The organism is Streptomyces sp. NPDC046821, from assembly GCF_040645335.1.
GTDB lineage: Bacteria > Actinomycetota > Actinomycetes > Streptomycetales > Streptomycetaceae > Streptomyces.
On record NZ_JBEYYB010000002.1, the window covers coordinates 1 to 115,343 of the forward strand.

General features: G+C 71.0%; 90 protein-coding genes, 1 tRNA gene and 3 pseudogenes. 47 read left to right on the plus strand and 47 right to left on the minus strand.

The features are described from left to right. From ABZ893_RS03620 to sucC, 5 genes and pseudogenes are all read right to left on the minus strand, one after another. Window positions 1-149: pseudogene (locus ABZ893_RS03620) on the minus strand (amino acid ABC transporter permease); the annotation flags it as partial. Between the two features lie 81 nt (window positions 150-230). After that, complete coding sequence (locus ABZ893_RS03625) at window positions 231-1,184, minus strand: ABC transporter substrate-binding protein (RefSeq protein WP_361396156.1); 954 nt, start codon at window positions 1,182-1,184, stop codon at window positions 231-233. Between the two features lie 646 nt (window positions 1,185-1,830). Then, a tRNA-Leu gene (locus tag ABZ893_RS03630) sits at window positions 1,831-1,918 on the minus strand. A 521-nt stretch (window positions 1,919-2,439) separates the two neighbouring features. Then, entirely contained in the window at window positions 2,440-3,318 is an 879-nt protein-coding gene (gene sucD / locus ABZ893_RS03635; RefSeq protein ID WP_361396158.1) for a succinate--CoA ligase subunit alpha, read from the minus strand. 11 nt (window positions 3,319-3,329) lie between these two features. Beyond that, entirely contained in the window at window positions 3,330-4,460 is a 1,131-nt protein-coding gene (sucC, locus tag ABZ893_RS03640; protein ID WP_361396160.1) for an ADP-forming succinate--CoA ligase subunit beta, read from the minus strand. A gap of 144 nt (window positions 4,461-4,604) precedes the next feature. Here sucC and ABZ893_RS03645 point away from each other — a divergent pair, with 144 nt between their 5' ends. The 5 genes from ABZ893_RS03645 (at window position 4,605) to ABZ893_RS03665 (ending at window position 12,667) form a co-directional block, all read left to right on the plus strand. Further along, window positions 4,605-6,287 (plus strand): thiamine pyrophosphate-binding protein, encoded by a 1,683-nt coding sequence (locus tag ABZ893_RS03645; RefSeq protein WP_361396165.1) that lies wholly within the window; start codon window positions 4,605-4,607, stop codon window positions 6,285-6,287. Window positions 6,288-6,298: 11 nt separating this feature from the next. Then, window positions 6,299-7,528 (plus strand): formyl-CoA transferase, encoded by a 1,230-nt coding sequence (gene frc, locus ABZ893_RS03650; RefSeq protein WP_361396169.1) that lies wholly within the window; start codon window positions 6,299-6,301, stop codon window positions 7,526-7,528. A gap of 3 nt (window positions 7,529-7,531) precedes the next feature. Beyond that, complete coding sequence (locus tag ABZ893_RS03655; protein WP_361396172.1) at window positions 7,532-9,673, plus strand: acetate--CoA ligase family protein; 2,142 nt, start codon at window positions 7,532-7,534, stop codon at window positions 9,671-9,673. 230 nt (window positions 9,674-9,903) lie between these two features. Next, entirely contained in the window at window positions 9,904-11,295 is a 1,392-nt protein-coding gene (locus ABZ893_RS03660; RefSeq protein WP_361396174.1) for an OFA family MFS transporter, read from the plus strand. Between the two features lies 1 nt (window position 11,296). Further along, window positions 11,297-12,667, plus strand: a complete 1,371-nt coding sequence (locus ABZ893_RS03665) for an OFA family MFS transporter (protein ID WP_361396177.1) — start codon at window positions 11,297-11,299, stop codon at window positions 12,665-12,667. A 61-nt stretch (window positions 12,668-12,728) separates the two neighbouring features. On the opposite strand, the gene ABZ893_RS03670 is transcribed toward ABZ893_RS03665, so the two are convergent. The 15 genes from ABZ893_RS03670 to ABZ893_RS03740 all read right to left on the minus strand — a co-directional run bounded on the left by ABZ893_RS03670 (window position 12,729) and on the right by ABZ893_RS03740 (window position 31,317). Next, window positions 12,729-13,883, minus strand: a complete 1,155-nt coding sequence (locus ABZ893_RS03670) for a sugar phosphate isomerase/epimerase family protein (protein ID WP_361396181.1) — start codon at window positions 13,881-13,883, stop codon at window positions 12,729-12,731. After that, a complete protein-coding gene (locus ABZ893_RS03675; RefSeq protein WP_361396184.1) occupies window positions 13,880-15,310 on the minus strand; it encodes a nucleotide pyrophosphatase/phosphodiesterase family protein in 1,431 nt (476 codons plus the stop codon). Before ABZ893_RS03675 ends, ABZ893_RS03670 begins: the two co-directional genes overlap by 4 nt. Beyond that, entirely contained in the window at window positions 15,307-16,476 is a 1,170-nt protein-coding gene (gene eboE / locus ABZ893_RS03680) for a metabolite traffic protein EboE (protein ID WP_361396187.1), read from the minus strand. The genes ABZ893_RS03675 and eboE overlap by 4 nt, the downstream gene beginning before the upstream one ends. Before the next feature lie 3 nt (window positions 16,477-16,479). Further along, complete coding sequence (locus ABZ893_RS03685) at window positions 16,480-17,328, minus strand: TatD family hydrolase (RefSeq protein ID WP_361396190.1); 849 nt, start codon at window positions 17,326-17,328, stop codon at window positions 16,480-16,482. Beyond that, window positions 17,328-17,939, minus strand: a complete 612-nt coding sequence (locus tag ABZ893_RS03690; protein WP_361396192.1) for an EboA domain-containing protein — start codon at window positions 17,937-17,939, stop codon at window positions 17,328-17,330. Before ABZ893_RS03690 ends, ABZ893_RS03685 begins: the two co-directional genes overlap by 1 nt. Next, window positions 17,932-18,792, minus strand: coding sequence for a sugar phosphate isomerase/epimerase family protein (locus ABZ893_RS03695; RefSeq protein ID WP_361396195.1), 861 nt, complete (start codon window positions 18,790-18,792; stop codon window positions 17,932-17,934). Before ABZ893_RS03695 ends, ABZ893_RS03690 begins: the two co-directional genes overlap by 8 nt. After that, window positions 18,789-20,036 (minus strand): UbiA family prenyltransferase, encoded by a 1,248-nt coding sequence (locus ABZ893_RS03700; protein ID WP_361396198.1) that lies wholly within the window; start codon window positions 20,034-20,036, stop codon window positions 18,789-18,791. The genes ABZ893_RS03695 and ABZ893_RS03700 overlap by 4 nt, the downstream gene beginning before the upstream one ends. Next, the gene (locus ABZ893_RS03705) at window positions 20,033-21,151 is read right to left on the minus strand and encodes an inositol-3-phosphate synthase (protein WP_361396201.1); all 1,119 of its coding nucleotides are present in this window, start codon (window positions 21,149-21,151) and stop codon (window positions 20,033-20,035) included. Before ABZ893_RS03705 ends, ABZ893_RS03700 begins: the two co-directional genes overlap by 4 nt. Before the next feature lie 118 nt (window positions 21,152-21,269). Beyond that, window positions 21,270-23,735: a PQQ-dependent sugar dehydrogenase gene (locus tag ABZ893_RS03710; RefSeq protein WP_361396204.1), complete on the minus strand. Its 2,466-nt coding sequence runs from the start codon at window positions 23,733-23,735 to the stop codon at window positions 21,270-21,272. Window positions 23,736-23,973: 238 nt separating this feature from the next. Beyond that, window positions 23,974-24,972 (minus strand): sugar phosphate isomerase/epimerase family protein, encoded by a 999-nt coding sequence (locus ABZ893_RS03715; RefSeq protein ID WP_361396207.1) that lies wholly within the window; start codon window positions 24,970-24,972, stop codon window positions 23,974-23,976. A 13-nt stretch (window positions 24,973-24,985) separates the two neighbouring features. Next, window positions 24,986-26,188: a Gfo/Idh/MocA family oxidoreductase gene (locus ABZ893_RS03720; protein WP_361396210.1), complete on the minus strand. Its 1,203-nt coding sequence runs from the start codon at window positions 26,186-26,188 to the stop codon at window positions 24,986-24,988. A gap of 57 nt (window positions 26,189-26,245) precedes the next feature. Then, window positions 26,246-27,289: a substrate-binding domain-containing protein gene (locus ABZ893_RS03725; RefSeq protein ID WP_361396213.1), complete on the minus strand. Its 1,044-nt coding sequence runs from the start codon at window positions 27,287-27,289 to the stop codon at window positions 26,246-26,248. A gap of 20 nt (window positions 27,290-27,309) precedes the next feature. After that, on the minus strand, window positions 27,310-28,323 hold the full coding sequence (locus ABZ893_RS03730; RefSeq protein WP_361396216.1) for an ABC transporter permease: 1,014 nt from the start codon (window positions 28,321-28,323) through the stop codon (window positions 27,310-27,312). 182 nt (window positions 28,324-28,505) lie between these two features. Continuing rightward, window positions 28,506-30,014, minus strand: a complete 1,509-nt coding sequence (locus ABZ893_RS03735) for a sugar ABC transporter ATP-binding protein (RefSeq protein WP_361396218.1) — start codon at window positions 30,012-30,014, stop codon at window positions 28,506-28,508. A 121-nt stretch (window positions 30,015-30,135) separates the two neighbouring features. After that, window positions 30,136-31,317, minus strand: a complete 1,182-nt coding sequence (locus ABZ893_RS03740; RefSeq protein ID WP_361396221.1) for an ROK family transcriptional regulator — start codon at window positions 31,315-31,317, stop codon at window positions 30,136-30,138. A gap of 198 nt (window positions 31,318-31,515) precedes the next feature. On the opposite strand from ABZ893_RS03740, the gene ABZ893_RS03745 reads away from it, so the two are divergent. Further along, window positions 31,516-32,667 carry a helix-turn-helix domain-containing protein gene (locus tag ABZ893_RS03745; RefSeq protein ID WP_361396225.1) on the plus strand — a complete coding sequence of 384 codons (1,152 nt, stop codon included), beginning with the start codon at window positions 31,516-31,518 and terminating at the stop codon, window positions 32,665-32,667. A gap of 163 nt (window positions 32,668-32,830) precedes the next feature. Continuing rightward, window positions 32,831-33,394, plus strand: coding sequence for a hypothetical protein (locus ABZ893_RS03750; protein ID WP_361396228.1), 564 nt, complete (start codon window positions 32,831-32,833; stop codon window positions 33,392-33,394). Window positions 33,395-33,463: 69 nt separating this feature from the next. Here the strand turns inward: ABZ893_RS03750 and ABZ893_RS03755 are convergent, their stop codons facing one another. Beyond that, the gene (locus tag ABZ893_RS03755; RefSeq protein WP_361396230.1) at window positions 33,464-34,141 is read right to left on the minus strand and encodes a GntR family transcriptional regulator; all 678 of its coding nucleotides are present in this window, start codon (window positions 34,139-34,141) and stop codon (window positions 33,464-33,466) included. A gap of 131 nt (window positions 34,142-34,272) precedes the next feature. Continuing rightward, window positions 34,273-35,220, minus strand: a complete 948-nt coding sequence (locus tag ABZ893_RS03760; protein ID WP_361396233.1) for a beta-ketoacyl-ACP synthase III — start codon at window positions 35,218-35,220, stop codon at window positions 34,273-34,275. Between the two features lie 307 nt (window positions 35,221-35,527). On the opposite strand from ABZ893_RS03760, the gene ABZ893_RS03765 reads away from it, so the two are divergent. From ABZ893_RS03765 to ABZ893_RS03790, 6 genes are all read left to right on the plus strand, one after another. Continuing rightward, window positions 35,528-36,505 (plus strand): 2-dehydropantoate 2-reductase, encoded by a 978-nt coding sequence (locus tag ABZ893_RS03765; protein WP_361396236.1) that lies wholly within the window; start codon window positions 35,528-35,530, stop codon window positions 36,503-36,505. Next, window positions 36,502-38,442 carry a molybdopterin-dependent oxidoreductase gene (locus ABZ893_RS03770; protein WP_361396239.1) on the plus strand — a complete coding sequence of 647 codons (1,941 nt, stop codon included), beginning with the start codon at window positions 36,502-36,504 and terminating at the stop codon, window positions 38,440-38,442. The genes ABZ893_RS03765 and ABZ893_RS03770 overlap by 4 nt, the downstream gene beginning before the upstream one ends. A gap of 8 nt (window positions 38,443-38,450) precedes the next feature. Further along, window positions 38,451-40,466: an NAD(P)H-dependent oxidoreductase subunit E gene (locus tag ABZ893_RS03775; RefSeq protein WP_361396241.1), complete on the plus strand. Its 2,016-nt coding sequence runs from the start codon at window positions 38,451-38,453 to the stop codon at window positions 40,464-40,466. After that, entirely contained in the window at window positions 40,463-41,323 is an 861-nt protein-coding gene (locus ABZ893_RS03780) for a 2Fe-2S iron-sulfur cluster-binding protein (protein ID WP_361396244.1), read from the plus strand. Before ABZ893_RS03775 ends, ABZ893_RS03780 begins: the two co-directional genes overlap by 4 nt. A 32-nt stretch (window positions 41,324-41,355) precedes the next feature. Next, window positions 41,356-42,204 carry a formate dehydrogenase accessory sulfurtransferase FdhD gene (gene fdhD, locus ABZ893_RS03785; protein WP_361396247.1) on the plus strand — a complete coding sequence of 283 codons (849 nt, stop codon included), beginning with the start codon at window positions 41,356-41,358 and terminating at the stop codon, window positions 42,202-42,204. Between the two features lie 174 nt (window positions 42,205-42,378). Further along, window positions 42,379-43,629 carry a DUF4185 domain-containing protein gene (locus ABZ893_RS03790; protein WP_361396250.1) on the plus strand — a complete coding sequence of 417 codons (1,251 nt, stop codon included), beginning with the start codon at window positions 42,379-42,381 and terminating at the stop codon, window positions 43,627-43,629. Here the strand turns inward: ABZ893_RS03790 and ABZ893_RS03795 are convergent. Continuing rightward, on the minus strand, window positions 43,565-44,623 hold the full coding sequence (locus tag ABZ893_RS03795) for a bile acid:sodium symporter family protein (RefSeq protein WP_361397663.1): 1,059 nt from the start codon (window positions 44,621-44,623) through the stop codon (window positions 43,565-43,567). The two genes, ABZ893_RS03790 and ABZ893_RS03795, sit on opposite strands and share 65 nt — an antisense overlap. A 160-nt stretch (window positions 44,624-44,783) precedes the next feature. Here ABZ893_RS03795 and ABZ893_RS03800 point away from each other — a divergent pair, with 160 nt between their 5' ends. The 6 genes from ABZ893_RS03800 to ABZ893_RS03825 all read left to right on the plus strand — a co-directional run bounded on the left by ABZ893_RS03800 (window position 44,784) and on the right by ABZ893_RS03825 (window position 53,704). Beyond that, the gene (locus ABZ893_RS03800; protein WP_361396253.1) at window positions 44,784-45,653 is read left to right on the plus strand and encodes a LysR substrate-binding domain-containing protein; all 870 of its coding nucleotides are present in this window, start codon (window positions 44,784-44,786) and stop codon (window positions 45,651-45,653) included. 283 nt (window positions 45,654-45,936) lie between these two features. Then, window positions 45,937-47,763, plus strand: coding sequence for an AMP-binding protein (locus ABZ893_RS03805; protein WP_361396256.1), 1,827 nt, complete (start codon window positions 45,937-45,939; stop codon window positions 47,761-47,763). Between the two features lie 180 nt (window positions 47,764-47,943). After that, on the plus strand, window positions 47,944-49,200 hold the full coding sequence (locus ABZ893_RS03810; RefSeq protein ID WP_361396259.1) for an ABC transporter substrate-binding protein: 1,257 nt from the start codon (window positions 47,944-47,946) through the stop codon (window positions 49,198-49,200). Between the two features lie 13 nt (window positions 49,201-49,213). After that, complete coding sequence (locus ABZ893_RS03815; RefSeq protein WP_361396262.1) at window positions 49,214-51,976, plus strand: ATP-binding cassette domain-containing protein; 2,763 nt, start codon at window positions 49,214-49,216, stop codon at window positions 51,974-51,976. Next, window positions 51,973-52,758, plus strand: a complete 786-nt coding sequence (locus ABZ893_RS03820; RefSeq protein WP_361396264.1) for an ABC transporter ATP-binding protein — start codon at window positions 51,973-51,975, stop codon at window positions 52,756-52,758. The genes ABZ893_RS03815 and ABZ893_RS03820 overlap by 4 nt, the downstream gene beginning before the upstream one ends. A gap of 109 nt (window positions 52,759-52,867) precedes the next feature. After that, window positions 52,868-53,704, plus strand: coding sequence for an aldo/keto reductase (locus tag ABZ893_RS03825; protein WP_361396267.1), 837 nt, complete (start codon window positions 52,868-52,870; stop codon window positions 53,702-53,704). 60 nt (window positions 53,705-53,764) lie between these two features. On the opposite strand, the gene ABZ893_RS03830 is transcribed toward ABZ893_RS03825, so the two are convergent. Further along, the gene (locus tag ABZ893_RS03830; protein ID WP_361396270.1) at window positions 53,765-54,070 is read right to left on the minus strand and encodes a 4a-hydroxytetrahydrobiopterin dehydratase; all 306 of its coding nucleotides are present in this window, start codon (window positions 54,068-54,070) and stop codon (window positions 53,765-53,767) included. Window positions 54,071-54,245: 175 nt separating this feature from the next. Between ABZ893_RS03830 and ABZ893_RS03835 the strand changes: the two are divergent. The 5 genes and pseudogenes from ABZ893_RS03835 to ABZ893_RS03855 all read left to right on the plus strand — a co-directional run bounded on the left by ABZ893_RS03835 (window position 54,246) and on the right by ABZ893_RS03855 (window position 61,741). After that, a pseudogene (locus tag ABZ893_RS03835) lies at window positions 54,246-57,942 on the plus strand (nitrate reductase subunit alpha). After that, on the plus strand, window positions 57,942-59,552 hold the full coding sequence (narH, locus tag ABZ893_RS03840; RefSeq protein ID WP_361396273.1) for a nitrate reductase subunit beta: 1,611 nt from the start codon (window positions 57,942-57,944) through the stop codon (window positions 59,550-59,552). Before ABZ893_RS03835 ends, narH begins: the two are co-directional and overlap by 1 nt. Continuing rightward, window positions 59,552-60,127, plus strand: a complete 576-nt coding sequence (narJ, locus tag ABZ893_RS03845) for a nitrate reductase molybdenum cofactor assembly chaperone (RefSeq protein ID WP_361396276.1) — start codon at window positions 59,552-59,554, stop codon at window positions 60,125-60,127. Before narH ends, narJ begins: the two co-directional genes overlap by 1 nt. Then, on the plus strand, window positions 60,124-60,846 hold the full coding sequence (gene narI / locus ABZ893_RS03850) for a respiratory nitrate reductase subunit gamma (RefSeq protein ID WP_361396279.1): 723 nt from the start codon (window positions 60,124-60,126) through the stop codon (window positions 60,844-60,846). The genes narJ and narI overlap by 4 nt, the downstream gene beginning before the upstream one ends. 34 nt (window positions 60,847-60,880) lie before the next feature. Beyond that, window positions 60,881-61,741, plus strand: coding sequence for a helix-turn-helix transcriptional regulator (locus tag ABZ893_RS03855; RefSeq protein ID WP_361396283.1), 861 nt, complete (start codon window positions 60,881-60,883; stop codon window positions 61,739-61,741). Window positions 61,742-61,840: 99 nt separating this feature from the next. Here ABZ893_RS03855 and ABZ893_RS03860 read toward each other — a convergent pair whose 3' ends face one another. The 4 genes from ABZ893_RS03860 to ABZ893_RS03875 all read right to left on the minus strand — a co-directional run bounded on the left by ABZ893_RS03860 (window position 61,841) and on the right by ABZ893_RS03875 (window position 66,446). Next, the gene (locus ABZ893_RS03860) at window positions 61,841-62,266 is read right to left on the minus strand and encodes an OsmC family protein (RefSeq protein WP_361396285.1); all 426 of its coding nucleotides are present in this window, start codon (window positions 62,264-62,266) and stop codon (window positions 61,841-61,843) included. Window positions 62,267-62,367: 101 nt separating this feature from the next. After that, window positions 62,368-63,744: an amino acid permease gene (locus ABZ893_RS03865; RefSeq protein ID WP_361396289.1), complete on the minus strand. Its 1,377-nt coding sequence runs from the start codon at window positions 63,742-63,744 to the stop codon at window positions 62,368-62,370. A gap of 87 nt (window positions 63,745-63,831) precedes the next feature. Then, a complete protein-coding gene (locus ABZ893_RS03870; protein ID WP_361397666.1) occupies window positions 63,832-65,952 on the minus strand; it encodes a phage holin family protein in 2,121 nt (706 codons plus the stop codon). Between the two features lie 62 nt (window positions 65,953-66,014). After that, window positions 66,015-66,446 carry a hypothetical protein gene (locus ABZ893_RS03875; RefSeq protein WP_361396293.1) on the minus strand — a complete coding sequence of 144 codons (432 nt, stop codon included), beginning with the start codon at window positions 66,444-66,446 and terminating at the stop codon, window positions 66,015-66,017. Window positions 66,447-66,541: 95 nt separating this feature from the next. Here ABZ893_RS03875 and ABZ893_RS03880 point away from each other — a divergent pair, with 95 nt between their 5' ends. Together ABZ893_RS03880 and ABZ893_RS03885 are read left to right on the plus strand one after the other, a co-directional pair. Next, window positions 66,542-67,315 carry an MBL fold metallo-hydrolase gene (locus tag ABZ893_RS03880; RefSeq protein ID WP_361396295.1) on the plus strand — a complete coding sequence of 258 codons (774 nt, stop codon included), beginning with the start codon at window positions 66,542-66,544 and terminating at the stop codon, window positions 67,313-67,315. Window positions 67,316-67,320: 5 nt separating this feature from the next. Then, complete coding sequence (locus ABZ893_RS03885) at window positions 67,321-67,983, plus strand: DedA family protein (RefSeq protein WP_361397669.1); 663 nt, start codon at window positions 67,321-67,323, stop codon at window positions 67,981-67,983. Here ABZ893_RS03885 and ABZ893_RS03890 read toward each other — a convergent pair. The 3 genes from ABZ893_RS03890 to ABZ893_RS03900 all read right to left on the minus strand — a co-directional run bounded on the left by ABZ893_RS03890 (window position 67,963) and on the right by ABZ893_RS03900 (window position 72,346). Further along, entirely contained in the window at window positions 67,963-68,988 is a 1,026-nt protein-coding gene (locus ABZ893_RS03890; protein WP_361396298.1) for an MBL fold metallo-hydrolase, read from the minus strand. The genes ABZ893_RS03885 and ABZ893_RS03890 overlap by 21 nt on opposite strands. Then, window positions 68,985-70,244 carry an aminotransferase class I/II-fold pyridoxal phosphate-dependent enzyme gene (locus ABZ893_RS03895; RefSeq protein ID WP_361396301.1) on the minus strand — a complete coding sequence of 420 codons (1,260 nt, stop codon included), beginning with the start codon at window positions 70,242-70,244 and terminating at the stop codon, window positions 68,985-68,987. Before ABZ893_RS03895 ends, ABZ893_RS03890 begins: the two co-directional genes overlap by 4 nt. 473 nt (window positions 70,245-70,717) lie before the next feature. Next, window positions 70,718-72,346, minus strand: coding sequence for an ATP-binding cassette domain-containing protein (locus ABZ893_RS03900; protein WP_361396304.1), 1,629 nt, complete (start codon window positions 72,344-72,346; stop codon window positions 70,718-70,720). A 144-nt stretch (window positions 72,347-72,490) separates the two neighbouring features. Between ABZ893_RS03900 and ABZ893_RS03905 the strand changes: the two genes are divergently transcribed. The 5 genes and pseudogenes from ABZ893_RS03905 to ABZ893_RS03925 all read left to right on the plus strand — a co-directional run bounded on the left by ABZ893_RS03905 (window position 72,491) and on the right by ABZ893_RS03925 (window position 77,341). Beyond that, entirely contained in the window at window positions 72,491-73,330 is an 840-nt protein-coding gene (locus ABZ893_RS03905) for a methyltransferase domain-containing protein (RefSeq protein ID WP_361396307.1), read from the plus strand. Window positions 73,331-73,429: 99 nt separating this feature from the next. Continuing rightward, window positions 73,430-73,783, plus strand: coding sequence for a VOC family protein (locus ABZ893_RS03910; protein WP_361396310.1), 354 nt, complete (start codon window positions 73,430-73,432; stop codon window positions 73,781-73,783). A gap of 143 nt (window positions 73,784-73,926) precedes the next feature. Next, a pseudogene (locus tag ABZ893_RS03915) lies at window positions 73,927-74,580 on the plus strand (GntR family transcriptional regulator); the annotation flags it as partial. Window positions 74,581-74,861: 281 nt separating this feature from the next. Beyond that, window positions 74,862-76,160 (plus strand): amidohydrolase family protein, encoded by a 1,299-nt coding sequence (locus ABZ893_RS03920; protein ID WP_361396313.1) that lies wholly within the window; start codon window positions 74,862-74,864, stop codon window positions 76,158-76,160. Next, window positions 76,157-77,341, plus strand: coding sequence for an amidohydrolase family protein (locus ABZ893_RS03925; RefSeq protein WP_361396316.1), 1,185 nt, complete (start codon window positions 76,157-76,159; stop codon window positions 77,339-77,341). Before ABZ893_RS03920 ends, ABZ893_RS03925 begins: the two co-directional genes overlap by 4 nt. A 31-nt stretch (window positions 77,342-77,372) precedes the next feature. On the opposite strand, the gene ABZ893_RS03930 is transcribed toward ABZ893_RS03925, so the two are convergent. Beyond that, a complete protein-coding gene (locus ABZ893_RS03930; RefSeq protein ID WP_361396319.1) occupies window positions 77,373-79,364 on the minus strand; it encodes a DUF5107 domain-containing protein in 1,992 nt (663 codons plus the stop codon). Between the two features lie 146 nt (window positions 79,365-79,510). Between ABZ893_RS03930 and ABZ893_RS03935 the strand changes: the two genes are divergently transcribed. Beyond that, window positions 79,511-79,864: a DUF6204 family protein gene (locus ABZ893_RS03935; protein ID WP_361396321.1), complete on the plus strand. Its 354-nt coding sequence runs from the start codon at window positions 79,511-79,513 to the stop codon at window positions 79,862-79,864. On the opposite strand, the gene ABZ893_RS03940 is transcribed toward ABZ893_RS03935, so the two are convergent. The 7 genes from ABZ893_RS03940 to tatA form a co-directional block, all read right to left on the minus strand. After that, complete coding sequence (locus tag ABZ893_RS03940; RefSeq protein WP_361396323.1) at window positions 79,833-80,396, minus strand: GNAT family protein; 564 nt, start codon at window positions 80,394-80,396, stop codon at window positions 79,833-79,835. The genes ABZ893_RS03935 and ABZ893_RS03940 overlap by 32 nt on opposite strands. A gap of 27 nt (window positions 80,397-80,423) precedes the next feature. Further along, window positions 80,424-82,226 (minus strand): alpha/beta fold hydrolase, encoded by a 1,803-nt coding sequence (locus ABZ893_RS03945; RefSeq protein ID WP_361396326.1) that lies wholly within the window; start codon window positions 82,224-82,226, stop codon window positions 80,424-80,426. A 248-nt stretch (window positions 82,227-82,474) separates the two neighbouring features. Beyond that, window positions 82,475-83,404: an LD-carboxypeptidase gene (locus ABZ893_RS03950; RefSeq protein ID WP_361396329.1), complete on the minus strand. Its 930-nt coding sequence runs from the start codon at window positions 83,402-83,404 to the stop codon at window positions 82,475-82,477. Beyond that, window positions 83,401-85,374 carry a prolyl oligopeptidase family serine peptidase gene (locus tag ABZ893_RS03955; protein WP_361397671.1) on the minus strand — a complete coding sequence of 658 codons (1,974 nt, stop codon included), beginning with the start codon at window positions 85,372-85,374 and terminating at the stop codon, window positions 83,401-83,403. Before ABZ893_RS03955 ends, ABZ893_RS03950 begins: the two co-directional genes overlap by 4 nt. A gap of 139 nt (window positions 85,375-85,513) precedes the next feature. Continuing rightward, window positions 85,514-86,848, minus strand: a complete 1,335-nt coding sequence (locus ABZ893_RS03960; RefSeq protein ID WP_361396332.1) for a M20/M25/M40 family metallo-hydrolase — start codon at window positions 86,846-86,848, stop codon at window positions 85,514-85,516. Then, complete coding sequence (locus ABZ893_RS03965; RefSeq protein ID WP_361396334.1) at window positions 86,841-87,674, minus strand: M55 family metallopeptidase; 834 nt, start codon at window positions 87,672-87,674, stop codon at window positions 86,841-86,843. Before ABZ893_RS03965 ends, ABZ893_RS03960 begins: the two co-directional genes overlap by 8 nt. Window positions 87,675-87,789: 115 nt before the next feature. Beyond that, a complete protein-coding gene (gene tatA, locus ABZ893_RS03970; protein WP_361396337.1) occupies window positions 87,790-87,987 on the minus strand; it encodes a Sec-independent protein translocase subunit TatA in 198 nt (65 codons plus the stop codon). A 114-nt stretch (window positions 87,988-88,101) separates the two neighbouring features. On the opposite strand from tatA, the gene ABZ893_RS03975 reads away from it, so the two are divergent. From ABZ893_RS03975 to ABZ893_RS03985, 3 genes are all read left to right on the plus strand, one after another. Beyond that, window positions 88,102-89,631 (plus strand): LCP family protein, encoded by a 1,530-nt coding sequence (locus ABZ893_RS03975; protein ID WP_361396340.1) that lies wholly within the window; start codon window positions 88,102-88,104, stop codon window positions 89,629-89,631. A 154-nt stretch (window positions 89,632-89,785) separates the two neighbouring features. Then, window positions 89,786-90,055 carry a GlsB/YeaQ/YmgE family stress response membrane protein gene (locus tag ABZ893_RS03980; RefSeq protein WP_361396342.1) on the plus strand — a complete coding sequence of 90 codons (270 nt, stop codon included), beginning with the start codon at window positions 89,786-89,788 and terminating at the stop codon, window positions 90,053-90,055. Between the two features lie 48 nt (window positions 90,056-90,103). Then, entirely contained in the window at window positions 90,104-90,490 is a 387-nt protein-coding gene (locus ABZ893_RS03985) for a hypothetical protein (protein WP_361396344.1), read from the plus strand. On the opposite strand, the gene ABZ893_RS03990 is transcribed toward ABZ893_RS03985, so the two are convergent. The 4 genes from ABZ893_RS03990 to ABZ893_RS04005 form a co-directional block, all read right to left on the minus strand. Next, window positions 90,473-91,198, minus strand: coding sequence for a methyltransferase domain-containing protein (locus tag ABZ893_RS03990; RefSeq protein ID WP_361396347.1), 726 nt, complete (start codon window positions 91,196-91,198; stop codon window positions 90,473-90,475). The two genes, ABZ893_RS03985 and ABZ893_RS03990, sit on opposite strands and share 18 nt — an antisense overlap. A 116-nt stretch (window positions 91,199-91,314) precedes the next feature. After that, a complete protein-coding gene (locus tag ABZ893_RS03995; RefSeq protein ID WP_361396350.1) occupies window positions 91,315-93,744 on the minus strand; it encodes a SpoIIE family protein phosphatase in 2,430 nt (809 codons plus the stop codon). A 154-nt stretch (window positions 93,745-93,898) separates the two neighbouring features. Further along, on the minus strand, window positions 93,899-96,226 hold the full coding sequence (locus ABZ893_RS04000) for an MFS transporter (protein ID WP_361397674.1): 2,328 nt from the start codon (window positions 96,224-96,226) through the stop codon (window positions 93,899-93,901). A 273-nt stretch (window positions 96,227-96,499) separates the two neighbouring features. Beyond that, complete coding sequence (locus ABZ893_RS04005; RefSeq protein ID WP_361396353.1) at window positions 96,500-96,943, minus strand: SRPBCC family protein; 444 nt, start codon at window positions 96,941-96,943, stop codon at window positions 96,500-96,502. A gap of 145 nt (window positions 96,944-97,088) precedes the next feature. Here ABZ893_RS04005 and ABZ893_RS04010 point away from each other — a divergent pair, with 145 nt between their 5' ends. The 3 genes from ABZ893_RS04010 to ABZ893_RS04020 all read left to right on the plus strand — a co-directional run bounded on the left by ABZ893_RS04010 (window position 97,089) and on the right by ABZ893_RS04020 (window position 100,500). Next, entirely contained in the window at window positions 97,089-98,132 is a 1,044-nt protein-coding gene (locus tag ABZ893_RS04010) for an Rv2578c family radical SAM protein (protein WP_361396356.1), read from the plus strand. Window positions 98,133-98,302: 170 nt separating this feature from the next. After that, window positions 98,303-99,889 (plus strand): alpha/beta hydrolase, encoded by a 1,587-nt coding sequence (locus ABZ893_RS04015; RefSeq protein WP_361396358.1) that lies wholly within the window; start codon window positions 98,303-98,305, stop codon window positions 99,887-99,889. Window positions 99,890-99,933: 44 nt separating this feature from the next. After that, on the plus strand, window positions 99,934-100,500 hold the full coding sequence (locus tag ABZ893_RS04020) for a GNAT family N-acetyltransferase (RefSeq protein ID WP_361396362.1): 567 nt from the start codon (window positions 99,934-99,936) through the stop codon (window positions 100,498-100,500). On the opposite strand, the gene ABZ893_RS04025 is transcribed toward ABZ893_RS04020, so the two are convergent. Further along, entirely contained in the window at window positions 100,497-101,111 is a 615-nt protein-coding gene (locus tag ABZ893_RS04025; protein ID WP_361396365.1) for an adenylosuccinate lyase, read from the minus strand. The two genes, ABZ893_RS04020 and ABZ893_RS04025, sit on opposite strands and share 4 nt — an antisense overlap. A gap of 449 nt (window positions 101,112-101,560) precedes the next feature. Between ABZ893_RS04025 and ABZ893_RS04030 the strand changes: the two genes are divergently transcribed. The 9 genes from ABZ893_RS04030 to pssA all read left to right on the plus strand — a co-directional run bounded on the left by ABZ893_RS04030 (window position 101,561) and on the right by pssA (window position 112,523). After that, on the plus strand, window positions 101,561-103,366 hold the full coding sequence (locus ABZ893_RS04030; protein WP_361396368.1) for a 3-hydroxyacyl-CoA dehydrogenase family protein: 1,806 nt from the start codon (window positions 101,561-101,563) through the stop codon (window positions 103,364-103,366). A gap of 127 nt (window positions 103,367-103,493) precedes the next feature. Then, the gene (locus tag ABZ893_RS04035) at window positions 103,494-104,318 is read left to right on the plus strand and encodes a TetR family transcriptional regulator (protein ID WP_361396371.1); all 825 of its coding nucleotides are present in this window, start codon (window positions 103,494-103,496) and stop codon (window positions 104,316-104,318) included. A gap of 438 nt (window positions 104,319-104,756) precedes the next feature. Then, the gene (ccrA, locus tag ABZ893_RS04040; RefSeq protein ID WP_361396375.1) at window positions 104,757-106,094 is read left to right on the plus strand and encodes a crotonyl-CoA carboxylase/reductase; all 1,338 of its coding nucleotides are present in this window, start codon (window positions 104,757-104,759) and stop codon (window positions 106,092-106,094) included. Between the two features lie 22 nt (window positions 106,095-106,116). Beyond that, window positions 106,117-108,165 carry a protein meaA gene (locus tag ABZ893_RS04045; protein WP_361396378.1) on the plus strand — a complete coding sequence of 683 codons (2,049 nt, stop codon included), beginning with the start codon at window positions 106,117-106,119 and terminating at the stop codon, window positions 108,163-108,165. Continuing rightward, window positions 108,162-109,127 (plus strand): CoA ester lyase, encoded by a 966-nt coding sequence (locus tag ABZ893_RS04050; protein ID WP_361396380.1) that lies wholly within the window; start codon window positions 108,162-108,164, stop codon window positions 109,125-109,127. The genes ABZ893_RS04045 and ABZ893_RS04050 overlap by 4 nt, the downstream gene beginning before the upstream one ends. Window positions 109,128-109,132: 5 nt before the next feature. Next, the gene (locus ABZ893_RS04055) at window positions 109,133-109,645 is read left to right on the plus strand and encodes a MaoC family dehydratase (protein WP_361396382.1); all 513 of its coding nucleotides are present in this window, start codon (window positions 109,133-109,135) and stop codon (window positions 109,643-109,645) included. Window positions 109,646-109,648: 3 nt separating this feature from the next. Continuing rightward, window positions 109,649-110,854 carry an acyl-CoA dehydrogenase family protein gene (locus ABZ893_RS04060; protein WP_361396385.1) on the plus strand — a complete coding sequence of 402 codons (1,206 nt, stop codon included), beginning with the start codon at window positions 109,649-109,651 and terminating at the stop codon, window positions 110,852-110,854. A 171-nt stretch (window positions 110,855-111,025) separates the two neighbouring features. Further along, window positions 111,026-111,682, plus strand: a complete 657-nt coding sequence (locus tag ABZ893_RS04065; RefSeq protein ID WP_361396388.1) for a phosphatidylserine decarboxylase — start codon at window positions 111,026-111,028, stop codon at window positions 111,680-111,682. Beyond that, the gene (gene pssA / locus ABZ893_RS04070; protein WP_361396391.1) at window positions 111,669-112,523 is read left to right on the plus strand and encodes a CDP-diacylglycerol--serine O-phosphatidyltransferase; all 855 of its coding nucleotides are present in this window, start codon (window positions 111,669-111,671) and stop codon (window positions 112,521-112,523) included. Before ABZ893_RS04065 ends, pssA begins: the two co-directional genes overlap by 14 nt. A gap of 83 nt (window positions 112,524-112,606) precedes the next feature. On the opposite strand, the gene ABZ893_RS04075 is transcribed toward pssA, so the two are convergent. The 3 genes from ABZ893_RS04075 to ABZ893_RS04085 form a co-directional block, all read right to left on the minus strand. Continuing rightward, on the minus strand, window positions 112,607-113,665 hold the full coding sequence (locus ABZ893_RS04075) for a zinc-binding dehydrogenase (protein WP_361396394.1): 1,059 nt from the start codon (window positions 113,663-113,665) through the stop codon (window positions 112,607-112,609). Further along, window positions 113,662-113,913, minus strand: a complete 252-nt coding sequence (locus ABZ893_RS04080) for a hypothetical protein (RefSeq protein WP_361396397.1) — start codon at window positions 113,911-113,913, stop codon at window positions 113,662-113,664. Before ABZ893_RS04080 ends, ABZ893_RS04075 begins: the two co-directional genes overlap by 4 nt. 145 nt (window positions 113,914-114,058) lie before the next feature. Beyond that, window positions 114,059-115,303, minus strand: coding sequence for an LLM class flavin-dependent oxidoreductase (locus ABZ893_RS04085; protein ID WP_361396400.1), 1,245 nt, complete (start codon window positions 115,301-115,303; stop codon window positions 114,059-114,061). Window positions 115,304-115,343 lie beyond the last annotated feature (40 nt).

The window sequence follows — 115,343 nt, forward strand, 5'->3', positions numbered from 1 at the left end:
AACGCGTACACGATCGCGACCAGCACACCGATCGCCACCACCGCGGCCACATAACGGCCGAAGTGACGGACCGGAATCGCCTTGATGGCCTCGGGAGCCTTGGCGGCCCCCGCGCTCTCGGGGGTCTCGGGGGACGGTGGCGCGTTCATGGTGTCGCCGCCTGTCTTCTTGGTGTCAACGGACACGGGGGTTCCCTTTCAGGGGCTGTTGACGAACGTTCTGGTCCGCGGTCACTTGCCGCCGTTGAGGCCAGCCGTCTTGACGGCGCCCGCCTGGACACCCCACTTCGCGACGATCTTGTCGTACTCGCCGCTCTTGATGATCGCGTTCAGCGCCGCCTGCAGCGCGTCCCGCAGCTGGGTGTTCCCCTTGGCCACCGCGATGCCGTACGGCGCGGCCAGGACCTGGTCACCCACGATCTCGAAGTCCTTGCCGCCGCCCGACGTCTTCACCGCGTACGCGGCCACCGGGAAGTCGGAGGAGCCGGCGTTCGCACCACCCGCGCGCACGCGGGTCTGGGCCTGCTGGTCGTCGTCGAACGACTCGATGGAGAGCTTCTTGCCCGCGGGGCACTTCGTCGCCTGGGCCTTCGCCAGGTCGTGCGAGGTCGTGCCGCGCTGCACGGACACCGTCTTGCCGCACAGGTCGGCCCAGGTCTTGATGCCCTGGGTCTTCCCCTTCGGCGTGTAGACCGAGACACCCGCGTCGAAGTAGTCGACGAAGTCGACGCCCTCGCCGACCTTCTTGCCCGTGTCCGGGTCCACGCCGTTCTCACGGTCCTTCGTGTCCGTCATCGCCGACATCGCGATGTCGTACCGCTTCGACCGCAGACCCGTGACCAGCGTGTCGAAGGTGCCGTTCTGGAACTCGAACTTCACGCCCAGCTGCTTGCCCATGGCGTCCGCCAGGTCCGGGTCGATACCGACCGTGTTCCCGTTCTTGTCCTTGAACTCCACCGGCGCGTACGCGATGTCCGAACCCACCGTGATGACGCCCTTGTCCCGCAGCTCCTTGGGGAGCTTGTCCGCGAGCGGAGCGCTCTTGGTGTCGGCGCCGCCGGCGTTCCCACCCTTGGTCTGGTCACCGCAGCCGGACAGCAGCAGGGCGCCCGCTACCGCGATCGCACCGGTGACGGCCAGCCGTGAGCGGACGGCGGACGTGCGACGAGTGGTGTGTGCGGACATTTCAGATTCCTCCTGCAAGGTGAGGCGGCGACGGTGCACGCCTTGAATGAACCGGTGCTTCGCGAGCGGCGCTACGAGAGGTGTTCGCGAGGCGCCCTTGCCCGGACGACGGTGGGGACCGGCGTTCGGGGTCACCGCGGAGCCATCACAGGGCTGACCCGGCGGTGGCGGTGGTGCATGGGGGGAAAACTGGCCTGACGGACGGAGGCGTCCGTACGGGCTCGGACGGATGCCGCGACCCCTACGGACGATTCATGCCGGCGCGCTCGTCAGCACACGGCATGAGCCAGTGAGGCGCTCTCTGAGGGTGACGAGAGCGACATCAGGCTAGCCTCGGAATGGATTCATGCATAGACCCATCTTGTGAATACGTATCGTCAGCAGGAATTCACCTGGGGCGGCACTGGTCCTGACCTGGCCCGGGACCCGGAACCCCACGCGGACCAGGGACTTCGCGCCCCGCATTCATGTAATAGGCACTGAATAGGAGGGCCTGTTTCCGAAGCTCACGGGCCGACTCGCTGGCCACAAGGAGTGAAGCCCAGGGCCTCGAGGAGTGAAGCTCAAGGGGTCGCAAGGGGTTACAAGGAGTTATGAGGCGTAACGCAAAAAGGACCCCGGCCGTAAGGCCGAGATCCTTTTCTGATGGTGTCCGAGGGGGGACTTGAACCCCCACGCCCGATAAAGGGCACTAGCACCTCAAGCTAGCGCGTCTGCCATTCCGCCACCCGGACAAGGTGTCTGTCGCCCGGCCGGGGTGTTCCCCGCGGCGACATGGACAACAATACCAAGGTTTCGGAGTGCCTTTCACCTGCGTATCCGTCCGCCCGGCGGCACCTCCGGAGGGCGGGATCCGGGCCGCCCGGGGTCTCGCTGTGCGTAGCGATCCGGTCACGCGGATCGTCAGCGAACCGAAGCGTGCTCACCTCGCGGGCGGTCGGGTACGCGGAGGTGTTCGGGGCGATCACGGTCGACGTGGGGCGGCAGCGGTTCGTTCCGGTGAAAGGCTTCGGGGGCCACGGCGAGGCAGCGCTGCCAGGCGTCGTTCCAGGAGGTGCCTGCTTTGAGGGTGGTTGCCATCGGGGGTTCTCCGCTGACGGTGGGCGGTCGGGGCGGGGGAAGTGCGTGGCTGGGGCGCGGATGAAACGGGTGACGGGGAGGTGCCCGGTTGGGCGCCCTCCCCGTACCTGTGCCGGTGGCACGCTTTCGGCGTCCGCGCTAGCGCCGGCGCCGGTGGCGCGTTTCCGCGTCCCCGCTAGCGCGCCAGTCGGTCGAGCACCAGGCGGGCGGTTTCCGTCGGGGTTGAGCCGACCGCTACTCCGGCCGCTTCCAGGGCTTCCTTCTTGGCCTGTGCCGTGCCGGAGGAGCCGGAGACGATCGCGCCGGCGTGGCCCATGGTCTTGCCCTCGGGGGCGGTGAATCCGGCGATGTAGCCGACGACGGGCTTGGTGACGTGGTCGCGTACATAGGCCGCCGCGCGCTCCTCCGCGTCGCCGCCGATCTCGCCGATGAGGACGATGAGTTCGGTGTCCGGGTCGTCCTGGAACGCTTCGAGGCAGTCGATGTGTGTCGTGCCGATGACGGGGTCGCCGCCGATGCCGACGCAGGTCGAGAAGCCGATGTCGCGCAGCTCGTACATGAGCTGGTAGGTGAGGGTGCCCGACTTGGAGACGAGGCCGACGCGGCCGGGCTTGGTGATGTCGGAGGGGATGATGCCGGCGTTGGACTGTCCTGGGGTGATCAGGCCGGGGCAGTTGGGGCCGATGACGCGGGTGCCCTGGGCGCGGGCGTGGGCCTGGAAGGCGACGGCGTCGTGGACGGGGATGCCCTCGGTGATGACGACGGCGAGGGGGATGCGGGCGTCGGCGGCCTCGGTGACGGCGGCCTTGGCGAAGGCGGGCGGCACGAAGACGATGGTGACGTCGGCGCCGGTGGCCTCCATTCCCTCGGCGACCGAGCCGAAGACGGGCACAGCGCGGTCGTCGAAATCGACGCTCCGGCCGGCCTTGCGCGGGTTGACGCCGCCGACGACGTTCGTTCCGGCGGCGAGCATCCGGCGGGTGTGCTTCATGCCCTCGGCGCCGGTCATGCCCTGGACGAGGACCTTGCTCTCCTTGGTGAGGTAGATCGCCATGTCCCGGCTCCTTACTGCGCGTTGGCGAGGTCGGCGGCCCGGCGCGCGGCGCCGTCCATGGTGGTGGCCTGTTCGACGAGGGGGTGGGCGCGGCCGTCGAGGATGGACCGGCCGGCCGCGGCGTTGTTCCCGTCGAGGCGGACGACGAGCGGTTTGGTGAGCCGGACGGTCTCCAGGGCCTGGACGATTCCGTCGGCGACGGCGTCGCAGGCGGTGATGCCGCCGAAGACGTTCACGAAGACGGACTTGACGGCCGGGTCGGAGAGGATGACGGAGAGGCCGTCGGCCATGATCTGGGCGGAGGCGCCGCCGCCGATGTCGAGGAAGTTGGCGGGGCGGGCGCCGCAGCCGGCGACGACGTCGAGGGTCGACATGACGAGTCCGGCGCCGTTGCCGATGATGCCGACCTCGCCGTCGAGCTTGACGTAGTTGAGGCCCTTGGCGGCGGCGGCCGCTTCGAGGGCGTCGTCGTGGGCGGCCTCCTGGTCGCCCCAACGCGCCTGGCGGAAGCGGGCGTTGTCGTCGAGGGTGACCTTGCCGTCGAGGGCGAGGATCTGGCCGCCGGTCGTCTTCACGAGGGGATTCACCTCGACGAGTACGGCGTCCTCGCGGACCAGGACGTCCCAGAGGCGGACGAGGACGTCGACGGTCTGGGCCGGCAGCCCGGCCTCCTCGGCGATCTGCGCGGCCTTCGCCGTGGTGACGCCCTCCGCCGGGTCGACGATGACGCGGGCGACGGCCTCGGGCCGGGTGGCCGCGACCTCCTCGATCTCCATGCCGCCCTCGGCGGAGGCGATGGCGAGGAAGCGGCCGGCCGCGCGGTCGAGCACGTAGGAGACGTAGAACTCGCTCTCTATCTCCACCGGTTGGGCCAGCATCACCTTGCCGACGGTGTGGCCCTTGATGTCCATGCCGAGGATCTGGCGCGCGGTCAGTTCGGCCGCCGCCGGGTCGGCGGCGAGTTTGACGCCGCCCGCCTTGCCGCGCCCGCCGGTCTTCACCTGCGCCTTGACGACGACGCGGCCGCCGAGCCTGCGGGCGAGCTCACGGGCCTCCCTGGGTGTGCCGGTGACTTCCGCCCTCGGCACCAAGATGCCGTGTTCTTCGAACAGTTCCCTTGCCTGGTACTCGTACAGGTCCATCTTCGGCTCCTGTCGTAAAAGTGCCGCACGCCCCCTGGACACCGACCCACCCGATGCGGGATAACAAGTTCATACAGTATTCGTCGACTGTATGCAATGTACTCGACAGCGCACCACTCCCCTACGAAGGGACAGGACTTCGCCATGCCCGACGACAGCCAGGAACTCATCTCCGGTGGTCATCTGGTCGCCAAGGCGCTCAAGGCAGAGGGTGTGGAGGTCATCTACACCCTCTGCGGCGGTCACATCATCGACATCTACGACGGCTGCGTGGACGAAGGCATTGAAGTCGTCGACGTCCGCCACGAGCAGGTGGCCGCGCACGCCGCCGACGGGTACGCGCGCATCACCGGCAAGCCCGGCTGCGCCGTCGTCACCGCGGGTCCCGGCACCACCGACGCCGTCACCGGTGTCGCGAACGCCTTCCGCGCGGAGTCACCGATGCTCCTGATCGGCGGTCAGGGAGCGCACACCCAGCACAAGATGGGTTCGCTCCAGGACCTCCCGCACGTCGACATGATGACGCCGATCACGAAGTTCGCCGCGACGGTGCCGGACACCGCGCGCGCCGCCGACATGGTGTCGATGGCGTTCCGCGAGTGCTACCACGGCGCCCCCGGCCCGTCCTTCCTGGAGATCCCGCGCGACGTCCTCGACGCCAAGGTGCCGGTCGAGAAGGCCCGCGTGCCCGAGGCGGGCCGCTACCGTGCCTCGACCCGCTCGGCCGGTGACCCGGAGTCCGTCGAGAAGCTCGCCGACCTCCTCGTGCACGCGGAGAAGCCGGCGATCCTGCTCGGCGGACAGGTGTGGACGACCCGCGGCACCGAGGACGCCATCGAACTCGTCCGGACGCTCAACGTCCCGGCGTACATGAACGGCGCGGGCCGCGGCACCCTGCCGCCCGGCGACCCGCACCACTTCCAGCTCTCGCGGCGCTACGCCTTCTCCAACGCCGACCTCATCATCATCGTCGGCACGCCCTTCGACTTCCGCATGGGCTACGGCAAGCGTCTCTCCCCCGACGCGACGGTCGTCCAGATCGACCTCGACTACCGCACCGTCGGCAAGAACCGCGACATCGACCTCGGCATCGTCGGTGACGCCGGACTCGTCCTCAAGCAGGTCACCGAGGCCGCCTCCGGGCGGATCAACGGAGGGGCCGGCAGGCGCAAGGAGTGGCTCGACGAGCTGCGCGCCGTCGAGCAGGCCGCGATCGAGAAGCGCCTGCCGAACCTGCGCTCCGACGCCTCGCCGATCCACCCGTACCGGCTGGTCAGCGAGATCAACGACTTCCTCACCGAGGACTCGATCTACATCGGCGACGGCGGCGACATCGTCACCTTCTCCGGGCAGGTCGTGCAGCCCAAGTCGCCGGGTCACTGGATGGACCCGGGCCCGCTCGGCACGCTCGGCGTCGGCATCCCCTTCGTCCTCGCGGCCAAGCAGGCGCGCCCGGACAAGGAGGTCGTCGCGCTCTTCGGTGACGGCGCGTTCTCGCTGACGGGCTGGGACTTCGAGACCCTCGTGCGCTACAACCTCCCCTTCGTCGGGATCGTCGGCAACAACTCGTCGATGAACCAGATCCGTTACGGCCAGAAGGCCAAGTACGGCGACGAGCGCGAGCGCGTCGGCAACACGCTCGGCGACGTCCACTACGACAAGTTCGCCCAGATGCTGGGCGGTTACGGCGAGGAGGTCCGCGACCCGGCGGACATCGCGCCGGCGCTCCAGCGGGCCCGCGAGTCGGGCAAGCCCTCGCTGATCAACGTCTGGGTCGACCCGGACGCGTACGCCCCCGGCACCATGAACCAGACCATGTACAAGTGAGGGGCCCTGCCATGACCAAGGCTCTTGAAGGCATTCGCGTCCTCGACATGACGCACGTCCAGTCCGGCCCCTCCGCCACCCAGCTGCTCGCCTGGCTCGGCGCGGACGTGGTCAAGCTGGAGGCGCCGAGCGGCGACATCACGCGCAAGCAGCTGCGTGACCTGCCGGACGTCGACTCGCTCTACTTCACGATGCTCAACTGCAACAAGCGGAGCATCACCCTCAACACCAAGACCGAGCGCGGCAAGGAGCTCCTCACCGAGCTGATCCGCCGCTCCGACGTCATGGTGGAGAACTTCGGCCCCGGCGCCGTCGACCGCATGGGCTTCACCTGGGAGCGCATCCAGGAGATCAACCCGCGCATCGTCTACGCCTCCATCAAGGGGTTCGGCGACGGCCCGTACACCAACTTCAAGGCGTACGAGGTGGTCGCGCAGGCCATGGGCGGCTCGATGGCCACGACCGGCTTCGAGGACGGTCCGCCGCTCGCCACCGGCGCGCAGATCGGTGACTCCGGGACGGGCATCCACGCGGTCGCCGGCATCCTCGCGGCGCTGTTCCAGCGCGAGACCACCGGGCGCGGCCAGCGTGTGAACGTGGCGATGCAGCACGCCGTGCTGAACCTCTGCCGCGTCAAGCTGCGCGACCAGCAGCGCCTGACCCACGGCCCGCTGGCCGAGTACCCGAACGAGAACTTCGGGGACGAGGTGCCGCGCTCCGGCAACGCGTCGGGCGGCGGCCAGCCCGGCTGGGCCGTCAAGTGCGCGCCCGGCGGCCCGAACGACTACGTGTACGTCATCGTGCAGCCCGTCGGCTGGGCGCCGCTGAGCGAGCTGATCGGGCGGCCCGAGCTGGCGGAGGACCCGGACTGGGCCACGCCCGAGGTGCGGCTCCCCAAGCTCAACAAGATGTTCCAGCTCATCGAGGAGTGGACCTCGACCCTGCCCAAGTGGGAGGTGCTTGAGCGGCTCAACGCGCACAACATCCCGTGCGGTCCGATCCTCTCCACCAAGGAGATCATCGAGGACGAGTCGCTCGTCGCGAACGAGATGGTCGTCGAGGTCCCGCACCCGCAGCGCGGCTCGTTCACCACGGTCGGCTCCCCGCTCAAGCTCTCCGACTCCCCGGTGGAAGTGGTCAGTTCACCGCTGCTCGGCGAGCACAACGCCGAGGTGTTCGTCGGCGAACTGGGACTCGACGACGAGGAACTGCGCCTGCTCAAGTCGAACGGGGTGATCTGATTGATGGCCGAGGACCGTGAGCTCACGGTACGGGCGCTGCTCGACACCGTGCGCGCCGAGGGGCGCAGCTCGCTCACCGCACCCGAGGGCAAGGTGATCGCCGACGCGTACGGGATCTCCGTGCCGGGCGAGGAGCTGGCGACGGACGTGGAGGCGGCGGTCTCGGCGGCCGCGCGCTTCGGCGGGCCCGTCGTGATGAAGATCGTCTCGCCGGACATCCTCCACAAGACCGACGCGGGCGGCGTGATCGTCGGCGTCGAGGGGGCGGCCGACGTCCGGGCCGCGTTCTGCAAGATCGTGAACAACGCGCGGGCGTACAACGCCGAGGCCCGGATCGAGGGCATCCAGGTCCAGGAGCTGCTGCCGACGGGGCCCGACTCGCAGGAGGTCATCGTCGGGGCGGTCACCGACCCGACGTTCGGCAAGGTCGTCGCGTTCGGGCTCGGCGGCGTCCTCGTGGAGGTCCTCAAGGACGTGACGTTCCGGCTCGCGCCGGTCGGCTCGGACGAGGCCGTGTCCATGCTGGACTCGATCCGGGCGGCCGAGGTGCTGCGCGGGGTGCGCGGCGCGCAGCCGGTGGACCGGTGGGCGATCGCCGAGCAGATCCGCCGGGTGTCCCAACTGGTCACCGATTTCCCGGAGATCGCGGAGGTCGACCTCAACCCGGTGATCGCCACGCCGGAGGGTGCCGTCGCCGCGGACATCCGCGTGATCCTCGCCGACGGACCGCCGAAGCAGCGGCGTACGTACTCGCGGGACGAAATCCTGCGGTCGATGCGCCGGCTGATGGAGCCGCGCTCGGTCGCGGTGATCGGCGCGTCCAACGAGCAGGGCAAGATCGGCAACTCGGTGATGCGGAACCTCATCGACGGCGGTTTCTCCGGGGAGATCCACCCGGTGAACCCGAAGGCCGACGACATCCTGGGCCGCAAGGCGTACAAGAGCGTCACGGACGTCCCGGGCGAGGTGGACGTCGCGGTCTTCGCGATCCCCGCCAAGTTCGTGGCGTCGGCCCTCGAAGAGGTGGGCCGCAAGGGCATCCCGAACGCGGTCCTCATCCCGTCCGGCTTCGCCGAAACCGGTGAACAGGCGCTCCAGGACGAGATCGTGGCGATCGGCGAGCGGCACGGCGTGCGGCTGCTCGGCCCGAACATCTACGGCTACTACTCGACGTGGCAGGACCTGTGCGCCACGTTCTGCACGCCGTACGACGTGAAGGGCGGGGTGGCGCTGACCTCGCAGTCCGGGGGCATCGGCATGGCGATCCTCGGCTTCGCGCGCACGACGAAGACGGGTGTGTCCGCGATCGTCGGGCTCGGCAACAAGTCGGACCTGGACGAGGACGACCTGCTGACCTGGTTCGGCGAGGACCCCAACACCAAGTGCATCGCGATGCACCTGGAGGACCTCAAGGACGGGCGGGCCTTCGTGGAGGCGGCGCGGGCGACCGTGCCGAAGAAGCCGGTCGTGGTCCTCAAGGCGGGCCGTACGGCGGCCGGCGCGAAGGCCGCGGGCTCGCACACCGGCGCCCTCGCGGGTGACGACGCCGTGTACGACGACATCCTGAAGCAGGCGGGGGTGATCAGGGCCCCGGGTCTCAACGAGATGCTGGAGTACGCGCGGGCCCTGCCGGTCCTGCCCACGCCGAAGGGCGACAACGTCGTCATCATCACCGGCGCCGGCGGCTCGGGCGTGCTGCTGTCGGACGCGGTGACCGACAACGGCCTGAAGCTGATGGAGATCCCGGACGACCTCGACGCGGCGTTCCGGGCGTTCATCCCGCCGTTCGGGGCGGCCGGCAACCCGGTCGACATCACGGGCGGCGAGCCCCCGTCGACGTACGAGGCGACGATCAGGCTCGGTCTGGAGGACCCGCGGATCCATTCGCTCGTCCTCGGGTACTGGCACACCATCGTCACCCCGCCCATGGTGTTCGCGGAGCTGACGGCCAAGGTCGTCGCCGAGTTCCGGGAACGTGGCATCGAGAAGCCCGTGGTGGCGTCGCTCGCGGGTGACGTCGAGGTCGAGGAGGCGTGCCAGTACCTCTACGAGCGGGGTGTGGTCGCGTACCCGTACACGACGGAGAAGCCGGTCGCGGTGCTCGGCGCGAAGTACCGGTGGGCCCGGGCGGCGAAGCTCCTGTGACGCGGACCTACGAGGAACCGGCCGGGGGTCCGGGGGTTGCCCCCGGGCGACACACCGCCCGGTGGGCCCGTGCGGCGGGGCTGTTGGGGGGCGGTTCATGAGGTGAGGGACGTGGGGCCGGCCGGTGGTGCGCGCCGGCCGGCCCCGGGACCCGGGCGCACACGGAACACCGCTGAAAGACCGGACAGGGGGCGCTGGCCAGATCTTTCGACGCAAGGGGTGCGACCGTCATGAAATCCACCGGCCTACCGGGCTCGATCCCGTACAGAGAGGTGACGGACCACAACGGACGCCTGTACCGCATCGGTGAGACCGATCGGGACATCATGGGGCGGCCACGCTGGACCATGGTGCTCTTCCCCTGGCTGGGGATGCTCGGCATCAGCTCGTCCGAGTACGCCTTCACGTCCGCCGAGGAGACCCTGCACGAGGCCCATCTGTGGAACAGCGGGCACATCTTCTGGCTGATGGGTGTCTGGGTGTTCTTCCAGGCCGCCGTCGCCTTCCCCGCCGGGCAGCTACGGGAGAGCGGCCGGCTGCCCGCGCGCCACGCCATGTTCCTCGGCGCCTGCGGCACGCTCCTCGGCTATCTGTCGCTCGCGTACGCGCCGCACGTGATCGTCGCCTACATCGGCTTCGGCATGTTCAGCGGCATCGGCGCCGGCCTCGTCTACGCAACCTGCGTGAACATGGTCGGCAAGTGGTACCCGGAGCGCAAGGGCGGCAAGACCGGCATGGTCAACGGCGGTTTCGCCTACGGCTCGGTGCCCTTCGTGTTCCTGTTCACGTCGTACATGGACCTGAGCAACTACGAGAACGTCCTGGTCCTCGTCGGCGTGATCTGCTGCGCCGTCGTCGCGTTCGCGGGCTGGTTCTTCAAGGACCCGCCGAAGGGCTGGTGGCCCGCCCACGCGGACCCGCTCAAGCTCTCGGACGACCCGAAGGTGCGGCGCGCGCTGGCGAAGAACCCGCCGGCCGTGAAGCAGTACACCCCCAGGGAGGCGGCCCGGACGCCCGTCCTGTGGATGATGTGGTTCTGTCTGCTGTGCACGGCGGGCATCAACATCTTCGGCATCGCCTTCCAGGTGCCGTTCGGGAAGGACATGGGCTTCGCCGGAGGGGTCGTCGCCACGGCGATGTCGCTGAAGGCGATCGTGAACGGCACGGGCCGCGGCGTCATCGGCTGGATCTCCGACCGCTTCGGCCGCCGCAACACGCTCATCATCGTCTGTCTCGTCCTCGGCTCCGCCCAGTTCGGGGTGCTGGCCTCCGGATCGATGGGCAGTATGCCGTTCTTCCTGATCTGCTCGATGGTCTCCGGGTTCGGCGGCGGCGCGATCTTCCCGCTGTTCGCGGCCATGACGGCGGACTACTTCGGCGAGAACAACAACGCCTCCAACTACGGGATGGTCTACAGCTCGAAGCTGATCTCGGGCCTCGTGGGGTCCGGACTCGGCGCCGTCGTGGTCGGTGCGTGGGACTACGAGGGCGCCTTCGTCATCGCGGGGTCCATCGGGATCGCCTCCGCGTTCCTCGCACTGTTCCTCAAGGCGCCGGGCAGGCCGAAACCGCTGCGCCGCATCGTTCCCAACCCGCAACCGCTCGGTGAGGAGATGGCTTGACATGGCGACTGAGCCCATCGCCGCAGGCAGCACCACATCAGGCACCGGTACGAAGTACCAGGAGATCACCGACGAGAACGGCCGCGTCTTCCGCGTAGGCGAGACGGACCGCGACATCCTCGGCCATTCCCGTAAGTTCATGGTGTATCTGCCATGGGTCGCGATGATGGCCATCAGCGTTTCCGAGTACGCGTACGGCTCGGCGGAGGACACGTTGTCCCACGCCCACGGCTGGACGCAGTCGAACACCTTCTGGATCCTGAGCGTCTGGGTGTTCTTCCAGGCAGGTATCGCCTTCCCCGCCGGCTGGCTGCGGGAGAAGGGCATCGTGACCGCCCGTCAGGCCATGTTGGCCGGCGCGTTCCTGTGCATGGTCGGGTTCATCGCCCTGTCCCACCTCAGCAACGTGTGGCTGGCGATCCTCGGGTTCGGTGTCATCGGCGGGCTCGGGTCCGGGCTCGTCTACTCGACCTGCATCAACATGGTCGGCAAGTGGTTCCCGGAGCGGAAGGGCGCGCGGACCGGGTTCGTGAACGGCGGCTTCGCCTACGGTTCGCTGCCGTTCATCTTCATCTTCAACTACGCCTTCGACACGTCGAACTACCACCGCGTGCTCGACCTGATCGGCGCGTACGTGCTGGTCGTGGTCCTGGTCTGCGCGTTCTTCTTCCGGGACCCGCCGAAGAACTGGTGGCCGCACGACGTCGACCCGCTCGCCAAGTCCGGGTCGGCGAAGCACGCGCGGTCCCTCGCGAAGAACCCGCCGGCGGTGCGCCAGTTCACCCCGACGGAAGCCATCAGGACCGGGATGCTGCCGCTCATGTGGTTCAGCCTGGTGCTGACGGCGGGTGTGTCCATCTTCGGCATCTCGTTCCAGGTGGACTTCGCGAAGCAGGTCGGCTTCGGGCCTCTGGTGGCGGCGTCGTCGATGGGTGTCATGGCCGTCATCAACGGCGTCGGCCGTGCCGTCGTCGGCTGGATGTCGGACGTGTGGGGCCGCAAGTTCAGTCTGGTGCTCGTGATCGTCGTGCTGGGGCTCGCGCAGTTCGGTGTGATCTGGGCGGGTGACATCAAGAGCGAGTGGCTGTTCCTGGTCTTCGCGTTCCTGTCGGGCTTCGGCGGCGGCGCGTTCTACCCGATGTTCGCGGCGCTGACCCCGGACTACTTCGGCGAGAACTACAACGCCACCAACTACGGGCTCGTGTACAGCGGGAAGCTCATCAGCGGCCTGTTCGGCGGCGGGCTCGGCTCGCTGGTGGTCTCCGCGTGGGGCTACAACGGGGCGTACGCGCTGGCCGGTGGCATCTCGATGGTGGCGGCGGCGGTCGCGCTGCTGCTGCGGCAGCCGGGGCGGGACACCGTGACGGCGTAGACATCTGCACGGCATGAGAGGGGCCCGGCCAACTGGCCGGGCCCCTCTCATGTGTCCGGCGCTACTCGCGCAGCGCGGCCATGTTGTCGTAGCCGATCCTCGCGTGCTTCAGGGACTGGCCGAGGTCGGTGGAGCTGGGCGCGTTGTCCTGCTCGACCATCGGGTTGTGGTAGTTCTTCGCGCCGACGCGGCTGAAGAAGGTCCGGTAGTCGATGACGCCCTCGCCGAACGGCACCATGTCGTAGCCCATGCCGTTCGTCGTGTTGACGGTGCCGTCCTTGGCGTGGAACAGCGGGTAGCGCTTGTTGTGGGCGCGTACGAGAGCCGCCGGGTCGAAGACGTTCTCCTGCTCGGAGCCGTCGTGGGCGGTGTGGGTGTGGAACTTGTACTGGGCCACGTGCGCCCAGAAGATGTCCATCTCCAGCCAGACCGTCTTCGGATCGGTGACCTGGAGGAAGTACTCCAGCTTGCGGATGCCGGAGCTGCGGGTCGGGCGGCCCTGCGCGTCGAGGGGGCCGCCGTCGAGCAGGAAGCCGTAGGCCGCGTCGTGGTTGTGCGTGTAGAGCTTGATGCCCGCCTTGCCGGCGATGGCGCCGAGGGTGTTCCACTTGTCGGCGGCGGTGTCCCAGTCGGCGCGGTAGGCGCTGCCGGTGGGGTCGCCGCCGGTGCCCATGTGCTCCATGCCGAGGATGTTGGCGATCTCCAGGTGCTTCTTGAACGTGTCGAGGTCGCTCTGGGTGAGCGGCCACGAGCCGGGGATGAAGCCGTGGTTGCCCTGGGCGCGCAGCCCGTACTCGTCGAGCCAGGAGCGCAGCATCTTGGCGCCCTCGACGGACTCCAGGTTCGCGCCGCCGGGCGCGTTGGCGTGCTGGCCGTAGCCGGCGAACTCGACCTGCCGGTAGCCGTAGCGGGCCAGTTCCTTGAAGACCTCGCGGAAGCCGGACGGCAGGTCGGAGGCGAGCGGGTCTCTGCCGGTGGCGTCGCGCACGGTGTAGAGGATGATGCCGCGCTTGTCCGACGGGACGAGGGCGAGGCCTTCGCCCCGGTCGCTGCCGGGCGGCGCGGTCTGGGCGAGGGCCGGTGAGGCGCCGAAGACGGGGGCGGCCACGGCGGCGGTCGCGGCGGCGGTGCAGGTGCTCAGGAATCGGCGGCGGCTGACGCCCAGCGTGCGGCGCAGGGCGTCGCCGGTCGCGGATTCGTCGTTGAACGCGGTCACGGTGTCTCTCTTTCTTGCAAGGGGCCTCGTCCGAGGCCGGCCAGGTCGAGCAACAGCGATTTCACGTCGGTGGCCGCGACACGGCCGGTGACGGCGCGGGGGGTGGAGCAGAGGATGAGCGGACCGTCGGGGCTGTCGTCGCTCACGGGGAGGCGGCCGTGGCTGCCGCGGATCGGTGCGGGGTCCAGGGGGACGACCGCCATGCGGTAGCGCATACCGAGCTTCTTGCGGGCCAGGGCCCCGGCGGCCTTCACCTTGACGTAGGGGTCCTGGGGGTCCATGAACAGCTCGACGGGGTCGTAGCCGGGTTTGCGGTGGATCTCGACGAGCTGCGCGAAGTCGGGCGCGCGGTCGTCGTCGAGCCAGTAGTAGTACGTGAACCAGGCGTCGGGTTCGGCGACGGCGACGAGTTCCCCGGAGCGGGGGTGGTCGAGGTGGTGGGCCTTCTTGCCCTCGTCGCCGAGGAGTTGCTCGATCCCTGGCACGTCCTCGAGCACCGCGCGGACCGTTTCCATGTCTTCGGGACGGCTTACGTAGATGTGGGCGATCTGGTGGTCGGCGACCGCGAACGCCCGCGATGTCATCGGGTCGAGGTACTCCATGCCGTCCTGCGTGTGCACTTCGAGGAGTCCGGCGCGGCGCAGGGCGCGGTTGATGTCGACGGGCCGGTCCACGCGGGTGATGCCGTACTCGGAGAGGACGACGACGGTGCGTCCCTCGGCGTGTGCGTCGTCGAGGAGCGGGGCGAGTGCCGCGTCGAGGTCGGCGGCGGCCTGGTGGGAGCGGGGGTCGTCGGGGCCGTAGCGCTGGAGGTCGTAGTCGAGGTGGGGGACGTAGGCGAGTGCGAGGTCGGGCCGGCGAGTGGCGAGGATGTGGCGGGTCGCGTCGATGATCCACCGGCTGGAGACGAGGTCGGCGCCGGGTCCCCAGAAGTGGAACAGGGGGAACGTGCCGAGTTTTTCGGTGAGTTCGTCGTGCAGGGCGGGCGGCCGGGTGTAGCAGTCGGGTTCCTTGCGGCCGTCGGCGTAGTACACGGGCCGGGGTGTCACGGTGATGTCGGTGTCGGCGCCCATCGCGTACCACCAGCAGATGTTGGCGACGGTGTAGCCGGGGTGGCTGCGGCGGGCCGCGTCCCAGAGTTTGTCGCCGGCGACGAGCCCGTTGTGCTGACGCCACAGGAGTACGTCGCCCAGCTCGCGGAAGTACCAGCCGTTGGCGACGATGCCGTGCTCGGAGGGCATCGTGCCGGTGAGGAACGTGGACTGGGCGGCGCAGGTGACGGCGGGCAGCACGGTGCCGAGGTGGGCCTCAGAGCCGGAGCGGGCGAGGGCGGTGAGGTGGGGCATGTGGTCGAGGAGCCTCGGGGTGAGCCCAACGACGTCCAGGACGAGGAGCGGATTGGCGGCGTCAACTGGCGTGCCGGTCATGGGAGTTCCTTCAGGCCGAGGTCCGTCAGGAGGTCACGGGCGAGGGTGAGTTCGGCGGCGATGCCGTCGGCGAGCTGGGCGCGGCCGCGTGGGCGCAGCTCGGACGGGAGCGCCTGCCAGGTGTAGGTCTCGACCTCCAGGTGGCGGGTGCGCGGGTGTGCGCCGCCGACCAGGCGGGTCAGGGTGTCCTGGAGCACGGGCAGCGTGGAGGTGAGGGGCGCGGCGGGCGCGGCGTGCAGGGGTACGTGGAAGTGGGCGCGCCAGGGCGTGGTGTCGGGGAGCGCGCCGCCGGCAAGCGCTTCGCCGAGGTCGTCGGTGCCGCGCAGCCCTTCGGGGGTGAGGGCGCGGGTCTGGTGCAGGAAGCGGGGTTCGTCGAACGCGGCGAGCGCCTCGCGGACCTCGGGCCGTGCGGGGTGCTCGGCGTGCAGGGCGGCGGAGAGCTGGGACTTGACTACGGGGATACGGGCGGCGGCGAGCGCGTCGAGGGCGGTGCCGGGGTCCTCGAAGGACGTGGCGAGGTGGCAGGTGTCGACGCACACGCCGATGCGGTCGCGGGCCACGGCGGTGAGCGGGGCTATGGCGTCGCCGGTCGTCTCGACTGTGCAGCCCGGCTCGGGTTCTAGCCCTACGCGGATCGAGCGGCCGGTCAGCTCCTCCAGGGCGTCGAGCCGCCCGGCGAGCGTGGTGAGCGCGGCATGGGCGAGGTCCCAGCGGGCCGGGTCGTAGGCGGTGCGCCAGGCGAGGGGCAGCGTGGAGATGGTGCCCTCGGTGACGTCGGACGGAAGCAATGCGGCGAGCAGCCGGGCCAGGTCGGCGGTGTGCGCGAGACGTTCGGGGTCGGCCCAATCAGGCTTGTACACACGGTACTTGACCTCTTCGGCGCCGAATCCCTCGTACGGGAAGCCGTTGAGGGTGACGACTTCGAGGCCGCGGCGGTCGAGTTCCGTACGCAGTCCGCGCAGGGCGGCGGGGTCGGTGCCGAGGGCGCGGGCGGCGTCCTTGGCGAGCCACAGGCCGATGCCGAGCCGGTCGCGGCCGAGGCGCTTGCGGACGGGTTCGCAGTGGTCGCGCAGCTGGGCGAGCACGCCGTCGAGGGTCTCGGCGGGGTGGACGTTGGTGCAGTACGCGAGGTGGACGGTGGAGCCGTCGGGGTGCCGGAAGCGCATCGCTCACGCACCGCCGCGCAGGATGGAGTTGCCCTCGTGCGTGGCATCGGTGTCGGTGACGTCGAGTGCGAGGCGGCCGCTGAGGCCGTAGAACGCGACGGGGTTGCGCCACAGCACCCGGTCCACGTCGTCGTCACCGAACCCGGCCTTGAGCATCGCGTCGGCGACCTTGCGGGTCTTGAGCGGGTCGCTCCTCCCCCAGTCCGCGGCCGAGTTGACGAGTACCTGCTCCGGCCCGTACTCGGTGAGGATCGCGACCATGCGGTCCTCGTCCATCTTGGTGTCGGGGTAGACGGAGAAGCCGAGCCAGCAGCCCGCGTCCTTGGCCGTCTTCACCGTGGTCTCGTTGAGGTGGTCGATGAGAACCCGGTCGAGCGGCAGGTCGGATTCTCGTACGACGTCGAGGGTGCGGCGGAGTCCGGCGAGCTTGTCGCGGTGCGGGGTGTGTACGAGGGCGGGGAGTCCGTGGCCTGCGGCGAGCTGGAGCTGGGCGGCGAGCGCGGTGTCCTCGGCGGGGGTCATGGAGTCGTAGCCGATCTCGCCGACGGCGACGACGTTGTCCTTGACGAGGTAGCGGGGCAGCGCGTCGAGGACGGGGGTGCAGCGAGGGTCGTTCGCCTCTTTGGGGTTGAGGGCGAGCGTGCAGTGGTGGGCGATGCCGTACTGCGCTGCGCGGAACGGTTCCCAGCCGAGGAGTGCGTCGAAGTAGTCGAAGAACGAGGCGGGCGAGGTACGGGGCTGGCCGAGCCAGAACGACGGCTCGACGATCGCCCGCACGCCCGCGGCGTACATGGCCTCGTAGTCGTGGGTGGTGCGCGACGTCATGTGGATGTGCGGGTCGAAGATGCGCATCAGGACTCCTCGGCCTCGGGGGCGGGCGGCGTGGTCAGGGCCAGGACGCGGTGCAGGTCGGCGGGCACGTGGCGGCCCGCGGCGGTGCGTTCGTGGGCGAAGTCGCCGAGCATCCGGGCGAGTTCGGCGTCCCCGCGGGCGCGTGCGGCGAGCCCGGCAACGGCGTCCACGGGCACCCCGGTGAACAGGCACTTCAGGACGGCGTGCCGCCAGTGGTGCGGGGCGAGGTGCGCGGCGGCGTAGGGGCCGACGGCGGCGGCCACGAGGCGGGTGTCGTTCGTGCGGAGGGCGTCCTCGACGAGGGGCAGGGCCTCGGGGCCGGGGACGACGTGCGGCAGGGCCGCGAGGACGGCGCGGCGTTCGGCGGCGGCGCCCTGTTCGTAGAGGCGGGTGAGGGTCGCGGTGTCGGCGCGGGCGGCGTGCAGGAGGAGGATGCGTACGGCGTCTGCGTGCGGGGTGCCGCAGCGGCGGCCCGCTTCGGCGAACCTCAACTCCCAGTCTTTTGTGTGTGGTTGGACAGTCTCTGTTGTGGCCTGGTCGAGCCAGGCGCGTGCGGGTTCGTCGAGGGCGGCCTCGGTGCGGGCGCGCAGGGTCGCGATGTCTTCAGTCATGCGGTGCTCCATCGGCCAGGGACGCGGCGCGCAGGAATCGGAGCGACTTCTCGGCGAGCTGTGGTCCGGCGTGGGAGTGGCGGGGCAGTTCGACGACGGTCAGCCCCTGGTAGCCGGACGCGTCGAGGGCGGCCAGGACGGGCGGGAAGTCGATCTCGCCCTCGCCGAACGGGAGGTGTTCGTGGACGCCGCGCCGCATGTCCTCGATCTGTACGTGCTTCAGCCAGGGTGCGGCGGCGCGTACGCAGTCGGCGGGCGGGAGCGGTTCGAGGCACTGGCAGTGGCCGATGTCCAGGGTCAGGCCGAGCGCGGGCGGGCCGCCGAACTCCTGGCGGAGGTAGTGGAAGTCGGCGAGGGTGGCGAGGAGGTGGCCCGGCTCGGGCTCGATGGCGAGCGGGATGGCTGCCGCGTGGGCCGCGTCGAGGACGGGGGCGAGGGCGTCGGCGAACCGTTTCCACGCGGTGCCGTCGTCCGTACCGGGTGGGGTGACGCCGCTGAAGCAGTGCAGTGCGTGTGCGCCGAGGTCTGCGGCTACCTGCACGGACCTGATGAGGAGCCGGGTGCGGGCGGCTCGGGCGTCCGGGTCGGGGTCCAGGAGGGAGGGGCCGTGCTTTCGGCGGGGGTCGAGAACGTAGCGGGCGCCGGTCTCGACGGTCACGGTCAGGCTGTGCCGGTTCAGGGCGCGGGCCACGCGCCGGGTGCGGGCGGTGAGGTCGGGGGAAAGGGGGTCGAGGTGCATGTGGTCGAGGGTGAGGCCGACGCCGTCGTAGCCGAGGTCGGCGAGGAGGGTGAGGGCGTCGGGGAGGCGGAGGTCGGTGAGGCCGTTGGTGCCGTAGCCCCAGCGGGGGGTCATGTGACGGTCACCTTCGGTGCGATGCGCCGGCTGAGCGGCGCGAGGGCGGCGATGAGCGAGGCCGTTCTGGGGGCGCCGGCCTTGGCGGCCAGCGCCGCCTGGAGGGGGATGAGGGCTCGGATGCCGGCGCCTACGGCGCGTTGGGTGAGGGGCGGGGAGGGGTTGAGGGCTGCGTGGAAGTAGGGGCGGGCTGCTGCCTTGGCGTAGGCGCTGGCCAGGGTGGTGGTGAGGGGACCCGGCAGGCCGGGGGTGGCTGCGGACCGCCGGCCTGCCGGGAGTATGTGCCGGGCGAGTGTGATGGTTGCGGCGAGGGCGCCCAAGGGGGCGAGTGGGTTGCCGCCCTGGGTTTCGTTGCGGGACACCGTGGTTACGGCGAGGGTGTGGGCGGCGATGGTTGTTGCGGCGGGTAGGGCTGCCCTTAGGCCGTGTTTGGGGCGCCCGGCGCTGGGGGCTGTGCCCACCCGTTCCGCCGTGCGGAACGCCTGCCCACAGCTGGGTGGGAGGGGTGTCGCCTCCGGCCTGCGAAACGCCTGACCCCGGCGAGGTGGGAGGAGTGTCACCATCGCCGTGCGGAACGGCTGCCCACAGCGAGGTGGGAGGAGTGTCGCCGCCGTCGTGCGGAACGCCTGCCCGCTGCGGGGTGCGGGAAGTGTCGCGTCCGCCCCGCGGAGCGCCTGGCCACAGCCAGGTGGGAGGAGGGTCCCCTCCGACCTGCGAAACGCCTGACCCAAGCGAGGTGGGAGCAGTGTTGCGTCCGCCCCTCGGAGCGCCTGCTCGCGGCTAGGGAGGGAGGCCGCCGCGCCCAGCAGTACGTCCAGGCCCCTCGCCGTTGCCATTGCGGCCGGGCCCGCTGGGGTGTGTTTCAGGCCCAGGTCGTACGCCCATACCGTTGCCGCCAGTGTCGTGGCCACGGCTGTGGCCGGGCGGCCTGCCCTCGAAGCCAGGGCCAGGCCCCCCGCCGTGAAGGCCGCCGCTGCCGTCAAGGCCGCTGCCGGGCTGATTCGGCCTGAGGGTAGTGGGCGGTGGGGGCGGTCCACTGCGTCTTCGGCTCGGTCCGCCCAGTCGTTGAGGGTCATGCCCGCCTCGTAGAGGCAGAGGGATGAGCCGATGGCCAGGAGCGTGCCCCGGTTCGGGCGCAAGCCCATCGCTGACGCGCCCGCGAGTGCGTCGCCGGGGACCGTGAACAGGGCCGGGAGACGGAGGAGTTCGGCCCACGCCCGGAGCTTTCCCGTGTGGCCGCTCATCGCAGGCGTCCCGCGAACGCGAGCAGCGCCTCGTACTGGTCGGCCAGTGACGGGGACGCGTCGCCGTCGGGGTCCTTGAAGTAGAAGCCGAGTTCGGGGAGGGGGCCGCTGAATCCGACCTCGTGGGCGCGTAGGAGGAGGCGGGCCAGGTCCAGGACGAGGGGGGCCGCGAGTGCGGAGTCGCAGCCCTGCCAGATCGTCTGGAGGATCATGCGGGAGCCGAGGAAACCGTCGAACGCGATGTGGTCCCAGGCCGTCTTCCAGTCGCCGAGCGCGGGCACGTCGTCGATGTGGACCTCGCCCTCGGGCGCGGCCCCGAGCGCGTCGGCGAGGACGCGTTCTTTGCCGGCGTTCTTGGCCGCGGCGGCGCCGGGGTCGGCGAGGGCCGCTCCGTCGCCTCCGCCGAGGAGATTCGTGCCGGACCAGGCCCGTACGGCAAGGGCACGTTGGAGGAACATCGGCGCGAGCACGGACCGCAGGAGCGTCTGGCCGGTCTTGCCGTCGCGGCCCGCGTGGGGCAGGCCGCTGGTCGCGGCGGCCTCGGCGAGGTCGGGGTGGTGCAGGCCGGTGGAGGGGGTGAAGTTGACGTACGGGCAGCCCGCGCGCAGGGCGGCCGCCGCGTAGAGGGAGCTGGCAGGGAGCCTGCTGCCGTCGGGGGCGGGTTCCGTGGAGGCGACGTTCACGACGACGGCGCCCGCGAGCTCGCCCCGGTCGACGAAGTCACCCATGTCGTCGGCGAACGCGGCGATGAGCGCGTCGTCGGAGCGGGAGTCGCCCGGCTGGGGGCCGCCCGGCCGTATCTCCCGGTCGGCGGCGGCGAGTTCGGCCCCGACGGCGGCCGGCAGTCCGTGCGGCAGGACGCCTCCGGCGGCGAGGTGCTCGGCGCGCTTGGGCAGGGGGCAGTCGACGGTGTCGTGGCCGCCGAAGACGAGTGAGGTCAGCGCGGGCAGCCCGGCCCCGGCGAAGGGTGCGGTCTCGGTGGCCATGCCGGTCGGCGGATGCAGCCCGGCGGCGACGGCGGCGCAGCCCGCGACGGCGGTGGTGGCGACGGAACCGCGCGCCCCGACGAGCCAGACTCCGAAGCGGGGAGCGGGAGTTGAGGGTTCGGCGGACATGGGCAGCCTCCTTGTCGTACGCGAACCGGGAGCCGGAAGAAGCGTCGGCGGTGCGGGACGGCGGGCGGGGGTCCGGCGTCCCCCGCCCGCCGCCGTCTCATGGCGGGCGCTACGTCGGTCAGCCCGTCGTGAAGGTGAAGTCGTCCACCTCGTAGAGCGGCCCGCTGCCCGCGCCCTTGAAGACCAGGTAGAGCGTGGTGGTCTTGTCGGGGCTGCGGCCGATGGTGCCGGTGACGTCCTTGTACGTCTCCCAGGACCCGGTGGGTTCGACCTTGGCGGTGCCGAGGAGCTTGCCGGTGGCGGAGCCGCTGCGGATCTCCAGGGTGCCGCCGCTGCCGGCGGAGGCGACGCGCGCGCTGAACGACGTGGCGTCGCTCAGGGCGTACGGCGTGAAGGAGATCCAGTCGCCGTCGTCGATGTCGCCGACGGCCTTGCCGCCGTTCGCCGTGGTGTGGCTGACGACGCCGACACCCTTCGAGTCGCCGAAGTGCTCGGCCTGGCGGTGCTTGGGCTGGAGGACGTTCTGGTCGTGCGTGGTGAGCGCGGGCTGGCCGTTCGCGCCCTTGTCGGTGTACTCGGCGTCGAAGACCCCGAAGATGTTGGCGTTCGCGTCGTGCTCACCGTCGGCGAGCGTCTGGATGGTGCCCGAGCAGCCGTTCGCGGAGGTGACCGGGTGGCCGTGGCTGTCGTGGCCGAGGATGTGGGTGACCTTGACCTTGGAGCAGTCGATCGTGCCGTCCTCCGGGTCGGTGACCTTCACCTTGAACGGCACCTTGTCGCCGAAGGTGAACAGCTGGCCGTCGGCGGGGAGTTCAAGGGTCACCTTGGGCGCGGTGTTGCCGACGACGAGGTGCACGTCGGCGCTGCCGGTGCGGCCGGTGACGTCCTTGGCGGTGACGGTCGCGGTGTAGGTGCCGTTCTTCTTGTACGTGTGGGTGGGCGCCGCCCCGGTGCCGGTGGTGCCGTCGCCGAAGTTCCAGGAGTAGGTCAGGGCATTGTCGTCACCGTCGGCGTCGGTGCCGGTCGCGGAGAAGGTGGCCTTCAGCGGGGCCTGGCCGGAGGTCTTGTCGACCTTGCCGTCGACGACGGGTGAGTGTCCGTCGGTGGCGTTCTCTATTCGGTAGAGACCCGAGTTCGCGTCGCCGCCGAACCATGCGGTGCCGTAGTCGAGGACGTACAGGGCGCCGTCGGGGCCGAACGCCATGTCCATCACCTGGGTGCCGGTCCACGGGAACGGGTTGATCTTGGTGACGTTGCCGTCCGCGTCCTGCTCGATGCGCTTGATCCAGCGGCGGCCGAACTCACCGGCGAAGTAGTCCCCGTCGTAGGCCTCCGGGAACTTCACGGGCGACGTGCTGGCCGCGTCGTAGCGGTAGACGGGTCCGCCCATCGGGGACTCGGAGCCGCTGCCGAACTCGGGGACGTTGCCGCCGTCGTACGGGATCCAGGCAGGCTGCGCGGGCGGCAGGTCGACGAGGCCCGTGTTGTGGGGCGAGGTGTTCTTCGGCGCGGCGCAGTCGAAGGCAGCGCCGGACGTCTTGGTGGCGAAGTCGTAGTCGACGTAGGCATCGTTGTCGCCGGTGCAGTACGGCCAGCCGTAGTTGCCGGGCTTCGTCACGCGGTCGAACTCGACCTGGCCGGCGGGGCCGCGCTTCGGGTCGGCGGCGCCGGCGTCGGGGCCGTAGTCACCGACGTAGACGATGCCGGTCGGCTTGTCGACGCTCATCCGGAACGGGTTGCGGAAGCCCATCGCGTAGATCTCGGGACGGGTCTTGTCCGTGCCGGGGGCGAAGAGGTTGCCGCTGGGGACGGAGTAGGAGCCGTCGTCGGCGACCTTGATACGGAGGATCTTGCCGCGCAGGTCATTGGTGTTGCCCGCCGAACGCCGTGCGTCGTAGGCCGGGTTACGGGTGGGGCGCTGGTCGATGGGGGTGTAGCCCTCGGACGCGAACGGGTTGGAGTCGTCGCCCGTCGACAGGTAGAGGTTGCCGTCCTTGTCGAAGTCGATGTCACCGCCGACGTGGCAGCAGATGCCGCGCGAGGTGGGCACTTCGAGGATCTTCTTCTCGCTGGCGTTGTCCAGGGTGCCGTCCGCCTTGAGGACGAAGCGGGAGAGCTGGTTGTAGCCGTCGAAGGGCTTGAAGTCGGCGGCGGTGCCGTCGTTCGGGGCGTCGCCCGCCGGGGTGTTCAGGGGCGGGGCGTAATAGAGGTAGACGAAGCGGTTGGTACTGAACTCCGGGTCCACGCCCACACCTTGGAGGCCCTCTTCGTCGTGGGAGTAGACGTCGAGCTTGCCGGCGACCTTGGTGGTGCCGTTCTCGTCGGTCAGGCGCAGGACGCCGTCGCGGGAGGTGTGCAGGACCTTGCGGTCCGGGAGGACGGCGAGGGACATGGGCTCGCCGACCTCCTCGGCGCCCTTGGCCAGGGTGACCTGCTGGAAGTCCTCCGTGGCGACAGGGGCCGACGTGTCGGGGGCGGGGGCGGCGCCTGCGTTCGGGGCGCCGAGCGTGAGTGAGGCTCCGGCGAGGAGTGAGCCGGTGAGGAGTGCGAGTGCCTTGCGGAGTCTTGGGCGTTTCCTTTGCACGGGGTTCCTCCGGAAAGGGGGCGGGCGTGCGGGGGTGGGGTGCGCCGGATCACCCCGGAGGGCGGTTGCCATGTATGCGGCACTGAAGCTAGTTGGCTTTGTCTGGTTCGGATAGTCCTTGTGCGTGGGGTTGTTGGGACTTTTTCCCGAGTAGAGACAAAGGGGTGTCTGGGCAGGGTTCAGTGACTGCGGACCGTTGGGGCTGGTCGCGCAGTTCCCCGCGCCCCTTACGGGGGCGCTAGTTGCTGAAGGCTGCGTCGAAGGACGACGTCGGAGGGTCGAAGTCGAAGGACTTGAGGTGCCTCAAGGCCTCGGGAGCGCCCTGGAGGCGGTCCATGCCCGCGTCCTCCCACTCCACCGAGATCGGGCCCTCGTAGTCGATCGAGCTGAGCATTCGGAAGACGTCCTCCCAGGGGACGTCGCCGTGGCCCGCCGAGACGAAGTCCCAGCCTCGGCGCGGGTCGCCCCAGGGCAGGTGGGAGCCGAGGCGGCCGTTGCGGCCGTCCAGGCGGCGCCGGGCCTCCTTGCAGTCGACGTGGTAGATCCGGTCGCGGAAGTCCCACAGGAAGCCGACCGGGTCGAGGTCCTGCCACACGAAGTGGCTGGGGTCGAAGTTCAGGCCGAACGCGGTCCGCCGGCCGACGGCTTCGAGGGCGCGGTGCGTGGTCCAGTAGTCGTACGCGATCTCCGACGGATGGACCTCGTGCGCGAACAGGACGCCCTGCGCGTCGAAGACGTCGAGGATCGGGTTCCAGCGCTCGGCGAAGTCCTCGTAGCCGCGCTCGATCATCGACTCGGGCGCGGGCGGGAACATGGCGACGAGGTGCCAGATGGACGAGCCGGTGAACCCGATGACCGTGTCGACGCCGAAGGCCGCCGCGGCGCGCGCGGTGTCCGCCATCTCGGCCGCGGCCCTCCGCCGTACGCCCTCGGGCTCGCCGTCGCCCCAGATGCGGGCGGGCAGGATCGCCTGGTGGCGTTCGTCGATGATCGCGTCGCACACAGCCTGGCCCACGAGGTGGTTGGAGATCGCCCAGCACTTGAGGCCGTACTTGTCGAGCAGGGCCCGGCGCGAGTCGACGTAACCCGGGTCCGCGAGGGCCTTGTCGACCTCGAAGTGGTCGCCCCAGCAGGCGAGTTCGAGGCCGTCGTAGCCGAAGTCGCGGGCGAGCCGGCAGGCCTCTTCGAGGGGCAGGTCGGCCCACTGTCCGGTGAACAGGGTGAACTGGCGTGGCATGAGCCGTGCCTCCTCAGACGGGTATGGCGGTGTAGACGGAGTTCTTGAGGGCGCTCTCCTCGACAGCGGCCAGCACGCGCTGCACGCGCAGGCCCTCGGCGAAGGACGGCTGGGGCTGCTCGCCCTCGGCGATGGCGTGGACCAGGTCGCGGGCCTGGTGCGTGAAGGTGTGCTCGTAGCCGAGACCGTGGCCCGGCGGCCACCAGCCCTCCAGGTAGGGGTGGTCCGGCTCGGTGACGAGGATGCGGCGGAAACCGGCGCCGGCCCCGGGTTCCGTGTGATCGTGGAAGGAGAGCTCGTTGAGGCGTTCCAGGTCGAAGGCCAACGAGCCTTTCTCACCGTTGAGTTCGATCCGCAGCGCGTTCTTGCGGCCGGCGGCGAAACGGGTCGCCTCGAAGGAGCCGAGCGCGCCGGAGGTGAAGCGGGCGGTGAACAGGGCGGCGTCGTCCACCGTGACCGGGCCGCGCGCGACGCCCCCGCCGCCCGCCGCGAGCCCCGACGTGGCGCCCGCGAGGACCGGCCGCTCCCGGACGAAGGTCTCGGTGAGCGCGGACACCCCCGCGATCCGCTCCCCCGTCAGGAACTGCGCGAGGTCGACGGCGTGCGCGCCCAGATCGCCCAGCGCGCCCGAGCCCGCGTCCTCCTTCTTGAGCCGCCAGGTGAGCGGGAAGTCGGGGTCGACGAGCCAGTCCTGGAGGTAGGAGACGCGGACGTGGCGCAGGGCGCCGATGCGGCCCTCGGCGACCAGGCGGCGGGCGAGTGCGGTGGCGGGGACGCGGCGGTAGTTGAAGCCGGTCATCGCCAACTGACCTCTGTCAAAGGCACGTTGCGCCGCTTCGGCCATCGCCTCGGCCTCGGCGACCGTGTTGGCGAGCGGTTTCTCGCACAGCACGTGCTTGCCCGCCTCCAGGGCGGCGACGGCGATCTCCGCGTGGCTGGAGCCCGGGGTGCAGATGTCTACGACGTCCACGTCGTCGCGGGCGATCAGCGCGCGCCAGTCCGTCTCGGCCGCGGCCCAGCCGAGCCGGTCGGCGGCGGCGCGCACGGCCCCCGCGTCACGGCCGCAGACCGCCGCGAGGCGCGGCCGCAGCGGCAGGTCGAAGGCCCGGCCCACGGTGCGCCAGCCCTGGGAGTGGGCGGCGCCCATGAAGGCGTATCCGACCATGCCGATGCCCAGGGTGCGCCGTGCGGCCTCGGGCTCCACCGTCGTGCCCATGCAGTAGTCCTCTCGTCGACGCCGGTCCCGCGAGCTGCGCTGTGGGGGCGGCACCCATCACTTGAAGCCGGTCGGCATGTACTGGCCGACGTTGTCCTTGTCGACGACCGCCGAGAACAGCGTCACGTGCGCCGGGATCTCGAACTCGGCCATGCCGCTGACGCCCTTGCCCTGGCCGAGGGCGCGCGCGAGGTCGATCGCGGACGCGGCCATGGTCGGCGGGTAGAGGACGGTCGCCTTGAGGACGCTGTTGTCGGCCTCGATGGCCTGGAACGCGGAGAGCGCCCCGGCACCGCCGACCATCAGGAAGTCGTCGCGCCCGGCCTGCTTGATGGCGCGCAGGGCGCCCACTCCCTGGTCGTCGTCGTGGTTCCACAGCGCGTCGAAGTTCTTCTGCGCCTGGAGGAGCTGGGACATCTTCTGCTGGCCCGACTCGACGGTGAACTCGGCGGCCTGGCGGGCGACCTTCGTGATGTTCGGGTAGTTCTTCAGGGCGTCGTCGAAGCCCTGGGAGCGCTGCTTGGTGAGCTCCAGGTTGTCGAGCCCGGCGAGCTCGACGACCCTGGCGTTCTTCTTGCCCTTCAGCTTCTCGCCGATGTAGTTGCCGGCGCTCAGGCCCATGCCGTAGTTGTCGCCGCCGATCCAACAGCGGTACGCCTGCGGGGTGTTGAAGATCCGGTCGAGGTTCACGACGGGGATCCCGGCGCGCATCGCCTTCAGGCCGACCCGGGTGAGGGCCTTGCCGTCGGCCGGCAGGATCACCAGGACGTCGACCTTCTTGTTGATGAGGGTCTCGACCTGCCCGATCTGCGCGGCCGTGTCGTTCGAGCCCTCCGTCGCCTCCAGGGTGACGTCGGCGTACTTCTTCGCGCGTTCCTTGGCGTTGTCGTTGATCGCGTTCAGCCAGCCGTGGTCGGCCTGCGGTCCGGCGAAGCCGATGGTGACGCGCTTGCCGGGCTTGTTGTCGGCAGCGGGCTTGTTGTCGGCGGCGGGCTTGGTGTGGCTGGGCTCGTTGCTCGTGCAGGCGGTGAGCAGCCCGCCCGTGGTGACGGCGGCTGCCGCCCCGAAGAGGAGTCCTCTGCGGCTGCTTGTCTCTGGCATGTCGGCCGGCCTTTCCCTAGTCAGGAGGGGGTGGAGGAGGTACGTCGCTGGACCAGGACGGCGGCGACGATGATCGCCCCCTTGGCGATCTGCTGGACGTCGCTCTGCAGGTTGTTGAGCGCGAAGATGTTGGTGATCGTGGTGAAGATCAGTACGCCGAGGACTGAGCCGGTGATGGTGCCGCGGCCGCCGGTCAGGAGGGTGCCGCCGATGATCGCGGCGGCGATGGCGTCGAGTTCGTAGAGGTTGCCGTTGGTGTTCTGGCCGGAGCCGGACAGGACGATCAGCAGGAACGCGGCGATGCCGCAGCACAGGCCGGAGAGGAGGTAGAGGTACAGGCGCTGGCGCCGTACGTCGATGCCGGCGAGGCGCGCGGCCTCGGCGTTTCCGCCGACCGCGACGGAGCGGCGGCCGAAGGTGGTGCGGTTCAGGACGAGCCAGCCGATGACGGTGACGGCGGCGAAGACGATGACCAGGGGTGGGATGCCGAGGATGTAGGAGTCGCGCTCGCCGAGTTTCAGGACTCCGTCCACGGTGACCATCTGGGTCTTGCCGTCGGTGATCTGGAGAGCTAGGCCACGGCCTGAGGCGAGCAGCGCCAAGGTGGCGATGAACGGGACTATGCCTCCGTAGGCGACTAGCACTCCGTTTACGAGGCCGCACGCTACGCCTACGGCGACTGCTGTGAAGAGGATGCCGGTGAAGCCGTATTCCTGGGTGGCTACTGTGGTGGCCCAGACGCTGGCGAGGGCGACTATTGCTCCTACGGAGAGGTCGATTCCGCCGGAGATTATGACGAAGGTCATGCCTACGGTGACGATGCCTATTACTGAGGCTTGGGTGAGGATTAGTTGGACGTTGTCTGTGTCCAGGAAGGCGGTTGGTTGGGTTAGGCCGCCTATGAGGATTAGGGCGGCGAGTACGCCCACTAGGGACAGGGTGCGGAGGTCTATGTGGGGGGCCCATTTTTGGCCTTCGGCGCAGTTGCCTGCGGCGGGCGGGGCGGATCGTGCGGGCGGTGCGGGGTGGGCCATGGCTCCGGGCTCCCGTCGTGTGCGGGTTGTTTGTGGCGGGGGTTTTGCGCAGTTCCCCGCGCCCCTGGATTCGGGGCTATGTCGTTTGTCGTGTGCGCGTTCGTTGTGGCTGAGGTTTTTTTGCGCAGTTCCCCGCGCCCCTAAAAACGCGCAGTTCCCCGCGCCCCTTTCAGGGGCACTCGTCACTCAGCCGCGAGAACCAAGTTCAGGACCGCATGTTCGTCCAAAGCCGTTGCCCTCGACTCGTGGATTACCTGGCCCTCCCTCAGGACCAGGACTCGGTCTGACAGGCCCAGGACTTCGGGGACTTCGCTGGAGACCAGGAGGACTGCCAGGCCCGCGTCGGCCAGGCGGCGGATCACTGCGTAGAGTTCCGCCCTTGCGCCTACGTCGACGCCCCGTGTCGGTTCGTCCAGGAGTAGGACTCGGCAGCCTCGGAGGAGCCAGCGGGCCAGGACCGCCTTTTGCTGGTTGCCGCCGGAGAGAGTGCGGACCGGGGCCGACGGGTTGTCCGGGCGGAGGGACAGTTCTCGGGTTGCCGCCAGTGCCGCGGCGCGCTCCTTGCCCCGGTCCAGCCAACCCCCGTACGAGAAGCGGGACATGGAGGAGACCGAGACGTTGCGGGTGACGGATTCCAGCATCAGGAGTGCCTGGGACTTGCGTTCCTCGGGGGCGAGGCCGAGGCCGGCGCGGACGGCGGAGCGTACGCTGCCTGGTCTCAATTCGCTTCCGCCTACGGTTACTTGGCCGGTGCTTGGCTTGCGGGCTCCGTAGATCGTCTCCAGGATTTCGGAGCGGCCCGAGCCGACCAGTCCGGCGAGGCCTACGATCTCGCCGGGGCGCAGTTCGAGGTCGAGTGGGGCGAACTCCCCTTCCCGGGACAGGCCCTTGACCGTGAGGACCGGCTCGGGGAGTACGGGGTCCACCGGGCGGTCGGGGAACACGTACTCCACGTTCCGGCCCGTCATCAGGGCGACGACGTCGCGCGTCGGGGTGTCCTTGGCGGGCAGTCCCCCCGCGACTGCCCGCCCGTCCTTGAGGACGGTGACCCGGTCACCGATCCTGCGTATCTCTTCGAGCCGGTGCGAGATGTAGACGACGGCGACGCCGTCCGCCGTGAGGGCGGCGACGATGCGGAAGAGGTTGTCGACCTCGTCGGGGTCGAGCGCGGCGGACGGTTCGTCCATGACGATGAGGCGCACGTCGTGCGATAGGGCGCGGGCCATGGACACGATCTGCTGCTGCGCGGCCGAGAGGTCGCCGACGAGGCGCCCCGGGTCGATCTCGCCGTGCCCGAGCCGTTTGAGGAGCGCGGCGGTCGCGCTGCGCGCGTCGCGTCCCCGTACGACGAAACCGGCGGTCGTCGGCTCGTGTCCGAGGAAGACGTTCTCGGCCACCGACAGGCCTTCCACCAGGTCGAGTTCCTGGTAGATGGTGGCGATGCCTAGGCGCATCGCGGCGATGGGCGACTTGAGGGCCGTGTGTTCGCCGCTCCAGGTGATCGTGCCGTCGTCGGGCTGGTGGACGCCGGCGAGGACCTTGATGAGGGTCGATTTTCCGGCGCCGTTCTGGCCGAGGAGACAGTGCACTTCGCCGGCCTGGACTTCGAGGTCCACGCCGTCGAGGGCGCGGACGCCGGGGAACGACTTGGTGATGCCGGACATGGTGAGCAGGGGTGGTTCCGGTGCCATGGTGGTTCCCCTCGGCGGTCGGGGCCGGTTTCAGGGCAGGGCGGAGCAGGGCGCCGTACTGGTGTTCTAGTTGGCGGATGTGCTGGTGAACGCGGTCGCCCCCGAAGGGCGACTCAGGGTGTTACGCCGGTGAGAACAGGTGGTCGCTGATGAGGCGGCCCGCGCCGATCACTCCGGCGGTGGGGCCGAGTTCGCCCAGGACGATGGGGAGGTTACCGGTCGCGAGAGGGAGCGACTGGCGGTAGACCTGGGTGCGCAGGGCGGCGAGCAGGGTGTGGCCGAGGCCGGTGACGCCGCCTCCGATCACCACGAGGCCCGGGTTGAAGAAGCTGACGAGTGAGGCGATGACCTGGCCGGTGCGGTTGCCGCCCTCGCGGATGAGGTCGAGGGCGGTGGCGTCACCGGCCGCGGCGGCGACGGCCACGTCGGCGGCGGTGAGTTTCCCGGCCGAGTCGAGGATGACGGCGAGTTCACCGGAGCGGCCGTCGCGGGCGGCCTCCTCGGCGTCGCGGGCGAGTGCCGCGCCGCTGAAATAGGCCTCCAGACAGCCCCGGTTGCCGCAGGCGCACGGGCGTCCGTCGGGTTCGACCTGGATGTGGCCGATGTCGCCGGCGCTGCCCGTCGTGCCGCGGTAGACCTGTCCGCCGACGACGATGCCGCAGCCTATGCCCGTGCCGATCTTGACGCAGAGGAAGTCGCGCGCGGAGCGGGCGACGCCCGCGTGCTGCTCCCCCATCGCCATGAGGTTCACGTCGTTGTCGACCATGACCGGGCAGCCGAGTTCCTGGCTGAGGGCCTCGCGGACGGGGAAGCCGTCCCAGCCCGGCATGATCGGCGGCGCGACCGGCACGCCCTCGGGGAAGCGGACGGGCCCCGGGACACCGATCCCGGCGCCGTCGAACCCCTCGGCGAGCCCGGAGGCCTTCAACTTGCCCGCCATCGCGAGGACTTGCTCGAAGACGGCGACCGGTCCCTCGCGGACGTCCAGGGGCTGGTTGATGTGCCCGAGGACCTCCAGCTCGGCGTTGGTGACGGCGACGTCGACCGACGTCGCGCCGATGTCGACACCGAGGAAACGGAGTCCGGGGGCGAGCCGGATGTTGTGGGAGCGGCGCCCGCCGCGCGAGGCGGCGAGTCCGTCGGCCACGACGAGGCCCGTCTCCAGGAGCCGGTCCACCTCGACGGCCAGTTTCGACCGTGAAAGGTCGATCTGATCGCCCAGCTGGGCCCGGGAGTTGGGCCCGCCGTCACGCAGCAGACGCAACAGGCGTGCCTGATGCGCGTTCGCGGGCCGTGCCGTCATGCGTCTCACGTACCCCTCCCGCCTCTTCGGGCCGCGGTGGGCCTGCTTTCGACGGTGAACGTAGCAGCGGCTGCCGGGGCTGGGAAGAAGTTGCGCAGGAATTACGGGCGACTTTCTCCAGTCACAGGACAAAGGCGGATCGCGGGCCGCCGGACGATCACTGTTCCCGTACCGCCGGGTGCTCACTACGCTGCGGGGATGGAGCACGAGGAGCTGCGGATGTCCGGGCTCGGGTCCGGCCCGGAGGCGATGATGCGGATCGTCTCGTACTTCGACGGACTCGGGGAAACGGCCGCCGACCCGGACACGGTCGTCCGGCACGCGGCCGCGCTCGCGGAGTGCGGGGCCGGCGCCAGGCTGGCCTCCGGCACGGTCGTCCGTTACGGCCCGCTGGGCGACCCGCTCGAAGGCGAGGCTCCGGGCCCCGGCCCCGACGTGTGGCTCGAACGCACCGGGCCCGCGCACCCCCTGGACCAGGTACTTCTCGACCGGTTGCAGCACACCCTCCGGATGCTGGGCGTGCGCCCGCCCGCGCGCTCCGACCTGCACCTCGGCGACCCCGCCCTCGTCGAGGTCCTGCTCTCCGACGACGAACACCGCACCGACCGCGTCCGAGCCGTCGAGCTCGCGGGCCTCGACCCGGGCAAGGACGTACGGGTCCTCGCCCTGTACGCGGACCGGGTCGGCCCCGCCCTTGAACTCATCGAGTGGATCTGCCCGGGGCGCCTGGTCCGCTCGGCGCCGATCGGCGGGCTCACCGCGGTCCTGACGCAGACGCCCGTCGAAGACCGCTGGCTCTGCGACGCGCTGCACACGGCGATGGCCGACGCGGTCCCGGCGCCGCCGCGCCCCGGCAGCGGACGCGGGCCCTGGGTCGGCATCGGCGAGCGGGTCAGCGTGTACGCGGCGCCGACCTCCTGGGCGCAGGCCCGGCGGGCGCTGCGGTTCGCGTCGTCGACGGTGTACGGGCGGCGCGCGGTGGCGTTCGGCGGCCTCGGCCCGCTCGACCTGCTTGCCGACGTGCCGCTGGGCCGGCTGCTCGGGGCGCGCGGCATCTCCCGTATCAACGCGCTGGCCGCGACGGCGGCGGGTGCGCAGGACGTGGACACGCTTGAGGCGTTCTGTGTCTACGGGTCCCTGCGGCGGACCGCCACCGAACTGCACGTCCACCACAGCACGGTGGCGAGCCGGCTCGCGCGCGTGGAGGCGGAGACGGACTGGGACCTGGGGGACTCGATCGACCGGTTCGTCGCGACGCTGGCGCTGATGCTGCGCAGGATGGCGCTGTCCTCGGCGGAGCTGGCGGCGGCCGAGGGGGCGGACGGCCGCACGGGGCGCACCTCAGGGTGAACTCCGGGGGCGCTCCCGGGCACCCGACGCGAGTCGGCCGTCGTCCGCGCATCGTCCGACGGCCGTCTGGTGCGGTGGGCCGGTGCGCTCTCCACAATCGAGGCACGCCGCAGGGATCACCGCGCGGCGCGCCTCGCACCTACTCCAGAACAGGAACCGCTCTATGGCCGTCATCGACCCGCAGCGCACGTGGGCACCCATCGAGGAGCGCCTGTCCGTCACGAAGGACGAGCGGCACCGGGTGGTGCTCAACGCGGTCCTCGAGCACATGAAGGCCGAGGCCGTGCCGGACCTCGACCGGCTGATGGCGACGCTGGCTCCGGCCCCGGACTACCACTTCTGGTTCGACGGCCACGACCACGGCCCGAAGACGACGGACGGCGTGCGCACGTACTACGCGGACTTCGTCGCGACGCGGAGCAACGTCCTCGAGTACGAGATCGACCGCCTGGTGCTCGACGACCACTGCCTGGTCACGGAGGGCTACCTGAAGCAGATCTACCCGGGTTCCTACGCGGCCCAGCTCGGCATCCCGGTCGACGACGAGTCCGCCGACTACCTGGTCGTGCGCCGTCAGCTGCTGCTGTGGCCGGTCGACGAGAACGGCCTGATCGTGGGCGAGGACTCGTACAGCTCAGGCCCGGCGAGCGTCACGAAGCTGTCGTTCGACGAGCTGCCGCAGCAGTACATCGACCTCGTGCACAGCTCCCGCGAGGCGTCCGCCTAGGAGCCTGCGAGAACGCGAACCAGGGCCCGTCGTCGGACGACGGGCCCTGGTTGCTGTGCGTGACGCCGGTCAGTCGCGGTCGCGGTGGTGGTACGTCTCGCGGGTGTGCTCGGTGTGGGCCCGCATCACGGCGGTGGCGCGTGCCTCGTCGCGTGCGGAGATCGCCGCGATGAGGTCGCGGTGCTCGATCCAGGACTGCATTCCGCGCAGGCGCGCGACCGGCTGGTAGTACCAGCGGACGCGGCGGTCGACCTGGCCGGCGAGTTCGGCGAGGACGACGTTGCCCGCGAGCGCCATCACCTTGGCGTGGAACGCGGCGTTGGCCGCGACGACGGCCTCCACGTCCCCGTCGGTGACCGCCTGCTCGCCCTTGGCACAGAGCGCTTCCAGGGCGGTGATGCCGGTCTTGCCCGTGTTGGCGGCGGCGAGCCGGGCGGCCTCCGCCTCCAGGAGCGTGCGGACGGTGAGGAGCTGGTCCGCCTCCTCCTCCGTCGGCTCGTGCACGAAGGCTCCCTGCGCGGGACGCAGGTCGACCCAGCCCTCCGTGTTCAGCCGCTGAAGTGCCTCGCGCACGGGCTGGCGGGACACCCCGAGGTGCCCGGCGAGTTCGCTCTCGACCAGGTGCTGGCCGGGCTGGAGGGCACGCGTCGTGATGAGTTCGAGCAGGGCCTCGTAGACACGTTCGCGCAGTGGGCCGGGGCGTTCGAGCTTGGGTACCGCCCCCTGCGGCAGTCCTGTGGACAACATCGCGGTCCCCCTCCTGGGCAACGGAGAAGCCATTATGAATTGGTTTTCGTCTACAGTCTACCGAGCACAATGGCCAGAGTGAGAGCGCGTCGGACGCGTCACATCCGTCTGCGCGACGAGGTCGGACCAGCTCACGGGCACTTGACGACCTGGCCCGCGTAGGACAGGTTGCCGCCGAAGCCGAAGAGCAGGACGGGCTGGCCGCTGCGGATCTCGCCGCGCTCGACGAGCTTGGAGAAGGCGAGCGGGATGCTCGCGGCCGACGTGTTGCCCGAGTCGACGACGTCCCGCGCGACGACCGCGTTCACCGCGCCGATCTTCCCGGCGAGGGGTTCGATGATCCGGAGGTTCGCCTGGTGCAGGACGACACCCGCCAGATCCTCGGGCGTGTACCCGGCCCGCTCGCAGGCGGCGCGGGCCAGCGGCGGGAGCTGCTGCGTCGCCCAGCGGTAGACGCTCTGGCCCTCCTGCGCGAAGCGCGCCGGCTCACCCTCGATGCGCACGGCGTGCCCCATCTCCGGCACCGAGCCCCACAGGACCGGTCCGATGCCGGGCTCCTCGTCGGGTGCGCAGGCCTCGATCACGACGGCGCCCGCGCCGTCGCCGACGAGGACGCAGGTGGTGCGGTCGCTCCAGTCGGTGACGGCGGACATCTTGTCGGCGCCGATCACCAGGGCTCGCCCGCTGGCGCCCGCGCGGACGGCGTGGTCGGCGGTGGCGAGCGCGTGCGTGAAGCCCGCGCACACGACGTTGATGTCGAGCGCCGCGGGCGAGGGCACACCGAGGCGGCGCGACACACGGGCGGCCATGTTGGGCGAGCGGTCGACGGCGGTCGAGGTGGCGACGACGACGAGGTCGATGTCTCCCGCGGTCAGTCCGGCGGCGGCGAGGGCCTTGGCTCCGGCGTGCGCGGCCAGCTCGTCGACCGGCTCGTCGGGCCCGGCGACATGACGCGTGCGGATGCCCACGCGGCTGCGGATCCACTCGTCGTCGGTGTCCACCATGGCCTCCAGGTCCTCGTTGGTGAGGATCTTGGCGGGCTGATAGTGGCCAACAGCGGCGATGCGCGAACCTGTCATGGGTGGTACCCCTCGGTGTTCGAGATGCGGATCCACCAGTCTGGTCAGCGACTCACGGGTACGAGGGCACGTAAAGCGACAGGATTGGGGCGCGCCTGTTGGAGGTGCCCCACATCACCCCCGCCCTCCCGGGGCTGTCGCCGACGCCCGGGCGGAAGTCCGCGGACGGCGACCCGCCGGTAGGCGCTGCGCCACCTCTTGTCGGCCCAACTTCCATACTGTAGACAATATTCCATCGACAGTCCGACGGTCCTCCGCACTCTCCTCCGTGAGAGCAGGAGCCCTCGACCGAACGGAGCTCGGAATCGTGAAAGTCGCAGTCCTCGGTGCCGGTGCGATCGGCGCCTACGTCGGAGCCGCGCTCAACCGCGCCGGTGCCGACGTGCATCTCATAGCCCGTGGACCGCACCTCGCGGCCATGAGGCAGCAGGGCGTCCAAGTGCTCAGCCCCCGCGGTGACTTCACCGCACGCGTCCACGCGACCGACGACCCCACGGAGGTCGGCCCGGTCGACTACGTCTTCCTCGGCCTGAAGGCCAACTCGTACGCGGCGTGCGGGCCGCTCATCGAGCCCCTTCTGCACGGGAAGACGGCCGTGATCGCGGCCCAGAACGGCATCCCCTGGTGGTACTTCCACCGGCACGGCGGCCCGCACGACGGGCAGCGCATCGAGAGTGTGGACCCCGGCGGCGCGGTCAGTGCGGTGCTCGCGCCCGAGCGGGCCATCGGCTGCGTCGTCTACGCGGCGACGGAGCTCGAGGGCCCGGGGATCGTCCGCCATCTCGAAGGGACCAGGTTCTCCATCGGGGAGCCCGACCGTTCGGTGTCCGACCGGTGCCTCGCGTTCAGCGAGGCGATGGTGGCCGGCGGACTCAAGTGCCCGGTGGAGCCCGACCTGCGCAGCGACATCTGGATCAAGCTGCTCGGCAACATCTCGTTCAACCCGATCAGCGCGCTCTCCCGCGCGACGATGCGGCAGATGTGCACGCACGGCGGCACCCGCCGCGTCATCGAGATCATGATGACCGAGACGCTCGCTGTCGCCGAGGCCCTGGGCTGCAAGCCGGACATCTCCGTGGAGAAGCGCCTCGCCGGCGCCGAACGCGTCGGCGACCACCGCACCTCCACACTCCAGGACCTGGAGCGCGGCAAGCCGCTCGAACTCGACGTGCTGCTCGCGGCCGTCGTCGAACTGGCGGAGATCACCGGCGTACCGGTGCCGACGCTGCGCACCGTGCACGCCATCTCGGATCTGCTCGCCGACCGGATGAGGAGCGCTGCATGAAAAAACGGGACCGCACCCCGAAGACGTACACCCGCCTCACGCATCCCCTGGTCCGGGACTCCCGGGACGAGCCGTTCCGGCAGGCCACCTGGGACGAGGCGCTCGCGCGGGCGGCGGACGGGTTCCGCCGCACCCGCGAGGCGCACGGCCCGGACGCGTTCGCGATGCTGTCCTGCGCCCGCGCCACGAACGAGATGAACTACGTGGCGCAGAAGTTCACGCGCGTCGTGATGGGCACGAACAACGTCGACTCGTGCAACCGGACCTGTCACGCCCCGAGCGTCGCCGGACTCTCGGCCGCGTTCGGCTCGGGCGGCGGCACCTCGTCGTTCGGGGAGGTCGAGCACACCGACCTCATCCTGATGTGGGGGTCCAACGCCCGCTTCGCCCACCCGATCTTCTTCCAGCACGTCCTGAAGGGGATCAGGAACGGGGCGCGCATGTACGCGGTCGACCCGCGCCGCACGTCCACCGCCGAGTGGGCGGAGAGCTGGCTCGGCCTGAACGTCGGCACGGACATCCCGCTCGCCCACGCCGTGGGCCGCGAGATCATCCACGCGGGCCTGCACAACAAGGCGTTCATCGAACGGGCCACGTCCGGCTTCGACGAGTACGCCGCCCTTGTCGAGCCCTGGACCCTCTCGCTCGCCGAGAAGGTCACGGGCGTCCCCGCCGCCGCGATCCGCGACCTGGCGCACGCCTACGCCACCGCCGAGCGCGCCCAGCTGTGCTGGACCCTCGGCATCACGGAACACCACAACGGCACGGACAACGTACGGGCGTTGATCAACCTGTCCCTGCTCACCGGGCACGTCGGCCGCTACGGATCCGGCGTGCAGCCCCTGCGCGGGCAGAACAACGTGCAGGGCGGCGGCGACATGGGCGCCATCCCCAACCGGCTGCCCGGTTTCCAGGACATCCTCGACGGCGCGCTCCGCCTGAAGTTCGAGCGGGCCTGGGGCGCCGAGATCCAGCCGCGCTACGGGATGACGCTCACCGACATGTTCGAGGCGATGGAGCACGGCGACCTGCACGCCGTGTACTGCATCGGCGAGAACCCCGCCCAGTCCGAGGCCGACAGCGAGCAGGCGATACGCCGTCTCGCGGCCCTCGACCACCTCGTCGTCCAGGACATCTTCCTGACGAAGACGGCCGAGATGGCGGACGTCGTGCTGCCCGCGACCGCCGCGTGGGCGGAGACGGAGGGCACGACGACCAACAGCGAACGGCGGGTGCAGCGCGTACGTGCCGCGCTCACCCCGCCCGGCGAGGCCCGCGAGGACATCGACATCATCTGCGAGATCGCCGCACGCCTCGGCCACGACTGGAAGTTCGCGGACTCCGAGGCCGTGTGGAACGAGCTGCGCGCGCTGTCGCCGGACCACTTCGGCATGACGTACGACCGTCTGGAGGAGCATCAGGGGCTCCAGTGGCCGTGCCCGGATCTGGAGGTGCTGCCGTCGAGCTTCCTGCACGGGAGGCTGTGGGAGCCGGATCCGGAGCTGCGCGGGCGGCCCGCGCCGTTCGGGCTCGTGCAGCACGATCCGCCGGTCGACCTGACCGACGAGGCGTTCCCCATCCGCCTGACGACGGGCCGCCGGCTCGACTCGTACAACACCGGTGTGCAGAGCGGGGGTTTCCTCTCCCCATTGCGGCGCGGTGAGTTCGTCGAGCTGTGTCCGGAGGACGCGGAGCGGTACGGGGTCGTGGTCGGGGAGCGGGTGCGGGTGTCGTCGCGGCGCGGGACGGTCGTGGCGCCCGTGTGGGTCGACCCGGCCCTTCGGCCCGGCCTCGCGTTCATGACCATGCACTTTCCCGACGAGGTGGACACCAACGCGCTGACGATCGAGGCGAACTGCCCGATCGCGGGCACGGCGGAGTTCAAGGCGTCGGCGATCCGCATCGAGAAGCTGCCCGTCGCGGCCGTGAGGAGCTGAGGCAGGACATGGATCTGCACTTCGGTGACAGCAAGCCCACCGACGAGGAACGGGAGGCGGTGGACGCGCTGCTCGGGCCGCCCGAGTCGGCGTGGGAGGCGCCGTTCGGCGACTCCGCCGTCCGCTCGGAGGAGGATCTGCGCTGGGCACGCGGCGGGCGTGCGGCGCGGGAGCGGCGGGACCTGCTGTTGCCGGGGCTGCACGCGGTGAACGACCGCGTCGGCTGGATCAGCGAGGGTGCCCTCGACTATCTGTGCAGACGCCTTACGGTGCCGCCCGCGGAGGCGTACGGGGTGGCGACGTTCTATTCGATGTTCTCGGTGAAGCCGCGGCCGGCGACGGTGCTTCACGTGTGCACGGACATCGCGTGCGCGGCGGCCGGCTCCGCTGAGTTGTGTGCGGGGGTGGAGGGGCGGCTGGGGCTTGGTAGTGGGGTTTCCGTCGAGCGGAGTCCTTGTCTTGGGCTTTGTGAGCGGGCTCCTGCCGCGCTTGTGGTGCGGGCGGGTTCGCCTGCGGCGGGCCTCGGGGGCCAGCCCCCGGACCCCCGCTCCTCAAACGCCGGAGGGGCTGAAAATACCTCCGGAGGGGCTGGAAGTAGCGCCGGAGGAGCTGACGAAAACGCCGGATTCGCTGAAGGTGACGCCGGAGGGGCTGACAAGCACAAACACGCCGGAGAGGCCGAGAAGACGCACGCCACCGCCGTCGTCGCTCCCGCCACCCCCGACTCCGCCGTCCTCGCCGCCACCGCGCCCGAGGCCGCCGACCCCGAACCGGCCGCCTCCGTCGCCGTTCCTCAGGCGGGGCAGCCCGGCCTCACCCTGCTGCGCCGCGTCGGCGTCGTGGACCCTTCCTCCCTCGACGACTACCGGTCCCACGGCGGATACACCGCCCTGCGCCGGGCGTTCCAGCTCGGGCCCGCCGGAGTCATCCGCGAGGTCACCGACGCCGGCCTCGTCGGACGCGGTGGCGCGGCCTTCCCCACCGGCGTCAAGTGGCAGGCCACCGCCTCGCAGCCGGACCACCCGCACTACCTGGTGTGCAACGCCGACGAGTCGGAGCCCGGCACCTTCAAGGACCGGGTCCTGATGGAGGGCGACCCGTACTCGCTCATCGAGGCCATGACGATCGCCGGTTACGCGGTCGGCGCACACAAGGCGTACCTGTATCTGCGGGGTGAATACCCGCGCGCGCTCGGCCTGTTGAGCAACGCGATCACGCAGGCGCGGGCGCGCGGAATGCTCGGGGACGACGTGCTCGGGCAGGGCTACGCGTTCGACATCGAGATCCGGCGGGGCGCGGGCGCGTACATCTGCGGTGAGGAGACCGCGCTGTTCAACTCGATCGAGGGCTACCGGGGCGAGCCGCGTTCCAAGCCCCCGTTCCCGGTCGAGAAGGGCCTGTTCGGCAAGCCGACGGCGGAGAACAACGTAGAGACGCTCGTGAACGTCCTGCCGATCCTGACGATGGGCGCCCAGGCGTACGCGGCGATCGGTACGGAGAAGTCGACCGGGCCGAAGCTGTTCTGTGTGTCCGGGAGCGTCGAGCGGCCCGGGATCTACGAGCTGCCGTTCGGCGCGACGCTCGGCGAACTGCTCGACCTCGCGGGCAAGCCGGACAGCCTGCGGGCGGTGCTGCTGGGCGGTGCGGCCGGCGGGTTCGTGCGGGCCGACGAGATGGACATCCCGCTCACGTTCGAGGGGACGCGCGCGGCCGGTGCGACGCTCGGTTCGGGTGTCGTGCTCGCTCTGGACGACACGGTGCCGTTGCCCCAAGTCCTGTTGCGTATCGCCGAGTTCTTCCGTGACGAGTCGTGCGGGCAGTGCGTGCCGTGCCGGGTCGGCACGAAGCGGCAGGAGGAGGCGCTGCACCGGATCGCCGACCGGACGGGCGCGGCGGCCGCCGGTGACATCGCGCTGCTCAGGGAGGTGGGGCGGGCCATGCGGGACGCCTCGATCTGCGGTCTCGGGCAGACCGCGTGGAACGCAGTGGAATCCGCCATCGACCGCCTGGGGGCGTACGAATGACCGCCATACCGCTGGGAGTGCCGCGCCGTCTCGTCGAGTTCACGCTGGACGGGCAGGAGGCGCGGGTGCCCGAGGGGGCGACGATCCTGGACGCGTGCCGGGCCGCGGGCAAGGACATCCCGACGCTGTGCGAGGGCGACACGCTCAGGCCGAAGAACGCGTGCCGGGTGTGTGTCGTCGAGGTCGAGGGCGCGCGCACGCTCGCCCCCGCCTGCTCGCGCAAGGCCGAGGCCGGGATGCAGGTCCGCACGGACACGGAGCGGGCCCGGCACAGCCGCAAGGTCGTCCTCGAACTGCTCGCCTCCTCCGTGAACCTGTCGACGACGCCGCGCGCCGCCGAGTGGATCAAGGAGTACGAGGCGAAGCCCGACCGGTTCGGCCCGGACGCGGCGCGCCTGGACGAGGAACCGCGCGTCGACAACGACCTCTATGTGCGGGACTACGACAAGTGCATCCTCTGCTACAAGTGCGTCGACGCGTGCGGTGACCAGTGGCAGAACTCGTTCGCCATCTCGGTCGCGGGCCGCGGCTTCGACGCCCGGATCGCCGTCGAGCACGACGCCCCGCTGACGGACTCGGCATGTGTGTACTGCGGGAACTGCGTCGAGGTGTGCCCGACGGGCGCGCTGTCCTTCAAGTCGGAGTTCGACATGCGGGCGGCCGGTACGTGGAACGAGGCGGAGCAGACGCAGACGACGACCGTGTGCGCGTACTGCGGAGTCGGCTGCAATCTGACGCTCCATGTGCAGGACAACGAGATCGTGAAGGTCACCTCGCCGCACGACAACCCGGTGACCCACGGCAACCTGTGCATCAAGGGGCGCTTCGGCTACCAGCACGTGCAGAACCGGGACTGACGGAGCGGACCAGGGCTGGGTGATCGGTACACATGGGACGCGTCACGGAACGGCGCAGGGTGCTCCGCGTCAGGGGCGAGCGGGTCTCCAGCAGGCCCGACACGCTCGTCGCCGAGGAGCCCCTGGAGATCCGGCTGAACGGCAAACCCCTCGCCATCACGATGCGCACGCCCGGCGACGACTTCGCGCTCGCGGCCGGTTTCCTGGTCAGCGAGGGCGTCCTCGGCGCACGGGACGAGCTGCGGAACATCGTGTACTGCGCGGGGGCGACAGAGGACGGCAGCAATACGTACAACGTCGTGGACGTGCGTACCGCGCCCGGTGTGGTGATGCCCGACATCACCCTCGAACGCAACGTGTACACCACGTCGTCGTGCGGCCTGTGCGGCAAGGCGAGCCTGGACGCCGTCCGAACGACGACCCGGTTCCCGATCGCCGACACTCCCCCGGTCAGGATCGGCACCCCGCTCCTGGCCGGCCTCCCCGACCGGCTCCGCGAGGCCCAGCGGGTCTTCGACCGGACCGGGGGCCTGCATGCCGCCGCGCTCTTCTCGGAGTCGGGGGAACTCCTCGACATCCGGGAGGACGTGGGCCGGCACAACGCGGTGGACAAGCTCGTCGGGCGCGCCCTGCAGAGCGGTCAACTGCCGTTGTCCCGCGCGGTCCTGCTCGTCTCGGGCCGCGCCTCCTTCGAGCTCGCGCAGAAGGCGGTGATGGCGGGCATCCCGGTCCTGGCGGCCGTGTCCGCGCCGTCGTCGCTCGCGGTCGACCTGGCCGCCGAGACCGGCCTCACCCTGGTCGGCTTCCTGCGCGGGCCCGACATGAACGTGTACGCGGGAGAACACCGGATCGCCCTGCCGGCGACGGCCGGCCAGGGCTGACGGTCTCCCCCGCGGCACGCGAGGGGGTCCCGACCCGGCGGGGAGCGCCCCCTGCGCCGGGCGGGACCCCTCTCAGCCCGCACCTCTCCGCCCGGCACCGCGACGGGTCGTAAACCGGCCACGGTCCCTTTGGTCCCCATGGACTGGTTGCTCAGCTGCCACTACCGTCCCAGGATGCCTTCGGCCCAGGAGGCGTCGCACCGTAGGAACGTGCGGGCGGGTCTCGGCCTGCTGCTCGCCCTGGTGTGCGCCGCCGCCCTGCTGACCGCCTTCTCGGACCACGGCCGGGAGGGCATCGGCCCCTGCGTGCCCCGCGCGGTCGCGTCCTGGTCGGCGGACCCCGGTCTCACGGGCGCGTTCGCCCGGTACGGAGACGACGCGTCACGCGGTGACGACTGGACGGGCGGCGACGGCACGCACTCGGTGCGGCTCCCGGACGGGCGGGTGCTGTGGCTGTTCTCCGACACGTATCTCGGACAGGTGCACGCGCCGCCCAATCTGTGGGGCCAGCCGTACAAGTGGCGCGACATGTCGACGCCGATGGTGCGTAACTCGGGTGTGGTGATGGGCCGTTCGGGCGCGCTGGAGGCCACGCTGCCCGCGCCGCTGTTCCCGGACCCGGCGCCGCAGGAATGGCGCTGGCCGGTCGCGGCCCGTGTCGAACCCCGCTCCCCCGGCTCCGCCGAGCAGGTCGTCCGCGTCCTGCTCTGGACGCGTGCGGCGGGGACGGGCCCGTGGATCTACGGCGTGCCCGTCGCCACCGAGGTCGCCACGCTCTCGCTGCCGGACCTGCGCGTCGAGAGCGTCGTCACGGTCCTCGACCAGCGCTCGGTGCCGGACCCGGCGCAGCGGATCCTGTTCGGCACGACGGCGGTCGACCGGGACGGGTGGACGTACGTGTTCGGCGGGGACGACGGCCAGGGGGCCGCCCGCCACGCCTATGTGGCGCGGGCACCGAGCGGCCGGCTCGGCGAGCCGGGGGCCTGGCGCTACTGGGACGGCTCGGACTGGACGCCCGAGGGCAAGCCCCGGCCGGTCCTCGGTGACGGCGGCCGCCGGGGCGTCGGCAGCGCGTTCACGGTGGTCCGCGACGGCGGTACGTACGTCCTGATCACGATGGCCGCCGGGACCGCGGGACTGACCCGGGTCACGTCGTACTGGGCGTGCGCGCCGACCGGGCCCTGGCACGGACCGGCGAAGGCCTTCAAGGCGCCGATGCCGCGCGACGCGGCGGACCCGCCGGGCACCGCCGCGTACAACCCGCAGGCGCACCCCGCGCTCAGTGGCGGGGCCGGGCGGCTGCTGCTCAGTTACGACGTGAACTGGCTCGACGCGTCACCCGGCACCGCGCACGCGCAGGTCAGCCGGAACGTGTCGCTGTACCGGCCGCGGTTCGTGGAGCTTCGACTGGCCCGCCTGCGCTGAGCGGCTCCAGCGCCTCCAAGGGCTCCAGCGTCTCCACTGGCTCCAGCGTCTCCAGCGGGTCGAGCGCCCGGCGCTTGGCGATCACCGCGCACACCATCAGCTGCATCTGGTGGAACAGCATCAGGGGCAGCACGGCGAGGGAGGCCTGCGCGCCGAACAGGACGGTCGCCATGGGAAGGCCGGAGGCCAGGGACTTCTTCGACCCGGCGAACTGGATCGCGACGGCGTCGTCGCGCCCGAAGCCGAGCGCCTTCGCGCCGAACCACGTGGCCGCCAGCATCACGGCGAGCAGCACCGCCTCGACGACGAGGAGCCCGGCGAGACGCACCGCGCTGACCTGGTGCCAGATGCCCTGGACGACGCCCTCGCTGAACGCCGTGTAGACGACGAGGAGGATCGAGCCGCGGTCGACGTAGCTCAGGACCTTCTTGTGCTTCGCGATGAAGGAGCCGACCCAGCGGCGCAGGACCTGCCCGGCGAGGAACGGCGCGAGCAGCTGCAGCACGATCTTGACGAGGGCGTCGGCGGAGAAGCCGCCGCCGCTGTTGCCGAGCAGCCCCGCCGCGAGCAGCGGGGTGAGGACGATGCCGGCGAGCGAGGAGAAGGAGCCCGCGCAGATCGCCGCGGGCACGTTGCCGCGGGCCATCGAGGTGAAGGCGATCGACGACTGGATCGTCGACGGGACGAGCGTGAGGAAGAGCAGCCCGTTGTAGAGGTTCGGCGTGAGGAACACCGGGACGAGGCCGCGGGCCGCGAGGCCGAGCAGCGGGAAGGCCACGAACGTCGCGACCAGGACGGTCACGTGGAGCCGCCAGTGCTTGAGCCCGTCGAGCGCTTCCCGGGTCGACAGACGCGCCCCGTAGAGGAAGAAGAGGAAGGCGACGGCGGCGGTCGAGGCGCCGGACGCGACGTCGGCCGCTCCACCACGGGCGGGCAGGAGCGCCGCTAGGCCCACCGTCCCGATGAGCGCCAGGATGTAGGGGTCGACCGGCATCCAGGCGGGCCAAGTCAGGCGTTTCACGGGTTCGATGATCCTTAGCTGTCGGTTTCGGTCGTGCCCTCTCCATCGTCCTCCGGAACCCCGCGATCGGGAATCCTGCATACCGAACTTACTGTCATCACGTTCCGCGATGGGCAGGAGTAGGGTCGCGGGCATGTACGACCCCACGCAGCTCCGTACGTTCCTCGCGGTGGCCCAGACGCTGAGCTTCACGCAGGCCGCCCGCCGTCTCGGCCTGCGCCAGTCCACGGTGAGCCAGCATGTGCGGCGCCTGGAGGACGCCACGGGCCGGACCCTGTTCACGCGCGACACGCACACCGTGGAGCTCACGGAGGACGGCGAGGCGATGCTCGGTTTCGCGCGCCGGATCCTGGAGGTGCACGAGCAGGCGTCCGCGTTCTTCACGGGGACGCGGCTGCGCGGCCGGCTGCGGTTCGGGGCGTCGGAGGACTTCGTCCTGACCCGGCTGACCGAGATCCTGGAGACGTTCCGCCGCGACCACCCCGAGGTGGACCTGGAGCTGACGGTCGAGCTGTCGGGGACGCTGCACGAGCAGCTGGACGCGGGCAAGCTCGATCTGGTGCTCGCGAAGCGGCGGCCGGAGGACCCGCGGGGCGAGTCCGTGTGGCACGACCGGCTCGTGTGGATCGGCTCGGAGCGGCTGCGCCTGGACCCGGACCGTCCGGTGCCGCTCATCGTGTACCCGCCGCCCGGCATCACGCGGGCCCTGGCGTTCGAGGCCCTTGAACGGCACGGCCGGGCCTGGCGCGTGGCCTGCACGAGCGGCAGCCTCAACGGTCTGATCGCGGCGGCCCGCGCGGGGCTCGGCGTGATGGCGCACTCGCGGGGCCTGATCCCGCCGGGCCTGGTCCGCGTGCCGGAGCGGGCGGGGCTGCCGGAGCTGGGCGGGGTCGACTTCGTGGTGCTGCACGGGCAGCGGCGCGACAGTGCGCGGGGCGAGGCGGCCGAGGCCCTTGCGCAGGCGATCCTCGACGGGGGCGACCGGCTGCATCGCAGTCGTTGACCACGCACATCCGTGAGCACATCCGTGGAGGAATCGGAACCGACTGCTCCGCCCAAAACGCACGCAAGGTACCGCCAGTAACCCTTCAGTACAGATTCCGTGGAGATTACGCCACCGAAACTTACTGAACCGTAGCAATTCTGTCCCGCAGCTCCCCTTGTGGCCCTATTTCACCTGCTGACCTGTGCATATCCCGCACGCTCCGGGTGTTTTCGGCCCTCCCGCCAAGGCTCTGGGTGGGGTACCGTCACCGGCGCTGTGCGGAGCGCCACGAGGAGCAACATTGCGCGAGTTCACCTCTCCCCCTCTGGCGTCGGCGCCGCCGGTCGGCGGCCTTGCCGACGTCGTGTTCGACCACGCCCTTGAGGACCCGACGCGCGTAGCGCTCGGGCGTAAGGACGACGAAGGCCGCTGGCGCGACGTGACCGCGGCCGATTTCCGTGACGAGGTGCTCGGGCTCGCCAAGGGGCTGCTCGCGCAGGGCGTCCGGTTCGGCGACCGCGTCGCGATCATGTCCAGGACCCGCTACGAGTGGACCCTGTTCGACTTCGCGCTGTGGACGATCGGTGCCCAGGTCGTGCCGATCTACCCGACTGCCTCCGCCGAGCAGGTCTTCTGGACCCTGCACGACGCGCAGGTGTCGGCGATCCTCGTGGAGCACGAGGACCACGCGATGACGATGGCCACGGTCATCGGCCGGCTGCCCACGCTCCGCCTGATGTGGCAACTGGACGCGGACCCGGTGCGGGAGATCACCGAGTCGGGCACGCACATCGACGACGAGGTGGTGCACCGCCACCGGCGCGCCGTCACCCCCGACTCCGTCGCCACGATCATCTACACCTCGGGCACCACGGGCCGCCCCAAGGGCTGCGTCATCAACCACGCGAACTTCATGTTCGAGGCGGACACGATGGTCGGCCGCTGGGAGCCGGTGTTCCATTCCAAGCGCGGCGAAGTGGCCAAGACGCTGCTGTTCCTGCCCCTGGCGCACGTCTTCGGCCGCATGGTGCAGATCGCCGCCATCCGCGGCGGCGTCCTGCTGGGCCACCAGCCGCAGCTCAACGCGGCGGCCCTGCTGCCCGACCTCCAGGCGTTCCGCCCGACGTTCATCCTCGCCGTGCCGTACATCTTCGAGAAGGTGTTCAACGCGGCCCGCCGCAAGGCCGAGAAGGACGGCAAGTCGGGCCCGTTCGACAAGGCCGTGGAGTGCGCGGTGCGCTATGCCGACGCGCAGGAGGCGAAGGCGTTCGGCACGGGCCCCGGGCCGTCGGCGTCGCTGCGCGTGCAGCACAGCGTCTTCGACAAGCTCGTCTTCTCCAAGGTCCGCGAAGCGATGGGCGGCCGGGTGCGGCACGCGATGTCGGGCGGCTCGGGCATGGACCGCCGTCTCGGCCTGTTCTTCGCGGGCGCCGGCGTCACGATCTACGAGGGCTACGGCCTCACGGAGTCCACGGCCGCGGCGGCCGCGAACCCGCCGGAGCAGACCCGGTACGGCACGGTCGGCCGGGCCATCCCCGGCACGACGGTCCACATCGCCGACGACGGCGAGGTCTGGCTCTACGGTCCGAACGTGTTCCAGGGCTACCTGAACGACCCGAAGGCCACCGACGCCACCCTGCACGACGGCTGGCTCGCCACCGGTGACCTCGGCGCGCTCGACACGGACGGCTATCTGACGATCACCGGCCGCAAGAAGGAGATCCTCGTGACCTCCGGCGGCAAGAGCGTCTCGCCGCAGCAGCTGGAGGAGCGGGTGCGCGACCACCCGCTGGTGGCGCAGTGCATCGTCGTGGGCAACGACCGGCCGTACGTCGCCGCGCTGGTCACGCTGGACTCCGAGGCCGTCGAGCACTGGCTGACGATGCGCGGCAAGCCGCCGCTCAAGCCGGCCCAGCTGGTCCACGACCCGGACCTGGAGACGGAGGTCCGCCGCGCCGTCGTGGCGGCCAACACACTGGTCTCGCAGGCCGAGTCGATCCGCACCTTCCGGATACTGGCGTACCAGTTCACCGAGGAGCACGGGCTGCTCACGCCGTCCCTGAAGCTGAAGCGCAAGGCGATCGAGCAGGCGTACGCGGAAGAGGTCGAGGCGCTGTACCGGGGCTGATGCGGAGAGCTCGGCCGGGCCCGGTCCACGCCGCCCGGGGTTTCCGGCGGTAACCCCGGTGTACGGCCGTGACCAGGCAGCTGATGGTTTCTGACGGTTCATCAATTACTGACGCGTCAGTTATTGACGGTTCATCAGGTCGCACACAGAATCACCCTCACTCGACGGAGGGGGTCCACCGTGTCGCGACCGATCCGCGCCATCACCGCCACCGTGGCGGCACTCCTGCTCGCCACCGGATGCAACTCCGCCGCCACCGGCAACTCCCCCGACAGCAAGGGGAGTTCGGCACGCGGAGTGACCGACAAGAGCATCAAGGTCGGCGGCATCGTCTCCATGACGACCGCCAGCGGCTACAGCAAGAAGGACACCGACCTCGGCGCGAAGGCGAGATTCGACCGCGCCAACGCCGAGGGCGGGATCAACGGCAGAAAGATCGACTACCTGGGCGCCGAGGACGACGGACAGGATCCGGCCAAGAACCTCGCCGCGGCCCGCAAACTCGTCCAGCAGGACAAGGTGTTCGCCATCGCGCCGATGAGCTCGACCACCTTCTCGGGCTCCGACTTCCTGCAGAAGCAGAAGGTCCCGACCTTCGGCTGGGGCACGATCCCGTCCTTCTGCGGACCCAGCTACATGTACGGCATGACCGGCTGCCTCGTCCCGATGCCCGGCGGCACCATCTCGCAGCAGTGGCCCGAGGGACTCAAGGAAGTCACCCACGGCTCCAAGGGCAAGACCGTCGCCATCCTCGCCAACGACAGCGACGCGGGCGTCTTCGCCATCCGCACCTACAAGCAGAGCTTCGCGTCCGCCGGCTACAAGGTCACCTACGCCAAGCCCTCCGTCCCCGCGACGTCGGTGCCGAGCGACTGGTCGGCGTACACCAAGGAGATCCTCCGCAGCAACGGCGGCAAGGCGCCCGACATGGTCGTCTCCGTGATGCAGACGCCGTACAACATCGGCCTGTTCACCGCCGTCAAGCGGACCGGGTACAAGGGCGTGCTCACCGACCCGACCGACTACGACCCCGGGCTGCTCGCCAAGAGCGCGACGCGGGAGGCGCTCGACGGGGTGCACATCCTGCTGACCTTCGAGCCGTTCGAGACGAAGAACGCGGCGATGGACCAGTTCAAGGCCGACATCAAGAAGGCCTCGGGCGGCAAGGACATCCCGCTCAACATGCACATGATGACCGGCTACATGTCCGCCGACCTCTTCATCGGCATCGCGAAGCAGGCCGGCCGGGATCTGACCGTCGACTCCTTCCAGAAGGCCGCGGACGGGTACTCCGACACCGGCACCATGGTCGGCGACCGGGCCGAGCCCACAGGGCAGAAGCAGGCGTTCGGCTGCGGCGCCCTCGTGCAGCTCAAGAACGGGGCGTACCACGTCTCGGCGCCCTTCAAGTGCTACGAGCCGATCCCGTTCAAGTAGGGGGCGCCCCGACATGTCTGACCTGCTTGCCTTCGTGCTGAGCGGGCTCGTGTCGGGCGCGCTCTACGCGCTCCTCGCCACCGGCCTGGTCCTCTCCTATTCGGCCTCCGGGCTCTTCAACTTCGCCCATGGCGCGACCGCTTATCTGTGCGCGCTCGCCTTCTACGAACTCCACTCGGGCCTCGGCTGGCCCGCCGTACCGACCGCGATCCTGCTCGTCGTCGTCGCAGCTCCCTTGCTGGGCTGGGGACTTGACCGGCTGATGTTCCGCAAACTGGCGCGCGTCGGCGAGACCGCCCAGATCGTGGCGACCATCGGCCTGCTCGTCGCGCTGCCCGCGCTCGGCCTGTGGATCGTCGAACTCCTCGACGACGCGGGGGTGTCGGTCAAGCCCGCCGAGAACCAGTTCGGGCTGCCGGGTGTCGGGCCGAGCCCGGCGAAGAACTGGCAGCTCATGGACGGGGTCGGCATCGACTCCGACCAGCTGATCACCTGGGTGGTGACCGCGGCCGTCGCGCTCGGCCTGTGGATCCTGATGCGCCACACCACCCTCGGCCTGCGCCTGCGGGCCTCCGTCGACAACCGTTCCCTCGTCGAGCTGCGCGGCATGAGCGCGGACCGGCTCTCGACCGTGGCGTGGATGCTGTCGTCCGGGCTCGCCGGGCTCGCGGGCGTCCTCGCCACCCCGCTGCTCGGCCTGTCCGCGCAGGACTTCACGCTGTTCCTGTTCGTGTCGGCGACCGCTGCGGTGCTCGGGCGGTTCGCCTCCGTGCCGATCGCGTTCGCGGGCGGGCTCGGGCTCGGCGTGCTGCAGAACCTCGTCGCGGGTTACGCGTCCTTCGCCGAGAGCGTCACCGGGTTCCGCACCGCGGTCCCCTTCCTGATCCTCTTCGCGGGACTGCTGCTGCTCACCCGGCGGCAGCGGACCGCGGGCACGGCCGCCGTCGACGCACCACCTGTCGACTATCTGGCCGGCCGCTCCTGGGGCCGGACCTGGGGACCATGGGCGGTGGCGGCCGTCCTGCTCGCGGTCTCCTTCTATACGGTGACCACCCCGTTCTGGAGCGGCATCCTCGCCCAGGGCCTCGCCCTGTCGCTCGTCTTCGTCTCGTTCACCGTCGTGACGGGCCTTGGCGCGATGGTGTCGCTCGCGCAGGCCACCTTCGTCACCGGGGCGGCGCTCGTGGCGGGGCTGCTGATGAGTCACGGCTGGCCGTTCGTCGCGGCGGCGATGGTCGGTACGTGTGTCGCTGCGCTCCTCGGCGCGCTCGTGGCGCTGCCGGCGCTGAAGCTCGGCGGGCGGACCCTCGCCCTGGCCACGCTCGCCCTCGCGTTCCTCGCCGACCAGGTGCTCTTCCAGATCGGCTGGCTGCGCAACGGCGACTCCGGCTGGGAGATCCCGCGCCCGGTCTTCGGGCCGATCGACCTGAACGACGACCGGGCGATGGGGGTCGCCATGGTCGTCCTGTGCGCGGCCGCCGTGGCCGCTCTCGCGGCGCTGCGCAACTCGCCGTCGGGGCGCGCCATGCTCGCCGTGCGTTCGGCGCCCGCCGCCGCGATGGCCTCCGGCGTCTCCGTCGTCCGTACGAAACTGCTCCTCTTCACCCTGTCGGCGGGCCTCGCGGGCTTCGGCGGCGTGATGTACGCGTCGTTCAACACCCGCATCACCGCGACCGACTTCACCGCGATGACGGGCCTGATCTGGCTCGCGGTGGTCGTCGCGGCGGGCGTGCGGCGCCCGCAGTTCGCGGTCGTCGCGGGCCTCGTGTACGCGATCATGCCGCACGTCATGGCGGACTTCATCACCAAGTCGGTCCACCTGCCGGTCGTCCTGTTCGGCCTCGCGGGGCTCGCGCTCGCGAACGACCCGGACGGTTACTGTGCGGCGTTCTCGGTACGGCGGCACCGGCGGCGGAGTGCGAAGCCGACGCCTGTGGCGGCGGGGCAGCAGGGTGCACCGGAGGCGACGGTTCCCGCAGCCAGGACTGCGCCCGACACCGAAAAGGCGCCCGCGTCCGCCAAGCCCCCCGTCCTCGAACTCCGCGCCCTGCACGCCGGTTACGACGGTGCTCCCGTCCTCCACGGCGTGGACCTCACCGTCCGCCCCGGCGAGATCGTCGCCCTGCTCGGCCCGAACGGCGCCGGCAAGTCCACGACCTGCCGCGCCGCCGCCGGACTCCTCACCCCGCTCCGGGGCCAGGTGTACGTCGCCGGGCGGGACGCCACCCGCGAGGGACCGGTCCGCCGTGCGCGGGCCGGGGTGCTGCTCGCCCCGGAAGGGCGTGGCATCTTCCCCTCCCTCACCATCGAGGAGAACCTCACCCTGCACCTGGCCGACAAGCAGGCGCGCGAGGCCGTGTACGAGCGCTTCGCCGGGCTCGCCGCCCGGCGCGGTGTCGTCGCGGGCGCGCTCTCGGGCGGCGAGCAGCAACTGCTCGCGCTCGCCCCGCTGTTGCAGGAGCCGCCGCGGGTCCTGATCGCCGACGAGCCGTCGCTCGGGCTCGCGCCCCGCGTCGTCGACGAGGTGTTCCGGCTACTCGTCGAACTCCGTGACGCGGGAACGGGGTTGCTCCTCGTGGAGGAGAAGGCCACGGAGATCCTGGGCGTCGCGGACACGGTCGCTTATCTCGACCGGGGCCGTGTCTCGTGGTGCGGCCCGCGCGCGGAGGTCCGCGCCGACCGGCTGACCGAGGCCTACCTCGGGCTCGCGGCGAACGACGGCACGACCGCTCGGGCGGATCGCGCGGAAGAAGAGGAGGGGGTGGTGCGGCCATGAGCGTGAAGACGGGAGCCCCGGTCCTCGAAGCGTCCGGGATCGGTGTCCGGTTCGGCGGGATCCACGCGCTGGACGGGGTCGGCCTGACGCTGCGCTCCGGGGAGGTGTGCGGACTCATCGGGCCGAACGGCGCGGGCAAGACCACGTTCTTCGACGTCCTGTCCGGGATCCGGCGCCCCGACGAGGGCCGCGTCCTGCTCGACGGCGAGGACGTCACGCGCCGCTCGCCCGTCTGGCGGGCCCGGCACGGGATGCGCCGCACGTTCCAGCGCCAGCAGCTCTTCGGCCAGCTCACGGTCGAGGACAACCTGCTGGTGGCGCAGGAGTGGCGGGGCGGCGGGGGCGGTCCGGCAGCCGACCTGGTGGCGGCGCCGACCAGACGGGCGTACGAGCGGCGGCGGCGTGCGCAGGCCGCGACGATGCTGCGGGCCTGCGGCCTGGAATCGCTGGCCGGGAGTTACGCGGGGACGCTCCCCGTGGGCCAGGCCCGCATGGTGGAACTGGCGAGGGCGGGCGTGGAAGGGGCCCGCGTGGTGCTCCTCGACGAGCCCGCGTCCGGGATGTCGGAGGAGGAGATGGGCCAGCTCAAGGCCGTGGTCCGCCATCTCACCGACGAACAGGGCTGCGCGGTGCTGCTCGTCGAGCACAACGTGGCGTTCGTGATGGACCTGTGCGCCCGCATCGTCGTACTCGATCTGGGAACCCGGCTGGCGGAGGGCTCCCCCGCCGACGTCCGTGCGGACCCCGCCGTGCGGGACGCGTATCTCGGTCCGGCCGGGTGAGGCGGGACCCGGGGCGCGCCTGTGAACACGCGGTGAACGGGAATGCGCCCCGGGCCCCCATCGTTGACGATGGAAGGCACCACCCGACGAACCGAAGGATCGAGAGCTCGTGAGCAGCAAGGTCCCCCCGATCATCCTGAACAACGGTGTCGAGATGCCGCAGCTCGGCTTCGGCGTGTGGCAGGTGCCGGACGACGAGGCCGAGAAGGCTGTGGCGACGGCCCTGGCCGCCGGGTACCGCAGCATCGACACCGCCGCGATCTACGGCAACGAGGAAGGTACCGGCCGGGCGGTCGCCGCCTCCGGCATCGACCGCGACAAGCTCTTCGTCACCACGAAGCTGTGGAACGGGGACCACGGGTACGACGCGGCGCTGCGCGCCTTCGACGCTTCCCTCGGCAAGCTCGGCCTCGACTACGTCGACCTGTACCTGATCCACTGGCCGCTGCCCGCGAAGGGCACCTTCGTCGACACGTACAAGGCCCTGGAGAAGATCTACGAGGAGGGCCGGGCCAAGGCCATCGGTGTCTCCAACTTCCTTCCGGAGCACCTGGAGCGTCTGCTCGGCGAGACGTCGGTGATCCCCGCGGTCAACCAGATCGAGTTGCACCCGCACCTCCAGCAGCGCGCCTCGCGCGAGTTCCACGGGGAGCAGGGCATCGCGACCGAGGCCTGGTCGCCGCTGGGATCGGGCAAGGGCCTCCTCGAAGTCCCGGCGATCGTCGCCATCGCCCAGAAGCACGGCCGTACGCCGGCCCAGATCGTGCTGCGCTGGCACGTCCAGCTGGGCAACGTCGTGATCCCGAAGTCCGTGACGCCGTCCCGGATCAAGGAGAACATCGACGTCTTCAACTTCGAGCTGGACCTGGAGGACATCGCGGCCATCAGCGCCCTGAACGAGGACCGCCGCCTGGGCCCGGACCCGGCGACGTTCGACATGGCCTGACCGGTACTCAGCTCGTGTGCCCCGCCTCCGTCCGGAGGCGGGGCACACGTGTATCCGGGGTCAGCTCGCGCCGTGCGTGGAGGCGATCTCCTGGACCCGCTGGGCGAGGCCGAAGTCGAGTTCGGTGACCTTGCCGCCCGCGCTGTGGGTGTTCACGGAGAGGGCGACCGTGTTGTAGCCGAGGGTCAGGTCCGAGTGGTGGTTCAGCTCTTCGTGGATCTGCGCGATGTGCACGACGAAGGCGGTGGCCGCGAAGTGGCTGCCGAGGCGGAAGGTCCGGCCGAGCCGGTCGTCGTCCACGCTCCAGCCCGGCAGCTCGGCGAGTCGGTCCTCGATCTCCTTCTGGGACAGCGGCTCCGTGGCCATGAGCAGGTCCTTTCCGTGACGCGCGTACGGGGTTCCCCAGCGTCCCACAAGGGCGGTGTCCGCGCGCCCCTCGGTCGCCGGCGCCGTGAGCCGGCGGCACCCGGACGGCCCCGGCAGGCGTGTGCCCGTCGGAACCCGCACCTAGCGTCGAGGGACGGGCTACCGAGGGAGCACGGTGACACAGACGACGGGCACGCCGGCCGAGCCGGGGGCCGCGCTGCTGCGTGCGGGGCGGTACTTCCGGCGCGGCACGCCCTCGCCCGACCTGCACAGTGTGCGCCTGACGGGCGGCCGGGACGGCGACGCCTTCTACCGCGACCGGTGGAGCCACGACAAGGTCGTGAACTCGACACACGGGGTGAACTGCACCGGTTCCTGCCGCTGGAAGGTGTATGTCAAGGACGGCATCATCACGTGGGAGACGCAGCAGACGGACTACCCGAGCGTGGGCCCCGACCGCCCCGAGTACGAGCCCCGCGGCTGCCCGCGCGGCGCCGCGTTCTCCTGGTACACGTACTCGCCGACGCGCGTGCGCTACCCGTACGTCCGGGGCGTGCTCCTGGAGATGTACCGGGAGGCGAAGGCGCGGCTGACGGACCCGGTGCGGGCCTGGGCCGACATCCAGGGCGATCCGGAGCGCCGCCGCCGCTACCAGCGGGCGCGCGGCAAGGGCGGCCTGGTCCGGGCGACCTGGGACGAGGCCCTGGAGATCGTGGCGGCGGCGCACGTCCACACCATCAGGACGTACGGGCCCGACCGGGTCGCCGGTTTCTCCCCCATTCCGGCGATGTCGATGGTGTCGCACGCGGCGGGCGCCCGCTTCATGAGCCTGATCGGCGCGCCCATGCTGTCGTTCTACGACTGGTACGCGGATCTGCCCGTGGCGTCGCCGCAGGTCTTCGGGGACCAGACGGACGTGCCCGAGTCGGGTGACTGGTGGGACGCCGCGTATCTGATGATGTGGGGCTCGAACGTCCCGGTGACGCGTACGCCGGACGCGCACTGGATGGCGGAGGCGCGCTATCGCGGCCAGAAGGTCGTCGTGGTGGCTCCCGACTACGCGGACAACGCCAAGTTCGCCGACGAGTGGCTGCACCCGCATCCCGGCACGGACGGCGCGCTCGCCCTCGCGATGGGGCACGTGATCCTCAAAGAGTTCTTCGTCGACCGGCGGACGGAGTTCTTCTCGGACTACGTCGGGAAGTTCACGGATCTGCCCTTCCTCGTCACGCTGACCGAGCGGGACGGCGCGTTCGTCCCCGGCAAGTTCCTGCGCGCCTCCGACCTCGGGCGGAGCGGTGAGGGGAGCGACTGGAAGACGGTGGTGCTGGACTCGGCGACGGGGCTGCCTGCCGTGCCTAACGGATCTCTGGGCTTCCGCTGGACAGAGTCGGGCAAGGGCAGATGGAATCTCGAACTGGGTTCCATCGCGCCTCAGTTGAGCCTGCACGGACTGGAGGTCTCGGCGGGCGTCGAGGTACTGCTTCCGCGCTTCGACACGGACGGCGGCCCGCACGGGCAAGGTCGCGGGGACATCGTCCGCAGGGGCGTGCCCGCGACCCGGCTCGGGGGTCAGGACGGCCCGCTGGTGACGACGGTCTTCGATCTGCTCCTTGCCCAGTACGGCGTCGGCCGCGAGGGGATGCCGGGTACCTGGCCCACGTCGTACGAGGACGCGGACGAGCCCGGCACCCCCGCCTGGCAGGAGGCGCACACCTCCGTCCCGGCCGCCGCGTGCACGCGGATCGCCCGGGAGTTCGCGGCGACGGCGGAGAAGTCGCGCGGGCGCTGCATGATCCTCATGGGCGCGGGGACCAACCACTGGTTCCACTCGGAGACGATCTACCGCGCGTTCCTCGCGCTGCTCCAGCTCACCGGCTGCCAGGGCCGGAACGGCGGCGGCTGGGCGCACTACGTCGGGCAGGAGAAATGCCGCCCCCTCGACCGGCTGGGCCACCCTCGCCTCCGCGAACGACTGGAGCAGGCCGCCGCGCCAGATGATCGGCACCGCGTACTGGTTCCTCAACACCGACCAGTGGCGTTACGACACGTTCCCGGCGGACGTGCTCGCCTCACCGCTCGGCACCGGGCGGTTCGCGGGGATGACGGGGGCGGACTGTCTGGCCCAGTCGGCGCGCGCCGGATGGATGCCGTCGTATCCGACGTTCGACCGCAACCCGCTGGACCTGGGAGCCGCATCCGGGGACCCGGTGGCAAAGGCAGTGGATGAACTCCGCGCGGGCACGCTGAAGTTCGCGTGCGAGGACCCCGACGCACCCGAGAACTGGCCGCGCGTCCTGACGCTCTGGCGGGCCAATCTGCTCGGCTCGTCCGCGAAGGGCGCCGAGTACTTCACCAAGCACCTCCTCGGCACGCATTCCTCCCTGCGGGCCGAGGAGGCGGGGCCCGAGGTGCGGCCGCGTGACGTGGTGTGGCACGACGAGGCGCCGGAGGGGAAGCTCGACCTGCTGCTCTCCCTGGACTTCCGGCAGACGTCGTCGACGCTCCTGTCGGACGTCGTGCTCCCGGCGGCGACCTGGTACGAGAAGCACGACCTGTCGTCCACGGACATGCACCCTTACGTGCACTCGTTCACGCCTGCCGTCGATCCGCCGTGGCAGGCCCGTACCGACTTCGACACCTTCAAGGCGCTGGCCGAGCGGTTCAGCGAGCTGGCCGTGGACCATCTCGGCGTCCGCAAGGACCTGGTGGCCACGGCGCTCCAGCACGACACTCCCAGTGAGACCGCGCAGCCGGGCGGGGTGGCTCTCGACTGGCGTGCGGGCGAGTGCGAGCCGGTGCCCGGGGTGACGATGCCGGGGCTCGCCGTGGTGGAGCGGGACTACACGGCGGTCGGCGCGAAGTTCGCGGCGCTCGGCCCGCTGGTGGAGAAGCTGGGCCTGCCCGCGAAGGGCATCGCGCTGCGGCCGGACGAAGAGGTCCGCGAACTGCGCGAGAGCAACGGCACGGTGCAGGGCGGGCCCGCCGACGGACGCCCCGCGCTCGACACCGCCGTAAAAGCCGCCAACACGATCCTCGCCCTGTCCGGCACGACGAACGGGCGCCTCGCCACCCAGGGTTTCCGCACCCTCGAAGCCCGTACGGGCCAGGAGATGGCGCACCTCGCCGCCGAGCACGAGGGCAAGCGCGTCACGTACGCCGACACGCAGGCCGCGCCCGTGCCGGTGATCACCTCGCCGGAGTGGTCGGGCAGCGAGTCCGGCGGGCGCCGCTACACGGCGTTCACGCTCAACACCGAGCAGCTGAAGCCCTGGCACACCCTCACGGGACGCCAGCACTTCTTCCTCGACCACGACTGGATCCACGAACTCGGCGAGGCCCTGCCGGTGTACCGGCCGCCCCTCGACATGAACCGCCTCTTCGGCGAGCCACGCCTGGGCCCGGACGGCGAACGGGAAGTGACGGTCCGTTACCTCACCCCGCACAACAAGTGGTCGATCCACTCCGAGTACCAGGACAACCTGTTCATGCTGTCCCTGTCGCGCGGCGGTCAGGTGATCTGGATGGCGCCGCAGGACGCGGAGGCCGTCGGGGTCAAGGACAACGACTGGATCGAGGCGGTGAACAGGAACGGTGTCGTGGTGGCCCGCGCGATCGTCTCGCACCGGATGCCGGCCGGCACCGTCTACATGCACCACGCCCAGGAGCGCACGGTGGCCGTCCCGAAGGCGGAGGCGACGGGCCGGCGCGGCGGCGTCCACAACTCGCTGACCCGCCTGCTCCTCAAGCCGTCCCATCTCGTGGGCGGTTACGCCCAGTTGTCGTGGGCGTTCAACTACCTGGGCCCGACGGGCAATCAGCGCGACGAGGTGACGGTGATCCGCCGCCGTAGCCAGGAGGTCGAGTTCTGATGCGCCCGATGGCCCAGATCGCGATGGTGATGAACCTCGACAAGTGCATCGGCTGCCACACCTGCTCGGTCACCTGCAAGCAGGCGTGGACCAACCGGGACGGCATGGAGTACGTCTGGTTCAACAACGTCGAGACCCGTCCAGGGCAGGGCTACCCGCGCCGCTACGAGGACCAGGAAAGGTGGCGCGGCGGCTGGGAGCTCAACCGGCGCGGCGCCCTCCGGCTGAAGGCGGGCGGCCGCTTCAAGAAGCTCGCCGGCATCTTCTCCAACCCCAAGCTGCCCGAGATCAAGGACTACTACGAGCCCTGGACGTACGACTACAAGAACCTCACGGACGCGCCGCTCGGCGACGACTATCCGGTGGCCCGGCCGCTGTCGCAGATCACCGGCAAGCCCATGAAGATCGAGTGGTCGTCGAACTGGGACGACGACCTGGGCGGCGCCACCGAGTACGGCGAACTCGACCCGATGGTCGAGAAGACCCGTCAACAGGCCTCCGAGAAGGTGAAGTTCGCGTTCGAGCAGACCTTCATGTTCTATCTGCCGCGCATCTGCGAGCACTGCCTCAATCCGTCGTGCGTCGCGTCCTGCCCGTCCGGGGCGATGTACAAGCGCGCGGAGGACGGCATCGTCCTCGTCGACCAGGACCACTGCCGCGGCTGGCGCCAGTGCGTGACCGGGTGCCCGTACAAGAAGGTGTACTTCAACCACCGCACCGGCAAGGCCGAGAAGTGCACGCTGTGCTATCCGCGCGTCGAGGTCGGGCTGCCGACGGTGTGCTCGGAGACGTGCGTGGGACGGCTGCGCTATCTCGGCGTGATCCTTTACGACGCCGACAAGGTGACGGAGGCGGCAAAGACCAAGGATGAACAGGCGCTCTACGAAGCCCAGTTGGGCGTTTTTCTCGACCCCGAGGACCCTGATGTGCGGCGGGCCGCCGAGGAGGCGGGGATCCCGTACGACTGGGTGGAGGCCGCGCGGCGTTCGCCCGTACACGCGCTCATCAGCAGGTACCGGGTGGCGCTTCCGCTGCATCCGGAGTACCGCACGATGCCGATGGTCTGGTATGTCCCGCCGCTCTCCCCCGTCGTGGAAGCCCTCACCGCGACCGGCCACGACGGGGAGGATCTCGGGAACCTCTTCGGGGCGATCGACACGCTGCGTATCCCTGTCGAGTACCTGGCGGAGATGTTCACCGCGGGCGATCCCGGGCCGGTGCGTGCCTCTCTGGAGAAGCTTGCCGCGATGCGGTCGCACATGCGGGCCCTGAACCTCGGTGACGTGCCGGACGCCTCGATCGCCGGGTCCGTCGGCATGGAGGCCGAGGAGATCGAGGCGATGTACCGGCTGCTCGCGATCGCCAAGTACGAGGACCGGTACGTCATCCCGACCGCGGCCGTCGCCGACGCGCGGCGCCTGGAGGAGACGGCGGTACCGGACACGTGCTCGCTCGACCACGCGGGCGGTCCTGGGATGGGCGGTGACGGTCCGCTCGGCCAGGACTCGGGGCGCCGCAAGCTGCTGCCGCTGGTGTCCGTCGAGAACTTCCACCTGCTCAAGAAGCGGCAGACCGCCGACCGGCCCGACGCGGACAAGGAGACGAACTGATGCGCCACGCGGTGCTCCATCAGGCGGCCGCCCACTGCCTCACGTACCCGGACGAGCGGTTCTACGAGAGCCTGCCGCTGGTGCGGGCCGCCGCTCCCGCGCTGCGTCCGTTCGCCGATCACGCGGCGGCCACGGATCCCGGCGTGCTGGCCGCGCACTACGTCGAGGTCTTCGACTTCAAGAACCGGCACAGCCTGTATCTGACGTGGTGGCGGGACGGCGACACCCGGCGGCGCGGCATGTCCCTGGTCCGCTTCAAGGAGGCGTACCGGGCGCACGGCCTGGAGTTCAGCGGCGAGGAGCTGCCCGATTTCCTGCCGGCGGTCCTGGAATTCAGCGCGCAGGCCGGGCCCGCGCTCCTCCTGGAGCACCGCGCCGGGCTCGAGCTGCTGCGTCTCGCGCTGGCCGACCACGGCACGCCGTACGCGCAGGTCGTCGAGGCGGTGTGCGCGACGCTGCCCGGCCCGTCGCCGAGGGACCGCGCCGAGGCGCTGGCGCTGGCCCGCTCAGGTCCGCCGCGCGAGGACGTCGGACTCGAACCGTTCGGGGCCGCTCTGTTCGGGGAGCGCGCGTGAACACGCTGCTGTGGGGCGCGCTGCCCTATGTCGCCTTCGTGCTGCTGGTCGCGGGCACGGTGTGGCGCTACCGCTACGACAAGTTCGGCTGGACGACCCGCTCGTCCCAGATCTACGAGTCCCGGCTCCTGAACATCGCCTCGCCCGCCTTCCACTACGGCGTCCTCTTCGTGCTCGCGGGCCATCTCGTGGGCCTCTTCGTACCCGCGTCGTGGACGAGCGGACTCGGCGTCAGCGAGCACACGTACCACCTGTTCTCGCTGTACGGGGGCACGGCGGCGGGCGTCCTGCTGGTGTTCGGGCTCGGGCTGCTGCTCTACCGGCGCCGGACCAACGCCCCGGTCTTCCGGGCGACCACGCGCAACGACAAGCTGATGTACCTCGTGCTGCTCGCGGCGATCGTGCTCGGCATGGTCGCCAAGCTGACGCACACGTCGGGCGACGGCTACGACTACCGCGCCACGATCGCCCCGTGGGCCAGAAGTCTGTTCACATTGAGTCCGAAAACCGCCTTGATGTCCGGCGTCCCGGCGCTGTACCGGATTCACGCGGTAGTGGGCATGTTACTAATCGCACTGGTACCGTTCACGCGGCTCGTGCACATGTTCAGTGCGCCGGTGCAGTATCTGTTCCGTCCGTACGTCGTCTACCGCAGCCGCGACCCGCGGCGCGTCGGCGCTCGTCCGGAGCGCCGCGGCTGGGAGCGCACAGGCTCCTGAGTCCGCTCGCCGCCGGCACGTGGGGAGACGTGACGTGAGTGAACGGCGGCCTGCGCCAACCGTGGGCCAAGTGGTCCTCGGCAGACGCCTGCGCGAACTGCGGGAGTCGGCCGGGCTGCACCGCGACGAGGCGGCGAGCGCCCTGCGTGTCACCGGCGCGACGATCCGCCGGATGGAGACCGCCGAGGTCGCCCTCAAGATCCCGTACGTCCAGATGCTCCTGGAGCTGTACGGGGTGCCCGAGCAGGAGGCGGAGGCGTTCGTCGCGCTCGCCGAGGAGGCCAACCTGCCCGGCTGGTGGCAGCGCTTCCACGACATCCTGCCCGACTGGTTCAGCATGTACGTGAGCCTGGAGAGCGCGGCCAACCTCATCAGGTCGTACGAGCCGCACTTCGTGCCGGGGCTGCTGCAGACGGAGGAGTACGCGCGGGCCGTCCTGGACGCGGGGACCATCGGCCGCGCCCATCCGGACGACCTCGAACGGCATGTGACGCTGCGGATGGCGCGGCAGGCGCTGCTGACCCGCGAGGACCCGCCGCACCTGTGGGCGATCATGGATGAAACGGTCCTGCGCCGGCTGCCGGGCGGCCCGCAGGTGATGCGCGGCCAGCTCGACCGGCTCATCGAGGCGACGGAACTGCCCCATGTGACGCTCCAGGTCGCGGAGTTCTCGTCGGGACCGCACCCGGGGACGTACGGGCCGTTCACGCTGTTCCGGTTCCCGGTGCGCGAGCTGCCGGACATGGTCTTCAGCGAGTACGTCACCGGCGCGCTCTATCTGGACGACCGGATCGAGGTCGGCGCCCATCTGGAGGTGCTCGACCACATCGCGGCGCTCGCGGCGTCCGCCGAGCGCACGGTGGAGCTGCTGCGGAAGCTGCGCGCCACGCTGTGAGCGCCGGCCTTAAAACCGCCAGCCTTTAAAACGCGGGGCGCATACGACGGTGCCGCGGGCCCGTCATTGCGGGACCGCGGCACCGGGAGGCGTGAGCCGTCAGGCGAGCTTCGCCGTGAGCGTGATCGTCGTGCCGGTGAGCGCCTGGCTCACCGGGCAGTTCTTCTTGGCGTCCTCGGCCGCCGCGACGAACTGCGCCTCGTCGATCCCGGGCACCGTGCCCTCCACCGTGAGGTGGATGCCGGTGATGCCCTCACCCGGCTGGAACGTGACGTCCGCGGACGTGACCAGCTTGGTGGGCGGGGTGCCCGCGCCGGCCAGACCGTGCGACAGGGCCATGGAGAAGCAGCTGGAGTGGGCGCCGGCGATCAGCTCCTCCGGGCTGGTCTTGCCGTTCGCCGCCTCGGCGCGGGACGGCCAGGAAACGGGCTGCTGGGGGATGCCGGAGGAGTCGAAGGTGACGACGCCCTTCCCCTTGAGCAGGTCGCCTTCCCACTCGGTGTGCGCGGTGCGCGTGGTAGCCACGGTGGTTCCTTTCGGTCAGTCCCGGTCGGGGCTCTGCGTGGGACACCATCCGACCACATCCCCGCTGCTTTTGGCCGGAATACGGACCGGTGCGGACCGGGTCAGGCGGTGGCGGCGCGCTTCTTGCGGGCCGCGATGAACGCGTAGACGAGGACGCCGACGAACAGGAAGAGGACGCCCTGGTAGACGGCCGCGTATCCGGCGCCGCCGACCAGCCACAGGGAGAACCCGAAGGCGGCGAGGGCGAGCACCATGTCGCGGGCCAGCCGCGCGCCGTTGACCTTGTGGCCCTGGCCGGACAGCAGGAAGTAGATCTGCGCGGCGGTGGCGAGGAGGTACGGGACGGTCGCGGTGAACGTGGTGACGAGGACGAGCGTCTCGAAGACGCCGGCCGAGCCCGCCGTGTAGTTGTAGACCGTCAGCAGCGAGGCGAGGACGACGGTGACGAGGACGCCCACCGTCGGGGTGCCGCGCTTCTTCTTCGTGAAGACGGCGGGGAACAGGCCGTCCTTGGCGGCGGCGTACGGGGTCTGCGCGGCCAGGAGCGTCCAGCCGTTGAGCGCGCCGAGGATGGAGACGAGCGCGGACAGCGCGACCGCGGTGCCGCCCCACGTGCCGCCGAACATCGCGTTGACGGCCTCGGACATCGGGGCGTGCGAGCCGACGAGCTTGTCGTGCGGGACGGTGCCGAAGACGGCGAGCGTGCACAGCATGTAGACGAGGGCGGCCAGGCAGGTGCCGAGGACGGTGGCGCGGCCGACGTTGCGCTCGGGGTTGCGGACCTCGCCGGCGCTGACCGACGCGGACTCGACGCCGAGGTAGCTGAACAGCAGGATCGCGGCGGACGCGGAGACGGCGCCGAGCGGCGAGTCGCCGCTCGCCCGGAACGGTCCGAGGTTGTCGGCGTGGAAGGAGAACAGGCCGCCGACGGCCACGATGAACAGCGGCGCGAACTTCAAGACCGTCGACACGAGCTGCACGGCGCCGACGTAGCGGGTGCCGGCGAGATTCGCGAGGGCGGGCAGCCACTGGACGGTCAGCGCGGCGACGATGCTCCAGAGCACCGAGCCGTGCAGGGGCAGCAGCACGTCGAGGTAGCCGACGGCGGCCACGGCGAGCGCCGCGTTCGACACCCAGGCGGTGATCCAGTACGACCAGGAGGCCAGGAATCCGGCGAAGTCGCCGAAGGCCTCGCGGGCGTAGACGTAGGGGCCGCCGGTCTTCGGGGTCTGGCGGGCCAGGCGGCCGAAGACCAGGGCCAGCGCGATGGCGCCGAGGGTGAGGATGCCGAAGGCGACGAGGCTGATGGTGCCGAACGGGGCTACCGAGGCCGGGAGCAGGAAGATGCCGCCGCCGATGATGTTGCCCATGACGAGGGCGGTGGCGATCGGGAGCCCGAAACGGCGGGCGTGCTTGTCGGAGCTGTCTTCGTGCTGTGGGGCCGGAGCCGGCTTCGTCACGGTTCCGGTGTCGTGCATGGGGGGAGTGCCTCTCGTGTGCTGGGCGCCTACCGGGATCGCCGGGCGGCGGCCCCATGGTCGGCGACCGGTGCACACTGATCCAAATCAGGCGGATTTCTCCTGCGGGGCGACCGTCGTGGCCGTAAATGATGCGCCTGTGGCCGGTTCGTGCCGGGATTCGTCCAGGGGGACCTGAGGGCCGCATTCCTGGCGCAGCCAGCGGCGGAGCACCTGGTGGACCTGCTCGGCGCCCACCAGTTCGGCGCCCTCGGCGACCGGCGGCGAGAAGGCGTCCGGGGCGAGCAGGAAGGGGTGGCCCTGGGCGCCGCCGAGGCCGCCGTGGGAGCCGATCTGCTCCTCGAAGGCGAGGACGTCGCCCTCGTCCGGGTCGTACCAGGAGTTGACCATGATGTCGGCGGTGTGCGGGAAGGAGTCGGTGCGGCGGACGGCGTCGGCGGCGTGCGGGCCGAAGTCGGCGAGGGGCCCCGGCTCGTCGTCGAGGCGGTCCAGGGGGATCTCGGCGCCGCGTGCGCCCAGGACGACGGCGCCGTGCTCCTCGCTGCGCACCAGCAGGAAGCCGACGCCGGGGTGGTTGGCGAGGGTGGTGAGGAGCGCCGGGTGGCGGGCGTCGATCTCCTCCTTGCTCATGCGGTGCGGCACGTCGGGGAACGAGACGAGGCCGAGGTTGCCGGAGGCGAGCACGATCGGTTCGGAGCGGCGTGAGGACGGGCGGTGCTTGTCCTTGCCCTCCTCGACGGGCCGGTGCAGTGCGGCCCGGACGGCGGCGCGGGCCTCGGCGCCGCTGCGCGTGCGGCCCGCCTTGCGCGGCACGGGCAGCCCGCAGCCCGCTCGCACGAGGTCCTGGAGGCCGAGCCCGTAGCGGGCGCGGAACGTCTCGCCGGGGCTCTGCCCGTGGTCGGACAGGACGACGATCCGGTACGGGCGCGGGGCGTGGTCCGCGACCTTGGCGATGAGGGCGAGCGCCCGGTCGAGACGTATGAGGACCTGCTCGGCGTCGCGGCTGCGGGGCCCGGAGTGGTGGGCGACCTCGTCGTACGCGACCAGGTCGGCGTAGACGGCGCTGCGCCCGGCGAGCATGTCGCCGATGACCGCGGCGACGACGACGTCCCGCTCGACGACCGTCGCGAAGGCGCGGATGAACGGGTAGAGCCCGCCGCGGCCGATGCGCGGGCGCTGCTTCGTCAGGCGGGCCCGGGTGGACTGGCCGATCTCGCGGACGACCTCGGCGACGAAGGACAGGGCGGTGCGCACGGCGTTCGCCGGGTCGCTGAAGTACGTGAAGTAGCCGGCCCGCGAGCGGTTCTCCTTGCCCCGGCGGGCGGCGACGGACAGGACGAGGGCGACCTGGTCGGCGCCGCCGCTGAAGAGGTTGCCGCGGCTGGCGCCGTCGAGGGTGAGGAGGCCGCCGTCGCCGGTGTGCGCGATGGCGCGGCGCTGGAGTTCGGCGGCGCTGCTGGGCCGGTTGGAGACCTGGATCTCGCGGGTGTCCTTCTCGTACCAGCGGAACGCGGGGATGTCGTGGTTGCTGCCGTGCAGGATGCCGAGCTGGCTGGCGCCGGTCTGGCTGGACCAGTCGGTGCGCCACGGGGTGAGGTGGTGCGTGCCGGCACCGATCCAGGCGCCGACGGTGGGCATCAGGTCCTGGTTCACGGCGTCGCGCAGGACGTCGTGGCCGACGCCGTCGAGCTGGATGAAGACGGTGCCGGGGGTGGACGGTGTGTCGTGGCCGTGTCGTCGGCGGCGCCGGGCGGCGAGGCGGTACAGGCGGCGGCGGTAGGCGTCGTCGTCGCGTACGGCGAGGGCTCCGCCGGTGGCCGAGGCCACAGCCGACATGACCGCGGCGACGACGACGGCCGTCTCGGGGTTGGCCTCGCCGTGGCCGTCGGGGATGAGGTCGAGGGCGAGGAGCAGCAGGCCGCCGTTGAGGGCGAACACGGCGAGGCCGAGGACGAGGGCGGGGACCAGGAGCAGGGTGCGGACGAGGAGCGGCCACACGAGTGCGGACAGGATGCCGAAGGCTCCGGCGCCGAGCGCGGCCGTGATGGCGACGCGCGTGACGCTGTCGTCGCCCGCCGACTCGAGCCGGAAGTCCGGCAGGATCCCGGCGAGCACGAGCATGGTGACGGTGCTGACCGCCCATACGGCGACCGGCCGCCAGCACTTGCTCACGATCCCCCGCCAACGCCCCTGGCTCACGCCTCGCACACCTTTCGTCGTCCCACGCGGTGACGGTCGCATGGGGTGACCGTCCCCCGGAGTGGCCGGGGTCAGCAGCCGTCGTAACCCGCCGTCGGCATCGACATGCGGCGGTGGACGCGCTTCTTCATCTCCGCGTCGTACGACGGTTCGTCGAGCCCGGCGGTCTCCAGGCGGATGCCGCGGCGGGCGCACTCGGCGGTGAACTCGTCGACGGAGCGCAGCGCGGCGCGCAGGACGCGGTGGCTCGGGGCGACGAACAGGTCGATCTGACCGGCGTCGACGTCGGCCCACAGCACGTCGTGGTCGGAGCGCAGGGAGTGGACGAGGAGCTGTCTGGTCACGACATAGCCCCGGTCGGCGGCCCAGCGGGCGCACATCGCGTGCTGGCTGCGCGAGTCCACGAGGAAGGGGTCGTCGTCCAGTTCCTCCAGCGGCGTCAGACTGGCGATCGCCATGACGCGGACCGCGCCGGCCGTCGTCTCTCGTGCCGGTTCGCCCATCGCGTCCCCTCTCACCTGGTCTCATCCCCGGTTTTCGTCGACGACCCTACTCCTGCCCGTACGCTCGGGGGAGTCGCTCGAAGGAGGTCCTGGAGGTGCCGGTGGAGATCACCTGGTGGGGACACGCCACCTGCACGGTCGAGGACTCGGGGGTCCGGGTGCTGACGGACCCGCTGTTCACGCGCCGGCTCGCGCATCTGCGGCGGCGCCGCGGGGCCACCCCGCCGCCCGAGGCCGCAGTCGCCGACGTGGTCCTCGTGTCGCATCTGCACGCCGACCATCTGCACCTCCCGTCCCTTGCCCGGCTCGCCGCCGGCACCCGGGTCCTGCTCCCGCGCGGCGCCCGCCGCTCGGTGCCGGGCCTGCGCCGCCTCGCCCATCTGCGGCTCACCGAGGTCGAACCGGGCAGCCGCGTCGAGGTGGGCGGCCTGGACGTACGGGCGGTGCCCGCGTCGCACGACGGCCGGCGTGTCCCGGTCGGCCCGCACCGCTCCCCCGCGCTCGGTTACGTGGTGAGCGGCGAAGCCCGCACGTACTTCGCGGGTGACACGGGCCTGTTCGACTCGATGGCGGAGGACGTGGGCGAGGTCGACGTGGCGCTGCTGCCGGTGGGCGGCTGGGGGCCGTATCTGGGGCCGCATCATCTGGACGCGGGGCGGGCGGCCGTGGCGCTCGCCCGGCTGGCGCCGCGCTGCGCGGTGCCGGTGCACTTCGGGACGTACTGGCCGATCGGCATGGACGCGGTGCGGCCGCACGAGTTCCACGCGCCGGGTGACGAGTTCGTGCGGCGGGCCGCCGAGCTGGCGCCCGAGGTGACGGTGCATCTGCTCGGGCACGGCGAGAGTGTGCGGCCGGAGGTCGCCCGGTGAATCCGCTGCTTCGGGCGGGCCACGAGCTGCTCGCCGCGGCGGCGACTCAGCCGCCGCCGGAGTCGACGCAGCAGGCCGTCGGCTATCCGTCCCTGTTCCTGCTCGTCATGATCGGCGCGCTCGTGCCGGTCGTGCCCACGGGGGCGCTGGTCAGCTCGGCGGCCGTGGTCGCCCTCCATCACACGGCGCCGTTCTCGCTGCTGCTGGTCTTCGCGGTGTCGTCGTGCGCGGCGTTCCTCGGTGACCTGGCGCTGTTCTGGCTGGGGCAGCGCGGGATGCGGTCGCGGAACGGGTCGAAGTGGCTCGCCGCGATCCGTGACCGGGCGCCCGAGGAACGTCTCGCGCAGGCGCAGCAGAAGCTGGCCGACCATGGGGTGACGGTGCTCGTCCTGTCCCGGCTCGTGCCGGCCGGGCGTATCCCCGTGATGCTGGCGTGCCTGATGGCGCGGATGCCGTTGCGTCAGTTCGCGCGCGGGGATCTGCCGGCGTGTCTGGCGTGGTCGGTGACGTACGCGCTGATCGGGATCCTCGGCGGTTCGCTGTTCCCGGAGCCGTGGCAGGGGGTCGTGGCGGCGGTCGGTCTGACGGTGCTGGTCAGTGCGGCGCCGGCCGTGTGGCGGCGGCTGCGCGGGGAGCGGGAGGACGGGTCAGACGGCCAGCACGCGTGACGCGCCGATCGCCAGGTCCCACAGGTCGGAGCGCTCCCGGCCCGCGCTCTGCCAGGCGGCCCGTACGCGCGTGAGGGGTTCGAGCACCGGCTCGGCCGACAGCAGGAACGTGGCCCAGTGCATGGGTGCCATCCGGCGCGCGCCCACGTCCTGGGCCGCCGCGACCGCCTCTTCCGGGTTGCAGTGGACGTCCCTCAGCCACCAGCGCGGCTCGTAGGCGCCGATCGGCAGGAGCGCCAGGTCGATGCCCGGGTAGCGGCGGCCGATCTCGCGGAACCAGTGGCCGTATCCGGTGTCCCCCGCGAAGTAGACCCGCTGTCCCTCCAGGTCGGTGAGGACCCAGCCGCCCCACAGGGTGCGGCAGGTGTCGGCGAGGCTGCGCTTGGACCAGTGGTGGGCCGGTACGAAGTCGAAGCGGACACCGCCGAGTTCGGCCGCCTCCCACCAGTCGAGCTCCGTGACGTGGGTGAAGCGGCGGCGGGTGAACCAGCGGCCGAGTCCGGCGGGGACGAACACGGGCGTGTCCCTGGGGAGCCTTTTGAGCGTCGGGGCGTCGAGGTGGTCGTAGTGGTTGTGGCTGATGACGACGGCGTCGACGCGGGGGATGCCGCTCCAGGCTATGCCGGGCGGGGTGACGCGGGCGGGGGTGCCGAGGATCTTGCGGGACCAGACGGGGTCCGTGAGGACGGTGAGGCCGCCGATGCGCAGCACCCAGCTCGCGTGCCCGGCCCAGCTGACGGCGACGGTCCGGGTGTCGACGGACGGCACGGGGCCCGGCTCGAACGGCAGCTCGGCTATCGCGGTCAGGGCGTCGGTCGGCGGGCGCAGCGCGCCCTCGCGGGCGAACCTGGCGAACGCGCGCAGTCCGGGGAGCGGTGCCGTGAGGCGGTCCGCGAACGACTTGGGCCAGATGCGCCCCTCGCCGACCGGCCGGGGTTCGGTGAGGGGCACGAAGGACGCGGGGGCATCAGCTCGCTGTGCCGTCGACTCGGACTGCTGCGTCATCGAGGACTCTCCCATCCCTTGACGTCGGACCCGAGATCGTCGAGGGCCGACTCCAACATGCTCAAGGCGCGCTGCACATGGGGCAATTCCGCCGGTTCCGGCGCAATGAGAGACGACATGCGCTCGCCCGGGGTTGCTCCGAGGAAGGGGCTCGTCGACAGGCGTACGCGCAGCGCGGCGAGGTCGTCGCCGAAGCGGTGGCCGCCGGGGGCGGGCATTCCGAGCCGTTGTGCCAGGTGGTCCTCCAGGTCCTGGGCGTCACCGACCCCGCGCGCGGCGAGCGCGGGGCGCAGTCGTTCCAGGTCCGCGTACAGATGACGGCCGGCCTCGGGCGGGCGGGCGAGTCCGCCCCGGTCGAGGACCACGCGGTGCACGGCGTCGGCCACGCGCGCGTGGAGGGCGGTCGCGGCGCGCAGCCGTTCGGTGATCTCGGGCGGTTCGCCGAGCGCGTACGTGGCGGCTGCCGCCGCCGGGGCGGAGGGGACCGAGCCGAGCGCGGTGAGGAAGTCGAGGACGCGGGCGCGCAGGGCGGCACCGCGCTCGGTGCCGGGGAACCGGGCGACGGCGGCGGGGAGTCCGGGCGGGAGGTAGGCGCCGACGAGGTCGGTCACGACGCTGACGTGGTCGGGAAGCATCTCGGCGGGGCCGATGAGGACGGTGGCGCGGGCCGGGTCGTGGTGCACGGTGTCGCGCCAGGTCTCGTCGCTGACGATGTGCAGGCCCTCGGCCGCGGCGGCCTCCACGGCCTCGTGCAGGATCTCGGGCGGCGCGGCGGTGGCGGTCGGGTCGTCGGCGACGGAGAGGACGAGGAGCCGGGGGTCGCCGCCTTCGGCCCGGACCCGGCGCACGGTTTCGAGGAGGGCGAACGGGTCCGGGACGCCGCCGCATTCGGCGGGCGTCGCGACGCGGAACACGGACCGGCCGAGGAGCCGCGCCTGGGGCGCCCACCAGGCGGGGCTGGGGCGGGGCAGGAGTACGTCGCCGCCGATCGCGGCGGTCAACGCGAGCAGCAGGGGGGCGGCGCCGGGTGCGGCTGCTGTCTGGTCCGGCGCGGTGGGCAGGCCCCGGCGCAGCCAGTAGCCGGACGCGGCGTCGAGGAGGGCGGGGGCGCCGCCGGGCGGTTCCGGGACCGCGGGGTCCGCCGCCGTGGCCGCGGCGGCCAGCTCGGGCAGGACGGGCAGACCTGCGTCAGGCAGCGGCGGACCGTAGCGGACGGTCCCGTGCCCCTCCAGGATCCCGGAGTCGTTCCCCCTCATGTGCCACCTCCTACCGCCCCCAGAATCCCCCGAGTCACGCTCGCCCGCACTGCCTGTGCGCCGGTGACGTCGCCCCAGGTCCGTGACCAGGGGCATGTGGGAGCGCGGGGAGAGGGGGACGGACGGGGGTAGGCCGAGCGGGTGACGGGGTGACGGCGGGACGGCTGCGGGGCTCGGGTACGCGGGGGTGGGGCTCGGGTACGCCAGGGCGGCGGCCCCAACCTGCCGGACCAGGCTCGGGTACGCAAGGGCGGCGGCCCCAACCGGCCGAACCAGGCTCGGGTACGCAAGGGCGGCGGCCCCAACCAGCCGAACCAGGCTCGGGTACGCCAGGGCAGCAGCCCCAACCAGCCGGGCCGCCGCGCCACTTACCCCGGCCGATCAACCCAGCTGCGCGCCCCGCACCGATCGACCCGGGCTGGCCAATTACCCCCGCACCAACCAGCCCCGGCCGCGATCGACCCCCGCCGCGCCTACCGCGCCCGCTCCACCCTGCGCTCGTCCCACACCGGTTCCGTCGACTCGCGCACATTGCCGTCGCTGCCGAAGACGAGGTACCGGTCGAAGGAGCGGGCGAACCAGCGGTCGTGCGTGACGGCCAGGACCGTTCCGTCGAACGCCTCCAGGCCTTCCTGAAGGGCCTCGGCGGATTCCAGGTCGAGGTTGTCCGTCGGCTCGTCGAGGAGGAGGGCCGTCACTCCGGCGAGTTCGAGCAGCAGGATCTGGAAGCGGGCCTGCTGCCCTCCCGAAAGCCGCTCGAACTTCTGCTCGGCCTGGGCGGTCAGCTCGTAGCGCCGGAGCCGTCCCATGGCCTGCCCACGGTCCTTGGCGTGGTCGGCCCAGAGGATGTCGAGCAGCGTGCGGCCCTGGAGTTCGGGGTGGGCGTGGGTCTGGGCGAAGTGGCCGGGCACGACGCGGGCGCCGAGCTTCCACTCCCCCGTGTGGGCGACCTTGTCGTCCGGGTTCCCGGCGAGCAGGCGCAGGAAGTGCGACTTGCCGGACCCGTTCGAACCGAGGACGGCGACCCGTTCGCCGTAGAAGACCTCCAGGTCGAAGGGCTTCATCAGGCCGGTCAGCTCCAGGCCCTTGCAGGTGATGGCCCTGATGCCGGTGCGGCCGCCGTGCAGGCGCATCGTGATGTCCTGCTCGCGCGGCGGCTCGGGCGGGGGCCCTGCCTCCTCGAACTTGCGCAGGCGGGTCTGCGCCGCCGCATAGCGAGACGCCATCTCATGGCTGACCGCGGCGGCCTGCCGCAGGTTGACGACGAGCTTCTTCAGCTGGGCGTGCTTCTCGTCCCAGCGCTTGCGCAGCTCCTCGAAGCGGGCGAACCGCTCGCGCCGTGCCTCGTGGTACGTGGCGAAGCCGCTGCCGTGCACCCAGGCGTCGGCGCCGGCGGGGCCGGGCTCGACGCTGACGATCTTCTCGGCGGAGCGGGCGAGTAGCTCGCGGTCGTGCGAGACGAACAGGACGGTCTTGCGGGTCTCGCGGAGCTTCTCCTCCAGCCAGCGCTTGCCGGGCACGTCGAGGTAGTTGTCCGGCTCGTCGAGCAGGAGCACCTCGTCGGTGCCGCGCAGCAGCGCTTCGAGGACGAGCCGCTTCTGCTCGCCGCCGGACAGCGTGCGGACCTCGCGGAACTGGGCCTTGTCGTACGAGACGCCGAGGGCGGCCGTGGTGCACATGTCCCAGACGGTCTCGGCCTCGTAGCCGTGTGCCTCGGCCCAGTCGGAGAGGGCCTGCGCGTACTGGAGCTGCGCGGCCTCGTCGTCGACGGTCATGATCAGGTGCTCGGCCTTGTCGACGGCCTTCGCCGCCTCCCTGATGCGCGGGGTCGCGACGGACACGAGGAGGTCGCGGACGGTCGTCTCGTCGCGGACCGAGCCGACGAACTGGGACATGACGCCGAGGCCGCCGCTGACGGTGACCGTGCCTCCGTGCGGCTTCAGCTCGCCGGAGATCAGCTTGAGGAGGGTCGTCTTTCCCGCGCCGTTCGGCCCGACGAGGGCGACGACGGAGCCCTCCCCGACCCGGAAGGAGACATCACCGAGCAGCGCCCGCCCGTCCGGCAAGTAGTACTCGAGGTGTGCGGCTTCCAGATGTCCCATGGTCGGCATTGTGGGCGCCGGGCCGGGCGAGGAGCAAAACGATTTCGCCGCGCCCCTCTTCCACGCCCCTTCCCGCCCCCACCAGTTGTCCGTATGCCGAGATTTGCGTCTCACAATGCGGCTGAACGGCGTACGGTGAAGCGCATGACGAAGGAGACCGCCGTATATACGCACGGCCACCACGAGTCCGTGCTGCGTTCCCACACCTGGCGCACCGCCGCCAACTCGGCCGCGTACCTGCTCGGTTCACTGAAGCCGCACATGAAGATCCTGGACATCGGGTGCGGTCCGGGCACCATCACCGCCGATCTGGCGGCGCTCGTCCCCGAGGGGCACGTCACCGGCGTGGACCAGGCCGCCGGTGTGCTCGACCAGGCGCGGGCCACCGCCACCGAACGCGGCCTGGCCAACGTCGACTTCACGACCGGCGACATCCACGCCCTGGACTTCCCCGACGACACGTTCTGCGTCGTGCACGCGCATCAGGTGCTCCAGCACGTGGGCGACCCGGTGGCGGCGCTGCGCGAGATGCGCCGGGTCACGAAGCCCGACGGGTTCATCGCCGTCCGCGATTCGGACTACGCATCCATGAGCTGGTACCCGCTGTCGCCTGGCATGGACGACTGGCTCGACCTGTACCGGCGGGTGGCCCGCGCGAACGGCGGCGAGCCGGACGCGGGCCGCCGCCTCAAGTCCTGGGCCCTGGAAGCGGGTTTCGACACGGCACACATCAACTCGTCCTCTTCCACGTGGTGTTACTCGACCCCGGAGGAGATCGAGTGGTGGAGCGACCTGTGGGCGGACCGCACCCTCGCCTCCGCCTACGCCGAGCGCGCGCAGGAGAGCGGCCAGGCGACGCCGGGCGAGCTGACCGCGGTCTCCGAGGCGTGGCGGGCGTGGGGGCAGCAGCCCGATGCCTGGTTCTCGGTCCTGCACGGTGAGATCCTGTGCCGCAAACGGGCTGACAAACAGGCTGACAACTGAGCTGACAAGTAGGGCGTCGCGGACACGCCGGACCCCCGGGTTTCGGCCGTTCACCGGAAACGATCACGTGTCCGGGCGGCGCCAACTACGCTCGCCGCCATGGAGATCCTGGGAACCACGCTGCGTATCTGCGTCGACGACCTGGAGTCCTCGGTCGCGTTCTACGAACGGCTCGCGGGAAGCCGCGCCATGCGGTTCGAACGCGACGGGGTCTCCGTGGCCGCGGTCGGCTGCTTTCTCCTGATGAGCGGGCCCGAGGCGGAGATCGAGGTCCTGCGCAACGTCAGGGCCACGCTCGCCGTCAAGGACGTCGACGAGGCGCACGCCGCCCTGAGCGCGTCCGGCGCGCGCGTCCTCGCCGGGCCGATCAAGACCCCGGCCGGCCGCATATTGATCGCGCTGCACCCCGACGGCTCGGTCTTCGAGTACGCCGACCGGCAGAACCAGGAGTAACCACTACCAGCCACAACGGGCCCGGCCCTGACCCCGCTCTTGACACGGCGACGTATTCTCGCCCCGATCACGCGGGAGCGAGGGCGGTACACATGGCGAGCAGCGACCGGGGCACCGGGACGGCCCGGGAGGCCGGCCGATCCGTGCGCGGCGGCGGGGCCCGGCCGTCGCTGGGCGCACAGGCGCGGGACACCATCCGGGCGCGCATCGTCGACCGGCGCTATCCGCCGGGGACGCGGCTCGTGGAGCGGGAGATCGCCGAGGAGCTGCGGATGTCGCGCGTCCCGGTGCGGGAGGCGCTGCGCGCGCTCGTCACCGAGGGTCTCGCCGAACTCCTGCCGCACAGCGGGGTACGCGTGCGGCGGCTGGCGCGGGCCGACGTGGAGCATCTCTACGAGGTGTGGGAACCGCTGTCCGTGCAGGCGTCACGGCTGGCGGCCCGGCGGGTGGCGCAGGCCGCACCGCTGGAGCCGGAGGGGCTCGCCGCGCTGCGCGGGTCGCTGGAGGTCGCGGAGCGGGCGGCCGCCGCGGACGAGGGTGCGCGTGAGGTCGCCGCGCACACGGCGTTCCACGAGGGCATCGTGGCGCTGTCCGGGAACCCGCTGCTCGGCCGCACGATGGAGCAGCTGGGCTGGCAGCTCCAGCTCCTGTTCGGTATGCGGGAGGAGCCGGCGCACATGCGGGAGCAGCACCGGTCGGTCTTCCGGCACATCGCGGCCGGTGACGAGGAGACGGCGGCGGCGAGCACGCTGCTGCACGTACGCGACAGCCGGTCGGTCGCGCTGCGCTCGCTGTTCGGTGACGAGGAGTCCGAGAGCGCCGGGGACACGGACCGGAGCGGGAGCGCCGGGGACGCAGGCGGAAGCGGGAGCGCGGACGGCGGAAGCGCGGACGGCGGCGGCAACGTCGCGGCGCTGTATACCAACATCGGGTGATCCTTGGTCCGGTTGACCAAATTACGGACTGAACGCCCTGGTCACGCCCGGTTTGACCGCATGGTTCTTGCCCACCCGGTCAACTTGGTATACAAAAAGTCGCACAAGAGCATCACCCCCCGTTCCGCCGAGGAGCCACCCATATGTGCGTCGAGAACGTCCCCCCGCCGTCCAGCCGGCTGACCCGCCGAGGCGTACTCGCCGGCGCCGCCGCCCTGGCGGGCACCACGGCCGCCCTCGCCGCCTCCGCGCCCAGCGCGTCGGCCCTCGGGACGAGCGCCGCCCGCGCCACCCGCCCGGCCACCGCCCCCCGCGGCGGCGACCTGGTCATCGACGGCGGCACGCTTCTCGACCCCGAGACCGGCCAGGTCACGGAGGACGCGGTCGTCGTCATCCGTGACGGCGTCGTCCGCGCGGCCGGTGCCCGCTCCAAGGTCGAGGTGCCCTCGGGCGTCACCGTCCTCGACGCGCACGGCCAGTGGGTCCTGCCGGGTCTCGTCGACTCGCACATCCACCTGAACAGCGCCGCCGAGGCCGCCAAGACCCTCGCGCAGGGCGCCACCACCGCGCGCAGCGGTTCGACGAACTTCTACCAGGACATCGCCGTCCGCGAGCTGTCCCGGCAGGCCCCGGGCCTGGCCCCGCGGCTGCGCGCGGCCGGTGTCTTCGTCACGCCCGACCTCGGTGACACGATCCTCGCCGACCCCGACCTGACCGAGCTCGCCCGCGCCAAGGGCGGCGTCACCTCCGCCGAGGCCCTGCGCCGCGTCGTCGAGGTCAACCTGGCCCGCGGTGTCGACACCATCAAGACCCGCGTGAACCCGCGCGCCGGTCTCGCCGAGCAGGACCCGCTGGAGCAGGTCTACTCCCGCGAGCAGCTCTCCACGATCGTCGCCGCCGCCCGCCGCGGCGGCAAGGAAGTGCTGTGCCACAGCTACAGCGCGAAGGGCTGCCACGACGCGGTCCTGGCCGGCGTCAAGTCCGTCGAGCACGGCGCGTTCATCACCGAGGAGACGCTGCACGAGATGCGTCGCCGGGGCACGTACTTCACGCCCACCATGGTCGCCATCGGCGGCATGATCGGTGACCCGAACCCGGTCCTCGACGAGCGCGGCCGCACCTACCTGCCCAAGCTCAAGGCCGCCGCGAAGCTCGCGCACGACCTGGGCGTGGGCCTCGTGTCCGGCACCGACTCGTCCGGCGGCGAGGTCGAGCCGATCGGCGCCGAGATCGAGATGATGCACTCGGCCGGTCTGTCGGCGCTCGACGCGATCCGCACCGCGACCACCAACGCCGCTCGTCTCCTCGGCTTCGAGGGCCAGGTCGGCCGTCTGGCGCGCGGCTACGCGGGCGACGCGATCCTGCTGTCCCGCAGCCCGCTCGACGACATCTCCGTGCTGAAGACGCCGTCGCGCGTCATCCGCACCGGAGTCGCCGTATGACCGCCACCGTCTTCAAGAACGTCCGCCCGCTCGGTGCGGACCAGGCGGTCGACCTGACGGTCGTCGACGGTCTGATCGTCGACGGTCCGGCGCCCGAGGGTGCCGAGGTCGTCGACGGCGGTGGCCGCGTCGCGCTGCCCACGCTCGTGGACGGGCACATCCACCCGGACAAGACGGCGTGGGGCGAGAAGTGGGTGTCGCGCAAGAAGGCGTCCTCCATCGCCGAGTTCGTCGAGGCCGACGCGGACCTGTTCCACGCGCAGACCACCCCGCTCAAGGACCGCGCCCTGCGTCTCATGTCGCACGCGGTCACGCAGGGCACCCGTGCCATGCGCGCCCACGTCGACGTCGCGCCGGTCTACGGCCTCGAAGGCGTCGAGGGCGTCATCGCGGCGCGTGAGACCCTGCGTGACGCGCTCGACGTGGAGATCGTGGCGTTCCCGCAGCACGGTGTCATCCGTAAGCCGGGCACGGCCGAACTTCTTGAGGAAGCGGCCGCGAGCGGCGCCATCGACATCGTCGGCGGCATCGACCCGAGCAGCTTCGACGGTGCGCTCGACGAGCAGCTCGACCTGGTCTTCGGCATCGCGGACCGGCACGGCATCGGCGTCGACGTCCACCTGCACGACGTGGGCGAGACCGGCCTCGAGGTGGTCAACGCGATCATCGCGCGGACCCGGGCGCTGTCCCTCCAGGGCAAGGTGAGCATCAGTCACGTGTTCTGCGTGCCCGCTCTCCAGGGCGCCGCGCTGGACAAGCTGGGCAGCGAGCTGGCAGAGGCGGGGATCTCCCTCGCGACCGTCGCTCCCTCCGAGTCGCTGGTCCTGCCGACGCGCCGGCTGCGAGAGCTCGGTGTGGGCGTGGGCCTCGGCTCGGACGGCGTGCGCGACTCGTGGAGCCCGTTCGGCAACGCCGACATGCTGCACCGCGTGCACCTGCTCTCGCAGGTCCAGAACGCGCGTCTCGACGAGGACCTGGAGGACGCGTTCCGCGTCGCCGCCGACGACGGCGCCCGCATCCTGGGCCTCCCCCACGCGGATCTGACCCCGGGCTCCCCGGCGGACTTCTTCCTGGTGGAGGGCGAGTGCCTGCCGCAGATCGTCGTGGACCTGCCGAAGCGTGACCTCGTGGTCCGGGCCGGCCGTGTCGTCGCCAAGGACGGCAAGCTGCTCCTGCCCTGAGCAGTCACTGCTCCCATGCGGTCCCGGGTCCCTATGCCCGGGGCCGCATGGTGAAGTCGTACTGTGCGGGCAGCCGTTCGCCGGCTTCGGCGAGGCTGTCCCACAGTACGGCGATGGTCTCCGCACCTTCCCGCAGGTCGGCGACCTCGAAGCCCGCGTCGAACACGGCGCGGGCCTTTTCCTTTTCTCCCTCGGCGAGCAGCAGGCGGGCCTCCAGGAGCCGGAAGCGTCCGCGGGCCCGGGTCGTGGGGTGCAGCCGCTCCCGGACGCATCGGGCGGCACCCGGGCGCCGGACCGCGAGCAGCGCTTCCATGGCCTCGCGGCCGAGTGCCGCCGTCGCCGCGGTCCAGGCCTCGCCGTCGTCGCGCCGCTCCTGGCACAGGTCGTCGAAGGCTTCCTCGTACCGGTCGGCGGCGCGCTCGTGGTAGCCGTCCTCCTGGTCGGCGACGGCGAGGCAGCGCAGCAACGGCCAGCGGGACGGGGCGAGTTCGAGCCCGCGCTCCCAGCTGCGCACGGCCTGGGCGCGGTCGCCGGCGTGCCACTGGGCGACGCCGAGGTGGTACTCGGTGTGCGGCTTGGCCGGCGCCGTCTCCAGCATGTCCCGCCAGTGGGGTGCCACGAGGGTGGGTCCGGGCGGTGCGACGCGGCGCGGCTCGGGCAGGGCGCCGCTGCGCAGCAGATGCAGCCACGGCATCTGCTCGTCGCCGAGGGTGCACTGGTCGAAGGGGGTGCCGGGCAGCTTGAGGCCGCCGCGCTCCACTTCGAGGGCGCCCCAGCCGGAACCCACCGCGAGCATCTCGCCGGGTTCGGCGTCGGCGTGCGGGCGCCAGACCGCGTAGGCGGCGTCGACGTCGGCGCGGGGCAGCGCGGCTTCGAGCCGGTCCTCGGCCTCGCCCCGGGCGGTCGCCCAGTCCTCGTCGCAGTGCACGGAGTCGGCATCCGCGTCCAGCGGCCCGTACGCCTCCAGCCAGGCGAACTCGCCGCCGGCGTCTAGGCGTACGTGTTCCAGCTGGGTGCGGGCGAGACCGGCCTGGATCTCGGCGTAGCCGCCCGTGCCCGGTTCGGTCAGCCACTCCTGCCAGCGCCGGCCGCCCGCGCCGTGGCCCCACAGGAACAGCTTGCGGCCGCGCAGCAGATCGGTCGACGTCTGGACGAGTCCGTGCCCGTCGTCGTCGAACGCGGCGATCCAGCGGCGCTGCCCGTCGGGGACCTCGTAGAAGTAGTCGGCCGGGTACTCGCCGCTGAGCGGGTACGTGCGGTCGATGCCGTCGGACTCCGGTACGGGGACGCGGCGCAGGCTGCGTTCGTAGCCGAAGTGCCAGGCCTCGTCGGCGGGGGCGAGGACGCGGTGCTCCTCGGGGACGGCGATGTTGGACCACCAGTAGACGGGCGCGGGCCGCTCGTGCGGGTTGCGGATCCGTACGCCCACGTGGAGGAAGTCCGAGCCGGCCGGGAGCCACAGGTCCACCTGGAAGGGCAGGTCGCGCAGCCGTTCCCATTCCCACAGGCGCAGCATGTCGCCGCCGTCGGGGGCGGTGACGCGGGCGGCGTGCAGGGGTGCGCAGGACAGGGTGGTGTGCCCGGTCGCGCCGATGTTCCACTCGATGCCGCCGGAGAACCAGGCACCGTTGAGTGCGAAGTCCGCGGGCTGGAACACCGGGTTGCTGTACAGGAGTTGGCGTCCCGTGGGCTTGTGGAAGAGGGAGTGGATCCGGCCGCCGAGACCGGGCAGGACGGTGACGCGCAGCCGGTCGTTCTCCAGGACGAGGGTGTCGAGGGTGACCGGCGCGCGGTCGCGCCCGTAGCCGTTCTTGACGCGCTCGGGGAGGATGCTGCGCAGCGGCTCGTAGCCGATCTGGCGGGCCATGTCGCGGGGCATGTCCTGCTTGGCGCGGTCGTCGAGGACGTGGAGTTCGTCGAGGGGCCGCAGGGGTGGCAGCGGGTCGGAGGCCCCCAACGCCACGCCGGGCAGGGTCAGTACGTCGCGTCGCAGGGTCGTCCGCTCTGCTTGCGAGTGCGTCAAGTCCGCCTCCCATCTCGCGGGGCCCGCCGCCGGTACGCGGTCCGCCCCGCCGACCATGGAACAGGCTCACCCGTGTGCCGACCAAGGGCGTACCCCGTCAGAATTAAGCAAAGGCGCGGCGCGGCCGGGCCGGTTACGCTCCACGGATGGGAACCGAGCACACCTACCGGGTCATCGTCCGCGGCACGTGGGACGGCCTCACCGACGGCGCGCGCGAGCGGCTGCTCGCCGAGGCCGACGACCACGGCCTCACGTCGATGAGGTTCACGCCCGAGGGCTCGCTCACGTACGACCGCGCGCTGAAGCACTTCTCCCTCCGGTTCGTCGTGGAGTCGGACGCGGAGGACGGCGCGGAGATGGCGGAGGCGCTCGCCGAGGAGCGGGCCGAAGCGTCCCTCAGGGCGCTGGGCGAGGGGTACGGCTTCGGCGCGCTGAAGTCCTCGGCGACCGACATGGACACGATGAAGATCAACCGGAAGCGCCCGGCATCTCGGCGGTGAGCGCCCAGCGCTGGTGGTCGCGCCAGGCGCCGTTCACGTAGAGGAAGTCGGGCGAGTAGCCCTCCAGGCGGAAACCGGCGCGGCGGGCGAGTCCGATCGACGCCATGTTGCCCGGCTGCACATTGATTTCCAGGCGGTGCAGTCCGAGGGGGCCGAAGGCGTGCCGGACGACGAGGCCGAGGGCCTCGCCCATCAGTCCGCGGCCCGCCGCGTGCGCGAACGCGCCGTAGCCGAGGGCGCCGCAGCGGAAGCCGCCGCGGACGATGTTGTTGATGTTGATGAAGCCGGCGATGGTGCCCGCTCTGGCACCCGTCCGTTCGCACACCAGGAAGCCCTGCCGGGCCGGGTCGTCGATGAGGGCGGCCGCGTAGGCGGCGTAGGTCTCCGCGCCGGTGGGCGGGAAGAGCCAGGGGTGGTGCAGGTACTCGCTCTCCCTCGCCCGGCGCGTGAACTCCTCGCCGTCCTCGGGCGTGAAGGGCCGGATGCCCACGTGGGGGCCTTCGCTGACGTGACGGTCGTCGGTCTCGGGCATCCGGCCACCCTACGCGGCGCAGCCGGTCTACCGGCCGCCGACCACCGGCAGCTCCAGGACGCCCGTGTCGTTCGGCGCACTGGTGACGACGACCGGCTTCACGCCCTTGTTGCCGCCGTACGCGTCGTCGCTGGCCGCGATGACGAACTGGAGGCGGTGGCCCTTCTCGTAGCGGTGGACGATGCCGGGCAGCGAGACGGTGAACGGGCGGGTCACGTCGGGCACGCGGACCGGCGCGACGAGGCGGTGCACCAGCGTCTTGCTGCCGTCCGGCGCGACGTCGTACAGCTTCGCGAAGAGGACGAGTTTGTCGGCGGCGTCGCCCGAGTTCTGGACGCGTTCGGTGCGCGGCGAGACGACCTTGAGGGTCGCCTTCGGGGAGCCCACCAGGTCGGTCGGGCTGGTCAGCGGGTCGCTGGTCCAGGCGAGGTACGTGCCGGCGGTGTCGCGGGGCGCGGGGTCGGGGAGGCCGATGATGCCGGCGAGGGAGGACTCGGAGTGGCTGGTGGGGATCAGCCAGTTCTTGTACTCGCGGCTGCCGCGGGCAACCTTGGCGCGGTTGTCGACGAGCTTGCCGTCGCCGGACAGGTACAGCTTGCGGCTCAGGGCGGGGACACTGTCGGCGGTGGCGTAGGTGCGGGTCGGGTCGGTGATCCAGTCGCGGTAGTAGGCGAAGGCGGGGCCGGTGTCGACGTTCTTCTTGTGCTGGAGGTAGCGGTCGAACCAGGCGAGGATCCGCTTGCCGACGTAGGAGGTCTCCAGGTTGCCCTGCGCGATGTTGAGTTCGCCGGTGGCCGGGTCGGTGAGGCCGCCGCTGTGGCCCCAGGACTGCCAGATCATCTTGGCGGTGGTGCCCTGCGCCCGCAGGGTCCGGTACGTGGCCTGCGCCTCGTTCAGATTGAAGAGGCTGTCGGACTGGCCCTGGATCAGCAGCGTGGGGGCCTTGACCTGCTTGAGGTAGGACACCGGGGAGACGCTGCGGGCGTAGGCGAGCAGCGGTCCGGTCTTCGCGGCCGGGTAGCTGCCCGAGTTCAGGGTGCGGATCGTCTCGCACGCGTCGTCGACGAAGTGCAGGCAGGTGAGCTTGTTGATGCGCGACGGGTCGAGGGACGGTACGAGGAGGGGCTGGCCCTCGCCCATCAGGAAGAAGCCGTTGGACCACTGCCACTTGAAGGCGCCGGGCACGGAGCGGTCGGAGACGCTGTTCGGGTCGAGGGAGTACGCGAGGTCGTTCCACGTGATCATCGGGACGAGCGCGTCGACGCGGTGGTCGACGGCAGCGGTGGCCATCTGGATGGCGCCGCCGTACGAGCCGCCGATCATGCCGACGCGGGGGTCGCCCTTGCCGTCGGAGGTCACGTAGTCGGCCTTCGTGCCGTCGTCGGCGGCGCGGGTCCCGGCGAGGAAGTCGACCAGCTTGGAGGCGGCCACGCCGTCGATACGCGGGTCGTCGAGCGAGACGAGGCACCCCGACTTGCCGAAGCCGAGCCCCGAATAGACGAGCCCGACGTAGCCACGGGCGGCGACGGCCTTGCCGATGGCGTCGGTCGAGCCGTCGTTCTTGCTGCCGCCGAAGCCGTTCGTGGCGAGGACGGCGGGCGCGCGGTGCGTGGCGTCGACCCCGGCGGGCCGGTAGAGATCGGCGTCGACGACGCAGTTGCGGCCACCGGTCTGGACGGTGAACTTCAGCGGGGTGACGGTGTACGTGCCTTGCGCGGTGGGTGTCGTGGCGTTCGCGGGGACGGCGAGCGCGAGGGGCGCTGCGACCGCCGCGCCGACGGCGAGGGCCAGGGGTGAGCGACGCCGGGATCGGGGCACGGCACGGGACACGGCTACCTCCACGCTGAAGGAGACCACCGGCTACCGACCGGTAAGTCTGGGCGTGGTCATGTTGTGGCACACGTCATACGCAGGTCAATCACCGGGGCGTGTGTTCTTGACGGAGATTCAGCAAACGTTGCGGGGGCGCCGGCGGCGGCGAGCGACACCGGCGGAGTCCCGCGCGTGGGCACCGGAGGGCCGCCGAGCGAGACCGACGGAGTCTCGCCCGTGGGCACCGGAGCGCGGCCTACGAGGTCTCAGACCAGCGCCGGCACGTCCAGCGTCAACGCCCCCGCGTCCGCGTCGAGTTCACCCGGCACACCGAACGGAACGGTCAGCGCCCCGTCGCAGTGACCGAACCCGAACTCCTCCGCCACCGGCACACCGAGCCCGCCGAGCCGGTCCGCGAGCAGCGCCCGCACGTGCTCGTACGGGCCGCACTCCGCCCAGGACCCGAGCAGGATCCCCGAGACCCCGTCCAGCCACCCGGCGCGCAGCAGCTGCGTGAGACAGCGGTCGAGGTGGTACGGCTCCTCGCCGATGTCCTCCAGGCACAGCAGCCCGCCCCGCGCCGACGGCCGGGCGTGCGGGGTGCCCAGGTCGGACGCGAGCAGGGAGAGGCAGCCGCCGAGCGTGACGCCGCGCGCGATGCCGCCCACGAGCGGACGGCCACCGCCGGGCGCGGTGATGGTGCGTACCGACTCGGGTTCGAAGAGCGTCGCCCTCAAGTGGTCCTGTGCGCGGGTGCTCTTGAGGAAGTCGGCCGCGGCGGCCATCGGACCGTGCAGGGTCGCGAGGCCGAGCCGTACCGCGAACGCCTCGTGCAGGGCCGTGATGTCGCTGTACCCGACGAACACCTTGGGCCCGGCGGCCCGCATCGCGTCCCAGTCGAGCAGGTCCACCATGCGCTGGGCGCCGTAGCCGCCCCGCGCGCACACGACCGCGTCGACGGAGGGGTCGCACCAGGCGCGCTGGAGGTCGGCGGCGCGGTCGGCGTCCGTACCGGCGAGATAGTCGAACTCGCCGTGCACGTCCGGGACATGGGGCGCGACGACGGGTTCCAGCTCCCAGCCACGCAGCAGGTCGAGGCCCGCCTGGAGCCGGTCGTCGGGCACGGGCCCGCTGGGCGCGACGACGGCGACGCGGGCCCCCGGGGCGAGGCGCCGGGGACGGGTGAGCGCCTTCACTTGGACAGCTCCAGCGCGGGGATCCCCTGCGGCTCAAGGCCGAACACCTGGGCGTACAGGGAGAGTTCGGACTCCAGGACGCGGATCATGGTGTCCGCGCGGCGGAAGCCGTGGCCCTCGCCCTCGAAGGCGATGTACGCGTGCGGGACGCGGCGGCCGTCCAGGCGGGCGAGGAAACGCTCGCACTGCGAGGGAGGGCAGATCACGTCGTCCAGGCCCTGGAGCAGCAGGAACGGCGCGGTGAGCCGGTCGGCGTGCTCGGCCGGCGAGCGCTCGGCGTAACGCGCGGGGACCTCGGCGAGCGGTCCGACCAGCGTCTCCAGGTACTGGGACTCGAAGTCGTGGGTCTCGCCGGAGGCCCAGGTCGTGAGGTCGAGGACGGGGTAGAGGATGGTGCCGCAGGCGTAGACGTCGGTGGTGGTGAGGGACGCGGCCGTGGTCCAGCCTCCGGCGCTGCCGCCGCGGATCGCGAGGCGGGCGCGGTCGGCGGTGCCCTCGTCGGCGAGGGCGAGGGCCACGGCGGCGCAGTCCTCGACGTCGACGACGCCCCACTGCTCGCGCAGCCGGTTGCGGTACGCGCGGCCGTATCCGGTGGAGCCGCCGTAGTTGACCTCGGCGACACCGATGCCGCGCGACGTGAAGTAGGCGATCTCCAGGTCGAGTACGAGGGGCGAGCGGCTTGTGGGGCCGCCGTGGACCCACACGACGTAGGGCGCCGGTTCGTCGTCGGGCGCGGCGTGGGTGGGGCTGTGCGGCGGGTAGACGTGGGCGTGGATGTCGCGGCCTTCGGGGCCCGCGAAGGTCCTGATCTGCGGTTCCGGGTAGTACGCGGGGTCGACGGCGTCGGTGTGCGCGGAGCCGACTACGCGGGCCCGGCCGGTGCAGGTGTCGAGTTCGACGACCTCGTGGCCGGTGCGCGGGCTGGCCGCGACGCCCACGACGCGGGTGCCGTGCGCCGCGAGCGTGGGGCTCCACTCCGTCCAGGGGCCGGCCGCGTCGACGACCTCGCCGGTCGCCGGGTCGAGCACCCCGAGCGCGGTGGCGCCGCTGCCGTGGACGACCGCGATCAGGCCGCACTCCAGCGGGGCGAACCAGCGGTGGCCGATCTTCCAGAGCGGTCCGCCGAACTCCTCCTCGCGCGGGCACAGCGGCCGGTGCTCGCCGTCCGGGCCGACGCGGTACAGGTTCCACCAGCCGCTGCGGTCGCTGGAGTACAACAGGGCGCCGTCCTCGGCCCATTCGGCCTGGGCGACGGACTCGTCAGGGCCGCCAGAAACGACCGAAGCCGCACTTACCGTGCCGTCCCCGGCCACGTCGGCGACGATCAGCTCCGTACCGTCCCACGGCATCCTCGGGTGGTCCCAGGCGAGCCAGGCGGCGCGGCGGCCGTCGGGCGAGAGGCGGGGGCCGGTCACGAACCGGTGCCGCCCGTCGGAGAGTTCGCGTACGGCGGCCCGGTCCTCGGCGGCGCTCCCGTCGAGCGGAACGGCGGCGGCGACACGGCGCACGTCGGCGGGTCCGTCGCCGGTGAACTCCTCCAGGACGCACCAGACTTCACCCCGGTCGAGGTGGACCTGCGGATCGGCCCAGCGCAGGCCGCCGCCCACCGCGGACACGGGGGTGAGCGGGCGCGGTGCGGCTCCGGGGGCGTCGGGTTCGTACGCGTAAAGACGCTGGTCGGCGAAGTCCACGAAGACGACGAGGGGCCCTTCGGGGCGGCCGGCGCCGGCCCACGGCTGACCGCCGTACTCGATGACGCGGGTGCGTACGTTCCACGGCGCGGGCAGCACGGTGTGTTCCGTGCCGTCGGCGAGCCGCCTCACCAGTGCGCGCCGGCCGCCCTCGGCGGGCCGGGGCTCGGTCCACCACGCCTCGTCACCGACGAAGCCGACGTACTCCGGCTGGCCGTCGTGCGCGGCGGCGAGCGCCGCCGTGATCGGCGACGGCCACGATCCGTACTCCTGGACCATCCCCATCTTCCCGTCCCCCATGACCTCTGAGGCCCCCATGTTCTCCACGCGCGACGCCATTTCCTAGACCGTCTCCAAAACCCTTACCCGACCCCGAACTCCGCCCGAGCCGCCCCGCCCGTGCCCGCCGCCCCGCCCGCTACGCCGACCGCAGGAACCGGTCGAGCACGCGGACCCCGAAGTGCAGCGCCTCGACCGGCACCCGCTCGTCGACGCCGTGGAAGAGCGCCTGGTGGTCGAAGCCCTCGGGCAGCCTCAGCGGCGCGAAACCGTACCCCGTGATGCCGAGCCGTGAGAACTGCTTGGCGTCGGTGCCGCCCGACATGCAGTACGGCACGACGTGCCCCTCGGGCGCGAACTCCTCGACGGCCGCCCGCATCTTCGCGTACGTCGACGAGTCGACCGGCGCCTGGAGGGCGACCTCCTGGTGCGCGAACTCCCAGTCCACGTCGGGCCCGGTGAGCCGGTCGAGCGTCTCGCGGAACTCGTCCTCGCCGCCCGGCAGATACCGGCCGTCGACGAACGCGGTCGCCTCCCCCGGGATCACGTTGACCTTGTAACCGGCGGACAGCATCGTCGGGTTGGCGCTGTTACGGACGGTGGGCTCTACGAGAGCTGCCGCCGGGCCGAGCTTCATGAGCAGGTCGTCGGCCGCGAAGTCCGGTGCCGTCACGTCGACTTCGATGCCGTACAGGGCGGCGAGTTCGGTGAGCGCGGCGCGGACGGTCGGGGTGAGCCGGACCGGCCACTCGTGCGCGCCGATCCGCGCGACGGCGGCGGCGAGCCGGGTGACGGCGTTGGCGTGGTTCACCTTCGAGCCGTGGCCCGCCGTGCCGCGCGCGGTGAGCCGGAGCCAGCCCGTGCCGCGCTCCCCCGCCGCGATCGGGTAGATGTGCCTGCCCGAGCCGTCGTGGAAGGTGAAGGCACCCGATTCGCTGACGCCCTCCGTGCAGCCCTCGAAGAGCCCCGCGTGCTGCTCGGCGAGGAAGCCCGAGCCGTCCTCGGCGCTCGCCTCCTCGTCGGCGGTGAACGCGACGACGATGTCCCGTCGCGGCCGCACCCCGGTACGGGCCCACTGCCGGACGACCGCCAGGATCATCGCGTCCATGTTCTTCATGTCGACCGCGCCCCGGCCCCAGACGACGCCGTCGCGGATCTCCCCGGAGAACGGGTGCACGCTCCAGTCGGCGGCCTCAGCGGGGACGACGTCGAGGTGGCCGTGCAGGAGCAGCGCGTCGGCGGAGGGGTCGGCGCCCTCGATGCGCGCGACGACGTTCGTCCGGCCCTCGGTGCGCTCCAGGAGCGTCGGCTCCAGGCCGGCGCCTGCCAGTTGCTCGGCCGCGTACTCGGCGGCCGGGCGCTCCCGGCAGTCGCCGCCGCCGCGGTTCGTGGTGTCGATGCGGATGAGGTCGGAGGTGAAGGCCACAACCTCGTCGAGCGCCTGCTGGTCCACGTGAAATGCCTGGTCAGCCATACTGCTCCTCCACCGCGGACGAGGCGATCGTGGTGACGGCCTTGAAGGTGCGGATGCCGTCGTACATGGTCTCGTGCGTGTACGCGACCTTGCGTTCGCCGATGCGCCGGACGCCGGGCACGACGGTCGCGGCCATCGACAGGTGCTCGGCGTCGAACTCGACCTCGATGGTGAAGGGGCCGCCCTGGACGGGGTCGTGACGCACGGCGAGCGCGGCCGCTTCCTTGGCGGCGGCGCGGATGTCGGCGGCGGTCCTCGTAGGCGTACGGCACACGGCCGCGTAGCGGGAGACGTGGTCCTTGACGGCGACCTTGCGGGCCTCGGGCGCGTAGCCGAGGGCGTCGTCGCAAGCGTGGTCGTCGCCGGTGACGAGGATCACGGGCACGCCGTACTCGGCGACCACGTGCGCGTTGAGCAGTCCCTCGCTCGCGCGGACGCCGTTGATCCAGACGCCGGTGATGGAGTTGGCGAGGTAGGTGTGGGCGAGGACGCCCTCCATGCCGGCGCCCGCGTGGTAGCCGATGAACGCGATGCCGTCGACGTCTCCGTGCTGGACGCCCTCGACCATGGAGAGCGACTTGTGACGGCCGGTGAGCATCTCGGCCCGCTCGTCGAGCTGCTCCAGGAGCAGGTTGCGCATCGACCAGTGCGCCTCGTTGATGAGCACCTCGTCGGCGCCCCCGTCGAAGAAACCGAGCACGGCGGCGTTGACGTCCGAGGTGAACATGGAGCGGCACCGCTCCCACTGCGGCGTGCCCGGCAGTACGTCCCCCGGCCATGTCACGCCGGTGGCGCCCTCCATGTCAGCACTGATGAGGATCTTCATGGCGCCTCACCGTACGCGCCGGGGAACGGGCGGGCCAGGGACGCCAGGACAGCCAGTGGCCTGGTCCACCGAAAGGCGGCGGGGCGCTGCTCCGGTCAGGAGCCGGCTCCTGAGGTCAGGAGCTGACGGGACCGACCGGCCCTTGGCCGCTCTCGGCCTCGTCGGTCTTCATCGCGCGCGTCTCGCTCTTGAGGATGCGCAGCGACTTGCCGAGCGCGCGGGCCGTGTCGGGCAGTTTCTTGGACCCGAAAAGGACGATGACCACTATCGCCACGATGAGCAGGTGCCAGGGTTCGAGACCGTTGCGGAACATTTCCACCCCATTCTTCGTCTTCTCGGATGACGTGAGTGCCTGCAAGGGCACCCATGAGAAAGCTTGCTACATTGCGCAACTGTACAACCCGATAACGAGTGAGGGTCGCACCCCATGGCAGGCACCCGTGAGCAGTTGGCCACACCACGCCGCACCGGCGGCGCCCGGCCCGCCGTACGCACCTCGCGCCGCAGGCGCAGCCGCGTCCGGTTCACGCTCGCGATAGCCCTGTCCCTGCTGGTCCTCGTCTCGGCCGGGGCGGGCTGGTTGTACCTGAAGCTCGGCGGCGACATCAAGACGTTCAGCGCCGACGGTATCTCCGGCGACCGCCCGGACGCCGGTTCGTCCGGGGAGAACGTCCTGGTCATCGGCTCCGACGCGCGTACCGGCGGGAACGACGCGTTCGGCGGTGGCAACAAGTCCGACATCGGCCGCTCGGACACGGCGTTCCTGCTGCACGTCTACGCCGACCACCGCAACGCCGTGGCGGTGTCCGTCCCCCGCGACACGCTGGTCACGATCCCGCCCTGCAAGCTGCCGGACGGAAGCTGGTCCAGGGCGCAGCCGAACACCATGTTCAACGCCGCGTACTCGATGGGCGAGACCGCCCAGGGCAACCCCGCCTGCACGCAGAACACCGTGGAGAAACTGACGGGCCTGCGCGTCGACCACACCGTCGTCGTGGACTTCAAGGGCTTCGCCGCGATCACCGACGTCGTGGGCGGAGTGAAGGTGTGCCTCCCCAACAACGTCTACGAGCGCGACCTCGACCCGAATCTCCGCGCCCGCGGCAAGCTCCTCTTCGCCCGCGGCGAGCAGTCCGTCTCCGGACAGAAGGCTCTGGACTACGTCCGTCTGCGCCACGGCATCGGCGACGGCTCCGACATCGGCCGCATCAAACGCCAGCAGGCCTTCGTGGGCAGCCTGCTCAAGAAGGTGAAGAGCGAGGGCCTCACCGCGACGAACCTCCTGCCGCTCGCGACCGCGGCCACCAGGTCGATGACCGTCGACCCCGGCCTCGGCTCCGCCGACAAGCTCCTCTCCTTCGCCCTGTCCATGAAGAACATCGACCTGCACAACACCAAGTTCGTCACCGTCCCCTGGCGTTACGAGGGCAGCCGCGTCGCACTCGTCGAACCGGACGCCGACGCCCTGTTCGCGGCGCTCAGGGCGGACCGCACGATCGACGGGAAGGACGCCAGCGGCAAGAAGGGCGCCGCCGCCCCCGCACCCGCCGCCGCCACCTCCGCCGCCCCCACACCGAGTCCGGGCACCGGCATCCGCGTCACCGTCTACAACGGAACGACCGTCAGGGGCCTCGCCGCCGAAGCCGCGGGCACCCTGCGGACGGACGGCTTCACCGTCCTCGGCACGGCGACGGCACTCACCCAGAACCACGCCACCACCGTCGTCCAGTACGGCCCCGGCGAGACGGCACGAGCGCAGACGGTCGCCCAGCGGTTCCCCGGCGCCCAGCTCCAAGAGATCGGGACCGCGGGCATCAAGGTGATCGTCGGGCAGGACTTCGCGGCCCACCCGTCGGCGACGTCGACAGGTCCCCAGCCCACCGGCATCCCGTCCGGGGTCTCCCACGACGCCCGCTCCGCCGACGACAACGTCTGCTCGAACCTCTCCTACGGGTGACCTCCGCCATGACCGACTCCCCCATGGGTGACCAGGCGCACCTGGCCGGCCGCAACCGGCCGGGCCCGTATCGCGTCTTCACCCCCGTCTGTACAGTTGCGCAAACTCGCAACGCAAGACGCACGACACACCATTTGAGGGGAACGACGCACACGTGGGCATCATCAGCTGGATCATCCTCGGCCTCGTCGCCGGAGTCATCGCCAAGGTCCTGCTTCCCGGACGCGACCCCGGCGGCCTGATAGGCACCACCCTCATCGGCGTCGCGGGCGCGTTCGTCGGCGGCTGGATCTCCTCGCGCTTCTTCCACCGCCCGGTCACGGACCAGATCTTCAACGCCACGACGTGGATCTCCGCCATCGGCGGCTCGCTCGTGCTGCTCATCGGGTACCGCCTGCTCTTCGGCAACTCCCGCGACCGCTAGGCCGGTCACCCCATGGCCTCCGGCCCAGCGGCGTCACCGTCCGGGCCGGTGCGCCTCACCAGCGTCCCGCCCCGCACGCCGGGCGGGGAGGGTGAGCTGCGGCTCCATGACGAGCGCGGCACGCTCGTCGGCCAGGTCCGCTTCCGGCTGTGCGCGCGGTGCCGCACGGGCCGGCTCCTCGGCATCTGGATCCTGGATTCACGCCGACGGGAAGGGCTCGGCCAGAGCGCCCTGCGGGTCACCCTGGCCCACGGCAACGGCTACCGCTGGAACACCACGCTCCAGTCCCGTGCCGGACGCCGCTTCTTCCGCTCGGTGGCCGCGCACGAAGGCCTCCCCCTCCCGCACGGCCGCCCGCTCTGCCCGCATCTGCCGGGCCCGCTCGGCCGCTTCCTGGGCCGATGCGGGATCCGTGTGTCAGCCGGTGCGCCCTAGGACGAGCCATCGTGACGGCAGGTCGATGCGCACACCGTCCGACGTGTACTCCGTGGTGGTGAGCGGGAGTTCACCGCTCGCCAGCACGTCGAGCCCCGCCGCGCGCACATAGCCGGGGACCGCCGCGTCGGACACCTCGGCAGGGGCGATGCCGTGCGCGAGGACCGGTGCCAGCTTCGCGGGCGGACCCGCCGGCCCCTGCGAGAGGCTCATCAAGAAGGGCCCGGCCTCCTCGGACGGGTCCACCATGAAGGCCCGGCCACGCGCACCGACGAGCGCCGCGACACTGTCGAGCAGCGGCTGCCGGTCGGCGGGCTCGCACTGGTGCAGCACACCGCGCATGTACACGTTGACGTCACCGAGTTCGGCGTGCAGCTCCTCGGCCTCCTTCTGCTCGGTGGCGTCGAGCAGCCGGAACTCGGCCGACCCCGTGGGGTCGGCGCGCCGGGCGTGGTCGAGGGCCGCGGCGGAGAAGTCGGCGCCGACGACGTGGACGTAGCGGCCGGCGAGGAAACGGGTCTGCGTGCCGTTCCCGCACCCCACGTCGACGAAGGGTAGTCCCGCGTGGACGACGTGCGGGTCGAACAGGTCGAGATGGACGGCCGCGGTCAGGGAGGCCTCGGCGTCCCAGAAGACCTCGCCGGGTTCGTAGGAAGTATCGCGCCAGAAGCCTTCCCAGGCGTCCTTGTACCGACTCGTCACGCTCATCTCCAACTCCCTGGGTGGATGGCACGGCGAGATCGGTCTACCGTGCCCGCGCCCGCCCCACAAGCACCCGCACTCGCCTTCACGCACCGTTCGACACGGGTACTACGGCAGGCGAACTACCCGTGCGGCAGCGCCAGTTCGCACCACACGGTCTTCCCGGAGCCGGTCCGGCCCGCTCCCCAGTCGGCGGCGAGGGCGCTCACGACGCGCAGGCCGCGCCCGAACTCCTCGCCCGGGCCCGCGCCGACCAGCGTGGGCAGCGTCTGGTCGTCGTCCTCGACCTCGCACACCAGCGTCCCCGAGCGCACGAGACGTACCTCGACCGTGCGGGTACGGGCGTGCCGTACGGCGTTGGCGAGGAGTTCCCCGGCAAGCAGTTCCGCGGTGCCGGCGAGCGCGGCGAGGCCCCAGGCCGTCAGCTGTTCGCGGACGAGGGCGCGGACGCGGGGCACCTCGGCGGGTTCGGGGGTGAGGCTCCAGCGGGCGATGTCCTCGGGTGCGATGCCGCCCAGCCTGGCCATCAGGAGGGCGACATCGTCCTTGCGGCCGCCGCGCCCCGCGTCGGCACATGTCGCGGCAAGGGAGCGGATGATGGTGTCGCAGGCCGTGTCCATGGAGGCGGCGGGGTGCGCGGCGGACTCGCAGAGGGCGGCGAGGCCGACGCCGATGTCCTCGCCGCGCACCTCGACGAGCCCGTCGGTGCACATGACGAGCCGGTCGCCGGGCGCCATCGGGACCCGTACGGACTCGAAGGGGACGCCGCCTACGCCGATGGGCGCTCCGGTGGGCAGTTCGAGCAGTTCGCTGCGGCCGTCCTCGGCGCGGACGATGACGGGCGGGATGTGCCCGGCGTTCGCGAGTTCCAGTTCGTTCGCGATCGGGTCGTAGACCGCGTACAGGCAGGTCGCGAGGTAGTGCTCGCCGAGGCGCTGGGCGAGGTCGTCGAGGTTGCGCAGGAGCTGCGCCGGGGGCAGGCCGAGGGCGGCCATGGTCTGTACGGCGGTGCGCAACTGGCCCATCATCGCTGCCGAGTTGAGGCCGTGCCCCATGACGTCGCCGACGACGAGCGCGGTCCGCGACCCGGACAGTTTGACGGCGTCGAACCAGTCACCGCCGACGCGCCCGAGGAGCGTGCCCGGCAGATAGCGGGTGGCGATGTCGCAGCCGGGCATCCGGGGCTCGATGTGCGGCAACATGCAGTCCTGGAGCGTCTCGGCGACGCTCTCCTGGTACGTGTACATGCGCGCGTTGTCGAGGACGAGGCCCGCGCGGGCGGCGAGTTCGGCGCCGGTGACGCGGTCCATGTCGTTGAAGACGGGCCGTTCCCGGTGGCGCAGCAGGATCATGAACCCGAGGACGACGTCGCGGGCCTTGAGGGGCACCACGAGCATCGAGCGGTGCGTGATGAGGGGTCTGATGTCGCGCTTTTCGAACTGCGAGGCGATGGCGTCGCCCATCTCCTCGGTGATGCGCGGGACGAGGACGGGCTGTCCGCTGGTCATGCACTGGAAGAACGGCGTGTGCACGGGGAACGCCATCGACTCGCCGACGGGCACGACGTCGTCCCAGCGGCCGGGCTCGTCGGTGTGCTCCAGGGCGACGCGGTGCCACAAGGTCGTCGCGTCGGGCGGCCCGTCGGGGAACCCCTCGCCCGCGACGACCTGTTCCCGCAGATAGGTCCCGGCGACGTCCGTGAAGCGCGGCACGACGGCCCGGCTGACCTCGACGATCGTGCGGGACAGGTCGAGGGACGAACCGATGCGCCCGCTCACCTCGTTGAGGAACTCCAGGCGCTCGCGGACGGCCGCGTACTCGAGGTCGGTGGGCAGTTCGAGGTCGGTGAGGTCGTCGGGCGGGCGGCGCGGGGAGGGGACGCCTCCGGTGGCGGGGCCTTTGCGGGCGGCGCGCCGGGGCACGCCCCAGTCGGCGGTGACGGGTACGCGGTCGTGGTGGCTGAACTCCAGGACGGGGTAGCCGAGTTCGAGCATCTGGGCCACGATGCGGGCGCTCTCGCCGACGCTCATGCTGGGCAGGATGGCGGGAAGCTGCCGGGCCAGTTCGTCGGCTCCCGGGAAGTCGGTGTGCAGGCCGAAGCCGGGGGTGACAAGGTCGCGTCGGTCCCCCTCGGCGTGCAGCTGCGCTACGTCGGCGGCGAGCACGAGCAGCTTCTCGGGGCCGGGGCCCACGAGGGGGTAGGCCCACCACAGGACGTCGGTGCGCTCGCCCGGCCGGGCCTCGATACGGGCGCGGCCGGACGCGGGGTAGGAGACGCGCCCGTCGAGCGGGGACGCGGGGCCGTGCCCGCTCCCGTCGTACCCGCCCCCCGCCGCGTACGCGTCGGTGGCGGCCTCGTCCGGCAGTGCGCCGGAGATGGGCAGCAGGTCGGTGGCGGGGCTGCCCACCGCGTCCTCGCGCGGGGCGCCGAACAGGCGGCGGGCTCCGGTGCTCCAGTGCGTGACGAGCCCCGCGCCGTCGACCACGACGACGGCCAGGGGGACGCGGCCCGGCACGGGACTCGGCGGGGTCTTCCCGGTGCCACTCCGCATGGCCAACGCTCCCTGTCCCGGCACGGCGACCGAGCGTCCTCGGTCCGGCCCCGTCCCGCTCCAAGGTACGCGGAACGGGCTTGCGGAGCGCCGCATCGGCCGAATTCCAGGGGCGGTCGCCCCGCCCGGACCGCAGGGCGCCCCGCCCCAACCCTCAGTCCTCGTGCCCCAGTTGCAGATCACGCTCGGTGCGGCCGCCGCCGGCCATGTGCAGCACGGTGGCGACCGGCGGGTATCCGGCGGCGATCACGGTGTACTCGCCCGACGACAGGTCGACGAAGCGGAAGGTGCCGTCGGGGCCGGTGGTGAGGGTGTCGACGACGTTGCCCGCGGCGTCGAGAAGGGTGACCCGCGCGTCCTCGACGGCACGGCCGCCGCCGGCCCGGACCGTGCCGCGCAGCACGGCGCCGCCCGCGAGTTCGATGTCCTGGCGGGTCTCGCGCGCGGCCATCACGGTGACGGGCAGCGCGGCGGGCCGGAACGCGGGCGCGCTCCCGGCGAGGGTGTACTCGCCGGCCACCAACTCCGCGATGACGTAGGTGCCTTCGCGGCTGCTGCGGGTCGCGGCGACGACCTCGCCGTGGACGTTGGTCAGGGTCACGGTGGCGTCGCGTACGGGCGTGCCGTCGGCGGTCAGCACGCTGCCGGCGAGCCGGCCCGCTCCGCCGAGGACGACGTCGAGGTCGACGGGCCGCTCCCCCACGGTGACCGTGACGGCCTGCGGCTGGTGGCCGCCGGCGGAGGCGATCAGGACGTAACTGCCGGCGCCGGGCGTCGACAGGGCGTACCGGCCGTCGTCGCCGCTCGCGCCGCGGCCGATCTGCTGGCCGCCGACGTCGATGAGGGTGAGCGCGGCGCGCGGCACGGCGGTGCCGTCGGAGTGCTGCACCATGCCGCTGACGGGCACCCCGGCGGCGTACGACGCCCGGGTCTGGGAGGGGACTGCCGCGGACTCGGTGCTGCTGGCCTGGTGGGGAGCGGCGCTGGACAACAGGGGTGTCTCCTTGAGGAAGAAGGCGATCACGAGGCCGACGACGAGGACCGGGACGAGGTACAGGAAGATCCGGGGCATCGCGTCGGCGTACGCCTGGATGTAGCCGTCGCGCAGCGCGGGCGGCAGGGCGTGGACGAGCTGCGGGGTGATGGACTCCGGGTCGGGCAGGCCCGCGCCCTTCGGCAGCCGGTCCGCGAGGGCACCGGCGAGCCTGTTGGCGAAGAGCGTGCCGAAGATGGCCGCGCCGACGCTGCCGCCGATCTGCCGGAAGTAGTTGTTGGCGCTGGTCGCGGAGCCGATGTCGGAGGGGCGTACGGCGTTCTGCACGGCGAGGGTCAGGACGGGCATGATCAGGCCGATGCCCGCGCCGAGCACGGCCATGTAGAGGCTGTACTGGGGCCTCGGGGTGTCCACTTCGAGGCGGGACAGGAGCCACATGCCGACGGTGGCGAGGGCGCCGCCGAGGAGCGGGTAGATCTTGTACCGGCCGGTGTGGCTGATGAGTTGGCCGGAGACGACGGACGCGATGACGATGCCGCCCATCATCGGGAGCATGAGCAGCCCCGACTCGGTGGCGCTCGCGCCGTCGACCATCTGCAGGAAGGTCGGCAGATAGCTGGCCGCGCCGAAGAGGGCGACGCCGATGACCATGCCGACGAGGCCGGTGACGTTGAAGACCGGGTCGCGGAACAGCCGCAGCGGGATGAGGGGTTCGGCCGCGAAGCGCTCCGCGACGACGAACAGGACGCACGACAGGGCCGCGCCCGCGCCGAGCCCGAGAATGACGCGCGAGCCCCACGCGTACTCCGTGCCGCCCCAACTGGTCAGTAGGACAAGGCAGGTGGAGGCCGCCGCGAGGAGCACGCAGCCGAGGATGTCGAGCCTCGCCCGGGCCTTCGGGCGGGGCAGCTTGAGGACGACGGCGGTGACGGCGAGGGTGACGAGCCCGAAGGGCACGTTGATGTAGAAGCACCAGCGCCACGTGAGGTGGTCGGTGAAGTAGCCGCCGAGCAGCGGTCCCGCGACGGACGCGAGGCCGAACGCTGCGCCGATGAGCCCCATGTAGCGGCCGCGTTCCCGGGGCGGCACGATGTCCGCGATGATCGCCTGTACGCCGATCATGAGTCCGCCGGCGCCGATGCCCTGGACGGCGCGGAACGCGATGAGTTCGTCCATGCTGCGCGACCAGCCGGCCAGCGCGGAGCCGACGACGAAGACGGCGATGGCGAACTGGAAGACGCCCTTGCGGCCGAAGAGGTCGCCGAGCTTGCCGTAGACCGGCAGGCCGATGGTGGAGGTCAGGAGATAGGCGGTGATCGCCCAGGACATCTTGTCGAGGCCGTGCAGTTCACCGACGATCTTCGGGAGCGCCGTGGCGACGATCATCTGGTCCAGGGCGGCGAGCAGCAGGGCCAGCATCAGCCCGAAGAACACCATCCGGACCCGGCTGGGGCTCAGCCCGTGATCAGCGAACTGCCGCTGCTCCACGGCTGGTTGGGGCTCCGATGACTCGACCGTCTCCGTCACCGGCACCGCCTCCGGCTCGCCGGTCACCAGCGTCGTCGTGCCCACCTGTCGCTCCCCTCGTCGCGCCTGCGCCGCATATTTCTCGCATTACGCGACAACTGCGGGCAAGCGCGACGAGGTCCGGCGCCGGACGTCGCCGGACGCGAATGCGCCGGTCATCGCCCTACGGCGTACAACCGCGCACGAACGGAAAACCACTCGAACCGGTGAGCGCTACACCGGCTCCGCCTTGGGCTACTTCTCCACCTCGGCGGCGAGCTTCGCGAGGATGGCGTCATAGATGCGGCCGAGGCCCTTGGGGGCGAAGGTCTTCTCGAAGAAGCCGCCGATGCCGCCCGCGCCGTTCCACACGGTCGTGACGACGACGCGCGATGCGCCCTCGCCGGCCGGGGTCACGCGCCAGGTGGTGACCATCGAGGAGTTGCGGTCCGTCTCGACGAGCTCGCCGTCGGTCGGCTCGGTCACGTCGAGGAGGCAGTCACGGACCCGCTTACTGGTCGCCTGGAGCTTCCAGTGGACGAGGGTGCCCTCACCGTCGCCGCCCTCGCGGACCTCGTACTCGCTGAAGTGCTCGGGCAGCACCTTCGCGCGCGTGCCGCTGTAGTCGGCGAGCGCGTCGAACACGTCGTCCGGCTTCGCGGCGACGACCCGCTCCGTGGTGGCCTCGACCTGCGCCATGACACTTCCTCCAGCAGTCGGTGATCTCGGTATCCCTCAAGAGGACCCCAAGCCAACCACCCTCCCCATCCGCCACCAAATTCGGGGTCGCACGATCAAGGGAACATGTGTTCTATTCTCTCCCTGGAGCTAGCGAGGAGGCGTCATGCGCTGGGAGAACCTCACGGAGAATCCGGCCGGCAACCCGGCCGGGAGGGCCACGGACCCTGCACTGTTCGGGGCGGACAGAGTGGTCACGCGCACCTTCGACACCCCCGAGTTCAAGGGCGTGACCTTCCACGAGATCCGGGCCAGGTCGATCGTGAACCGGGTGCCCGGCGCTTCGCGGATGCCGTTCGAATGGACGGTCAATCCGTACCGGGGGTGCACACACGCGTGCGTCTACTGCTTCGCCCGTAAGACCCACAGCTACCTCGACCTCGACACCGGTCTCGGGTTCGACAGTCAGATCGTCGTGAAGGTGAACGCGCCGGAGCTGCTGCGCCGTCACCTCGCCTCGCGGCGCTGGCACGGTGAGCACATCGCCATGGGGACGAACGTGGACTGCTACCAGCGGGCCGAAGGGCGTTACCGGCTGATGCCCGGGATCATCGAGGCGCTGCGGGACTACGCGAACCCCTTCTCGATCCTCACCAAGGGCACGCTGATCCTGCGCGACCTGGATCTGCTGCGGCAGGCCGCCGACGTGACCGACGTCGGCGTCTCCGTGTCCGTCGGCTTCGTCGACCAGGAGCTGTGGCGCACCGTCGAGCCCGGCACGCCCGCCCCGCAGCGACGCCTGGACGTCGTCCGCGCGCTCACCGACGCGGGCATCGGCTGCGGGGTCCTGATGGCCCCGGTGATCCCGTTCCTCGGCGACCACCCCGGGCAGCTGCGCGAGACCGTGCGGGCCGTCGCCGCCGCCGGGGCCACGTCGGTGACACCGCTCGTGCTGCACCTGCGGCCCGGCGCCCGCGAGTGGTTCATGGCCTGGCTCGGCCACCACCACCCGCACCTCGTCCGGCGTTACGAGCGGCTGTACGCGGAGGGCGCCTACGCCCCGAAGTGGTACCAGCGCCGGATCACCCGTCAGGTGCACGAGCTGGCGGAGGAGTTCGGGATCGGCCCCTCACGGGCCGAGCCGCCCCGGCGACGTGTGAGTTCCAGTCAGGAGCTGACCCCCGCGGCCACCCAGCTCACCCTTCTCTGACCGCCCGAGCGACCGCCTGAGAGGCCCCCCGAGAGACCCTCTGAGAGACCCCTGAGCACGCCAATCGGGTCAACTCTCGGCGGAACATGCCGTGTCGGGCACGGATGCGGGGACCATGCCGCCGGGGCCGTGGGCTCGCGGCCTCGAACCCTCCGCCCCTGGGATGCCCGATGAAAAAACGTGCAGCTGCTCTGTGCGGCGCCGCCACCGCGGTGGCCGGTCTGCTCACCGCGGCCCCGGCCGCGGCGGGTTCCGCCGCGGTCCCCGCCACCTTCGCCCCGCCCGCCCCGCGCGCCGCCCTCACTTGGAAGGCCTGCGCCACCAAGGACTACCCGGCGCTGCAGTGCGCGTCGCTGAAAGTGCCGCTCGACCACGACCGGCCCGGCGGCCGGCAGATCACGGTCGCGCTGTCCCGGATCCGGCACACGGCGAAGACGTCGCAGGGCCCGCTCCTGGTGAACCCCGGCGGCCCCGGCGGCAGCGGCCTGTCGCTCGCGGGCTTCGTCGCCGGCGCGCTGCCGAAGGAGATCGCGGCCCAGTACGACGTCATCGGCTTCGACCCGCGCGGCGTCGGCAAGAGCAAGCCCGCCCTGGACTGCCGCCCGGGATACTTCAACCCCGTGCGCCCGCCGAGCGTGCCGGCCACCCCCGCGATCGAGCGGGCGGGCGTCGAGCGGGCGCAGGCGTTCGCGAAGGCGTGCACCGCGAAGTACGCGGACGTCCTGCCGTACATCGACACGGTGAGCACGGTCAGGGACCTGGACCTGATCCGCGCGGCGCTCGGGGCGCCCCGGATCAACTACTTCGGCTACTCGTACGGCACCTACCTGGGCGCCGTCTACGCCAAGCTCTACCCGCACCGCGTGCGCCGCCTCGTGCTCGACTCGATCGTCGACCCGGACGGGATCTGGTACGACGACAACATCGGCCAGGACCTCGCGTTCAACGCCCGCCACCAGGCGTTCCTGGCCTGGGTCGCGCGGCACGACGCGACGTACAAGCTGGGCAAGGACCCCGCGAAGGTCGAGGCCGAGTGGTACGCGATGCGCACCGCCGTGCAGAAGGAGCCGGCGGGCGGGAAGGTCGGGGGCGGTGAGCTGGAGGACACGTTCCTGCCCGGCGGCTACTACAACGGCTACTGGCCCTATCTGGCCGAGGCGTTCGCCGCGTACGTGAAGGACAAGGACCCGGCACCGCTCGTCAAGACGTACAAGCGGTTCGGTGCGGTCGACGCCTCGGGGGACAACAGCTACAGCGTCTACACGGCCGTGCAGTGCCGGGACGCGCGCTGGCCGCGTGACTGGAACACCTGGCATCACGACAACTGGGAGGCGTTCGCGAAGGCGCCCTTCTCGACCTGGAACAACGCCTGGTACAACGCGCCGTGCGCGTTCTGGCCCACCAGCCGTCTGACCCCGCCGGACGTGACCAACGACGAGCTGCCGCCGGCGCTGCTCTTCCAGGCCACCGACGACGGGGCCACGCCGTACGAGGGCGGGGTCAGCGTTCACCGCAAGCTGCGCGGCTCCAGCATGGTGGTCGAGCAGGGCGGCGGGAACCACGGCATCACGCTCAGCGGGAACGCCTGCCTGGACAAGTACCTCACCGCCTATCTGGGCACCGGCAAGGTGCCGCGCGGCAGCGGTGAGGCCGACGCCGTGTGCGAGAAGCAGCCCGACCCGAAGCCGCTCGCGACGAAGGAGGCCACGAGGACGGGCGGCGAACGCCTGCACGGCCTGATGGGCTTCCGCGGCTGAGAAATTCCCGGCCGGGGCGCCACCGCATGGACCAGGATGGCCGGATGACCGACCATCAGGCCAAGGCCGACGCCCCGGCTCCCGCCGCCTCGATCCGCGTCCGGGACATGACCGACGCCGACTGCGAGGCGGTGGCCCTGATCCGGGTCCGCGGCTGGCAGACGGCGTACGCGGGCCTCATACCGGCGGCCCACCTGGCCGCGCTGAGCGTCGACGCGGACATCGCCAAGCGCCGCGAGATGCTGGCGCGCCCCGACTCACCACTGGTGAATCTGGTCGCCGAGCGCGCGGGCGAGGTCGTCGGCTGGGCCTGCCACGGCCCCCTCCGCCGCGACGACGAACTGCCGCCCGGGGACGCCGAGTTGTACGCGATCTACGTACGGCCCGACGTGATCTCCACAGGCGTGGGGCGCGCCCTCCTGGACGTCACCCTCGACCGGTGCGCGGCCGGCGGATTCGGGCGCATCCGCCTGTGGGTGATCGAAGGCAACGTCTCCGCCCGCCGCTTCTACGAGCGCGCCGGCTTCGCCCCGGACGGCGCCACGGACGCGTACGAGGTGGAGGGGGTCGACGTACCGGAGCTGCGGTACGCGCGCGAGCTCATGCCTTAGCCCTCCTCTCCGCCGGCCTGCTTCGGGAGCCTTCCGAGCGCGCGCACCGCCGCCTCCGCGAGGGCCGGGTGAGCCAGCGCCGCGTTCAGTGCCGGGCGGGCCCGGGTGTCACCCAGGTCGCCGAGGCCCTCGACGCACGCGAGGGCCACCTTGCGGTAGGGGTCGCGCGGGCCGAGGCGCCGCTCCAGGGTGGTGATCAGCGCGGGCGCGGACTCGGGTGCGCGCAGTGCGGCCAGGAGCCGGACGGGGTGGAGCGCGTACGCGACGCGCAGTTCGTTGGTGGCGAGGGCGGCCGCCGCGCGTGCGGTGCGGGGGTCGCCGAGCGCGGCCAGGGCGTGTGCGGCGGAGGCGCAGCGGGCGGAGTCGCGGTGGTTGAGGAGCAGGACGAGCGCCTCAAAGGCCCGCCGGTCCCCGGCCGTCCCGAGCCGGTACGCGGCGAGTTCGCGCGCCCACAGCGGCCGGCCGGGCTCGGTCAGTACGGCCGCCAGTTCGTCGTGGTCCTCGGTCGCCGCCAGGTGATCGATCAGCGGCGGCTCCCCCGAATCGGCCCCCGCTTCGGCCGACGCCTCATCGCGTAAGCGTTCCGTGACCGATCGCAACTCTTCGTCCATACCGCCCACACTAGGGCGGCGGCGTGGCCCGGCGACGTAGATCACAGAGACTGATCAACGTCCGGGGCTGGCGCGCTCGTTACTCGCCGGTTAATCTCAAGTGAGCGGGGCATACTCCTCGCACCCCACTCCTGGCGGCCTGGTGACGCAGCCGCCGAGAGTGTCAGTCGGTTCGGTGCCTCAGGTACCGCAGTACGACGCGGCTCCGGGACAGGGCCCGTCGGATCTCCATCGCACCGATATCTCACCGGTCGTCGTTCGCCGGTTCTGTTCAGCGATCAGCTCGGCGATCCAGCGATCGGTTCCGTTCAGCGGTACAGCGATCCCGCCGGTTCACCGGACGCCCGCACGCGTCCCTCCGGCCGGCTCGAACTCCCGCACCGCGTGCGCCCTCCCGGCTCATCCGCGTGCGCCCCTCAGCCGTCACTCCTCCCTCCTGGAGTCCTCAGATGGACGCTCCCCTGTCCCCCGCCACCCCGGCCACCCTTCCGACCGTCGCGGTCGTCGGTCTCGGCACGATGGGCACCGGCATCGCCGAGGTCCTCGCCCGCGCCGGCCGTGAGGTCATCGGCATCGACGTCAGCGAGGAGGCGGCCGTCCAGGCCGTCACCGCGCTGGAGGCCTCGACGGCGCGCGGTGTGCGCCGCGAGCGCCTCACCGAGGACGAGCGCCGGGACATCCTGTCCCGGTTCCGTACGTCCACGGACCTCCAGGCGGCGGCCGACGCCGACCTCGTCATCGAGGTGGCGCCGGAGTCGTACGAGATCAAGCAGGAGATCTTCCGTGGCCTGGACGCCGTTGTGCGGCCGGACACGATCCTCGCGACCGGCACGAACGCGCTGTCCGTGACGCGGCTCGCGGCGGACTCGGCCCGGCCAGAGCGCGTCCTCGGCCTGCACTTCTTCAACCCGGCGCCCGCGATGAAGCTCGTCGAGGTCGTCTCGTCGGTGCTCACCGCACCCACGGCCGTCGCCGCGGTCACCGACCTCGCGCTCGAACTCGGCAAGGAGCCGGTCGCGGTCGGCGACCGGCCCGGCTTCGTCGCCGACGGCCTGCTGTTCGGCTATCTGAACCAGGCCGCCGCGATGTACGAGGCGAAGTACGCGTCGCGCGAGGACATCGACGCCGCGATGAAGCTGGGCTGCGGCCTGCCTATGGGCCCGCTGGCGCTGCTCGACCTGATCGGCATCGACACGGCGCGCACGGTTCTCGACGCCATGTACGCCGAGTCGCGCGACCGGCTGCACGCTCCGGCGCCCGTCCTCAAGCAGCTCAGCGAGGCGGGCCTGACCGGCCGCAAGTCGGGGCGCGGCTTCTACACGTACGCGGAGCCGGGCAGCTCCGAGGTGGTCCGGGACGCGCAGACGCCGCTCGCGGGCGAGGCCGCCGAGGGCGCGCGGACGATCCGCTCGGTGGGTGTCGCGGGGTCCGGGACGATGGCGTCCGGCATCGCGGAGGTGTTCGCGAAGGCCGGTTACGACGTGGTGCTCGCGGCCCGCAGCGAGGAGAAGGCGGAGGCGGCCAAGTCCCGTATCGGCAAGTCCCTTTCGCGTTCTGTCGACAAGGGCCGGATGACCGCCGAAGCGGCCGCGGAGACCCTGGGCCGGATCACTCCGGCGGGTACGTACGACGCGTTCTCTGACGTCGACCTGGCGCTTGAGGCGGTGGCCGAGGACCTGGAGATCAAGCAGCAGCTCTTCGCGACGTTCGACAAGGTCTGCAAGCCGGGCGCGGTCCTGGCCACCACGACCTCGTCACTGCCCGTCGTGGCCTGTGCCCGCGCGACCACGCGCCCGCAGGACGTGATCGGGATGCACTTCTTCAACCCGGCGCCGGCGATGAAGCTCGTCGAGGTCGTGCGGACGGTGCTGACCGGCGACGACGTGCACGCGACCGTCCGCGAGGTGTGCGCGAAGATCCGCAAGCACCCGGTGGACTGCGGGGACCGCGCGGGCTTCATCGTGAACGCGCTGCTGTTCCCGTACCTGAACAACGCGATCAAGATGGTGCAGGAGCACTACGCGTCGCTCGACGACATCGACGCCGCGATGAAGCTGGGCGGCGGCTACCCGATGGGCCCGTTCGAACTGCTCGACGTGGTCGGTCTGGACGTCTCGCTGGCCATCGAGAAGGTCCTGCACCGCGAGTTCCGTGACCCGGGCCTCGCTCCGGCGCCGCTCCTGGAGCACCTGGTGGCCGCGGGCTGCCTCGGCCGGAAGACGGGCCGCGGCTTCCGCGAATATGCCCGGCGCTGACCTGCCGAAGAGCGGCGGTACGGGCCGGCCCACGGACTGGGGCGGCCTGCTCCAGCCGCCCGGCCGCACTCCCCCCGCTCCCGCCCGGGGCGGGGGGACCCCTGCCCCGGCGCACGCCGTCGCGCATATGCAGTACGTTCATGGCATGTCCAAGGCCGCCAAGTCCTCCCGTACGACGCCCACGCCCGACGCTCCGGAGAGCGCCGCGGGCACCCGTGCCGCCGCCCAGCGGCTCAAAATGCGCCGGGAGCTGGCGGCCGCGGCGATGGAACTCTTCGCGACCAAGGGCTACGAGGCCACGACGGTCGACGAGATCGCGGCCGCCGCGGGCGTCGCCCGGCGCACCTTCTTCCGGCACTTCCGCTCCAAGGAAGAGGCGATCTTCCCGGACCACGACGACACCCTGATCCGCGCGGAGGCGGTGCTCAACGCGGCGCCCCCGCACGAGCACCCGCTCGACACGGTGTGCCGCGGCATCAAGGAAGTCATGAAGATGTACGCGGCCTCGCCGGCCGTGTCCATCGAGCGGTACCGCCTCACCCGCGAGGTGCCCACCCTGCGCGAGCGCGAGATCGCCTCGGTGGCCCGCTACGAGCGCCTCTTCACCCGCTATCTCCTCGGCCACTTCGACGAGAGCGCCCATCAGCACGGCAACGACGACCCGCTGCTCGCCGAGGTCGCCGCGTCCGCCGTCGTCACCGCCCACAACCACGTGCTGCGGCGCTGGCTGCGGGCCGGCGGCCAGGGCGACCTGGAGAGCCAGCTCGACCACGCCTTCTCGATCGTCCGCAAGACGTTCGGCACCGGCATAGGCGCGGGCCGGGACACGACCGCGCTGCCCCCGGCCTCCGTCTCCACCCAGGGCGAGGTCCTGGTGACGGTGGCACGCACGGACGCCCCTCTGGACGAGGTCATGCGAACCATCGAGAGGGCACTCGAAGAGCACCGCTGACGCCTGAACGGGCTCCATGAGCCCAGAATTTTTATGCCGACGGCCACCCCTTCCACAGGGGTGGCCGTCGGCGTTTTCGCAGGTCAGAGCGTTGTACTCATCAGTAATGATCGATCATCGCTCATATGTCGCGTAAAGATTTCACGTGAGTGGAACTTCTGGCACTGAGTGCCTTGCGGGGCGACACGGCGTGCCATACGTTGATGTTGTCCGGGTGGCCGACGAGCGGAGAACTTCCGTCCGCCGGCTGTCCCCGTAAGCCACTCATCTCCGTGGCGAACGCGCCCGGACGCCTGCGTCACAGGCACACCTCTCGCGCCGACCAAGCGCTGCCGTAGCACCACCCGCCGAACCGACGGCATCTCTTCACCACACAGCAGCACTCACCCCGACGTCCCCCTCAACGTCCCCCTGGGACGCATCGCCGGAGGCACCATCGTGAAGGAAATCCTGGACGCGATTCAGTCGCCGGAGTCGACCTCGGCCGACTTCGCCGCCATCCCGCTCCCCGAGTCGTACCGCGCGGTCACCGTGCACAAGGACGAGGCCGACATGTTCGCGGGCCTCGAAAGCCGCGACAAGGACCCGCGCAAGTCCCTCCACCTCGACGACGTGCCGGTTCCCGAGCTCGGCCCGGGCGAGGCCCTCGTGGCCGTCATGGCCAGCTCCGTGAACTACAACTCCGTGTGGACCTCGATCTTCGAGCCGCTGTCGACGTTCGGGTTCCTGGAGCGCTACGGCAAGCTCAGCGAGCTCACCAAGCGCCACGACCTGCCGTACCACGTCATCGGCTCCGACCTCGCGGGCGTCGTGCTCCGTACCGGCCCCGGCGTGAACGCCTGGCAGCCCGGCGACGAGGTCGTCGCGCACTGCCTCTCCGTCGAACTGGAGTCCTCGGACGGCCACAACGACACGATGCTCGACCCCGAGCAGCGCATCTGGGGCTTCGAGACGAACTTCGGCGGCCTCGCCGAGATCGCGCTCGTCAAGTCGAACCAGCTGATGCCGAAGCCGGACCACCTGAGCTGGGAGGAGGCGGCCGCTCCCGGGCTCGTCAACTCCACCGCGTACCGTCAGCTCGTCTCGCGCAACGGCGCCGGCATGAAGCAGGGCGACAACGTCCTGATCTGGGGCGCCAGCGGCGGCCTCGGCTCCTACGCGACGCAGTTCGCCCTGGCCGGCGGCGCCAACCCGATCTGTGTCGTCTCCTCCCCCGAGAAGGCCGACATCTGCCGCTCCATGGGCGCCGAGGCGGTCATCGACCGTAACGCCGAGGGCTACAAGTTCTGGAAGGACGAGCAGACCCAGGACCCGAAGGAGTGGAAGCGCTTCGGCAAGCGCATCCGCGAGTTCACCGGCGGCGAGGACATCGACATCGTCTTCGAGCACCCCGGCCGCGAGACCTTCGGCGCCAGCGTCTACGTCACCCGCAAGGGCGGCACCATCACCACCTGCGCCTCGACCTCGGGCTACATGCACGAGTACGACAACCGCTACCTGTGGATGTCGCTGAAGCGCATCATCGGCTCGCACTTCGCCAACTACCGCGAGGCGTGGGAGGCGAACCGCCTGATCTCCAAGGGCAAGATCCACCCGACGCTCTCGAAGGTGTACTCCCTGGAGGACACCGGCCAGGCCGCCTACGACGTGCACCGCAACCTCCATCAGGGCAAGGTCGGCGTCCTCGCGCTCGCCCCCGAGGAGGGCCTGGGCGTCCGCGACCACGAGAAGCGCGCCCAGCACATCGACGCCATCAACCGGTTCCGCAACATCTGAACTGACGGGGGAGGAAAAGCTGATGACTGAGCGTCAGAAAGATCGTCCGTGGCTCATGCGTACTTACGCCGGTCACTCCACCGCCGAGGCGTCCAACGAGCTGTACCGGCGCAACCTGGCCAAGGGGCAGACGGGCCTGTCGGTCGCCTTCGACCTGCCGACGCAGACCGGGTACGACCCCGACCACGTCCTCGCCCGCGGCGAGGTCGGCCGGGTCGGCGTGCCCGTCTCGCACCTCGGTGACATGCGACGGCTGTTCCAGGACATCCCCCTGGAGCAGATGAACACCTCGATGACGATCAACGCCACGGCCATGTGGCTGCTGGCGCTCTACCAGGCCGCCGCCGAGGAGCAGGGCGCGGACATCAGCAAGCTCCAGGGCACGACCCAGAACGACATCGTGAAGGAGTACCTGTCGCGCGGGACGCACGTCTTCCCGCCCGGCCCCTCGCTCCGCCTCACGACGGACATGATCGCGTACACGGTCAACAACATGCCGAAGTGGAACCCGATCAACATCTGCAGCTACCACCTGCAGGAGGCGGGGGCCACTCCGGTCCAGGAGATCAGTTACGCGATGGCGACCGCGATCGCCGTGCTCGACTCGGTCCGTGACTCGGGCCAGGTGCCCGAGGAGCGGTTCGGCGAGGTCGTCGCCCGTATCTCCTTCTTCGTGAACGCGGGCGTCCGCTTCATCGAGGAGATGTGCAAGATGAAGGCGTTCGGCCGCATCTGGGACCAGATCACCCGCGAGCGGTACGGCATCGAGGACGCCAAGCAGCGCCGCTTCCGCTACGGCGTGCAGGTCAACTCCCTGGGCCTGACCGAGGCCCAGCCGGAGAACAACGTCCAGCGCATCGTCCTGGAGATGCTGGCCGTCACCCTGTCCAAGGACGCGCGCGCCCGCGCCGTCCAGCTCCCCGCCTGGAACGAGGCCCTCGGCCTGCCGCGCCCCTGGGACCAGCAGTGGTCCCTGCGCATCCAGCAGGTCCTCGCCCACGAGAGCGATCTGCTCGAGTACGAGGACATCTTCGCCGGCTCGCACGTCATCGAGAAGAAGGTCGACGAGCTGGTCGCCGAGTCGCTCGCCGAGATCGACCGGATCCAGGAGATGGGCGGCGCGATGGCCGCCGTCGAATCGGGCTACCTCAAGTCCCAGCTCGTCTCCTCGCACGCCGAGCGCCGCGCGCGGATCGAGGCCGGCGACGACAAGATCATCGGCGTCAACATCTTCGAGTCGACCGAGCCGAACCCGCTCACCGCCGACCTGGACACCGCGATCATGACGGTGGACCACGCGGTGGAGGAGCAGGTCGTGCGGGCCATCGGCGACTGGCGGACGACGCGTCAGGAGTCCAGCGACCGGCAGGGCATGGGCGACCCGTTCCACTTCCCCACCACCCAGCAGGCCCTGGAGCAGCTGAAGGCGGCGGCGGCCGGTACGGAGAACCTGATGGAGGCCACCCTGGAGTGCGCCCGCGCGGGTGTCACGACCGGCGAGTGGGCCGGCGCCCTGCGCGAGGTGTTCGGCGAGTTCCGCGCCCCCACGGGCGTCTCGTCGGCGCCGGTCGCGGTCACCGCCGAGGAGGGCACCCCGCTCGCCCTCGTCCGCGAGAAGGTCCGCCGTACGGGCGACGAACTCGGCGGCAAGCTGCGCCTGCTCGTCGGCAAGCCGGGCCTCGACGGGCACTCGAACGGCGCCGAGCAGATCGCCGTGCGGGCCCGCGACGCCGGGTTCGAGGTGGTCTACCAGGGCATCCGGCTGACGCCCGAACAGATCGTGTCCGCCGCGCTCGCCGAGGACGTGCACTGCGTCGGCCTGTCGATCCTCTCCGGGTCGCACGCCGCCCTGGTGCCCGATGTCCTGGAACGGCTGCGTGACGCGGGCGCCTCCGACATCCCCGTCATCGTCGGCGGCATCATTCCCAACGGAGACGCCGAAGACCTGAAGCGCGCGGGCGTGGCCGCCGTGTTCACCCCCAAGGACTTCGGCATCACGGAGATCATCGGCCGTATCGTCGACGAGATCCGCACAGCGAACAAGCTCGACCCTCTGGAGGTCCCCGCATGACCAGCCCCGTCAACCGTCTGCGTCCGCGTCGCTCGTGTCTCGCGGTGCCGGGTTCCAACCCGCGGTTCCTGGAGAAGGCCCAGGGTCTCGCCGCCGACCAGGTCTTCCTGGACCTGGAGGACGCGTGCGCGCCGCTCGCCAAGCCGGACGCCCGCCACACGATCGTCAAGTTCCTCAACGAGGGTGACTGGACGGGCAAGACGCGGGTCGTGCGCGTCAACGACTGGACGACCGAGTGGACGTACCGGGACGTCGTGACGGTCGTCGAGGGGGCCGGCCAGAACCTCGACTGCATCATGCTGCCGAAGGTCCAGACGGCGGAGCAGGTCGTCGCGCTCGACCTGCTGCTCACGCAGATCGAGAAGACGATGGGCTTCGAGGTCGGCAAGATCGGCATCGAGGCGCAGATCGAGAACGCCAAGGGCCTCAACAACGTCAACGCCATCGCGGAGGCCTCGCCCCGCGTGGAGACGATCATCTTCGGCCCGGCCGACTTCATGGCCTCCATCAACATGAAGTCCCTCGTCGTCGGCGAGCAGCCGCCCGGCTATCCGGCGGACGCCTACCACTTCATCCTGATGAAGATCCTGATGGCGGCCCGCGCCAACAACCTCCAGGCGATCGACGGCCCCTACCTTCAGATCCGTAACCAGGAGGGCTACCGCGAGGTCACCCGGCGCGCCGCGGCGCTCGGTTTCGACGGCAAGTGGGTCCTGCACCCGGACCAGGTCGCCTCCGCGAACGAGATCTTCTCGCCGTCGCAGGAGGACTTCGACCACGCCGAACTGATCCTGGACGCCTATGACTACTACACGTCCGAGGCAGGCGGGAAGAAGGGTTCGGCGATGCTGGGCGACGAGATGATCGACGAGGCGAGCCGCAAGATGGCCCTGGTCATCTCCGGCAAGGGCCGCGCCGCCGGCATGACCCGCACCTCCAGCTTCGAAGCGCCGGAGGCCTGAGCACCATGCAGTTCGGACGCACCTACGAAGAGTTCGAGGTCGGCGCGGTCTACAAGCACTGGCCCGGAAAGACGGTCACCGAGTACGACGACCACCTCTTCTGCCTGCTCACGATGAACCACCACCCCCTCCACATGGACACCAACTACGCGGAGAAGACGACCGACTTCGGGAAGAACGTCGTCGTGGGGAACTACATCTACTCGCTCCTGCTCGGCATGTCCGTGCCGGACGTCTCCGGCAAGGCCATCGCCAACCTGGAGATCGAGTCGCTCAAGCACGTCGCGCCGACCTTCCACGGCGACACGCTCTACGGCGAGACGACCGTGCTCGACAAGACGCCTTCCAAGTCGAAGAACGACCGCGGGATCGTCTACGTCGAGACCAAGGGCTACAAGCAGGACGGCACCCTGGTCTGCGTGTTCCGGCGCAAGGTCATGGTCCCCACCGAGACGTACATCAAGGAGCGCGGCGGCGAGCAGCCCGGCCGCCCGGAGCTGAAGTCACAGGAGAAGTAAGAGATGAGCCGACTCGCCCAGACCCACGGCCTCACCGACGTCCAGCAGGAGATCCTGTCCACGGTCAGGGACTTCGTGGACAAGGAGATCATCCCGGTCGCGACGGAGCTGGAACACCGTGACGAGTACCCGCAGGACATCGTCGACGGTCTGAAGGAACTCGGCCTGTTCGGGCTGATGATCCCCGAGGAGTACGGGGGTCTGGGTGAGTCGCTTCTCACATACGCGCTCTGTGTCGAGGAGATAGCGCGCGGCTGGATGTCGGTCTCCGGCATCATCAACACCCATTTCATCGTCGCCTACATGCTGAAGCAGCACGGCACGCAGGAGCAGCGGGAGCACTTCCTGCCGCGGATGGCGGCCGGCGACGTGCGCGGCGCGTTCTCCATGTCGGAGCCGGGGCTCGGCTCGGACGTGTCGGCGATCACCTCGAAGGCGGTCAGGGACGGCGACGAGTACGTCCTCAACGGCCAGAAGATGTGGCTGACGAACGGCGGCACGTCCACGCTGGTCGCGGTGCTCACCCGGAGTGACGAAGGCCACCCCGAGGGGACGGCGCCCCACAAGTCGATGACGACCTTCCTGGTCGAGAAGGAGCCGGGCTTCGGTGAGGTCCGTCCCGGTCTCACCATTCCGGGGAAGATCGACAAGATGGGTTACAAGGGCGTCGACACGACCGAACTCATCATGGACGGACTGCGCATTCCGGCCAATCGAGTGCTCGGCGGCGAGTCCGGCCGAGGGTTTTACCAAATGATGGACGGAGTCGAGGTCGGCCGGGTCAACGTGGCGGCGCGTGGCTGCGGTGTCGCGCAGCGTGCCTTCGAGTTGGGGGTCGCTTACGCCCAGCAACGTCACACTTTCGGAAAGGCGATCGCGCAGCACCAGGCCATCCAGTTCAAGCTCGCGGAGATGGCTACCAAGGTCGAGGCCGCCCATGCGATGATGGTCAATGCAGCACGCAAAAAGGACTCCGGGGAACGAAACGACCTGGAAGCGGGGATGGCGAAGTACCTCGCCTCCGAATACTGCAAGGAAGTGGTCGAGGACGCCTTCCGTATTCACGGCGGCTACGGCTTCTCCAAGGAGTACGAGATCGAGCGTCTTTATCGCGAGGCCCCGATGCTGCTGATCGGCGAAGGTACCGCCGAGATCCAGAAAATGATCATTGGCCGACGCCTGCTCGAGGAGTATCGATTCCAGGGCTGAATGTCTGATTCGGGGTATTTTGTTCGAGAAGAAGATCACACCCCGTCAACACTCTTCAGCCGTCGACTCTGCTTCCTGGCTTGGCCAGTTGTGGCCCGCAACCGATAACATCCCCGGAAAGCCGCCGTCCCCCCGTACCGAGCGCGGCATCATCCGCTACGAAGGTCATCCATGCCCCACAGCCAAACCTCTGCACCACGCGACGGCGTCCTCGGCGGACGCATTGCGCGCGGAGCATCGCCGTGGCTCCTGCCGACCGTCGCCACAGCAGCCCTGAGCCTGGCGCGCTCGCGCCGCTCCAAGAAGGCCGCCGCAGTAGCCGTGCCCGCCACCGCCCTGGCGGCCGGGATGCTGTGGTTCTTCCGCGACCCCGAGCGGGAGATCGCCCCCGGGCGGGTCATCTCGCCGGCCGACGGTGTGGTGCAGAGCATCATGCCGTGGAAGGACGGCAGGACCCGGGTCGCGATCTTCATGAGCCCGCTGAACGTCCACGTCAACCGCGCGCCCCTCGCGGGCACGGTGACGTCCGTGGAGCACATCCCCGGCGGGTTCGTCCCGGCGTTCAACAAGGAGAGCGAGAACAACGAGCGCGTTGTCTGGCACTTCGACACCGAGCTCGGTGACATCGAGATGGTGCAGATCGCCGGTGCGGTGGCTCGCCGCATCGTTCCGTACGTCCCGCAGGGCACCAAGCTCGAGCAGGGCGAGCGCATCGGTCTGATCCGCTTCGGGTCGCGCGTCGACATCTACCTTCCCGAGGGTGTCGAGGTCGACGTCGAGGTCGGTCAGAAGACCGTGGCTGGGGTGACTCGCATTGACCGTGACTGATCCAGAGACGCAGGCCGGCTGGGTGCCCGAGGCCGAGGAGGCGGACGACGCGGAGGAAATGCCGCTCTCACTGCGCCTCTCGATAGCGGACACCCTCACGCTGGGCAACGCCACGTGCGGCTTCATGGCGGTGTACTTCACCACCACCGGCATCCTGATCCCGCACCTTCAGGGCAGCCAGGAGTCGGGCATGGCCCGGCACAGCGCGGCCACGGCCGTGATCCTGATGCTCGCCGCGGCGATCTTCGACCTCTTCGACGGCCTGGTGGCGCGCAAGCTCCGCTCGTCGCCGATGGGAGCCGAGCTCGACAACCTCTCGGACCTCATCAGCTTCGGGCTCGCCCCCGCGTACTTCGTGCTGGTCTACGGCATGGTCGCGGACGACGCGCACCAGCGGGTGGCGGCGGTGGGCGCGATCGTGGTGCTCCTGGCCGTCGTGCTGAGGCTCGCGAGATTCTCGTGCGTGACGGTGAAGGACGGCACCTTCCAGGGGATGCCGAGCCCCTTCGGTGCGCTCACGGTCGTCTCGATCGTGCTGCTCGAGCTGCCGTTCGTGGCGACGGTCCTGGCGATCGTCGGGACGGCCTGGCTGATGGTGAGCCGCGTCGAGTACCCGAAGCCGCGGGGTCCGCTCGCGGTGGCGATGCTCGGCTGGATCGTGGCGGCGATGGGACTCCTGGCGGCCTGGGCGTTCGACGCTCCCGGCGGCCAGCTCCTGCTCCAGACCGGCTGTGCGCTGCAGCTCGTCCTGGGCGCCGTGATCCCGCTCTTCGCGACGGCCCGGCGGGTGAACAACTTCCGGGACAACCGGCGCGAGGCGCGTGCGGCGCAGCTGCCGTAACCGTTCTTGGTACGCCGTACTCCGTACATGAAGAAGGCCCCGGACCGCTTGGTCCGGGGCCTTCTGCCTTTTGTATGCCGGTCTCACCGTGGTGGGTGCACGCCGATGCCGGGGACGTCCGGGCGGACGAGGACCTTCACGTGGTCGTCGGGGGCGCGCAGGGTGTCGAGGGCCGCGTTGACGCCCGCGAGGCCGACCTCGCCGGTGACCAGGGCGGCCGCGTCCACCGTGCCGTCCGCGATACGTCCGAGAGTGCGGGCGAACTCCTCCGGCGGGTAGGCCATGCACATCGTGACGGTGATGTCCTTGTAGATCCCGACGACCGGGCGGAACACGTCCTCCGTCATGCACGCGCCGATCAGCAGGACCTTCGTGGAGCGCGGGGCCCGGTGCAGGACCGTGTTGAACATCCCGGGCTTCCCCGAGCACTCCAGGACCGTGAGCTCCTGCCCGGGTTCCGACGCCTCGCGCCAGGCGTCGAACGGGTCCCTGACGCCGGGGTCGACCACCACGTGCGCCCCGAAACGCTCCGCGAGGGCTCGGCGGCGCGGGGACGGCTCGGAGACGATGACGGGGGCCACGCCCCGCTCGACGAGCGCCGCCATGGCGCCGAGGCCGATGGGGCCCGCGCCGATGACGACGGCTCCCGAGCCGGCCGGCGGGGCGGCGCGGGCGACGTTGCCGAAGCCGACGGCGAGCGGCTCGGTGAGCGCGGCGACGTGGGCCGGTACGTGGTCGGGCACCGGGACGAGCGCCGCCTCCTGGAGCACGACGCGCTCCCCGAAGCCGCCGGGGAACGCCGTCGAGTAGCCGACCGTACGCAGCGTGCCGCCGGCGTCGACGGCCCAGGGCAGGCCCACGACGGTCCTGCCCTCCCACTTTCCCGGGCTGAGCACCCGCGCGCACAGCTCGTGGCCCATCACCAGATCGGCACCGGGATCGAAGAGGAACGCCTCGGTCCCGGAGTCCCGGGAAGCGGCGAGAAAGTCCTCGGTGTGCCGGGCGGCGGACAGATCGGACCCACAGATCCCGGTGGCGATGGGCTCGGCAAGCACTTGGCCCCGGCCGGGCTGGGGGACGGGGACCTCGGCCTCGGCGAAGCGGCCGCTGCGGAGGACGGCGGCGCGCATGGTGGGGGTCATTGGGCGCCTCCGGTGGGGTGGGTGGGGGGTGTGTGGCGGGTGGGCCGTGTGTGCTGGGGTGCGGTCGGCTCGGGGAGCGGCTGGTGGGGGCGCGACTCGGGGAGCGCTTTGCTGAGGTGCTGGTCGGGGAGCTCCTTGCTGGGGCTCGGCTCGGAGAGCGACTTGCTGGGGCTCAGCTCGGGAACTGCGGCCTCCGCTTCCGTAAAGCGGCCGCCATGGAGCACAACGGCGCGCATCGTCGCGGTCATCGCGCACCGCCCGTGGGGTGAGCAGGGCGCGTGTGCTGGGCTTCAGCCGGCTCGGAGAGCGACTTGCTGAGGCCCGGCTCGGGAACCGGGGCCTCCGCATCCGCGAACCGGCCGCCATGGAGCGCGGCGGCGCGCATCGTCGCGGTCATCGCGCACCGTCCGCGTCCCGGCCGTCGCCGCCCGCCACCGCCGCCTCGACCGCCTGTCTCATCGCTCCGATGAAGCGTTCGCTGTTCTTGTTGGCCCAGGCCATGGACGCGTCGCGGCGCTGGTTCGCGCCGGTGAAGTGGGGGACGACGTACTCGGCAAACAGTTCGTAGCTGCGTCGCTTCGCTTCCGGGGTGCCGGTGGGGAGGTCGAGCAGGAGGAGGGTGCCGAAGCCTCCGGAGGCCTCGGTGAGCGCCTCGATGCGGGCGATCGCGTCGTGCGGGGTGCCGATCGTGGCGACGCCGAACGTCGGGAACCCCTCCGTCACCCAGTGCTCGACGGCGCCCTCGGCGGTCCTCCCCCACGGCAGCTCGACGTCCGCCAGACCCTCGATGTAGCGCACGATGTGCCGCACCCCGTACGCCGCCTGCGCCCTGGCCTCCGCGCGTGTCTCCGCCAGATGCATCGGGACGACGAGCCGCCAGTCGCCCCGGTCGGCGGTGTGACCGTGCTGGGCGCAGGACTTCTCGTACGCGGTCCAGTTCCCGTTGAGCGCGGCGAGGCCCGTCGGGTCGGCGGCCGCGAGCGAGAGGAGGCCGATGCCGTGCCGGCCCGCCTGCACGGAGCCGGTCGGCGAGATGGTGGAGGCCACGGCCATCTCCAGGCCGACGGCGGGCCGGTACGGCGCGAGCTGGAGCCTCGCCTCGTCGAGCGTGAACCAGTCCGTGCGGGCCGTCACGGTCTCGCCGCGCACGAGCCGTACGACGGCGTCGAGGGCGTCCGCCATCATGGCGCGCTGGCGCAGCGGGTCGATGCCCATCATGAACGCGTCCGAGGCGAGCTGGCCGGGGCCCGCGCCGAACATCACGCGGCCCCGCGTCTGGTGGTCGAGCTGGAGCAGCCGGTCCGCGAGGATGAAGGGGTGGTGGTACGGCAGCGAGTTCACGCCCGTGCCGAGGCGGATGGAGCGGGTGTGCTCCGCGGCGGCGGCGATGAAGACCTCGGGCGAGGCGATCGTCTCGTAGCCCGCGGAGTGGTGCTCGCCGATCCAGGCCTCCTCGTAACCGAGGTCGTCGAGGTGGCGCACGAGGTCGAGGTCGCGGCGGATCTGGAGCGAGGGGCTGCCGTCGGTGCCGTGGTAGGGCGCGATGAACGCGCCGAAGCGGAGCGGGCCGCTCGGACTGCTCGAAGGATGCACGCGTACGCCTTTCGTCGGGCTGACGTCGGACATAAGGTCAGGCATCTTGCTTCTTACGTCCTACAACCGGGCACCGCGGAAGGCA

Excerpts from the sequence above, each read along its gene's own strand:
- ABZ893_RS03625 (WP_361396156.1), bottom strand. The coding sequence starts at position 1,184 with ATGTCCGCACACACCACTCGTCGCACGTCCGCCGTCCGCTCACGGCTG.
- sucD (WP_361396158.1), bottom strand. The coding sequence starts at position 3,318 with ATGGCGATCTACCTCACCAAGGAGAGCAAGGTCCTCGTCCAGGGCATG.
- sucC (WP_361396160.1), bottom strand. The coding sequence starts at position 4,460 with ATGGACCTGTACGAGTACCAGGCAAGGGAACTGTTCGAAGAACACGGC.
- ABZ893_RS03645 (WP_361396165.1), top strand. The coding sequence starts at position 4,605 with ATGCCCGACGACAGCCAGGAACTCATCTCCGGTGGTCATCTGGTCGCC.
- frc (WP_361396169.1), top strand. The coding sequence starts at position 6,299 with ATGACCAAGGCTCTTGAAGGCATTCGCGTCCTCGACATGACGCACGTC.
- ABZ893_RS03655 (WP_361396172.1), top strand. The coding sequence starts at position 7,532 with ATGGCCGAGGACCGTGAGCTCACGGTACGGGCGCTGCTCGACACCGTG.
- ABZ893_RS03660 (WP_361396174.1), top strand. The coding sequence starts at position 9,904 with ATGAAATCCACCGGCCTACCGGGCTCGATCCCGTACAGAGAGGTGACG.
- ABZ893_RS03665 (WP_361396177.1), top strand. The coding sequence starts at position 11,297 with ATGGCGACTGAGCCCATCGCCGCAGGCAGCACCACATCAGGCACCGGT.
- ABZ893_RS03675 (WP_361396184.1), bottom strand. The coding sequence starts at position 15,310 with ATGACCGGCACGCCAGTTGACGCCGCCAATCCGCTCCTCGTCCTGGAC.
- eboE (WP_361396187.1), bottom strand. The coding sequence starts at position 16,476 with ATGCGCTTCCGGCACCCCGACGGCTCCACCGTCCACCTCGCGTACTGC.
- ABZ893_RS03685 (WP_361396190.1), bottom strand. The coding sequence starts at position 17,328 with ATGCGCATCTTCGACCCGCACATCCACATGACGTCGCGCACCACCCAC.
- ABZ893_RS03690 (WP_361396192.1), bottom strand. The coding sequence starts at position 17,939 with ATGACTGAAGACATCGCGACCCTGCGCGCCCGCACCGAGGCCGCCCTC.
- ABZ893_RS03695 (WP_361396195.1), bottom strand. The coding sequence starts at position 18,792 with ATGACCCCCCGCTGGGGCTACGGCACCAACGGCCTCACCGACCTCCGC.
- ABZ893_RS03700 (WP_361396198.1), bottom strand. The coding sequence starts at position 20,036 with ATGAGCGGCCACACGGGAAAGCTCCGGGCGTGGGCCGAACTCCTCCGT.
- ABZ893_RS03705 (WP_361396201.1), bottom strand. The coding sequence starts at position 21,151 with ATGTCCGCCGAACCCTCAACTCCCGCTCCCCGCTTCGGAGTCTGGCTC.
- ABZ893_RS03715 (WP_361396207.1), bottom strand. The coding sequence starts at position 24,972 with ATGCCACGCCAGTTCACCCTGTTCACCGGACAGTGGGCCGACCTGCCC.
- ABZ893_RS03720 (WP_361396210.1), bottom strand. The coding sequence starts at position 26,188 with ATGGGCACGACGGTGGAGCCCGAGGCCGCACGGCGCACCCTGGGCATC.
- ABZ893_RS03725 (WP_361396213.1), bottom strand. The coding sequence starts at position 27,289 with ATGCCAGAGACAAGCAGCCGCAGAGGACTCCTCTTCGGGGCGGCAGCC.
- ABZ893_RS03730 (WP_361396216.1), bottom strand. The coding sequence starts at position 28,323 with ATGGCCCACCCCGCACCGCCCGCACGATCCGCCCCGCCCGCCGCAGGC.
- ABZ893_RS03735 (WP_361396218.1), bottom strand. The coding sequence starts at position 30,014 with ATGGCACCGGAACCACCCCTGCTCACCATGTCCGGCATCACCAAGTCG.
- ABZ893_RS03740 (WP_361396221.1), bottom strand. The coding sequence starts at position 31,317 with ATGACGGCACGGCCCGCGAACGCGCATCAGGCACGCCTGTTGCGTCTG.
- ABZ893_RS03745 (WP_361396225.1), top strand. The coding sequence starts at position 31,516 with ATGGAGCACGAGGAGCTGCGGATGTCCGGGCTCGGGTCCGGCCCGGAG.
- ABZ893_RS03750 (WP_361396228.1), top strand. The coding sequence starts at position 32,831 with ATGGCCGTCATCGACCCGCAGCGCACGTGGGCACCCATCGAGGAGCGC.
- ABZ893_RS03755 (WP_361396230.1), bottom strand. The coding sequence starts at position 34,141 with ATGTTGTCCACAGGACTGCCGCAGGGGGCGGTACCCAAGCTCGAACGC.
- ABZ893_RS03760 (WP_361396233.1), bottom strand. The coding sequence starts at position 35,220 with ATGACAGGTTCGCGCATCGCCGCTGTTGGCCACTATCAGCCCGCCAAG.
- ABZ893_RS03770 (WP_361396239.1), top strand. The coding sequence starts at position 36,502 with ATGAAAAAACGGGACCGCACCCCGAAGACGTACACCCGCCTCACGCAT.
- ABZ893_RS03775 (WP_361396241.1), top strand. The coding sequence starts at position 38,451 with ATGGATCTGCACTTCGGTGACAGCAAGCCCACCGACGAGGAACGGGAG.
- ABZ893_RS03780 (WP_361396244.1), top strand. The coding sequence starts at position 40,463 with ATGACCGCCATACCGCTGGGAGTGCCGCGCCGTCTCGTCGAGTTCACG.
- fdhD (WP_361396247.1), top strand. The coding sequence starts at position 41,356 with ATGGGACGCGTCACGGAACGGCGCAGGGTGCTCCGCGTCAGGGGCGAG.
- ABZ893_RS03790 (WP_361396250.1), top strand. The coding sequence starts at position 42,379 with ATGCCTTCGGCCCAGGAGGCGTCGCACCGTAGGAACGTGCGGGCGGGT.
- ABZ893_RS03795 (WP_361397663.1), bottom strand. The coding sequence starts at position 44,623 with ATGCCGGTCGACCCCTACATCCTGGCGCTCATCGGGACGGTGGGCCTA.
- ABZ893_RS03800 (WP_361396253.1), top strand. The coding sequence starts at position 44,784 with ATGTACGACCCCACGCAGCTCCGTACGTTCCTCGCGGTGGCCCAGACG.
- ABZ893_RS03815 (WP_361396262.1), top strand. The coding sequence starts at position 49,214 with ATGTCTGACCTGCTTGCCTTCGTGCTGAGCGGGCTCGTGTCGGGCGCG.
- ABZ893_RS03820 (WP_361396264.1), top strand. The coding sequence starts at position 51,973 with ATGAGCGTGAAGACGGGAGCCCCGGTCCTCGAAGCGTCCGGGATCGGT.
- ABZ893_RS03830 (WP_361396270.1), bottom strand. The coding sequence starts at position 54,070 with ATGGCCACGGAGCCGCTGTCCCAGAAGGAGATCGAGGACCGACTCGCC.
- narH (WP_361396273.1), top strand. The coding sequence starts at position 57,942 with ATGCGCCCGATGGCCCAGATCGCGATGGTGATGAACCTCGACAAGTGC.
- narJ (WP_361396276.1), top strand. The coding sequence starts at position 59,552 with ATGCGCCACGCGGTGCTCCATCAGGCGGCCGCCCACTGCCTCACGTAC.
- ABZ893_RS03865 (WP_361396289.1), bottom strand. The coding sequence starts at position 63,744 with ATGCACGACACCGGAACCGTGACGAAGCCGGCTCCGGCCCCACAGCAC.
- ABZ893_RS03875 (WP_361396293.1), bottom strand. The coding sequence starts at position 66,446 with ATGGGCGAACCGGCACGAGAGACGACGGCCGGCGCGGTCCGCGTCATG.
- ABZ893_RS03890 (WP_361396298.1), bottom strand. The coding sequence starts at position 68,988 with ATGACGCAGCAGTCCGAGTCGACGGCACAGCGAGCTGATGCCCCCGCG.
- ABZ893_RS03895 (WP_361396301.1), bottom strand. The coding sequence starts at position 70,244 with ATGAGGGGGAACGACTCCGGGATCCTGGAGGGGCACGGGACCGTCCGC.
- ABZ893_RS03900 (WP_361396304.1), bottom strand. The coding sequence starts at position 72,346 with ATGGGACATCTGGAAGCCGCACACCTCGAGTACTACTTGCCGGACGGG.
- ABZ893_RS03905 (WP_361396307.1), top strand. The coding sequence starts at position 72,491 with ATGACGAAGGAGACCGCCGTATATACGCACGGCCACCACGAGTCCGTG.
- ABZ893_RS03910 (WP_361396310.1), top strand. The coding sequence starts at position 73,430 with ATGGAGATCCTGGGAACCACGCTGCGTATCTGCGTCGACGACCTGGAG.
- ABZ893_RS03920 (WP_361396313.1), top strand. The coding sequence starts at position 74,862 with ATGTGCGTCGAGAACGTCCCCCCGCCGTCCAGCCGGCTGACCCGCCGA.
- ABZ893_RS03925 (WP_361396316.1), top strand. The coding sequence starts at position 76,157 with ATGACCGCCACCGTCTTCAAGAACGTCCGCCCGCTCGGTGCGGACCAG.
- ABZ893_RS03935 (WP_361396321.1), top strand. The coding sequence starts at position 79,511 with ATGGGAACCGAGCACACCTACCGGGTCATCGTCCGCGGCACGTGGGAC.
- ABZ893_RS03940 (WP_361396323.1), bottom strand. The coding sequence starts at position 80,396 with ATGCCCGAGACCGACGACCGTCACGTCAGCGAAGGCCCCCACGTGGGC.
- ABZ893_RS03955 (WP_361397671.1), bottom strand. The coding sequence starts at position 85,374 with ATGGTCCAGGAGTACGGATCGTGGCCGTCGCCGATCACGGCGGCGCTC.
- ABZ893_RS03960 (WP_361396332.1), bottom strand. The coding sequence starts at position 86,848 with ATGGCTGACCAGGCATTTCACGTGGACCAGCAGGCGCTCGACGAGGTT.
- ABZ893_RS03965 (WP_361396334.1), bottom strand. The coding sequence starts at position 87,674 with ATGAAGATCCTCATCAGTGCTGACATGGAGGGCGCCACCGGCGTGACA.
- tatA (WP_361396337.1), bottom strand. The coding sequence starts at position 87,987 with ATGTTCCGCAACGGTCTCGAACCCTGGCACCTGCTCATCGTGGCGATA.
- ABZ893_RS03975 (WP_361396340.1), top strand. The coding sequence starts at position 88,102 with ATGGCAGGCACCCGTGAGCAGTTGGCCACACCACGCCGCACCGGCGGC.
- ABZ893_RS03990 (WP_361396347.1), bottom strand. The coding sequence starts at position 91,198 with ATGAGCGTGACGAGTCGGTACAAGGACGCCTGGGAAGGCTTCTGGCGC.
- ABZ893_RS03995 (WP_361396350.1), bottom strand. The coding sequence starts at position 93,744 with ATGCGGAGTGGCACCGGGAAGACCCCGCCGAGTCCCGTGCCGGGCCGC.
- ABZ893_RS04005 (WP_361396353.1), bottom strand. The coding sequence starts at position 96,943 with ATGGCGCAGGTCGAGGCCACCACGGAGCGGGTCGTCGCCGCGAAGCCG.
- ABZ893_RS04010 (WP_361396356.1), top strand. The coding sequence starts at position 97,089 with ATGCGCTGGGAGAACCTCACGGAGAATCCGGCCGGCAACCCGGCCGGG.
- ABZ893_RS04015 (WP_361396358.1), top strand. The coding sequence starts at position 98,303 with ATGAAAAAACGTGCAGCTGCTCTGTGCGGCGCCGCCACCGCGGTGGCC.
- ABZ893_RS04020 (WP_361396362.1), top strand. The coding sequence starts at position 99,934 with ATGACCGACCATCAGGCCAAGGCCGACGCCCCGGCTCCCGCCGCCTCG.
- ABZ893_RS04025 (WP_361396365.1), bottom strand. The coding sequence starts at position 101,111 with ATGGACGAAGAGTTGCGATCGGTCACGGAACGCTTACGCGATGAGGCG.
- ABZ893_RS04030 (WP_361396368.1), top strand. The coding sequence starts at position 101,561 with ATGGACGCTCCCCTGTCCCCCGCCACCCCGGCCACCCTTCCGACCGTC.
- ABZ893_RS04035 (WP_361396371.1), top strand. The coding sequence starts at position 103,494 with ATGCAGTACGTTCATGGCATGTCCAAGGCCGCCAAGTCCTCCCGTACG.
- ABZ893_RS04045 (WP_361396378.1), top strand. The coding sequence starts at position 106,117 with ATGACTGAGCGTCAGAAAGATCGTCCGTGGCTCATGCGTACTTACGCC.
- ABZ893_RS04050 (WP_361396380.1), top strand. The coding sequence starts at position 108,162 with ATGACCAGCCCCGTCAACCGTCTGCGTCCGCGTCGCTCGTGTCTCGCG.
- ABZ893_RS04055 (WP_361396382.1), top strand. The coding sequence starts at position 109,133 with ATGCAGTTCGGACGCACCTACGAAGAGTTCGAGGTCGGCGCGGTCTAC.
- ABZ893_RS04060 (WP_361396385.1), top strand. The coding sequence starts at position 109,649 with ATGAGCCGACTCGCCCAGACCCACGGCCTCACCGACGTCCAGCAGGAG.
- ABZ893_RS04065 (WP_361396388.1), top strand. The coding sequence starts at position 111,026 with ATGCCCCACAGCCAAACCTCTGCACCACGCGACGGCGTCCTCGGCGGA.
- ABZ893_RS04075 (WP_361396394.1), bottom strand. The coding sequence starts at position 113,665 with ATGACCCCCACCATGCGCGCCGCCGTCCTCCGCAGCGGCCGCTTCGCC.
- ABZ893_RS04080 (WP_361396397.1), bottom strand. The coding sequence starts at position 113,913 with ATGACCGCGACGATGCGCGCCGTTGTGCTCCATGGCGGCCGCTTTACG.
- ABZ893_RS04085 (WP_361396400.1), bottom strand. The coding sequence starts at position 115,303 with ATGCCTGACCTTATGTCCGACGTCAGCCCGACGAAAGGCGTACGCGTG.